The organism is Microbispora rosea (assembly GCF_044460045.1).
GTDB classification, from domain to species: domain Bacteria; phylum Actinomycetota; class Actinomycetes; order Streptosporangiales; family Streptosporangiaceae; genus Microbispora; species Microbispora rosea.
In genome coordinates this window covers 1-113,379 of sequence record NZ_JBITJO010000002.1, presented here as the reverse complement: position 1 = coordinate 113,379, position 113,379 = coordinate 1, and the positions used below count along the sequence as shown (strand labels likewise).

Sequence of the window (113,379 nt, the reverse complement as noted above, 5' to 3'; positions counted from 1 at the left end):
AGAACTCCTGTGTGACTCATTTGGTGACAAACTGGGCGGGCAACATCACCTTCCGGGCCGCGGAGGTCGAGCGGCCCTCCTCGGTGGAGGAGGTGCGCGCCCTGGTGGCGCGCAGCGAGAAGGCCCGCGTGCTGGGCAGCGGACACTCCTTCAACCACATCGCCGACTCCCCGGGCGCGCTGATCTCGCTCGACGGGCTGCCGGCGGAGATCGAGATCGACGGCGGGTCGTCCACGGTGCGGGTCGCCGCCAACGTCCGGTACGGCGAGCTCGGCCGCCGTCTGCACGACAAGGGCTACGCCCTGCCCAACCTCGCGTCGCTGCCGCACATCTCGGTCGCGGGCTCCTGCGCGACCGGCACCCACGGCTCGGGTGACGCCAACGGCGGTCTCGCCACGTCCGTGCGCGCGATCGAGATGGTGACCGCGGACGGCGACCTCGTCACGCTGAGCCGCGACGCGGACGGCGACCGGTTCGCCGGGGCCGTCGTCGCGCTGGGCGCCCTCGGCGCCGTCGTCGCCATGACGCTCGACGTCGTCCCGTCGTTCGACGTCCGCCAGCGCGTGTTCGAGGGCCTGCCGGCCGAGGTGCTGGACGACCAGTTCGACGCCGTCATGTCCGCCGCGTACAGCGTCAGCCTGTTCACCGACTGGCGGACCTCCCGGATCAACCAGGCCTGGGTGAAGGAGCGCGTCGGCGCGGCCGGCCCGGACCCCGCGGAGGCGGCGGCGGTGAGCGGGCTCGCGGGAGACGCGGCCGCGGGCGGCCTGGAGGGGGCCACGGCCGCCGGGGGGCTCTACGGCGGCGAGCCGGGCGACGGCTTCTTCGGCGCGACGCCCGCCGACGGCCCGAGGCACCCCGTGCCCGGCGTGTCGGCGGTGCACTGCACGGCCCAGATGGGCGTTTCCGGCCCCTGGTTCGAGCGCCTGCCGCACTTCCGGCCCGACTTCACCCCCAGCAGCGGTGAGGAGCTCCAGTCGGAGTACATGGTGCCCAGGCGGCACGCCGCCGCGGCGTTCCGCGCCCTCGACGCGATCCGCGACCGCATCGCCCCGGTCCTGCAGATCTCCGAGATCCGCACGATCGCGGCGGACGACCTGTGGCTGAGCCCGAGCCAGGGCCGCGACACCGTCGCCTTCCACTTCACCTGGATCAAGGACACCGCCGCCGTGACGCCCGTGCTCACCGCGATCGAGGAGTGCCTGGCGCCGTTCGGCGCGCGGCCCCACTGGGGGAAGCTCTTCACCCTTCCCGCCGACGTCCTGCGCACCCGCTACGAGCGCCTGGACGAGTTCGCGGCGCTGGCGCGGCACTACGACCCGCGCGGTGTCTTCGCCAACGAGTTCGTCGAGAGGTACGTCCTCGGCCTCGGCTGATCGCCTGGTTCGACCCCCGATGACCGGGTAAGTCCCCGGGGATCACGGGGGAAGACGATGCGCATCGAGGACTACGCGCTCATCGGTGACATGCACACGGCCGCCCTGGTCGGCCGCGACGGCTCCGTGGACTGGCTGTGCCTGCCGCGCTTCGACTCCGGAGCCTGTTTCGCGGCGCTCCTGGGCGGCCGCTCGGCGGGCCGCTGGCTGCTGGCTCCGGCGGGCGAGGGGACGTGCACCGGACGCCGCTACCGCGACGGCACGCTGGTCCTGGAGACGACCTGGGACAGGTCCGGCGGGTGTGTGCGGGTCCTCGACTTCATGCCGCCGCGCGGGGAGGCGCCCGACCTCGTGCGGATCGTGGAGGGCGTGCGGGGCCGGGTGGAGATGCGCACGGAACTGCTGCTGCGCTTCGAATACGGCGCCGTGATCCCCTGGGTGCGGCACCGCGAGGGGGAGATGGCCGTCGTCGCCGGCCCCAACGCCGCCTGGCTCCAGTCGCCCGTCGAGCTCGCCCACGACTCCCGCCTCCGCGCGACGACCGCCTCGTTCGCCGTCTCCGCGGGCGACCGGGTGCCGTTCGTGCTCACGTGGCAGCAGTCGTGGCAGGGCAGGCCGCGGCGGCTGGACGCGGGCGAGGAGCTGGCCGCCACCGACCGGCTGTGGAGGCAGTGGCTCGGCCGGTGCCGCTACCAGGGGGAGTACGGCGAGGCGGTCGGCAGCAGCCTCCTCGCGCTCAAGGCCCTCACGTACGCCCCCACGGGCGGCATCGTCGCGGCGCCCACGACCTCGCTGCCCGAGCAGGTCGGCGGCCCGCGCAACTGGGACTACCGCTACAGCTGGCTGCGGGACGCGTCGTTCACCCTCCGGGCGCTGATACGCGCGGGATACGCGGCCGAGGCGACGGCCTGGCGCGACTGGCTGCTGCGGGCGGTCGCCGGGGACCCCGCCGACCTGCAGATCATGTACACGGTCGACGGCAGCAGGCACATGCCCGAGTGGACCGTCGACTGGTTGCCGGGATACGAGGGGTCGCGGCCGGTGCGGATCGGCAACGCCGCCTCGGGGCAGTTCCAGCTCGACGTGTACGGAGAGGTGATCGACTGCCTCTACCAGGCCAGAGAGGCGGGCCTGCGGCCGGACGAGGAGGCGTGGGACCTGCAGCGCGCGCTCATGGAGTATCTGGAGGGGGCGTGGCGGGAGCCCGACAACGGGCTGTGGGAGGTGCGCGGCCCGCGCCGCGACTTCGTCCACTCCAAGGTCTTCGCCTGGGTGGCGGCGGATCGCATGGTCCGCTCGGTCGAGGACCAGGGCCTCGACGGTCCCGCCCGCCGGTGGCGCGCCCTGCGCGAGGAGATCCACCGGGACGTGTGCGCGCACGGCTACGACGCCTACCGGAACACCTTCACCCAGTTCTACGGGTCGAAGGGGCTCGACGCCGCGCTGCTGCTCATTCCCCGGCTCGGCTTCCTGCCCCTGGACGACCCTCGTGTGGCGGGCACCGTCGACGCCGTGTGCCGCGAGCTGACGGAGGACGGACTCGTCCTGCGCTACCGGCCCGAGGCCGACGACGTGGACGAACTGCCGGGCGGGGAGGGCGTCTTCATCGCCTGCTCCTTCTGGCTCGCCCACGCGCTCGCTCTGATCGGCCGCCGTGAACGGTCGCGGCGCCTGTTCGAGCGCCTGCTGTCCCTGCGCAACGACGTCGGCCTGCTGTCGGAGGAATACGACGTCCGCACGGGACGTCAGACCGGAAACTTCCCCCAGGCGTACAGCCACGTCTCCATCGTGAACGCCGCCCAGGCACTGGCCGCGCCGGGGACATCTGACTGACAGATATCGTCCATCTGTTTCCTGCGCATCTCGCGACCTCCCCTTCACCACCTGCGGCGTTACATGATGCAAGCGAGGGGTCCGGGTCCTCGGCCCGGCCCGTCTGGGAGAAGAGGTGACGCGACATGGTGCGACCAGGTCTGGCACGCCGCCCTGACGTGACGGAGCTGCGCCAGACGTACGACCGCGCGGGATCGACCGCTCCCGCGCAGGTCATGGACGGAGTGACGTTCCTCGCCGGGGTCTATCTCGCCATCTCGCCGTGGATCGTGGGCTTCAGCGGTCTCGGCGGTCTGGCGATCAACAACCTGATCGTCGGGCTGACGGTCGCCGCGCTCGCGATGAGCTGCGCGTCCGCCTTCGGCCGCACGTACGGCATGAGCTGGGTGGTGCCGGTGCTCGGCGTCTGGACGATCATCGCTCCGTGGGTGATCCGCGGCCAGCCGGCGACAACGGCGACGATCTGGGACAACGTGGTCACCGGGGCGATCATCTTCGTGTTCGGCCTCGGCGCGCTGGCGTTCGCCGCCAACTACCGGCAGCACGAGCACGGAGGCACGCGAGGGGGGGTCGGCACACCGGGCGGCGAGTGGTAGCCGCCGCGCCCTCACAGGGCGCGCGGCGGGCGGCGCAGGCGTGCGGCAGGACCCGCACTACCCCCGCCGTCATCCGGAGTGAGACAAAACGCACGCACGGCAGGCAGACCGGGTCAGGCCCGGTACGCCTGCCGTCCTGCATGTACGTGCGCGTCCTAACGCGAAGATCGCTTGGTGGCGCGGAAACCGGGACGACACAAGATCGGGCGGCGGGCTAGGGTGGCAGGCCAAGGGGCGGCTCCTGGACGTGCTTCCTTCTCGATCTGTAAATCGCTTTAGTGCGTCCGTTCTCCGCCCCTTCTCGCTTTCCCGGTGCCTGTCCGATCGCTCTTCACCCAGGGAGGATGCCCGTGGACCGGCTGGCGGAGCTGCTGCTGCGGCAGCGGCTGGTCACCCCCGACCTCCTCGTTCCCGCCGCCGAGCGGGACGCCCCCGTCCCGGGCCGTGCGGGCCGGGGCCGTTCCTCCCGCCGGAGCCGGCCTCTCGCCGCCGTGGCCGACGGGGTGGTCGCGCTGGAGGCCGACCTGCTCCAGCTGGGGCACGTGCTGAGCGCGCCGCTGCGCGCCCGGCTGGCCGAGCTGGACGCGGGGGATCTCGGGCAGGCGGGCCGCGCGCTCGTCTCCGCCCTGTCGGCCCAGCTGGGCGGGCTTGTCGTGCACACGCCGCTGTTCCGCCGCTTCCCGGAGTCGGTCCCCGCCGACACGGTGGAGGTGTACGTCCGCAGGGTGTTCTCCGTGCTGCTCCAGCGGCCGGAGCAGCCGTGCGTGCTGTGCGGGGAGGCCGCCGCCGTCCATCCGGTGTCCCCGTGCGCGCACCTCGTCTGCCGCGCGTGCTGGGACGGCGCGGACTACAGCGCCTGCCCGATCTGCCATCGCCGGATCGACCCCGGCGATCCCTTCCTGCGCCCGGCCGACGACGTCTACGCCCCGGCCGTCGGGTGGCACGGCCGGGTGCCGGAGACGCTGACCCTGCTCGGGCTGTGCGCCGACCCCGCCGCCCGGGCCCGCGACCTGCTGGGTCCGCTGCTGTCCCGGCAGGCGGCGCCGCGCGCCGAGGACAGGGAGATCGTCGCCGAGATCGTCGATCGCTTCTGGCCCGAGTCGGCCGGCTGGCTGCCCGAGCGGATCCCGGCCCGCGAGACCCGCGCCGTCGTCCTGGCCACGGCCGTACGGCACGGCGACCTGGCCCTGCTCACGCGGCACGCCGACACGGCGACCGACGTGCTGCGGCTGCTCCACGCCCTCATGGGCGGCGACCCCGGGTTGCGCGCCCGCCTCCCGCGCCGCACGAACCTGTCCCGGCCGGTGCGCCGCGCGCTCCTCGCCGCGCTGGACCGGCAGGCGCTGCCCAACCTGATCGAGGACCTGCACCGCTACGCCGCGCAGTGGCGGCACATGGCGGAGGTGCTGCATCCGCACGAGTTCCACCGGCGTCACCCGGACGCGGCCCTGGCGTTCGCCGTGCTGCGCGGCACTCCGCTGCGGACGGGCACGCCGATGGCGGACGCCCTGCTGGAGCGCGCGGCGGCCCACGGGGACCTGCTGTCGTTCGACGGCGTACGACTGCGCGCCCGCACGTTCGCGGGGCGGTTCGAGGCCGCGCTGCGGACCGATCCCCGCGAGGCCCTCGGCCTGCTGGCACGGCGGCCGGGCGAACTGCTGCGGCGCACCGCCGATCTCGCCCGCCGCCTGCCCGCGGCCGATCTCGCCGAGGCCCTGCGCGCCGCCGCGCCGCACGTCTCCCCGGCCGTGCTGATCGCCACCCTGGGCCAGTTGCGCACGCCACCGGGCGGGACCCGCATGTTCCTGCCGCGCGGGGGAGCGGCGCGGATCTGGACCGAGCCCGACGTCCGCGAGGAGCTCGCCCCTGAGACCGTGGCCGCCCTGACCGCCGTGCTGACCGGCGAGATGCTGAGCCGGGCCGCCGCGCTGCCGCCCGTCGAGACCGCGCTGCTGGACGAGGAGCTGAGTGACCTGCTCGCGCCGGAGGCCGAGCGGTCCGCCTCGGCCTCACTGATGCGGCTGCCACGGGGGAGCGTGCGGCCGCTGCCGCGCGGCGAGCGCATCCGGCTGTTCCTGCACTGGGCGGAGCCCGCGGGCCACCGGGTCGATCTGGACCTGTCGGTGGCGGTGTTCGACGCGCGGTGGGAGTTCGTCGGGCTGTGCGACTACACGAATCTGCGGCTCGGCGCGAACGCCGCCGTCCACTCCGGGGACCTGACCTCCGCGCCCGAGCCGCAGGGCGCGTCGGAGTTCGTGGACCTCGACGTGGCCGCGCTGCGCGCGACCGGCGGCCGGTACGTGGTGCCCGTCGTGTTCAGTTACAACGACGTGCCATTCGACGACCTGGTCCGCGGTTTCGCCGGGTTCATGGACGATCCGGGCGGCCTGTTCGACCCGCTGGCCGTACGGCAGCGCTTCGACCTGACCGGCCCGGCCAAGATCCTCGTCCCGTTCGTCGCCGACCTCTGGTCGCGCACCATGCGCTGGGTGGACCTCAACGTGTCCGCGTTCGGCGGGATCCACGACGTGTACGAACACGAGGGCCGGCTCGCCCGGCTGGGAGCGGCGGCCGAGGACGCCTATGGTTTCGGCGAGCGCGTCACTTTGTGGGAGGTCGCCTGCTGGCACGCCGCCGCCCGCGCCCGTGAGGTCGTCGTACGGCACCGGGACGGCGCCGTGAGCCGGCACGCGCGTCGGCCCGGCGAGGACGCCGCCGCCTTCGCGTCCCGCCTCGGGGCACGGCGGGCGGCGGCCTGCGGGCCGGAGGCCGGCGCGGCGGAGGCGGGTCTCGCCGTGGTGCTGCGGGACGACGTGCGGGTGAGCGAGGGGGCGCAGGTCTACGCCCTGCACCCTGCTCACCTCGACCCCGCCGTGATCCGCTCTCTCGACGCCGCCGACCTCGTCGGCATGCTCGCCCCGCGGCGCGGTGACCCCGCAGGTGACAAATGGTTTGTGCACCCGGGGGCGTGCGTGGGACAGTGAGCGCGCTTCAGCACACGCACACAGAAGGAACGAAGCCTATGTTCTCGGCGTCCCGCAGCGGCCGCCGCCGGCACTGACCGGAACGCTCCCGCGTCACCGGTTCACTGCCCTCGTCTCACGGCGGCCCCACGCGACGGTGCGACTCGCGCACCTTCTCCATCCCTGTCCGGGATGGTTCTCGCCTGCGCGTTCACCCTCCGCTCCGCGGCGGGCGAACCGCTCCACCTTGTCATCCGTGAGGTCGATATCACCGTGGGCATCGATGTCCAGAGTTTCGCCGTGGCCAACCTGCGCCGCCGTCCCGACGTCGTCGAGATCGGGGGCTTCGTCCTCGGCGTGGACCCCGGCACCACCAGTCCGTACGTCAATTACGCGACACCCCTGCCCGGCGCCCGGCCGGGCGCGCGGGACGTCGCGGCGCTGATCGCAGCGTTCGGCGAGCGCGGGCTCAAGCCCCGTCTCGAGTTCGCCCCGGGCGCCGCGCCCGACGTGCAGCCCGCTCTTCACGAGGCCGGGCTCACCGTCGAAGCGGTGCACGAATACCTCGTCTGCGTCCCGGCCACGCTGACGATGCCGCGGGCCGCTCTCCCGGTGGAGACGCCGTCCACGGACGAGGACTACGCGGCGATCGACGCCGCGCTGTCCAAGGCGTTCGGCGGCGAGTTCGCCTCGTCGCCGGAGGGCGCGGCCCGGCTGCGCCGTACGGAGGAGAGCGGCGGCGCGGTCCGGTTCGTCCGGGCGCCCGGCGGCGGCTGCGCCGGGGCGGCCATGTGCTCCGCTCCGGCCGTGGAGACGTCGGAGCTCGCCGGTGTCGGCACCTGTCCCGAGTTCCGCGGGCGGGGCATCGCCGGCGCGGTCACCGCCACGCTCGCCGAGACGATGCTCGCCAGGGGAGCGCGGTCGGTGTGGCTGGAGTACGGCGGTGAGGGATCGCGCCGGGTCTACGAACGCGTGGGCTTCCGGCCGGGCGGCACCCGCCTCTACATGTCGCTCGAAGCCTGACGCAGGCCGCCCGTCGGCCGTGCTTCACCCTCTCGGGGGCGTCGCGCGGCCGGCGGGCGGGCTGGGCAGGACGAGGCGGAGGCCGATCGGCGGGAGGGCGGGATCAGGCGGATCGGCTGGCGGCCGCCGCGAGCCCGGGCGGCGCCGCGGCCAGGGCCTTGTGGATGGCCTCCACGAGGGCGAGCGCCGCCTCCTCGGTGAGCTCGATCGCGACCCGGGCCGACGGGCCCTCCGCCGGGTTGGTGATGTCGATGTTCACCGTGTGCTCCTGGCACGCGTGATAGGGATGGTCGATGTAGACCATGCCGTCGGTGACCGTGAACCAGCCCGACGCCCCCTTGGCGGCGCCGTCGACGCGGATCTTCTCGGTGAGATAGGTGCACATTGCTGTTCTCCTCAGGCGGCGAGGTGGCGGCCGAAGAAATCGAAGACCTTCTTCCAGCCCTCCACCGCCGCGGCGGGCCGGTAGGCCGGCCGGTCCACGGAGAAGAACCCGTGACCGGCGTCGGGGAAGACGTGGAACTCGTGGTCCTTGCCGAGCTTGTCCAGCTCTGTGGAGAGCACCCCCACCTCCTCCGGCGAGGGGAACTGGTCGTCCGCGCCGAAGAGCCCGAGCAGCGGGCAGGACAGGTCGGCGGCGCGGGAGATCAGCGGCGTGGCCGCCAGCGGGAATTCGGCGGGCGGCGAGTTGACCACGAAGGCCCCGTAGCAGTCGACGGCCGCGTCGATCTGCAGCGAGCAGGCGGCCAGGAACGTCTGCCGCCCACCGGAGCAGTAGCCGATGACGCCGATCTTGCCGTTGGCGTGCTCCAGGCCGTTGAGGTAGGCCGCGCCGCCGGCGACGTCGCCGACGAGCTGCTCGTCCGGGACGCCGCCCTTGGCCCGGGCGGCGGCGGCCTGGTCGTCCGGGCTGACGCCCGCGCCCTCCCTGGAGTACAGGTTCGGGCAGATCGCTGCGTAGCCGTGCGCGGCGAACCTGCGGACGATCTCCTTGGTGCCCGCGTCGTAGCCGGGCATGTGGTGGATCACCACGACCCCGCCGTGGGGAGCGGAGTCGAGCGGCCGGGCCGCGTACGCCTCGAGTTCGGCGCCTTCGTGCCCGGTCACGGCGACCGTGCCGGCCCACATCGCGTCCGTCATTGAGATTCCCTTTCCTCTGACCACAGCGCTGCCCGTGAGATGGCGGTGCAGGAGCCCACCTTAGTCGTTAGCTGAGCTAACCAAGTCGCCCGTCCACCGCCGGGCCGGATGGCGGTGGGCGGGGTCGTCCCGGCCCGTCCGCCGGGCGCGTGCTCATGCCGTATGGCGGCTGTATGGCGGCTGTGTGGCGGCTGTGTGGCGCATCTCACCGCCGGCGGCCGGCGACCGCGAGGACCTGCGGAAGCAGGGAAGGGCGGCAGCCGGAATGATGCCCTTTGCCGGGTTTTTCGTCGTGTCTTACTTGTTATCTACTAAACTTCCCGTGTGTCTCGCCGGTGCGCGGTCCTCAACCCGAGGACGACCGGCGACCGCCGAATCCCGGAAGTCATCGATCCCGGGAACCGGGGACCCACGTTTCCTGGGGTGAATCCGGACCATCCGGTAGGGCTACTCCTGGCCCGAACCCGTCAGCTAACCCGGTAGGCGGCCAAGGAGAGGAGAGCGTGTGGAGTGTCGGCTCCACCTGCCCACCCGGTCCGCGCCGCGTCGCCGGACCGCATGCCCGCCCTGGAACGTCTCCAGGCTTCCGGGGTGATGGCGCGCCCGTGACGGGCTGTCGCATCTCCCGTTTCTGATTCCGCCCCGCCGTGGCGTGTCCCCGGACGGTCATGCCGTCATGCCGTCACGCCCCGCGGGCCGTTCGTCATGTCTCGAAGCGCGCCATGAGGAGCCTCCGATTTCCACCGATCCGATAGCTCGACAGCTGCTCGACGCCGTACGCCCCGAACTGGGCTACCGCGAGCGAGCCGGGAAACACACGAAGTTCGGCGAGTGGTACGCCGACAACGTCGCCAAGGACCCCGACTTCAAGGCCGCCCCCTGGTGCGACATGTTCGTCTCGTGGGCGGCCGACCGGGCCGGGGTGCAGGCCCACGTCGGGGAGTTCGCGCTGACCACGCGGCACGCCAAGTGGTTCGAGAAGCACCACGCCTGGAGCGACAGGCCCGAGCCGGGCGCGGTGGTGTTCTTCGCCTGGTCGGGGTCCAAGAAGATCCGCGACATCGACCACGTCGGCATCGTCGAGAAGGTCGTCGGTCGCAAGGTCCACACGATCGAGGGCAATGTCGACGGCGTGTGGCTGAAGCGCAAGGTGCGCGACACGAGCAAGATCGTCGGGTACGGCCTGCCGCGCAAGGTCAAGGTGGCGCAGAAGGCGCCGGTGACGATCCAGCCGGCGGCGGCAGTGAACGCGAGCGTCCAGAGCGCCGGGGCGCCCGCCACCAGGAACATGGCGGCCACGCAGGGGAAGGCCCTCGACGTCGTGTGGTCGCCGGGCGACGCCGTTCTGCCGGCGGGCCTGCTGTTCGCGGTGGTCTCCACCGCCGTGACCGGGATCCGGGTCAGGGCCGCGGCGGCGACGTCCGGCGGACGGCACCGCAAGCGCGGGTGAGGCAGATCAACCCGGCAGGCTGTCCAACATGCTCTTCATCTCCTTGATCTCGGCCGACTGGCTGGAGACGATGGACTCCGCCATCCGCCGGGCCGGCTCGTAGGTTCCGCCGCGCAGCTCGTCGCGCGCCATGGCGACCGCTCCCTCGTGGTGGCGGATCATCATCGTGAGGAAGGCCCGGTCGAAGGCCCGTCCGGACAGCCCTTCGAGACGCCGCATGTCCTCGGGAGACATCATCCCGGGCATGGCGTGGTGGGCCGGCGCCGGACTCTCACCGGGCACCCGCTCACCCCAGGCCGTGAGCCAGCCGCTCATCGTCCGGATCTCCGGAGCCTGCGCGGCCTCGATCCGCCGGGCGAGCCGCGCGACCCGGGCGTCCGCCGCGCGGTCCGCGGCCAGCCTCCCCATCTCCACCGCCTGACGATGATGCGGGATCATCATCCGGGCGAACATGACGTCCCGGTCGTTGTGGTCGGCCGTCGGCGTCGGGGCCCCGGGCGCGGTGAGCGCGGCGGGTGAGGAAGGCGTGGCGGCTGTGGCGGCCGAGCCGTACGGGCCGCCCGCGCCGACCAGCAGATCGGCCGTCAGCAGGGCCACCGGCAGAACGCGTCCCTTCATCGGCCAGCACCTCCGTACGTCCGGGCGGCGGACCAACGGCCTTCCCGCCGCCCTGCCTGCGGTGCCGACGACGGCGCCACCCCCGGTGCGCCGTCGCCGCGTGAACCGTGTGAAGGCGAACACAGTCCTCGAACAGCACCGTGTCCTCGAACAGCATTCGTGTTCTCTGGCTGTCGTACCCCGCTGCGTGGAACGTTCCCGTCAGCCGCTGAACGTGATCCGGAACCGGTAGTTGTCACCGTAGGTCGAGCCGCGGATGGTGAACGCCGCGCTGCCCGAGCTCACCCGGCCCGACACCGTCGCCCCGGCGTTGACGGCGTAGAGGAAACGAGACGTGCCGAGATCGCGGCAGGGGACGGTGGTCTTCTCTCCGTAGAAGTGGTTGAACGTGGCCCCCTCGGCGCGGTGGTTGTCGACCAGCTTCCCGGACCAGGAGGTGCCCGATCGGCTGGTGACCCAGTAGCCCAGCAGGAGTTTCGGGTCGCGTGCGTTGCCGCCGAGATCGCGGGCCGACGCGGTGACGACGTGGGCGGAGCCGAGCTGGAAGGAACCGAGGGCGCCGATGTCGCCGACGTAGAACTCCCAGTAGAAGGGGTTGCGCTCGACCCGGCCTGCGGCGGACTTGCGTGGACCGGTGACGAACCTCGCGGCCGCCTTGTATCGGCTGGTGCCGACGAACCGGTGCTCGCCCCAGAGGGGACCTCCGCAGTAGTCGTAGACATCGACCACCACCGTGGCGGTGCCGCGATAGATCCGTAGGGCGGATTGCGTGCCGGACGCCGCGCCGGACGGGGCCGCCGTGCCGAGCACCGCGGTCACGGAAACCACCGCGGCCGCTAATCCGAATTTCCGTTTTCTCATGAGAAATCCCCTCCCTGTCGTACGGTCGGTCGAAGGTCGCGTTTCGGGTCCGCTGTGCGTTTTCCCGGTGTCCGTTCGCCCGGTGTGCGGAATCAGCCGGTCGGCACGTTGCCCAGGAAACTCGCCGAATAGAGCGCCAGCGGAAGGACGGCCGCCAGCACATAGGGGATGAACTGGGCATTTCGCCGGTCGTCGTGGCGCGTCCGGACAATCCACGGCCAGACGACCAGCAGCACCGTGCTCCCGGCGAGGATGAGCCGGTCGAAGGCGAGCCCGTCGGCGATGCTCTGGAACACGTGGGCGATCGCGGTGCCGGCGTCCTCACCGATGAGCATGAACGCGGGCAGGGCGACGGCCGACATCAGCACGAGCCGGACGACGAGGGTCGCGGGCCAGGCCACGGCGAGCCCGGTGAGGCCGTGGAAGCGCCCCTCGGCGACCTTCCTGCGCAGCCCGATCGGCGGGTGGGTGAGCAGGCCGCCGGCACGCCTCAGCCGGCCGCGGGGAAGGGCCCGTTCGCGGTCGAGTGCCCGGATGAGCGCGTCGGCGCCACGTTCCCGGACCGCCAGCCGATCCGCGCTGAGCTCGGCCAGCCACAGCGCCATGACCGGCATGAGCAGCATCCTCGGGACGGCGACGGCGAGGACGAGAAGCTGCCCGATCAGCAGGCGCCCGGCCGCGCCTCCGGACGTGGCGTACAGGGTGATCGGCAGCAGCCCGGCCAGCACGAAGATCGGGCCCCAGACGCGTACCAGCCAGGTGAAAGGGCTGGCGAGACCGACGACGTGCTGGTCGCGCTGGCGGCGGTGGGCGATCTCGTGCAGCAGTACGGCCTCGGCCGCCCCGCGGTCGGCCCGCCACAGGACGGTCAGCGGGAGGAACACGGCGATCCGCGCCTTCCTCCAGCCCACGGGATAGACGCGCGCCAGCATGCGGCTGCTCTCGCTGAACCTGATCGCGATGGAAGGGTCCTGCCGCCGGACGAACGCGGCGATCTCCTCGATGACCGGGTTGTCGCTGACTCTCAGATCGTGCCGCCGCTCCACGCGTCGTCCGCGAGACGCCGGCAGCAGCAGGCTCGCCATCGCCCCGAGCAGAACCAGGACGGGAAAGAGCTGGGTGATGCTCGCGACACCGAGCACGATTCCCGCCGTGCGGGCGACCCCCACGGGGCTGTCCGTCATCAGGCCCCAGTAGTCGGTCGCCTGGCGGATCCAGTCGCCGATCAGCCCGGGCACTCCGGCCGCAAGGCAGGCGATCAGGTAGAACCAGAGCCACGGCGGCAGCATCCAGGAACGCGACCGCCCGCCGAGCCGGGGTTCCGGAAGAGGCGCCGCGGGTGGCGTGGCCAGGAGGGCGGTGAGCAGCGCCTCGATCTCCTCCAGGGTGTTGCCCGGTTCGAAGACCGTCTCCAGGAGCCGGTAGGTCTGTTGCTCGGCCCTTTCCCTGCTGATGCCGTACGCGACGAGGCGCTCTGTCAGGAGGTCGATGGCCTGATCGAGCAGGCGCCCCTGGCCGGGGGCCGTCCGGCCGGGGTCGGTCCGGCTGGGCGACGAGGGCCCGGGCGACGAGGGGCCGGGCGACGATGGGCCGCGGACGGCGGCGGCTCGCTCGGGCGAGGACGTCTCGGTGCCGCGCCGCGCCTGGATGAGGGCGTACACGGCGAGCGTGTTCCCGATCATTCCGTCCGCGAGAAACGTGTGCAGGTGACCGGCGACGGCACGCAGCGCGTCGAGAATGACCGGCAGCTCGCCGATTCCCGCGCCGGGCGCGAATCCCCCGGTTTCACCGCCGTCTCCGGGATCGAAAAGACGGCGGCGGCGTTCTCCTCCTTCGGCATACGCGGTGCCGACCTCTGCGGCGAAATCGATCTCATGAGGTGTGAGACGCTCGGCGAGGCGCCGGGACCACGCGCCGACGAGTTCCACGAAATGCCTCCACGGGACGGTGGGAGCCCCACCGTAAAAGACCTCTGCCGTCTTACCCAATGACGTGCGCATAGACGGTTGGTCACGCGGTGTGTCGAACCGGAGTGGTGGCGACAATAATGGCGGAGGAGAGTAATGACCGACTAATTCCAAAACACGGCATACACATAGAACGCCCGCTTGATGCCGTATTTCGCCCCCTTCTGGCGGTGGAGTGCGCGTTCCTGTCGCCTGGGCCTCCGGCGGGCGGCCGGTGGGACATGTTGACATGCAGCCGTGCGGTTGCCTATGGTTCATGCAGCCAAATGGCTGCATGTTCGGGATGGGGAAGATGGACGAGGTGTTCAAGGCGCTGGCCGACGCCAGCCGCCGCGGGTTGCTGGACAGCCTGAACGCCCGCAACGGCCAGACGCTGCGTGAACTCTGCGCGGAGCTGGACATGACGCGGCAGTCGGTCAGCAAGCACCTGGCGGTGCTGGAGGCGGCGAACCTCGTGGCAACGGTGTGGCGTGGCCGGGAGAAGCTGCACTACCTCAACGCCGTGCCCATCAACGCCATCGCGGACCGCTGGATGAGCAGGTTCGACCGCGAGCGGGCCCGTGCTCTCGCCGATCTCAAGAACGCATTGGAGCAGGAGCCGATGGGCAACCCCGAGTTCGTCTACACCACCTACATCAAGACCACGCCCGAGCGGTTGTGGCAGGCACTCACCGACCCCGGCTTCACCCGGCGCTACTGGGGCCTGTCCTTCGACACCGACTGGCGAGCGGGGGCGCCGATGACCTGGCACCAGGGCGCCGTGGCGATCGCCGATCCCGAGCAGGTGGTCGTCGAGTCCGACCCCGGCCGCCGTCTCTCCTACACCTGGCACTCCTTCACGCCCGAGTGGGCCGAGGCGGTCGGCCTGGGGGAGGACGTGCTCGCCAGGCTGAAGGCGGAGCGCAGGTCACGGGTGACGTTCGAGATCGAGCAGGTGGGGGAGACGGTCAAGCTGACCGTCGTCCACGACGGCTTCGATCCCGGCAGCACCGTTCGGGAGATGGTCGGCGAGGGCTGGCCCCAGGTCCTGTCCGCGCTCAAGACCCTGCTGGAGACGGGCGAGCCCCTCCCGGCCGGGAGCGTGTGACGCGTGGCCCGCGCCCCGGGGCCAGGCCGGGCCAGGCCGGACGGGGCGCGGGGCACGGCCGGAGGGGGACGCGGGGGGGCGGAGGGTCAGCACTGGCCGTCGGCGAGCACCCAGTAGTCCTGGCCGGTCTGGCGCAGCGCGTGCGTGGTGAAGGTGTTCCACAGGCCCATCGCGTCGTTCGACCCCTTGGCATAGGTGTAGCCGCCGGACTGGTACGCCCGCCCGGCGGTCGTGTGGGCGTAGTTGCTGGCCCGCACGCACGTCCCCGTCGGTGTGGCGCTCGGCGTGGCGCGGGGTGAGGGACTGGTTGAGGGACTGGGCGTGATGCTGGTCGTGGCGGTGGGTGTGGGACTGGGCTGGGCGCCGCCGTCGAGGCCGAAGAAGCGGGCGTCGTGGTAGGCCGAGCAGATCGTGTCGAGGAAGTACGCCGCGGTGGCGCCGCACTGGTCGGCGGCTCCGCCCGGATCGACCGGCAGGCCGTGGCCCATGCCGCTGATCTCGTAGAGGCGCACGTCGTCGTCGCCGTACACCTTGAGGGTCGTGCCGCCGGTGAGCGACCGGGTGGAGGAGGGAGTCTGGGAGACGCCCCGCACGTTCGTCCACTGGTCGCGCGACTGGGCGCCGTTGGCGGGGACGACCGTGTAGTCGGACTGGCCCTGCCAGACGGCCACCCGCGGGTACGGCCCGGTGTAGCCGGGGTAGGCGTTCCGCACCAGGTCACCCCACTGCTGCGGGGTCCTGCTCGTCGGGCCGTACTGGCAGCCGGACGCCTCGGTCAGGCTGCTCGCGCAGCGGTAGGCCAGGCCGGCGGCGATCGACCCGGCGGCGAACACGTCCGGGTACGTCGCCAGCATGACGGCGGACATGGCCCCGCCCGCCGACAGTCCGGACACGTAGACCCGTGAGGGGTCGGTCCCGTAGTCGGCGACCGCGTACGCCACCATGGCGCGGATGGACGCGGCCTCACCCTGCCCCCTCGTGGTGTCACCGGTCTGGAACCAGTTGAAGCAACTCGACGAGTTGTTGGCGCTGGAGGTCTGCGGCAGCACCAGGGCGAAGCCCCATTGGTCGGCGTACTTGCGCCACCCCGAATCGGCGAAGTAGCCGCTCGCGTTCTGCGTGCAGCCGTGCAGGAGCACCACGAGCGGCCGGCCGCCGGGCAGGCCGTCGGGACGGTAGGCGTACATCGCCAGGTTGCCGGGGTTGGCTCCGAAGGAGCCGACCTGCACCAGCGAGGCGGCCCGCGCGGGCGGGGTGATCAGGGCCGTGCCGAGCAGGCCGGCCAGGACGAGCAGGAGGGTCGTGAGGGCGAGGGCCGCTCGCGGCGGCCGTGCGGGCAAGGACGTGACCATGGGGGCTCCTCGGGTGACCTGGCGCACCGATCCTTTCCGCGCACGGTAGGACTCCGGCCATCCTCCCGACATGGGCGCCGGACACACTTCTCACCGTCCTGTCATGGCGTTGTCAGCACGCCGATTAGCGGACAGGGGTCCGTGTGACGGTCATACGAGAGCGTGTCACCGTCGACCGGCACGTTACGGTGATGTGACGCTGGGCATCTCGGGCCACGCAGACCGCCGTCAGGCGGACAGTCAACCGCGGGCAGGGTCTAAGGTTGACTCGGCGAGTTCGAGCGGAAGAGGCGTTCATGGCACGAGGCGACACCGGACCTGACTTCATCGAGGCGCTCGCGCGCGGCCTCGATGTCATCAGGGCCTTCCAGCCGGGGCGCCCGGTGATGTCCCTGACCGAGGTGGCGGCGGCGACCGGCCTGGCCCGGCCCACCGCCCGGCGCATCCTGCTCACGCTGCAGGAGCTGGGATACGCCCGCTCGGCGCAGGGCGGCTTCGCGCTGACCCCGCGGGTGCTCGAACTCGGCGTCTCCTACGTCCGCTCGATGGGCCTGTGGGAGGTGGCGCGGCCGCACCTGGAGCGACTGGTCGCCCAGACGCGCGAGTCGTCGTCCATCGCCCAGCTCGACGGGTCCGACATCGTGTACGTCTCCCGCGTGGCCGTGCCGAAGATCGTCGCCCTCTCGGTGCAGATCGGGACGCGGTTCCCCGCGATGCAGACCTCCCTGGGCAAGGTGCTGCTGGCCGCGCTGCCGCCGGACGAGCTGGAGCGGGTGCTGGCGGAGCCGAGCAGGTCGGGCATCGAGCCGCGCTGGCGGCCCGGTCCGCAGGAGCGCGACGCCCTGCTGCGGGAAGTGCGGGCGAAGGGCTGGGCGCTGACCGACGAGCAGCTCGCGCTCGGCATCCGGTCGGTGGCCGCGCCGCTGCGCGACGGCTCCGGCAACGTCATCGCGGCCGTGAACGTCAACAGCCACGCCGCCGAGACCTCCCTGGAGAAACTGACAGAGGAGCACCTGCCGCTGCTGCTGAAGACCGCCGGCGCGATCAGCGCCGACTGGGCGCTCTACGAGTCCGTCCCGCAGGTCACCGCCTCCTAGGAAACCGCAGTCACGGCATGGCTGCCGCTTCGCGGCGGCCCGCCCGCCCAGGCTTGCGGGCGTAGACGTACATGACCGGTAGATCGAAGGCGTCCGGCTCGTTCGACAACTCGGAGACCTGAGCGCGGTAGCGCGCCTCGAAGGCGGCCGTTTCCTCCGGGGAGAGCGACGCGACTTCGGAGTAGTTCGGGTTCACCATGTGGCCCCGCCACAGGTCCGCCGCGTTTCTGGGTGGGAGCGCGATCACATCCGGTACGGCCCGTTCGTAGACGAAGCCGGCCTTGGCCACCGCCGCGCGGCTGCTCTCCTCCGTGCCCACCTCGGCCATCGGATCGGTGAGGGCGAGGCCGAAGTCCGTGGCGCATTCACGGAACACGCGAGCCGCGCGGGGGAAGCCGGCCCGCATCGCGGAGAAGCAGACAAGCCCGCCCGGCCTCAGCACCCGATGCCAGGCGGCGAACGCCGCCGAGGCCGGCAGATAAAGCATCCCCGCACAGCACAGGACGACGTCGAACGCGTCGTCGTCGAACCCGTCGAGAGCGGTGGCGTCCGCCTTCACATAGCTCACGTTGGTCAGACCGGACGCGGTGAGCAACCGGTCGGCCTCCTGCAGCATCCGGGCCGAGATGTCCACGCCGACCACCTGACCGGAGGGACCGACCGCGCGTGCCGCGGCCAGCGCCGCCAGCCCCGTGCCGGTGGCGGCGTCCAGCACGCGCATGCCGGGCGTCAGGCCCGCGAGCTCCACCAGTCGCTCGGCGTACCCGGCGTGCCAGCTCAGCTGCCCGTAACCGGCCGCTCGCCCGTCGAAGTACGACTCCATTCGCGTGTGATCCATATGCCCATCATGTCCGGCCGGAGAAGGGCACGGCCCTTGCCGCCGCCTACGGCCGTCCCGTCGAGGCCGCAGAGGCATTTCAGAGATGAATCGCTGTGTGAAGCGACCTCCCCAATGCGCGTCACGCCAGCTCCGGGAAGGTGCCTTCGGGGCTTTCGTAGTAGCGAGCAATGGAAGCGCGGTGAGATAAGGCGCCGGGCTCGAGGTGGCGGGGTTCCAGCCGGACGCCGGTACGTCGTTCGGCGAGAGCCAGAGCGCCCTCGACATATGGCGGGAATACTTCCGAATCCGGGTCGAAGTCCCAGAGCATGCCCAGCTCTTCGAGGTCCCGCTTCAGCCGTTCGGGGTCGGTGCTGTCGCTCCAGTGGGCGAACATCGGGTCGAGCCGGTCGACGACGCGACCGTCTACGGCGTGGACGAAGTGGGAGTAATGGTTGACATTGCGCTCCACACTGGCGATCGACGTACCTTGCGACAGGGCGTGCACCACGTCACGCAAGATCCCTGCACCACCGCACTCCACCATGATCGAGCCGCCAGGCGCGCGGCCGACTTCGACCGTGGCGAAACCTTCCTGTTCGGGGTCCTCGGTCAGCCCTAGTCGGCATAGCACCTCTTCGGGCGTGAGGTCGGCGATGAACGTGAAACAGAACGCTGCCTGTGTCCACACAGAGCGGCTCCACCATGCGTAGGCGTCCGTGGCCGCGTGACGGTCTCCGGCGACGATCACCGAGCCCTCGGAATGGTGGCTGGTGGTGGCCGAAACGGCGGGAATCCGGTGGCTGCAGTCCTCTTCCGTCTCGTCGTACAAGGCCAGGTGCGTGGGGCACGGCCATATACGGCAGGTGGGACACGTTTGCACAGCATCGAATGTGCAGTCGGAGCAGCCACGGGGCATTCGCCTCTGCGTGACATGGCGAGGGCAAGGGTGCCACTGGGCGACGGTCCCCAACTGGTGAAGGGCATCGACCCGGGCGACCGCTCGCACGGCCTTCTCTCCTGACGATTCCGGCACAGGAATCTCCCGATCACTCTGGAGGGGGCGAGCTTCCTGATTATCCAGGGCGGTCAGGCTCGGCCGCGCCGGCCTTGCCTGGGAGATCGAGCCCACTCTGAACGAGCCACCACCCCATTTTCCTGATCGGCTTCGCGGGGAAGACGGAGGCGGCCTCGGCCAGCCGCGGGTGAACCTCACCTGGCTGTGCGAGGCTCTCGCATAGGAGGCCGCTCAGGGGATCAGGACGATCCTGCCGGAGGCGGCGCCGTCCGCCTGACGGAGCCAGGCGGCCCCGGCGTCCTCCAATGGGACCGTCTCGCGGGCGACTTCCAGCCGCCCCAGCGCCGCCTGCTCGGCGACGAAGACGATCGAGGCGGCTCGCTGCTCGGGGGTCAGCTCGTTGTTGGTGTATCCCAGCAGCCGCAGCGACCTGCTGCGCAGCGTGGAGGAGTCGATGGGGCAGGTCTCGTCCGCGGAGGAGCCGAGGTTGACCCACCGGCCTCCCTGACGCAGGGTACGGGCCGCGGCGGCCGCGGCCGGGCCGAAGAGCGGGTCGAGCACCAGGTCGGCGGGCCCGTCGCAGGCCTCGGCGAAGCGGGCGGCCAGCGTGGCGACGTCGCCGGTGTCGAGCGCCACCACGGCGTCCGCGCCCGCCCGCCGGGCGCGTTCGACGGCGGCGGGGGAGCGGGCCCCGGCGACCACCCTGCGGGCGCCGGCGATGCGCGCGATCCGCACGGCGGCCTGCCCGACGACGCCGCCCGCGCCGAGCACCACGACCTGCTCGCCGGCGGCGAGTTCGCCCCGCCACGTCAGCGCCATGTGCGCGGCGACGGCCGAGAGCCCGAGCGCGGCCACCGCGACCGGGTCGGCCCCGGCGGGCAGCGCGACGAGGTCGTCCGCCGGCACCGCCGCGAACTGCGCCATGCTCCCGTCGCCCGGGGCCATTCCGGCCGTGGTCGCGAACCACACCGGCCGCCCGCCGGCGACGCCCGCCCCCTGCACCCCCGGCACGTACGGCGTGCGCGGCCTGCCGAAGTAGGACGTGCCGCTCGCGCACAGCAGGTCGAGCGGCGTGACCGGCGCGGCGCCCACCTCGACCAGGGTCTCGCCGGGCCCGGCGACGGGCACGGGCAGGTCGGCCATCAGCGGCGGCCTGCCGGGTTCCACGATCTGTGCCGCCCGCATGTTCCACCTCTCCCTCGAACACAGCGCAAGGTCATCGGCGAGAGCCGCCGGGCCCGCCCCGCACGGCGTGCCCGGCGCCTCGCCGCCCGGCCCGCCTCGGCGGCGGGCAGGTCCGTCCGATCAGGTCGCGATGTCGGGGTACGGCAACGTCATGTGGGCCAGCCGCCGGGCGTACTCGGTCTGGAAGCCCAGCGGCTCGTGGTCGCGTTCGAACATCGCGATGAACAGGGTGAGCGTGAGGAACGGGTGCGCGCCCAGCTCGAACAGCCGGGGGTAGTCGTGGCCGGCCAGGGCCTCGCGCTCGGCGTCCTCGAAGCGCAGCCAGGTCGACGCCTCCCCGCCGTGACAGCTCAGCAGCCGGTTGGCCTGCTCGGCCTCCCACCACTCCACCGTGCCCCGGGGGTCCTCGCGGTAGCGCTCGACCAGTTCCGGATCGCGGTCGACGGTGAACAGGAACTTGTTCAGCAGGTACTTGCTCACGCCACGCCTCCGTTGGGGTACCAGGTGAAGTAGGCCTCCATGGTGTGGAACAGGTCGTAGGTGTCGACGTAGTCGGCCTTGGCGCCCTCGCCGGCCACGCCCATCATCAGCATGAAGTCCATGAAGCCGTGGGTGGCGTTGCCGGGCAGGTGGAGGCTGTCGAGGGTGACCTCCGACAGGCAGCCCTCGATGTCGCCGGAGGAGATCCACTCGACCGCCCTGCGGTCGAACTCGGGGTCGGGCCCGTGCGGGCCGAACTGGCGCGGCCCGCCGAGCTCCAGCGACAGGTGCCCGGTGCCGATCACCGCCACCCGCCTGTCCGCCGGCCACGACTCCACCAGCTCCCGAATCGTACGGCCGAGCTGCACGAACCGCTTCGGCCGCGGCAGCGGCGGCGCGAAGATGTTGGTGTAGATCGGCACGATCGGCAGGTCGTTCTGCGGCCGCAGCGTGATGATCGGGCACGTGATCGAGTGGTCGATCCGCAGCTCGTTGGAGAAGGCCAGGTCGAAGCCCGCGTCCAGGCCCTCCCGCAGGATGTACCCCGAAAGGTCCTCCTGGCCGGTGAAGAGCATCCGGGGCAGGCCGAACTCGCGCTCCTCGTTGTACCAGTTGGCGTCGTAGAAGGGCGCCTTGCCGACGAGGAACTGCGGCATGTTGTCGAGCCAGAGCTGGTGGAAGTGGTCGGAGCCGACCATGACCAGCACGTCGGGCCGTGCCTTCGTCAGCGTCTCCCGGAACGCCTCGACCTTGCGCACCCACTCGTCGGCGAACGGCGGGCGGTCCTCGCCGGTGGCCGTGCTGGCGCGGTAGTAGAACGGATGATGGGTGGACGCGATCACCGCGACCAGTTCAGCCATGCGGACCTCCAGTGGCGTCAGGGGCGTAGGGCTCGGGGTCGACGGACCGGTTGTTGAGGTCCACCGACAGGAAGATCTCGTTCGCCACCGGGCGGCGCAGCTCCTCGGCGAGCTGCCCGATCAGGCCCGCCGTACGGGCGAGCAGGGCGAAGCCGCGCAGCAGTTCGAGCGGCAGGCCGAGGTCGGCGAGCGCAGCGCCGCAGACGCCCGCGCCGTTGAGCGGCAGCGTCCTGCCCAGCACCTCGGGATGCACGCGGCCGATCGCGGCGAACAGCGACAGGTGCGGCCCGACCAGGTTCTCCTCGGCGGCGATCTCCAGCAGCCGGGGAGTGCGGGGGTCGCCCTCCTTGTGCACGTGGTGGCCGAGGCCGGGGATGAACCGCCGCGCCTGCCGCCGGGCCCGCACGGTCTCCAGGGCGAGGGCGTCCCAGCCGGCGTCGTCCGACGGCAGCGGCCCGTCGTGCGCCGCCAGCACGTCGTGCAGGAACCGGCCGCAGTCCTCGGTCACACCGAGGAAGCGCGAGCCGCCGCCGAGCAGTCCGGCCGCGAGCGCGCCCTGGATCGAGTCGGGCGCGGACAGGTACGTCAGCCGGGTGACGATCGCGGTCGGGGTGAACCCGTGGTCGGCCAGCGCGGCGAGCACGGCCTCGAACACCCGGGTCTCGCCCGGCGTGGGCCGGCGCTGGGCGGCGAGCCAGAACGCGAGCTCGCCGAACCCGACCTTCCCCATGACGTCCCCTGCGAGGTCGGAGCCGAGCAGGGTGATCGACTTCAGCGAGGACGCCCCCAACGCCGTGGGGTACGACGGCCGCTCGATCATCTCGGGCCGGTCAGACATCGTCGTCCTCCTCCTCGGTCAGCCACTTACGCAGCTCGTCCCCGTGCTCGTCCAGCTCCGGGGGCGGCAGCCGATAGGCGGCGGGGGTCGCGGAGAACCGGATCGGGTGGCGGGTGGTCGGCACCGCCCGGTCGCCCTCGCCGACCTCCACGACCGGGTCGAGCCCGAAGCGCTCGGCCATGGCGAACCCGCCGTCGATGGTGTTGATCGGCCCGCACGGCACCCCGGCGGCGACCAGCATTTCGAACCACTCCAGCGCTCCGCGCGTGGCGAGCCGCCCGACCAGGATGGGCCGCAGTTCCTCGCGGCGCGCGGTCCTGTCGGCGTTGCGCGCGAAGCGCGGGTCGTCGGCGATCTCCGGGATGCCGAGCACCTCGCACAGCTTGCGGAACTGGCCGTCGTTGCCGGCCGCCACGATGATGTCGTTGTCGGCGGTGGGCAGCGGCTCGTAGGGGAACACGCTCGGGTGGGCGTTGCCCATGCGGTAGGGGACGACGCCGCCCGCGACGTACGCGGAGCTGTGGTTGACCAGGCCGGTCAGCGCCGAGGACAGCAGGTTGACCTCGACGTGCTGGCCCTGCCCGGTCGCGTCGCGGTGGCGCAGGGCGGCGAGGACGCCGATGGCGGCGTGGTTGCCCGCCATGACGTCGAAGACCGAGATCCCCGCGCGGTATGGCGGCCCCTCGGGGTCGCCGGTGAGGCTCATCAGCCCCGACATGGCCTGCACCATGAGGTCGTAGCCGGGCACGTCCCGGCCCGCGCCGGAGCCGAACCCGCTGATCGAGGCGTACACCACGCCGGGGTTGGCCGCGCTGACCGAGGCGTAGTCCAGGCCGTACTTGGCGAGCCCGCCCGGCTTGAAGTTCTCCACCAGCACGTCGGCGCGGCGGGCCAGCTCCCGGGCCACCCGGGCGTCGCCGGAGTCCCGCAGGTCGAGCGCGATCGACCGCTTGCCCCGGTTGACCCCCAGGTAGTACGTCGACACGTCGCCGCGCACCGGCGGCATCCAGGTGCGGGTGTCGTCCCCCTTGGGGCCTTCGACCTTGACGACCTCGGCGCCCATGTCGGCCAGCAGCATCGTGGCGTACGGCCCGGCCAGGACCCGCGAGAAGTCGGCCACCAGCACGCCGGACAGCGGCCCGCCTCCCCGCTCGGGCGCGGTGTCGTCTGTCATCCGGCTCCCCTTCCTTGACTGTCACAGCAGTGTCCGCCCAACGGACATGAGTCCGTGCAGCCGATTCTGGCATAGGCGGTTCCTTCGTCAAATGTGTGACCGGTTCTTTGTCGCCGGACGACGCGGGAAACCGATGGTTGACAGCGGGGGCGGTGCTCGGGAAAGTAACAGCGGAAGCAGTGCTGACCGTATAGCGGACAAGTGTTCGTCATCGCTGGGCGCGCTCGGCCAGTGGAAGGTGAGGAGTTCGACGATGAACGAGCCGACCGATTTCGGGCCGGACCGGCCCGTGCTGCTGCGCGGCGGCACGGTGCTGCCGATGGACGACGCGCACAGCGTGCTGCCGGGCACCGACGTCCTCGTCGTCGGCGACCGGATCGCCGAGGTGGGTCAGGACCTGCCCGCGCCGGACGGCGCCGTGGTCGTCGACGCCACCGACGGCATCGTCATGCCCGGCATGATCGACACTCACCGGCACATGTGGCAGACGGCGATGCGCGGCTACGGCGCCGACTGGACGCTGACGCAGTATTTCGTCTGGTACTACCTGGAGTACGGCAAGCTGTGGCGGCCCGAGGACGTGCACGCCGGCAACCTGCTGGCCGCGATCGAGGCGATCGACGCCGGCGTCACCACGGTGGTGGACTGGTCGCACGGGCTGCGGACCGTGGACCACGCCGACGCGGCCGTGGACGCGCTGCAGGCGGTGCCTGGCCGGTTCGTGCTGGCCTACGGGAACATCCAGGCGCCGCCGGCCGAGTGGACCGGCGCACCGGAGTTCCGCGACTTCGTCCGGCGCCGCATCACGGGCGACGACATGCTGGGCTTCCAGATCGCCTTCGACGTCACCGGCGACCCCGCCTTCCCCGAGAAGCCGGCCTTCGAAGTGGCCCGCGACCTCGGCGTCCCGGTCACGACCCACGCGGGCGTGTGGGGCGCGACCAGCGACGACGGCATCCGCCTCATGCACGAGCACGGCTTCATGACGCCCGAGACGGTCTACGTCCACGCCGCCTCGCTGTCGGCGGACTCCTACCACCGCATCGCCGCCACCGGCGGCTCGATCTCGGTCTCCACCGAGAGCGAGCAGAGCGCGGGCCAGGGCTACCCGCCCACCTGGGCCATCCGCGCCCACGACATCCCGGTCTCGCTCTCGATGGACACCAGCGTCTGGTGGAGCGGCGACCTGTTCTCGGCGATGCGCACCACGCTCGGCGCCGACCGCTCCCGCGAGCACATGGAGGCGCACGTCAAGGGTGAGACGGTCACCCACTGCAGCCTGCGGGCCGACCAGGTGGTGGACTGGGCGACACGCGGCGGCGCCCGCGCCATCGGCCGCGGCGACGACCTCGGCAGCATCGAAGCGGGCAGGAAGGCCGACATCGTGCTCATCAAGAACGACGCGTCGCCCGTGTCGTTCCCGCTGCTGAACCCGTACGGGCACGTCGCGTTCCAGGCGCAGCGCGGCGACGTGCACACGGTCCTCGTGAACGGCCGCGTGGTGAAGCACGAGCACCGCCTGGTGGGCGTGGACCTCGCCGCGGCGCGCCGCGAGGTGGAACGGACCGTCGAGTACCTGCGCTCGACGCTGGGCGAGGAGGCATGGCAGAAGGGGATGAACCCCGACATCCCCGAGACGAAGATCCTCGACAACCCCTACACGTACACCGACTACCACAGCGCCTCGACGCACAGCCGCTGATTCTTCGTCGCTACTGAGCGGGGATCGCCGAGCACTGCCCGCACGTCCTGGCGTCGGGTGAGCAGCCACGTCCATGGGCGTGCTCGGCCGGCTCGTCGCGGCACCGCAGGTCCGGCGGCCGGGGACATTCATGATTGTTTAGTCGTCTATGTGAAATTCGGTCATTAGTGGCGTTAGGGTGGGCAGCCACCCGCGGAAGCCGTGGAGGTTTCCCCCGAAACGACCGCTGGGAGTTGTCTCGCATGCAAGGGCGCGTCCCGTCACAGACGAGCCAGGATGACCGGTTCCGGCAGGAGATCCTCTCCAGCCAGGAGGAGCCGCCCCGCACGACCAAGAACAGGAAGCCCGTCGTCATCGCCGCCGCGGCGCTGGTGGCCGTGCTGGCCGCCGGGGGAGCGGGCTTCGCGCTGCGCGGCGGCTCCGGTCCCGCGGACCCGCCCGCCGGGGCAGGCGCGGGGCAGTCGGCCCCCGCCCAGGACGCCGGTTCCGCCGCAGACAGCGGACAGGACGCGGAAGGCCCGGCGGATCAGGATTCGGCCGATCAGGGCGCGAAGGACCAGGGCCCGGGGAACCAGGGTTCGGGGGACCAGGGCGCCATCGGGTCCGGCGGGGACGGCTCCGGCGGAGCGCAGGCGCCCGGCGGAGGCGGCGCGGACACCGCCTCCGGCTCCTCGGGCGGCGGCTCCGCCTCCGGTGGGAAGAGCACGGGCCGGACCGGGACCGGCTCGTCGGGCAAGACGGGCGGCGCCTCGAAGGGCGGCGGCAGCCAGGACCAGGGTGAGGTGCCGTCGGGCGCCGACGGAGCCCCCGGGCTCATCCCCGGTGCCTGCGCCGCCTCCGGCTGCTGAGTCCCCGGCGGCTTTCGCCGCCTCCGGCCGCCGGGTCCACGCTGCGGAAGCCGCCTCCGGCCGCTGAACGCGGCGTACGGAAGCCGGATACAGCGTACGGAAGCCCGATGCAGCGTGCGGAAGCTGGAGACAGGGCGCGGCAGCCGCCTCGGGCGGTGGTCAGGCGGAGGGGCCGGGCCAGCCGAGCGGAAAGGCGATGCGGGCGGGCGGCTCGCCCGCCGCGTCGTTGAACTCCCGCATGGCGGTGATGAGGGCCTGCCGCTGGGACGCCGGCATCCGCGTGAGGATCGCGGCGATCTCCTCCTTGCGCCGGGCGGTGACCTCCTCCACGATCCGCCGCCCGTTGTCGGTCAGCCGCAGCAGCGTCTCCCGCCGGTTCTGCGGATTCACCTCACGCTTCAGCAGACCGGCGACGGCGAGGCGGCCCGCCATGCGCATGGCGGTCGACGGATTGACGCCGAGCCTGTCCGCCAGCGTCACCAGCTTGGTCTCGCCCTGTCCGACCACCAGCAGCATGCGGAACTGCGGCAGGGTGACCCTGTCCTCCGCGGCGGCCAGAGACCGCGCGGATATCGCGACGAGCACACGCGAGGCGGTGAGCACGGCGGCGGTGACGGCCTCCAGGTCGTCACCGGTCGGCTCCTCGTCCGCTTCCTTTGCCATAGGAACCGTTTTTACACGGTCCACGCCGCGGCCACGCCATCGCATGGGCGAACGCACGGCGGGCGAGGCCGCGCCGCAGGAGTCGCCGCGGGAGTCGCCGTGGGAGAAGCCGCGGGGCGGGTGTGCTCAGCCGAGCGCGGCCAGCAGCTCGTTGCAGGACTGGGCGCAGCGACGGCACGCCTCGGCGCAGACCCGGCAGTGCTCGTGCATGTGGGCGTGCATGCCGCACTCGTCGCCGCAGCTGCGGCACGCCTGCGCACACGCCTCAAGCTGGGCGCGCGTCAGGTTCGCGTCGTAGCCCGTGTGCCGCGACAGCACCCGGCCCGTCGTCGCGCAGATGTCCGCGCAGTCGAGGTTGGTGCGGATGCAGCGCACGAGTTCCGCCACCGCGTGCTCGGACAGGCAGGCGTCGGCGCAGGCCGTACAGGTCTGCGCGCAGTCGAAGCAGGCCTCGATGCAGTTGGCGAGCACCTGCCTGTCCACGCCGCCGAGGTCGGCGGGATAGGTGTTCAACATCACTCCGGCGTGTCCCATTGCCGGCTCCTTCCGCTCTCGGGTGGGCGTCCCCCGCGAGGAGGTGGAGACCCGCCGATGAGGTCGGGTCCGTGAGCCCCGGCGCCCGGCCGGCGATCCGATCGCGTTCCTGACGGCCGAGAAGCTGTCGGTGGCCATACCCGGCAGCACGGTCGTAAACGGACGGCTGGTGTGCTGATCGTCTTCCGGGGTAGTCGCGGGGGCACGGAAAAGTAAGGAGGAACCCATGGGCTGGAGCTACCGAAAATCGATCAAGATGGGACCGTTCAGGCTCAACCTCTCGCGCGGCGGCGTCGGGCACAGCTACGGCGGACGCGCCTTCCGCGTCACGAAGACGGCGGACGGGCGCCGCACCCTCACCGTGAACCTTCCCGGCGGCTTCCACTGGAAGAAGACGCTCAGCTGACGGTGGGAGACGGTGACACGGCGGGCGCGACCCCCCGGCGCGCGCCCGCGGACCCGTCCCTTCGAGCGCCCTACTTCAGCGGGTCATGGCCCCAGTTCATCAGCGAGTACCGCCAGCGGGTGTCCCGTACGTCCCCGGAGGGACGCTGGGCCAGGTGCCGGTGGACATACCCGACGACCTTGCGCATGTGGGCGTAGTCCTCGTCGTCCAGTTCGCTCTGGTGCTTGCGGAGAATGGCCACGATGTGCCGGCCGGACTCGTGACCCGTCGACTCGCCGCCGTCCGGCTTGTCGCCGACCTCCTTCGACCGCTCCTCGCGCAGCCATCGCTCCAGTTCGGCCGCGGACATGTTGACCGCCTGGCCGAACTCGGCGGCGGTCTGCCTTCTGCCGGCGGTCACGTCACTCCTTCGGATGCAGCGCCGATGGCTTGTGCACCGCCGTCCCGCCGCTCTTCTCACTGCGCACGAGGAACTGCGGGTCCTCGGGTGAGGCGGCCACCGTGCGGCCCGCCTCCTCCGTACGCTCGGTGATCTTCTTCTCGACCTTGCCGGCCGCCTCGCCGCCGTGGCTCTTCCAGGTGACCTCGTCGCCCACCGACGGCTCTTGCTTCTTGTCCTTGTCTCTCTTGCCCATGCGCGCGGCCCTACCCGAGGAAACCCGCCGTCCTCGCGGCGGGACCTCGAAATGCCTCCCTATCAGGCAAAATCCGGTGCGAAGCGGATGCGGCCCGGAGCCGGTGGACCGCGAATCTCCCAACTGTTGCCCGGACACCGGGATTACCCCGGTCCGCTGCCGCGCACGGTGGGAGCATGGGACGGACCGTACGGCTGACCGCGACCGTCACCGCCGATGACGGTGGCATGTACTGCGCGCGGTGCGTCCAGGTCGAGGTGGCCTGCGAAGGGCACACGGTCGACGAGGCGCTCGACCGGCTGCGGCAGGCACTGGAGCACTACTTCAAGCGCCGGGCGATGCCGCATCCGCACCTGCATCCGCCGATCGTGGTGCCGATCGAGGTCCGGCTGCCGGACTGAGCCCGGCGCGCCCTCCCGCCCTCGGGCTCGCCGTCCGTCCCGCTCCGTCCCGCTCCGTCCCGCTCCGTTCCGCTCCGGCCCTCTCCGCGGGCGTGCCGAGGCCGCTTGCGGGCGCGATGGGATCTTTGCGGGTGAAGTGCCCGATCGCCATGCTTGACCGGACATTGGTCGTCGGATGCGTGATCACTCCCCGGTGCGGCGCTTACCGTCGTGCTCGTACCATCCATGACCTCGGGGGAGTCTCATGCCTCTCTGCACAGCCGTGCTGGCCGCCGCCCTGTTCACCGGGCCGGCCGCCGTGCCGCCGGACCCGGCCCCGCCCGGGACGAGGGCAACCACGGACAACAACAACGCCGCGCCGCCGTCCACGGGCCGGTCGCAACTCCCGTCGCCGCCCGGCATGGCGCCGCAGGCCGGGGGATATCCGTTCACCCTCCCCCAGGCGCCGCCATGGATGGCTCCCAGCGGGATGGACGGCGGGCGCGACGACAGCGCCGCCGCTCCGCGGTCGCCGGCCGGCGCGAGCGGGCCCGAAGCCTCCGGCACGTCCACCAGGCCGGGCGCGGACGGCACACGGCCCGCCGCGACGGCGGGAGGCAGCGCGGACGACCGGGCGGTGGGGGGGAACACCGCGCCCAAGTACGTCCCGGTGATCGATCCCAAGACACGCGACGTCTTCATCCAGCCCGTCTACTCTTCCGGCTCGTCCGGACAGGCGCCGCAGCCGTTCACCTTCCGTCCGGTGCAGGGGATCCAGTCGACCAGGACCTATCCGCTGCCGCGGGGGGAGCAGAAGGCGGCGCAGCCGAAGACGGCGCGCCAGAAGACGATCACACGGCCCCACAAGCATCTGCGGTCGCACGACCAGTGAGCCCGCTCCTGACGGCCTGAAGGAAGAGGCCCGTGTGACCGGCCCGTCAGAACGGCCCGCCACACCGGCCCTGCGCCGGTGTGGCGGGCTCTTCCGGTGTCGCCGTCCACAGGGGTCGCGAAGCGCGGACGGTCGTGCGGGGTGCCACGCCGGGCACCGCGTCCGGTCCCAGGACCGATCGGTGCGCCCGTTCCGTGTCTCATCACGCACCCGACCCACCACCCGGCAACGACCTTTCCACGACCTTTCCACGACGAAGGAAACACGATCATGAATACCCGTCTGCTCGCCCTCGCCGCCCTGACCGCGGCGCTTTCGATGTCCGCGGCGTGTGGTAGCCAGGGCGGCAGCCCCGCGGCCCCGGTCGCGGCCAACGAGACCGCGACCGACATGGCCAGCGAGACTCCCAGCGAGGCAGCGAGCGAGACCCCCTCCGCGTCCGCGTCGCCGACGGCCACCGGGACGCCCGTCGGGGCGGGCTGCTCTTCGCTGCCCGCCTCGGGCAAGGGCAGCCCCGCCGAGCTGGCCAAGGTGCCGGTCGGCACCGCGCTCTCCGACATCCCGTCGCTGTCCACGCTGGCGCGCGTGGTGAAGAAGGCCGGCCTGGCCGAGACGCTCAACTCCGCCCAGGACATCACGGTGTTCGCGCCGACGAACGAGGCGTTCAACAAGATTCCGAAGAGCCAGCTCGACCAGCTGATGTCGAACCGCAAGTCGCTCAGGGGACTGCTGGCCTACCACGTGGTCAAGGGACGCAAGGCGCCGGCGGACATGCACGGCCAGCTGACCTCCCTTGAGGGGCGCAAGCTCACCGTCTCGGGGTCCGACTCCAGCCTCAAGGTCAACGACGCCACTGTGACCTGCGGGAACATCGCGACGAGCAATGCCACCGTCTACGCGGTCGACAAGGTGCTCATGCCGAGGTAACCAGCCGTCGCCCTGACACAGCCTTCACGGGGGTGAGCCGCTCACGGCTCACCCCCGTGCCGTTTCCGCCTCCTCTCCGCCTCTTCCCCGCCTCGGGCGCGTCCCGGATCGCCCGGCCGCACCGAGGCGGTCATGGCCGCGTGTCCTGGGCCACCGCCTCCCGGAGCGACCTGACGGCGGATCGGAGGCAGGACGCGAAGTCCGTCCGCCCGCTCGCGTCGGCCCACTGGTCGAAGGCGTGGCCCGTGTCGTGTGGCGCGGTCGAGCCCGTGATGGGCGAAGCGGAGGGTGACCTGGGGGTCTATGTCCTGAAGCGGCTGATCCTCTTATTTGACCGGACACTGAGCATCGGGTCCGTGATGGCCCGGCATCGTGCGCTTACCTTCGTTCTTGTACCGTCCGCAAGATTTCGGGGGAAATTCTCATGCCTCTTTGCACTGCCGTACTCGCGGCTGCTCTCCTGTCGGGTCCCGCTCCCGCGGACCCGGCTCCGATGTCCGCCAAGGAGCCGATGTCGCCCGGCAAGCAGATTGCCGCGATGGCGATGAACAACCCGGAGGAGCCCGACTTCGTCGCCTCCAAGGCCCTGGACATCCTGGACAAGGGTACGAAGGTCGGCCCGTACCTCTCGGCGGACGACGAGGCCGAGGACCGGGCGAACGGCCAGAGCCCCAAGGGCCAGATGACCGGCAGGCAGGCGCCCAGCGGTGACACGGCGGGCGGCCGGCAGGCCGGTGCGCAGCCGGCCGGAGGTCCCTCCGGAGGCAACTCGCTGGCCGGCATGCCGATGAACGGGAACCAGGCGAACGGATCGCAGCCGGGCTCCATGTTCACGATGCCCGCCACCGGCAGGAACAACAGCCAGGGCTCGCCGCAGGACGTGTTCCTTCACCCCACGTCCAACCAGCCGACGTACACCAAGATGTCCGGCAACGACTTCGCGGGTAAGCCGTCGAGCGCGAAGACCGACGACGAGGCCGCCGACGCCTGGGTGCGGGAGATCCCGGGCTGGGGGATGCCGAACGCCGGCATGGCGAAGCCCGCCAAGGCCAAGGCCAAGCCCAAGACCCAGGTCAAGGCGCAGCCCAAGGCGGCCGCCGACGACTTGTGGAACATGCCGGGCTGGGAGGACTGAGCGTCCACGCCGCGGTGAGGCGACGCGGCGGCCAGAGGGAGGGGTGAGCCGGTCCGGCTCACCCCTCATCCTTGTCTCCGGGCTCTGGACGCGTGAGGCAGGTCGACGACCTCCACCAGGTCGGCGAGATCGACGTGGGCCGCCACCTCCGCGACGGAGGCGTAGTAGCCGATGTGGTAGCCCAGGTGCCGTACGCGCAGCAGGCCGCGGCCCTCGATGACGACGGGGTCCACCTCGTGCCCCTCAGAGCTCACCCACCTGCGCATGCCGGAAGAGTAGGAAACGCCAGGTCATGGCCCAGTAAAGACCTTGAGATCGCTCATTGTGGACATAAGACTACAAATGAGGCGAAAATTCGCGTGGCCTCCGGGTATGAGGGCAACCGTCGGAACCAGGGACCGGGGCCGGGGTGATCGGCATGACGAGCGGGTGGACGTTCGAGGGACAGCCCACCGCCATCGGCGGGGGCGCCATGACACTCGTGGCCGGGGGATCGTTCTGCGTGTCGGGTCGCAACGGCGACGTCCTGCCCGGGTCGGCGCACGGGATCTACTACGCCGACACCCGGCTGCTGTCCCACTGGGAGCTGCGCATCGACGACAGCCGGATCGAGGAGCTCCAGGTCCTCGCGGGCGAGCCGTTCCACGCGACCTTCGTCGGCCGTACGGCGCCGCGGCCGGGGCAGGCGGAGAGCACGCTGCTGGTCGTGCGCGAACGCTACGTCGGCGGCGGGCTGTCGGAGGAGGTCACCATCCGCAACATGTCCCACGAGCCGGCCGGCTGCATGGTGACCCTGCACATCGGCTCCGACGTGTGCGACCTCTTCGAGGTGAAGACCCACCGGGTGCACTGGGTGGCCGACGTGACCACCGTGGCGGACGAGCGGTCGCTGCGCATGTTCTCGGTCAGCAAGGCCAGGGGGGTGCGGGTGGCCGCCAAGGCCGACGGCACCCCCGTGCTGCCGATGGTCAATCCGCGCCTGCTCGTCTTCCGCGTGGTGGTGCCGCCGCGCGGCGAGTGGAAGGGCTGCGTGCAGGCCAACCCGATCATCGACGGCATCGAGACCGAGCCGTGGTACACCGAGAGGCAGCTGTCGCCCGCGCTGGCCCGGCGGGCCGGCCAGCTGTTCGAGTGGGACAAGCGCCTGCCCAAGGTGACGACGACCAACACCGCTCTGGCGGGGATTCTGCGCCAGTCGCAGAACGATCTCGGCGCGCTGCGGCTGTTCGATCCCGAGCATCCCGAGCTGCCGCCCACCGTCGCGGCCGGGGCGCCCTGGTTCATGACGCTGTTCGGCCGCGACTCGCTGCTCACCTCCTGGATGGCCCTGCCGCTCGACCCCGAGCTGGCACACGGCACGCTGGGCCGGCTGGCCACTCTGCAGGGCGTGAAGGTCGACCCGTTGACCGAGGAGGAGCCCGGCAAGATCATGCACGAGCTGCGCTACGGCGCCCGGCAGGACGACACGTCGGGCGACGGGCACGCCTACTACGGCTCGGTCGACGCCAGCCCGCTGTTCGTCATCCTCCTCGGCGAGCTGCGCCGCTGGGGCCTGCACCGGGCGGCGGTGGAGCGGCTGCTCCCGCACGCGGACGCCGCGCTGGAGTGGATCGAGCGGTACGGCATGCGCGACGGGTTCCTGTGGTACCAGCGGAAGACCGACCAGGGCCTGCTCAACCAGGGCTGGAAGGACTCCTTCGACGGCATCAACTTCGCCGACGGCACCATCGCCCGGCCGCCCATCGCCCTGGCCGAGGTGCAGGGATATGTCTACGCGGCCTACATCGCCCGCCACTACTTCGCCAAGGAGGCGCGCGACACCGAGACCGAGCGGCGCTACCGGGAACGGGCCGCGGAGCTGCGCGCCCGGTTCAACGAACGGTTCTGGCTGCCCGACCGCGGCTACTTCGCCATCGGGCTCGACCACGAGGGCCGCCCGATCGACGCGCTCGCCTCCAACATGGGCCACTGCCTGTGGTCCGGAATCGTCAACCGCGACAAGGCCCCGGCCGTGGCCGAGCACCTGCTGTCGCCCAGGATGTTCTCCGGATTCGGCATCCGCACCCTCGCCTCCGACATGGGCGCGTACAACCCGATGAGCTATCACAACGGGTCCGTCTGGCCGCACGACAGCGCGCTCGTGGCGTCCGGGCTCATGCGGTACGGGTTCGTCGAGGAGGCCCAGCGCATCGCCACCGGCCTGCTCGACGCCGCCCGCACCTTCGGCGACCGGCTGCCCGAGCTCTTCTGCGGGTTCGACAGGGCGGAGTTCCCCGTGCCGGTGCCGTACCCGACCTCGTGCTCGCCGCAGGCCTGGGCCTCGGCCACCCCGATCCAGCTCCTGCGGCTCCTGCTCCGCGTCGACCCGTGGGTGCCGCACGGCAAGGTGTGGATCGCGCCGGTGCTGCCCAAGGGGTTCGGGGAGCTGCGCATCTCCGGCTTCCCGATCGCGGGTGCGCGGGTCGACCTGGAGGCCCGGGAGGACAGCGGCGAGGTGTACGTGAACGGCCTGCCCGATGAGGTGGGTCTCGTCCCGGAGACGCGCCCGTCCGCGGCCTTCGGCAGGCCTTCCGCTGCTGCGCCCGGAGCGACGTGAGCCGCCGATCTCCTCGGGCATAGTGGAGCCATGCCCGAGGACCTGAACTACTACTCGACGCTCATCGCGGTCGCCGACGACTGCCCGGTGACCGCCGCCGAGGTGCCCGGGGGCCGGGGCGGCAGGCCCACCGTCGCCACCCTCCAGTACGAGCTGATCTCCGGCACGCCGTACGGCCTGACGCAGGAGGACGTGCTGTTCGAGACCTGGCTGCGCCGCCAGGACCTGCCGGCGGGCCTGACCGCCGAACGGCGCGCGGAGCTCAGGAAGGAGTTCTTCTCCCGTTCCCAGGCCTGCCTGCGGGCCTCGCCCCTGCCCAAGAAGCACGGCTGGGGGCTGCTGTTCGACCAGGACGGGCGCATCGCGCTGTGCCCGATGGAGTCGGAGGAATACCGGCGCCTGGTGGACGGCGCGCAGGCCGGGCAGGACGGTGGCGTGCGGGTGCTCAAGGCGCTGCGTTCACGCCGCTCCTGACCGTCGCGGTGCCCGCGTCGCTCCCGGCGTCGCTCCCGGCGCCGCCCGGTCCGCACGCGGAGGCCGCGACGTCCCCGGTTTGCCTCGACCGGCCAGGGGTACGGCCCTCGATTGTCCAGCGCTGTCCCGGTTGTGGGGCGTCGTCCTGATCGTCCCTGTGCCGCTGGGCCGGGCGCGGCCGAGGGGGGCGGACGTCATGAGCGAGGTCGAACTCAGCGTGCGGATGCCGGTCGGCGATGTCGTGCTCGACGCCGACGTGGCGGTCCCCAGGGAGGCCCGGGGGGCCGTGCTGTTCGCCCACGGCAGCGGCAGCGGCCGGCACAGCCCGCGCAACCGGTACGTCGCGAGGGAGCTGCAGCGGGCCGGACTGGCCACCGTCCTGGCCGATCTGCTCACCGTGGAGGAGGAGCGCGTCGACGCGCTCACCGGCCACCTGCGCTTCGACATCGGCCTGCTCGCCGACCGGGTGGGGGCGCTGGCCGACCGGCTGCCCGAGGACGAGGTCGTCGGCGGGCTGCCCGTCGGCCTGTTCGGTGCGAGCACGGGCGCCGCCGCCGCGCTCGTCGCCGCGGCGACGCGGCCGGGCGGAGTCAGGGCGGTGGTGTCCAGGGGCGGCAGGCCCGACCTCGCCGCGGGCGCGCTCGGCTCCGTGCGCCAGCCGACACTGCTGGTCGTGGGGGAGCGCGACTCCGTCGTCCTCGACCTGAACAGGGAGGCGATGCGGGCGATGACCGCGCCGGTCCGGCTGGAGATCGTGCCCCGCGCCACGCACCTGTTCGAGGAGCCGGGCGCGCTGGAGACGGTCGCGCGGCTCGCCCGCGACTGGTTCCTGGACCATCTGGCGGGTGGAGCGGCCTCCGCCTGAGCCGCCCCGCTACGATCTGACCTCATGGAACAGCGCGTGTTGGGCAGGACGGGCAGGCAGGTCGGCGTCGTGGGGCTGGGAGCGTGGCAGCTCGGGGCCGACTGGGGCGAGGTGAGCGAGGCCGACGCGTTGGCCACGCTCAACGCCGCCGTCGACGCCGGGACCACCCTCATCGACACGGCGGACGTGTACGGCGACGGCCGCAGCGAGAAGATCATCGGGAAGCTGATCAAGGAGCGGCCCGGCCTGACCGTGGCCACCAAGATGGGCCGCAGGGTGCAGCAGACGCCCGACGCCTACACACTGGACAACTTCCGCGCCTGGACCGACCGCTCCCGCGCCAACCTGGGCGTCGACACGCTCGACCTGGTGCAGCTCCACTGCCCGCCGAGCGCCGTCTTCGAGACCGACGAGGTCTTCGACGCGCTCGACACGCTGGTCGCCGAGGGCCGCGTCGCCGCGTACGGCGTGAGCGTGGAGACGGTGGCCGAGGCGCTGACCGCGATCGCGCGCCCGGGCGTGGCGAGCGTGCAGATCATCCTCAACGCCTTCCGGCTGAAGCCGCTGGACGAGGTCCTGCCCGCCGCGGAGAAGGCCGGTGTCGGCATCATCGCCCGGGTCCCGCTGGCGAGCGGCCTGCTGTCGGGCAAGTACGGCCCGCAGACGGTCTTCACCGAGGACGACCACCGCAACTTCAACCGCCAGGGTGAGGCGTTCGACGTCGGCGAGACCTTCTCCGGCGTCGAGTACGGCGTGGGCCTCCAGGCGGTCGAGCGGCTGCGCGGTCTCGTGCCGGAGGGCATGACGATGGCGCAGTTCGCGCTGCGCTGGATCATCGACCAGCCCGGGGTCAGCGTCGTGATCCCCGGAGCCCGCAATGCCGGGCAGGCCGAGGCCAACGCCGCGGCGGCGCAGTTCCCGCCTCTGCCGGCCGAGACCCACGACGCGGTCCGCCAGGTCTACGACGACCTGATCCGCCCGCAGGTCCACCACCGCTGGTGACGACCCGGCCGGTGCGCCGGGGACGGTCCCGGCGGCCGGCGTAGCCGAACTCCGCCTGGCGCGCCCGCGTGGGCCGGAGCGCATCCGATCGGGGGGACGCGCTCGAATCACCGTACGTGGAGATGTGGCAGACCACGCGGAAGAGCGCGGCGCGGAGGGCGGGTGAGGCTGACGGCACGCCACCGGAGCGGCGCGGGTCGTGCCCGCCCCGGCTGCCGGCACGGGGGACGTCGGCGAGGGCGCCGCGACCGGCGGGCGCGTGGCTGAACGCGGCCGGCGTGGCCGCGCTGGCCGTGATGGTGGCCGCCCAGATCGCGACGGGGCTGCGGCCTCAGGACCTTCGCCTCACCGCCGCGGTCGTGGTCCTGCTCGCGGTGGGCGCACTCGCCTTCGCGGCGGCGGCGCACACCCCGCGCAGGGCGGCGGGCGCGTTCGCGGCGGCGGTGGCGGCCGGTTACGCCGCCGAGTGGATCGGCACCAGGACGGGCCTGCCCTTCGGCGACTACCGCTACACCGACGTCCTGTGGCCGCGGCCGGGCGGCGTCCCCCTGATCGTCGCCCTCGCGTGGGGAGGCATGGGCCTGGCCGCCCACGCCGTCGCGCGCCGCGTGGCGCCGCGCGGCCGGCTGACGCCGATCCTCATCGGGGCCCTGGCGCTCACCGCGTGGGACCTGTTCCTCGACCCGCAGATGCTCAGGCTCGGGCTATGGGTCTGGGCGGAGCCCGGACCCTACCGCGGCGTGCCGCTCACCAACTTCGCCGGCTGGCTGCTGGTCTCCTTCCTGGTCATGGCGATCATCGACCGCGTCACGGGCCGTTCCGCCGCCGACCGGCCGGTGATCGGCGTCGAGGCGGCGGGGACGACCGGGCTCGTCGCGCTCTACACGGTCATGGCGCTGATGGAGACCGTCGGGTTCGCCGCGGTCTTCCGGCCACCCGATCCGCTCGTGGCCTCCGCCGGAGGGCTCGCGATGGGCGTCTTCGCCCTGCTCGCCTGGGGGCGCGCATGGCGGAGGTGATCGTGGTCGGGGGTGGCGTCGGCGGCATGGTGACCGCCCTGCTGCTCGCGCGGGACGGGCACGACGTGCGGATCTACGAGCGGCTGCCCCGGCTCGGCGGCAAGCTGGCCGAGCACAGGCGGGACGGCTTCACGTTCTCGATCGGACCCTCGCTCCTCACGCTGCCCGGCCTCTTCCTGGACCTCGGCGTGCCGCTCGACCTGCTCGAACTCGACGAGCTGTGCCGGTATCGCTTCGCGGACGGCTCGACGCTGTCCACCTACCGCGACCCGGAGCGTACGGCGGAGGCGGTGGACCGGCTCGCGCCGGGCGAGGGACGCGGCTGGCGGGCCTTCCACCGCTGGGCCGAGCGCTGCCTGGACGCCTCCACGCGCACCTTCTTCGTGGGCCCGCCGTCCGGGCCCGTCGTCGAGCCGCCGTTCCGGCCGAGGGGGCAGCGGCCCGGCGGACCGGCGGGCGGGGAACCGGGCCGATCCGCGGACGGACCGGTGGGCGGATATGCGAGCCGACCGGCGGGCGGGGAACCGGGCGGAGATCTCCCACGCCCCCGGCCGGGCGACCTGCTCGCGGTCGCGCCGGGCCGCACCCTGCACGGTCTGGCGAGCCGCTTCTTCCGGGACGCCCGCCTGCGCCAGTACGTCGGCCGGTACGCCACCTACGCCGGGTCGAACCCTTACCGGGCGCCCGCCGCCCTGGGCTGCGTCCCCGCCATCGAGCACGGCGACGGCGGGTGGTACGTGCGGGGCGGGCTGCCCCGCCTCGCCGACGCGCTGGCCGCGTCGCTCGACAAGGCGGGCGTCGAGATCCGCCTGGAGACCGAGATCACCGAGATCCTCGCCGACGGCGAGCGGGTCCGCGGCGTCCGCACGGCCCTCGGCGAGGTGGTCGGAGCCGACATCGTGATCGTCAACGCCGACGCGGCCGCACTGTACGGACGGCTCCTGCCCGACCGTGCCCGGCTGCGGCGGATCGCCCGGCTGGGCCTGTCGTCGTCCGCCTTCCTGATGCTCGCCGCCGTGGAGGGGCGGACCGAGGGCCTGCCGCATCACTCGGTCGTGTTCTCCGGCGACTACCGGCGCGAGTTCGGCGACATCTTCGACCGGCGGCGTCCGCCGGAGGACCCCACGGTCTACATCGGCTGCCCCGCGGTGGCCGACGACACCCAGGCTCCCGCCGGCGCGGAGAGCTGGAGCATGCTGGTGAACGTCCCGGCCGGCGACCCCGCACGCTGGCCGACGCCGCCCGAGGCGTACGCGGAGCTGGTCCTCGACCGGCTGGCGAGCCGGGGGCACGACCTGTCGGGACGGCTGCGCTTCCTCGACCTGCTGACCCCGGCCGACCTGCGCGACCGGTACGGCGCGTGGGGCGGGGCGATCTACGGCGGTGCGTACGGCGGCCCGCTCGCCCCGTTCCGCCGTCCCGGCAACCGGGGGCCGCGGCGCGGGCTGTACCTCGTCGGCGGGTCGGTACATCCGGGAGGCGGGCTGCCACTGGTGGCCATGGGCGGGCGGATCGTGGCGGCGCTGGTGCGCAGGGACTTCCCCCGTTCCGCGCCGCGCCCGGGGAGGGCGAGACGGTGATGGCGACCACGCCGGCCAGGGGAACCGACCCGGCCGGGAGGACCACGACGGCCTGGGGGACCACGACGGCCTGGGGGACCACGACGGCCCGGGGGACTACGACGGCGCGGAGGACCACGACGGCGCCGGCGGTCAGGAGGGGCGGGCGGCCACGGGGCGGGGCCGCCGCCCGGATGCTCGCCGCGGCCCAGGCCGTCGCCGCCGTCGTCGTGCTGGCGCGGCTCGCCCGCGGCCGCCGGCGCCTGCCGCCGCTCACCGCGCCCGCGCCGGAAAGGCCCCCCGGCACCGGTGACGGGGCGTCGCGGGGCGGTGGTGGCGCGGCCCCGGACGGTGTCGCCGGCGCGTCCCCCGAAGGCCGCGGCCGGGCCGGAGGCGGTGAATCCCCCGGAGTCGGCGGGTCCCCCGAAAGCGGCGGCCCGGCGGCGTGGATCGGCCGGGGCGGAACACCGGGTGGGGGAAGTCCGGAAATCTCTGTGGTCATCCCGGCCAGGGACGAGGAGCGGCGCCTCGGTCCCTGCCTGCGGGCGGTGCTGGCCGATCCCGCCGTCACCGAGGTGATCGTGGTGGACGACGAGTCCTCGGACGGCACCGCGCGCCTCGCCGCCGCATGCGGGGCGACGGTGGTGCGGGGACGTCCGCTGCCGGAGGGCTGGGTGGGCAAGCAGTGGGCGCTGCACCAGGGGCTGCGGGAGGCGCGCGGCGAGATCGTGGTCACCCTGGACGCCGACACCCGGCCCCGGCCCGGCCTGTTCGGCGCGCTCGCCGCCGCACTCGGGCACCACGACCTGGTCAGCGCGGGCCCGCGGTTCGTCTGCGACGGCCTCGCCGAGCAGGCGTTGCACGCGTCGTTCCTCGCCACGCTGGTCTACCGGTTCGGCCCCATCGGGCCTCCGGCCCCGCCGCCGCCCCACCGGGTGGTGGCCAACGGCCAGTGCCTGGCCTTCCGGCGGGAGGCGATGCGGCGGGCCGACGGCTTCGCCCGCGTGCGCGGTCACATGACCGACGATGTGGCCCTCGCCAGGGCCCTGGCCGCCGACGGCTGGAGAGTCGGCTTCCTCGACGCGGGCGGCCTGCTGGAGGTCGACATGCACGAGTCGGCGGCCGAGGTGTGGCGGGAATGGGGGCGTTCGCTGCCGCTGCGCGACGTCACCCGCCCCGCCTGGCAGGCGGCCGATCTCGCCGTCGTCTGGCTCGCCGCCGCGTTGCCTGCGCTCCGCCTGGCCGCCGGGCGGCCGACCCGGCTCGACCTGGCCCTGCTCGCCGTACGGGTGCTGCTCGCCACCGCGCTGCGGCGCAGCTACACCCGGCCGGGCGCGGGCGTGATGCTGTCGCTCCTGCTCGATCCGGCCACGGCCGTACGGCTGACGCAGGCGACGCTGCGGCCCGTCAGGATCTGGCGGAGCCGCGCCTACGGCCTGGGCCGTCCGGGCTGCGCCGACGCCGTCACGTGCGGCGCGCGGCCAGGGCCGCCTGACCGAAACGCAGCCCGATGAGGCACATCAGCGCGCCGGTCGCGGCGACGTGGCCGATCGGCGCGAACGGCAGTTGCAGCAGCGGGATCGCGAAGACCCCGGCCCTGGCTCCGATCGCGAACGACCGCGTGAGCAGGAACGTCACCGCCAGGACGGCGAGCGCGAGCACGAACGCGGGCGGGCAGATCACCGCGATGCCACCGGCGAAGGTCAGCACCGACCGCCCGCCGCGGAACCCGGCGAAGACCGGCCAGGCGTGCCCGATCATCGCGGCCGCCACCGCCAGGTACGCGGCCGGCGCGCTCGGGCCGGCGACCACCCCCGGCCCGGTCGTGTGCGCGCCCCCGGCGAGCAGCCCGAGCAGCCCGGCGAGCACGCCCTTGGCCATGTCCCCGGCGAAGACCGGCACGGCCACCCGGCGGCCGAGCCGTTCGCGCACGTTCCAGAAGCCGGGGTTGCGGTCGCCCACCTCCCGGGGATCGACGCCCCGCCGCCCCGCTACCAGCACCGCCACCGGAACCGAGCCGAGAAGGTAGCCGCCGATGAGCGCCACCAGCATGGGGACGAGCGGCGGGAGCGTCGTCACGTTCCACCTCCAGAGATACGCCGGCCGGGGGGCGATGCGTCACATGGCCTTCGACCGCCCGGTGCTGCGCCGCACCGGGGGGCTGCTGTTCTGGCGGCTGCTCGGCACGGGCCGGGGGCCGTCGACGACCCTCGGCGCCGACCTGCGCCGCTGGGCGCTGCTCGCCGTCTGGCGGGACGAGCGGGCGCTCGAGGAGTTCCTGGCGCGCTCGCCGATTCCGGCACGGTGGCGGCGCGAGGCGACCGAGACCTGGCACGTACGGCTCGCGCCGACCGCCTCGCGCGGACGCTGGAACGGCGTCGAGCCGTTCGCCCCCGTGACCGCAGGCCCTGACGGCGAGCCGCACAGAGGTCCGGTGGCGGTGCTGACCCGGGCGTCGATCCGGCCGTCGCGGCTGGCGGCGTTCTACCGGTCCGCACCCGCCGTCGATCGGTCGCTGCGGGCCCAGGAGGGCTGCCTCGCCTCCGTCGGGCTGGGGGAGTGGCCGGTGGCCAGGCAGGCCACCTTCTCCCTGTGGCGCGACGCCGCCGCCGTACGCGCGTTCGCCTACGCCGGGCGGGCGCACCGCGAGGTCGTCGAACGGGTCCGCGCCCACGACTGGTACTCCGAGGAGCTGTTCGCTCGGTTCATTCCCTGGGCGAGCGCAGGCACCTGGGACGGCGCCGACCCCCTGGCCGATCTCCTGGCCCATCCCTGAGCGGCGGTCCGGCGGGGCGCCAGGACGTCCCCGCGAGACGGACCGTGAGCCGGACCGTGAGGCAGCAGGGGTGCCGGACCGTGAGCCGGAGCCGGGCTCGGCCGCGCGGGAGGTCACCGCCCGGGGCGGAGGGCGAGCCGGTCGCCGAGGCGGGCCACGACCTCGCCCTCGGCCAGGTCGCGCGCCACCACGCAGGCCCTGGCGATGGTCGCGGCCCGGGAGGAGCCGTGCGCCACGACGACGGTGCGGGTGAGCCCGAGCAGGGCCGCGCCGCCGTGCGTCTCGGGGGCGTAGCGCCGCGCCACCAGGCCGAGCTCGGCGGACCCGGCCACGCCCTGCGCCGCCGCGAGGGCGACCGTGGCGCGCACGGTCCCTTCCACGTTCTTCAGCACGATGTTGCCGGTGAAGCCGTCGGTGACGACCACGTCGACGGCCCCGGTGAGCACGTCGCCGCCCTCGACGTTGCCGTGGAAACGCAGCGGCATGCCCCGCAGCAGGGTCTCGGCCCGGCGGGTCAGCCGGTTGCCCTTGCCGGGCTCCGCGCCGATCGACAGCAGCCCGACGCGGGGGTCGGCCACGCCCAGCACGAGCTGCGCGTACGACGCCCCGAGCAGCGCGAACTGGGCGATCATCTCGGGCGTCGGGTCCACGGTCGCGCCGGCGTCGACCAGCACCGTGGCGCCGCCCGCCGTCGTCGGCAGCGCCACGGCCAGCGCGGGGCGCAGCACGGCGGGCGCGGTGCCGAGCCGGTCGACCGCACAGGCGACCACGGCTCCCGTCGACCCCGCCGACACGAAGGCCGCAGCCGCTCCGTCCCGCACGAGATCGAAGCCGACGGCCAGGCTGGAGCAGACCATGCGCACCGCGCCCGCGCCCCGCTCGGTCATCGGGACGACGTCGGCGGCGTGCGCGACGTCGATCTCACCCGCCGCCCCGCACCGGGCCAGTTCCTCCTGCACGACCCCGGTCCGACCGACGAGGACGACCGGCACGCCGTGCTCCCGCCGCGCCGCGACCGCCCCCCGCACGATCTCGGCGGGCCCGTGGTCCCCGCCCATGGCGTCCACCACGACCGGCCGCGACGTCACGTCCGGCTCGCGGGCGGGAATCCTCGGCCCCGGGACCGGAGCGGCGCCCGCCGCGGGGTGGAGATCGGCGGCGTCCTGTCCGGGATCCACGTCAGGCCACCTCCCCGCGGCGCTCGGCCTGCGCGGCGGCCCGCGCGACGAGCAGGTGCCGGGCGAAGATCGCGATCCTGCGCCGCCGGGCGACCCTGGCCCGCCTCGCCAGCACGTCGTGCCCGGCCGCATCGACCTCGTCCAGAATGCCGCCGTACAGCTCGTACGCGGCCCTGATGCACGGCCGCGACGACGGCGCGAGCAGCTCGATCCCCTCGCGGGCCCGCCGGTAGTGGTCGCGGGCGCGGTCGCACTCGTAGGCCACCAGCTCCCGCACCGCCGAAGTGGCGTACGGCGCGGCCAGGTCGGCCTCGGTCACGCCGAACTTGTCGAGGTCCGACAGCGGCAGGTAGATGCGGCCCCGCGCCAGGTCCTCGCGGACGTCGCGGATGAAGTTCGTGAGCTGGAAGGCCAGCCCGAGCTGGCGGGCGGGCTCGCGGGCCCGCGCCTCCTCGCCCGGCAGGGCCTCCAGCACCGGCAGCATCATCGTCCCGATGACCGCGGCCGACCCCTCCATGTAGCCCAGCAGGTCGTCGTAGGTCGCGTACCGGTCCACGGTGAGGTCGGCGCGCATGGACGTGAGGAACGCCCGCACGTCGGCCTGGTCGATCCCGAACGCCCGCACCGTGTGCGTGAACGCGGGGAGCACGGGATCGTGGACGCGGTCGCCGTCCAGCGCGGCGGCGACCCGGGAGGACAGGCGCTCCAGCGCCGCGGCCCGGTCGCCGGTCAGCGCGAGTGAGTCGACGATCTCGTCGGCGTAGCGGGCGAAGCCGTACAACGCGTGGACGTGCGGCCGTTTCCAGGCGGGCAGCAGGCGGGTGGCCAGGTAGTACGAGCGGCCGTAGCTCGCGTGCAGCCTGCGGCACCGCTCGTAGCCGGCCGTCAGCGTCGCGGCCGGCGCCGGGGACGGCGTGCTCAGCGTGCTCATGGGGCGCTCTCCAGGATGCGTTCGGCGGCCAGGCGGCCGGAGATCAGGACGGGCGGCACCCCGACCCCGGGAGCCGTGTACATGCCGGCGAAGTGAAGGCCGGGGACGCGCCGGGCCGCGCCGGACGGGCGGAACCACGCGGTCTGGGTGAACCGGGCGTCGAGCGCGAAGGGCGTGCCGGCGGAGTGGCCGCGCCGCCGCCAGGCCGGGGGATCGAACACCAGCCGGGGAGTGCCGGACAGATCGCCGTATCCGAGATCGGCGAGCCGGCTCAGCATGCGGTCCACGAGCCGGGGGGTGAGGGTGGTCCAGTCGGCGCCGCCCCGCGTGTTCGCGGTGGGTTCCAGCACGCTGAGCACGGCCTGCCCATGGTCGTGCGCCCCGTGGCTGTCACGCCCGTGGTTGTCAGGCCCGTGGTTGTCAGGCCCGTGGTTGTAAGGCCCGTGGTTGTAAGGCCCGTGGTTGTAAGGCCCGTGGTTGTAAGGCCCGTGGTTGTAAGGCCCGTGGTTGTCAGGACAGGTCACCAGCAGGCTCGGGTCCGGCTGCGGCCTGCCCGCCTCCAGCGCCGCGAACGTCGTCTCCCACTCCCGCCCGAAGTGCAGCGTGTGATGGGCCTGGCCGTCCGGGCGCCGGTCGAGCGCGAAGTGCGCCACCAGGCAGGAGGGGGAGAAACGGGGCCGGCGCAGCCGCCAGTCGGCCGCCTCCTCCGGGAGCAGGCCGTCGCCGCCCCGCCGGCCGTGCGCCCGGACCAGGTCGCAGGCGATCACGGCGTGCCGGGCGGCGAGCCGTTCGCCGGTGTCGAGGCGGACCGCGACGACCCCCGCGCCGTCGGTCTCGATCCGCGTGGCCCGCACGCCGTACCGGAAGACCGCCCCGGCCTTCTCCGCAGCGGCGGCCATGGCCCGGGGGACGGCGTGCATGCCGCCCTCCCGGGGGAAGTAGACCCCGCCGACCGTGTCCATGTGGGCGATCACCGCGTACACGCCGAGGGCGCGGCGCGGCGACAGGCCGACGTACAGCGCCTGGAAGGTGTGCGCCCTGATCAGCCGCTCGTCGGTGAGGTGACGCCGCACGAGCCCGTCGAGCCGGCGGAAGCCGCCGAGCGCGGCCAGTCGCGCCAGCGCGTACGGCCGGGCCAGGGTGCGCAGCCGGGTCATGTCCCGGTCGATGAACGCGCTCCACTCGGCCTCGAACATCTCTCCCAGCAGGTGCCGGAACCGCAGGTAGCGCCGGGCCTCTTCGGGCCCGCACAGTGCCCGCACCTGCTCGGCCATCGCGTCGGCCCCCGCCACCACATCGAGCCGCGATCCGTCGTGGAAGGTCAGCCGGTAGTACGGGTCGAGCCGGCGCAGCGGCAGCCAGCGCTCCATGTCCTGCCCGGCGGCGGCGAAGGTGTCGGCCAGCACCCCCGGCATGGTCAGCACCGAGGGACCGGTGTCGAAGCGGTGTGAGCCCAGGGTCGCCGTGCCGCAGCAGCCGCCCGGCACGTCGGCGGCCTCCACGACCGTCACCTCGCGGCCCGCCCCGGCCAGGCGCATCGCGGCGGACAGGCCGCCCAGCCCGGCGCCGATCACCACCACCGGCCCGCCCGCGGTCATCAGCCCGCCCTGCCGGCAGCGGGATCGGCGGAGCCCGGCGAAGCCGCCGAACTGGGCGGGGAAGCAGGGCCGGGCGAGGAAGCGGAGTGGGGCGAGGAAGCGGAGTGGGGCGAGGAAGGAGGGCCGGGCGGGGAAGTGGAGTGGGGTGCGGAAGTGGAGTGGGGCAGGGTGAGGCGGCGGGCGAGGCCGAGCAGGGCCGCCCGGGCGTCGGCGGGCATGTCCGCCCCGGACAGCGCCTCGCCCGCGCACTCGGTCAGGCCGCGGATGCGCCGCTCGACCTCCTCCAGCGCGCCGGTCGCGACGATCACGTCGCGGGCCGCGGCCAGCCGGTCCGGCCGCGCCTCGCCCGTCCCCGGCAGCGCGTCCAGCAGCGCCGCTCCCGGGCCGTCCGCCCGCTCGCGCGCCAGCGTCAGCAGGTAGGTCCGCTTGCCCTGGAGCAGGTCGGCCCCGGCGGGCTTGCCGGTCCGCGCCGGGTCGCCGAAGACGCCGAGGACGTCGTCGCGGAGCTGGAATGCCTCGCCCAGCGGGAGCGCGTACGCGCTGAGGACCCGGCGCAGCCCGGGCTCGCCTCCGGCGATGGCGTGGCCGAGATGCAGTGGCCGCTCCACCGTGTATTTGCCCGATTTGTACGTCGAGATCAGCGACGCCTCCCGGCGGTCGCCGCCGCCCCGCGCGGCGCAGGTCAGGTCGAGGTACTGCCCGGCGATCAGCTCCACGCGCAGCTGGGTGAAGACCTCCAGCGCGTCGGCCAGCCTGCGGCGGTCGGCCAGCAGCGCGGAATCGGCCCAGGTGAAGGCGAGCACGCCGAGCAGGATGGCGGCCGACTCCCCGAACCGCCGCGACGACCCGGCCCAGCCGAGCTCCCGGTGACGCTCGGCGAGCGCCAGGTGGGCGGTCGTCCGGCCGCGCCGGAGGGGCGACTCGTCCATCACGTCGTCGAGGATCAGCGCGCACGCGTGGAGGAGCTCTATCGAGCAGCCGGCCGCCAGCACGGCCCCGAGGTCGTCGGGTGAGCCGCCGGACGCCCGGTGACCCCAGTAGACGAACGCCGGCCGCAGCCGCCTGCCGCCGCGCGCGACGAAGTCGGCGAGGTGCCGCCGCAGCACCTCCCGGTCGTCGGCGCCCAGGAAGGACAACCGGCCCAGCTCGCGCCGGAGCAGCTCGTGCAGGGCGTGGTCGAACAGGCTGGAAAGGCGACGATCGAACGGCTCCCGCGTGTCGTCCCGAACGCTGCCGGTCTCGCGGGTCAACGTCAGCATGCGCACTGCTCCTTCGAACGTTACGGTGATCGGCGACGTCGTCAGTAGAGTTTTCGCGCCCGCCCGCTCCTACGGTTGCATCCGTGCCGGGCTCCGGTGCCGAAACAAGGTCAGGGGCGGCACGGGCGCCGCGGGCGGGGCGGCGGCGACGACCGGACGGACACGGGGTGAGCACGTGACGCGCGACGGCGGGCCGGGGGCCGGTGAGAACGCGGCCGCCGGGGAGGAGCCGGGCTACGGCATCGGGGCCGTCTCCCGGCGGCTCGGCGTGCCCGCCTCCACGCTGCGCACCTGGAACCTCAGGTACGGCATCGGCCCGAGCAGGCGCAGCCCCGGCGGGCACCGCCGCTACGACGACGCGGACCTGCGCCGCCTGGAGGAGATGAACCGGCTGATCCGGACCGGGATGCCGCCGGCCGACGCAGCCAGGCAGGCGCTGCGGCCGAGGCCCGCCTCCGGGGAGCGGCCGGCGCACGCGGCAGGGGAGGGGGCCGCCGCCCCGCCCGAGCCGGCCGGGCGGCCCGAGTCGTCCGGGTGGCCGCAGTCCCACGGGCCGTTCGACTCCCCGAGGCTGTTCGACTCTCCGAGGCCGTTCGATCGTCCCGGATCGCCGGAGGGCGCGGCGCCGCCTGCCCCCACCCTGCGGGCGGCCGGGGAGCCCGGACTGCCGTCGGCGGTCATGCTGGCCCGTGCGGCGTCGGCGCTGGACGTCGCGACCGTGAGCGCGGGACTGGACGCGGCGCTGGCCGGGCACGGCGTGGTGTGGACCTGGGAGCGGCTCGTGCTGCCGGTGTTCGCCGCCATCACGCGCAGGCAGCGGGACACCGGGGCCGGGATCGACGTCGAGCACCTGTTCTCCGACCGGCTCCAGGCCGCACTGGCGCGGTTCGCGGCGCGTGCGCCCTCGCCCGTGCATCCCCGTCCCGTCCTGCTGGCCGGCGCGGAGGAGGAGCAGCACACGCTGCCGATCCACGCGCTGGCCGCCGCGCTCGGCACGCTCGGGGTGGACACCTGTGTGCTCGGGGCGCGCACGCCGTACACGGCCCTGGCGGACGCGATGCGCCGCCTCGGCCCCGCGGCGGTGTTCGTGTGGTCGCAGACCCGGGAGACGGGCGATCCGGCCCCGCTGGTGGGTCTGCCGGGGCTGCGCCCCGCCTGCCGTGTCGTGGCCGGCGGTCCCGGATGGCGGGACGACCTGCCTACGCAGGTCACGCGGGTGAACACGTTTCGTGACGCCATCTCGGCGGTAATGACCACTCTGCGGTGATTCTGCCTCTTTGATGCATTTTTGAGCCACTGTTCGGCCCCCATGGTTGCCCGCTTCGAACGCGGGCAGTTATGAATAGGTTTTGAAGAAGTTTCAGCCAAGGGGGCCCGATGGAGGAGACCCTGGAGTTCCGCCTCGCGGCGGGGGACGCCGGAGCGATCGGGGAGTGCTACCGGATGCACTCGCCGGCCGTGCGGTCCTATCTGTACAAACTCGTGCCGCCCCAGGACGTGGAGGACGTCCTGCAGGTCGTCTTCACCGAGGTGTGGCGCTTCCGGCACCGCTTCGACCCGGCTCGCAGCCTGTCGGCCTGGCTGTTCGGCATCGCCCGCAATCGGGCGGTGGATCACCTGCGGGCGCGTACGCCGGCGACGGTGCCGCTGGAGGCGGTCCCCGACCCGGCGGGACACGACGGGCGGGTGGACGGTGACGAGCTCGCCGACCGCGACCGGATCCGGCGCGCGCTTAATTCGCTGCCGCAGGTGCAGCGGCAGGCGATCGAGCTGGCCTACTACGGAGACCTGACCCAGCGGGAGATCGCCGAGCACCTGCGGGTCCCGCTCGGCACGATCAAGGCCCGTACGGCGCGCGGCCTGCACCGCCTGTCCACCCTGCTGCGGCCGGCGGCCTGATCATGGAGCCTGTGGAGATCAGGCCCAGGGTCGCCGTGTCGAGCTGCCTGCTCGGCGCACCCGTGCGGTTCAACGGCGGCCACAGCCGTGACCGGTTTCTCTCCGAGGAGCTCGCGGAGCACGTGGACTGGGTCCCGGTCTGCCCGGAGATCGAGATCGGTCTCGGCGCCCCGCGCGAGACGCTCCGCCTGGAGCGCTCCCCGGACGGACCCCGGCTCGTCACCCGCCGGACGCGCGAGGACCTGACCGCGCCGATGACCGCCCTCGCCGCCGGACGCGCGGCCGGTCTGGCGGACGTGGACGGGTACGTGTTCAAGTCGAGGAGCCCGAGTTGCGGGCTGCACGGCATCCCCGTGTACGCGGAGTCCGGCGCGGCCGCCGACCGGCGGGGGAAGGGTGTCTTCGCCGCCGCGGTCACCGCCGCCCGCCCGGAGCTGGCGGTCGAGGACGAGGGCCGGCTGCACGACGCCGTGCTGCGTGAGGCGTTCGTCGAGCGGATCTTCGCTTCGGCCCGTCTGCGAGCCCTGCTGTCCGGCGACTGGCGCCCACGCGACCTGGTCGCCTTCCACGCCCGGCACAAAATGCAGCTCCTCGCTCACGCGCCCGCGGCCTACCGGGAGATCGGGCGGCTCGTGGCCGCGGCGGGCGAGCGCCCACGGGAGTCGCTGGCCTGCGAGTACGGCCTGGCCTTCCGGACGGCACTCGCCGCCAAGACCACGGTCGGGCGTCACGTCAACGTCCTGCACCACTGTCTCGGCATGATCGGCCGCGAGCTCGACCCGGTCCGCCGGGCCGACCTGGCCGAAGTGATCGCGTCATACCGGGCCCGCAGGGTCGCCCTCGCGGTGCCGCTCGCTCTGCTCAGGCACCACGCGAAGGGCGCGGAGGCGCAGTACGTCCCGGCGGGGTACGTCCGCGACCAGACCTACCTGTCCCCGTATCCCGACGTGCTGCGCCTGCGTAACCACGTTCCCGCATGAGTGCGGACGAGGGGGAAGAAAGAGGACGCATGAGACGCACATCGAAGAAGACAGTGGTGCGGACGGCCCTCGCGGTGACCGCGACCGCCGCGGTCGGCGGCCTGTCCACCGACGCCCGCTCCGGCTGGTACGCCCGCCTGCGCAAGCCGTCCTGGCAGCCGCCGCCGCAGGCGTTCGGCCTGGTCTGGACGCCGTTGTACGCGACGATCGCCTATGCCTCCGCCCGGGCGCTGTCGCACGGGGACGACGGCTCCCGGCCGGCCCTGCGGCGGGCGCTCGCCGCGAACCTGGCGCTCAACGCGGCCTGGCCGCCGCTGTTCTTCAAGGCCCGCAGCCCCCGGCTCGCGCTCGCGGAGATCCTCGCGCTCAACGTGTCGAACGCGCTGCTGACCCACCGGCTCCTGCGTGAGGACCGCACCGCCGGGCTTCTGCTGCTGCCGTACGCCGGGTGGACGGTTTTCGCCACCGCGCTCAACGCCGCCATCGCCCGGCACAACCCATAAGCGCGGCGCAACCCAGAAGCGCGGCACGACCCGAAGGTCTGAGGACCGGGAGGCGCTCATGTACGTCACCACGGTCAGACGCGGAGCAGGTCGGTCGAGACCGTCCAGAGGCGCTTGGCGGCAGTGGGGTCGAGCGCCCATTCCTTGACGCCGTGCGGGTGCTGCGCGAGGTCGGCGTCGTCCGGCACGGTGTAAGCCTCTTGTGAATCGTCGAGGTAGTGGCCTCCGGAGTGAGCGAACTCCGGCGCGACGGCCGCGACGATGCTGGTGGCGGCTCCCTGCTCGACCGTTTTGTAGGTGAAGATTCCGGCGGCCTCGGCCGCGTCGAGGGATGCCCTCTGCTGCGCTGTGAAGTTGCGCTGCAGTCCCGTCGCGACACCGCCGGGGTTCACCGCATTGGCGATGATGCCGTCGGAGGCCCAGAAGCGAGTCGCCTCGACGGCGAAGAGGGAGTTCGCCGTCTTCGACTGGGCGTAGGCGATCTGCGGGTCGTAGCTGCGACGCTCGAAGTGGAGGTCGTCGAAGTCGATGCCGGAACGCATGTGCGCGGTCGAACTGACCGAGACGATCCTTGCTCCGTCACGGTCGGCCGCTCCCAGGGCCAGTGCGTCGTGCAGGCCGGTGGCCAGGGCGAAGTGGCCGAGATGGTTCGTCGCGAACTGCAGCTCCCAGCCCTCACGCGTACGTTCGAGGCCACCGGTGACCACGCCCGCGTTGTTGATCAGCAGGTGGAGTGGACCGTTCCACGCGTCGATGAATCGCGTGACGGTGCTTCTGTCGGCGAGGTCGAGCCGGGCGACTCGGGGCCGGATCTCTCCGGTCGACTTGGCGATCGTCTCGGCGACGGCGTCACCCGCGGTCGTGTTCCGGACGGCGAGCGTTACCTCCGCTCCGGCAGAGGTCAGCGCACGAGCGGTCTCGGCGCCGATTCCGGACGAACCTCCGGTCACGATCGCGCGGACGCCGGTGAGGTCGACGCCTCGCAGCACCTCGTCCGCGGTGCTGGAGGAGGTGAAGGGCGTGGAGATGAGTTTGCGTGGGGTCATGGCGGTGACTATACACACTAGACTTATTTTGTATAGTGCGCCGCTCGCTCGTATGCTCGTTCCATGAGCAGTCCCGAGGTCGGTCACCCGCCGTCGACAGTCGCCGACACCGATCGTCGGATCACGGTTCTGGACTCCGCGATGGTCACGTTCGCGCGATTCGGTTACCGGAAGACCTCGATGGAGGAGGTCGCGCGGGCGGCGCGCATCTCGCGGCCCGGGCTCTATTTCCTCTTCTCCTCGAAGGAGACTCTGTTCCGTGCGGCGGTCGCCCAGGCCCTGAACCGCGATATCACCGCGGTCGAACACGCCCTGGCCGACACCGGCCGACCCCTTTCGGAGCGTCTCCTCGGAGCGTTCGATCAGTGGGCAGGCCGCTACATCGGCCCGCTGACGAGCGATGTCGCGATGGTCATCGAGAACAATCCCGGCCTCCTCGGAGAGATCATCGAGACTCCGCGCCGACGTTTCGAGGAACTGGTCACAGACGCGGTCGCCACCAAGTCGGGACGCGAGGCGGCCCCCCTTGTCGCGCAGACGATGATCAGCGCGTCGATCGGCCTCAAGCATCAGGTCGCATCGCGGGAGGTCTACCTCGAACGACTGGAGGTCGCCATCGATCTCCTGCTGCGCTGAACAGGCTTGACCATGTCGCGCGCGAGACCGGCCGCCTCGTACGGCTGCGGCCGGATCTACTGGGCGGCGGGGTCGAGCGCGCGGGAACGCTCGGCCTCCTCGGCCCTCTGGTACTCGAAGGCGGAGAGGATCGTGCCGAGGATCTCGCCGAACTGCCGCGCCTGACGGGGGGTGAGGGGGTCGAACAGCACCCGGCGGACCTCCTCGACGTGGCCCGGCGCCGCCTCCACGAGAGCGGCGAAGCCCTCGTCGGTGAGCTCGGCGACGGTCGTGCGCCGGTCCTCCGGTTGCTTGAGCCGCCGCACCCAGCCCTTCTCCTCCAGCCGGGAGACGGCGTGCGACAGGCGGCTGACCGAATACTGGAGGAGGGCGGACAGCTTCGTCATCGTCATGGTCCGCCCGGGCGACTCGGAGAGGACCACGAGGATCATGTAGTAGGTGTGCGGCATGCCCGAGTCGCGCTGCAACTGCCGTTCGAGGGCCTCCTGAAGGAGCAGGCTCGTCCGCAGGTAGGCGCGCCAGGTGCGCTGCTCCTCCTCGTCGAGCCATCGGGTGCCGGACATGCGGCCAAGACTACCGGTCGGTCGGCACCCTGATTTGCGGGCGAAAGACCCTGGTTCGGCCGCCACCGCTGGGAAAGTGTCAGGGGCATGGACGCATACGGGAACATCGACGCCTACTGGCGGGCCGCGAACTACCTGTCCGTCGGCCAGATCTACCTGATGGACAACCCGCTGCTGACCGAGCCGCTCAGACCCGAGCACATCAAACCGCGGCTGCTCGGCCACTGGGGCACGACGCCCGGCATCAACTTCTGCTTCGCGCACCTCAACCGGATCATCCGGGAGCGCGACCAAGACATGATCTACATCGCCGGCCCCGGTCACGGCGGCCCGGCGGCGGTCGCCCATGCGTGGCTCGAAGGCACCTACACCGAGCGCTACCCCCACGTCACCCGGGACGCCGAGGGCATGCGCAGGCTCTTCCGTCAGTTCTCCTTCCCCGGTGGCATCCCCAGCCACGTCGCCCCCGAGACTCCGGGCTCCATCCACGAGGGTGGCGAGCTCGGTTACGCCCTCTCCCACGCGTACGGCGCGGCCTTCGACAACCCCGGCCTGGCGGTGGCCTGCATCGTCGGCGACGGCGAGGCCGAGACCGGCCCGCTCGCCACCGGCTGGCATTCCAACAAGTTCCTCAACCGGGACACCGACGGGGTGGTCCTGCCGATCCTGCACCTGAACGGCTACAAGATCGCCAACCCCACCGTGCTGGCCAGGATCCCGGAGGACGAGCTGGTCAAGCTCTTCGAGGGGTACGGCTACCGCCCGCACATCGTCTCCGGCCAGGAACCGGCGGAGATGCACGAGCTCATGGCCGCGACCCTCGACACCGTCTTCGACGAGCTGGCCGACCGAGGCCCGCTGCCGATGATCATCCTGCGTACGCCGAAGGGCTGGACCGGGCCGCGCGAGGTCGACGGGCTCCCGGTCGAGGGCACCTGGCGCGCCCACCAGGTACCGCTGACCGACGTGCGGGACCGGCCCGATCGGCTGGAGTACCTGGAGGAGTGGATGCGCTCCTACCGGCCGGAGGAGCTGTTCGACGCCGACGGCCGACCGGTCGAGACGATCACGCGGACGGTCCCGGACGGGCCGCTGCGGATGAGCGCCAGCCCGCACGCCAACGGCGGGGAACTGCTGCGCCCGCTGGTGCTGCCCGACTTCCGCGACTACGCGGTCGAGGTCAAGACCCCGGCCACGGCCTCCAGCGAGCCGACCCGCGTCCTCGGGGCGTTCCTGCGCGACGTCATCGTGGCCAACCCCGAGAACTTCCGGCTGCTCGGCCCGGACGAGACCGCCTCCAACCGCCTGTCGGCCGTCTTCGAGGCGACCGGCAAGGAGTGGGAGGCCGCCCTGCTGCCGACCGACGAGAACCTCGGCCCCCGGGGCAGGGTCATGGAGGTGCTCAGCGAGCACCAGTGCCAGGGCTGGCTGGAGGGCTACCTGCTGACCGGCCGCCACGGGCTGTTCAACTGCTACGAGGCGTTCATCCACATCGTGGACGCGATGTTCAACCAGCACGCCAAATGGCTGGAGTCCTCCCGCAAGATCCCCTGGCGCCGGCCGGTCGCCTCGCTGAACTACCTGCTGTCGTCGCACGTCTGGCGCCAGGACCACAACGGCTTCAGCCACCAGGACCCCGGCTTCCTCGACGTCGTCGTCAACAAGAAGGCCGAGGTCGTCCGCGTCTACCTGCCGCCGGACGCCAACACCCTGCTGTCGGTCGCCGACCACTGCCTGCGCTCGCGCGACTATGTCAACGTCGTCGTGGCGGGCAAGCAGCCCGTGCTCGACCTGATGAGCATGGACGAGGCCGTCGTCCACTGCACCCGCGGGCTGGGCATCCTCGACTGGGCCTCCACCGATGAGGGCACCGACCCCGACGTCGTGCTCGCCTGCGCCGGCGACGTGCCCACGCTGGAGACCCTGGCCGCCGCCGCCCTGCTCCGCGAGCACCTGCCCGAGCTGCGGATCCGCGTGATCAACGTGGTCGACCTCATGCGGCTGCAGCCGGCCTCCGAGCACCCGCACGGCCTGCGCGACGCCGAGTTCGACGCCCTGTTCACCACGGACAAGCCGATCATCTTCAACTTCCACGGCTACCCGTGGCTGATCCACCGCCTGACCTACCGCCGCACCGGGCACGACAACCTGCACGTGCGCGGCTACAAGGAGGAGGGCACCACCACCACGCCGTTCGACATGGCGATGCTCAACGACATCGACCGCTTCCATCTGGTGATGGACGTGATCGACCGGGTGCCCGGCCTCGGCAGCAGGGCGGCCCACCTGCGCCAGCGCATGACCGACGCCCGGCTGCGGGCCCGCGCCCACACCCGGGAGTTCGGCGAGGACCCCGCCGAGATCCGCGACTGGACGTGGCCGTACTGAACCTCCGGCGTCACCGGCTGTGGGGGCGGATTTCGGCGGCGGGCGCGGCGCATGCCCGCCATTCGGGGGCGGCGGCACCGGTAGCATCGGATGCGACCGGAGCCGCCGCCTCGCGTGCGCGCGGCCACCGAGATCCATGCGCCGAACCTGTCCTAAGGAGCCACCGTGTCCGCCGCCTTTGAGATACGCATCACCCTCGCCGGAGCCGAGCGCGTGGTGGCGGCGGGTACGACGGCCGGGGAGGCGCTCGGCGCCGACGGCAGGTCGGTGATCGCCGCCCGGATCAACGGCGAGCTGCGCGACCTGGCGGCCGAGGTCGCCGAGGGCGACGTGGTCGAGCCGGTCGCGATCGACAGCCCCGACGGGCGGGCCATCCTGCGCCACTCCACCGCGCACGTCATGGCCCAGGCCGTCCAGGAGATCTTCCCCGAGGCGAAGCTCGGCATCGGCCCGCCGGTCGAGAACGGCTTCTACTACGACTTCGACGTCCGCGAGCCGTTCACCCCGGACGACCTCAAGCGCATCGAGAAGCGCATGCGCGAGATCGTCAAGCAGGGGCAGACCTTCCGGCGCCGCCCGGTCGGCGACGACGAGGCCGCCGAGGAGCTCGCCGCCGAGCCGTACAAGCTGGAGCTGATCGGGCTCAAGGGCGGCGCGGCCGAGGCGGCCGACGGCGCGAACGTCGAGGTCGGCGGCGGCCAGCTCACCATCTACGACAACCTCGACCCCAAGTCGGGCGAGCTGTGCTGGAAGGACCTGTGCCGGGGGCCACACCTGCCGAGCACCCGGGTCATCCCGGCCTTCAAGCTCATGCGGTCCGGCGGCGCCTACTGGCGGGGCAGCGAGAAGAACCCGCAGCTCCAGCGCATCTACGGCACGGCGTGGGAGTCCCGGGAGAAGCAGGACGAGTACCTCCACCTGCTGGAGGAGGCGGAGAAGCGCGACCACCGCAAGCTGGGCGCCGAGCTCGACCTGTTCTCGTTCCCCGACGAGCTGGGCTCCGGACTGCCGGTGTTCCACCCCAAGGGCGGCGTGATCCGCCGGGTGATGGAGGACTACTCCCGCCGCCGGCACGAGGAGGCGGGCTACTCCTTCGTCAACACCCCGCACATCACGAAGGACAACCTGTACAAGATCTCCGGCCACCTCGACTGGTATGCCGACGGCATGTTCCCTCCCATGGAGCTGGAGGGCGCGCGTTACTACCTCAAGCCGATGAACTGCCCGATGCACAACCTGATCTTCAGGGCGCGCGGGCGGTCCTACCGTGAGCTGCCGCTGCGGCTGTTCGAGTTCGGCACGGTCTACCGCTACGAGAAGTCGGGCGTCGTGCACGGCCTCACCCGCGTACGCGGCCTGACCCAGGACGACGCGCACATCTACTGCACCCGCGAGCAGATGCGCGACGAGCTCACCTCGCTGCTGCGGTTCGTGCTCGACCTGCTGCGCGACTACGGCCTGGAGGACTTCTACCTGGAGCTGTCCACCAAGGACCCGGAGAAGTTCGTCGGCTCCGACGAGACCTGGGAGGAGGCCACCCAGACGCTGCGGGAGGTGGCCGAGTCCGAGAAGCTGGAGCTGGTCCTCGACCCGGGCGGCGCGGCCTTCTACGGGCCCAAGATCTCGGTGCAGGCCCGGGACGCCATCGGCCGGTCCTGGCAGATGTCGACCATCCAGCTCGACTTCAACCTGCCCGAGCGCTTCGGCCTGGAGTACCAGGCTCCCGACGGCACCCGGCAGCGGCCCGTCATGATCCACCGCGCGCTGTTCGGCTCGATCGAGCGCTTCTTCGGCGTGCTGGTCGAGCACTACGCGGGCGCGTTCCCCGCGTGGCTCGCCCCGGTGCAGGTCGTCGGCATCCCGATCGCCGACGCCCACGCGCCCTACCTGCAGGACGTCGCCAAGCGGCTGCGTGAGCACGGCATCAGGGTCGAGGTCGACGAGAGCGACGACCGCATGCAGAAGAAGATCCGCAACGCCCAGAAGGCGAAGGTGCCGTACATGCTCCTCGCGGGCGACGACGACATCGCGGCCGGCGCGGTCTCCTTCCGCTACCGCAACGGCGAGCAGAAGAACGGCGTGCCGATCGACCAGGCGATCGACGAGATCGTCGACGCCATCCGCCGCCGCGTCCAGGTCTGACCGCTCACCACGTCGAACGCGGGTGCCCGCCACGGGCTCCCGCGTTCGCGCTTCTTCGGCGCGTGAGGAGCGGTCAGGGGTCTCCCGCGCGTAGGGGGCGGTCAAGGGCAGCCCTCCGGCGCGGGCCGCTCAGGACGTCGGGGTGGCCTCGGCGGGGGAGTCCTGACCGGGAAGGCGGACGTCGTCGACGGTCACGTTGACCTCGACCACGCGCATGCCGAGCATCCGGCTCACCGACCGGGCGACGTTGACCTTGACCTCGGTGGCGACGTCCATCACCACGTGGCCGTACACGATGACGAGGGTCACGTCGATCGAGACCTGCTGGTCCTGGATGCTGGCCTGCACACCCTGCGTCGCCCGCTTGGCGCCCACGCCGATGCGGTCGCGTACGGATTCAAAGGCGCGTTCGAGGTCGCCGCCCAGGTCGGCGACGCCGGGAATCTCCAGGGCGGCCAGCGCGGCGACCTTCTCCACGACCTCGTCGGCGACCTTGATCCGGCCCTTGAGCACGTCGACAGCCGGTGCCACGGGCCTCGGCGCCGGCGCGGGGAGCTCCGGCTCCGAACGATCGGCCGCCTCCACGTCCACCGGGTCGCCGAGGCTAACCTCGGCGTACGCGTCGGTCTGCTCTTCCACTCGCTCCTCGACGGCGGCGGCCTCGCTCATGTGACGACTCCTCGGGGGGGTGGGCGTCCGGGCAGGTGCATTCTGCCCCATGATCGAGGAGGCCGTCCGGCGTCCGCGCATATCGGCCGGTCGCCGGTCGTGGCGCCGGACGTGGCGCCGGTCGTGGCGTCGGCGCAACCCGGCCGGTGAGAGGAGATCCGCGAGGTCATATGCTGCTGCCGGTGTTGTTTTCGCGCCGGTGCGCGTGCCGCCGGGGCGGAGGCGGCAGCACCTGGGACAACGGGAGCGGAGGAGATCGCGGACGTGGACTCAGAGCCGATCGAGCAGGCGGGCGCCGGGGTTCCCGACAGCTTCCAGCGCCTGTGGACCCCGCACCGGATGGCCTACATCAAGGGCGAGAACAAGCCCAGCGGCTCCGGCGCGGATGACGGCTGCCCGTTCTGCGAGATTCCCGGGCTCTCCGACGAGGACGGGCTGATCGTGGCCCGGGGATCGGCCGTGTTCGCCGTGCTCAACCTCTATCCGTACAACTCGGGGCACCTGATGGTCTGCCCCTACCGGCACGTGTCCGACTACGCCGACCTCGACGGGCCCGAGACGGCGGAGCTGGCCGAGTTCACCAAGCGCGCGACGCAGGCGCTGCGTAAGGCGAGCGGGGCGCAGGGCTTCAACGTCGGCATGAACCTGGGCGGAGTGGCGGGCGCGGGCATCGCCGCCCACCTCCACCAGCACGTCGTGCCCCGGTGGGGCGGCGACACCAACTTCATGCCGGTGGTCGGACGCACCAAGGTGCTGCCGCAGCTGCTGCGCGACACGCGTGACCTGCTCGCCGACGCCTGGCCCGCCGCCTCCTGACCACTCCCCGGCCGAGAGCCGGACGCCCGGACGGCGTCAGGCCGCCGCGGGGCTCGGAGGCGTGCCGGGGTATCCGGCCGCCGGGATCGGCTCGCCGTGCTGCAGGGCGCGGATCCCGGCGCTGAGGACGAGCGGCACGGCCAGGGCCAGCGCCATGGACAGCACCGCGGCTCCCGAGTCGTTGACGAGCATGCCGACCAGGCCGCTCACGAGCGCGCCGAGCAGGCCCGCCCTGAGCATGGGCGCCCGTTCGAACGCGATCGGCAGGACGCCGGCGCTCGCCGCCCCCGGCCGCAGCAGCGCGAAGACGAGGAACGCGAACGCGGCGAGCACCACGGGCATCAGGTTCGGGCTGAGCAGCGTGGAGAGCATCGCGCCGAGCTTGCGGGAGATCACCGGCAGGAACGTGCCGTCGGCCACCTGCCCCACGAAGCGGCCCAGGTGCGTCTGGCTGGCCGGGGGACGCAGGTAGTCGAGGTAGGCGATCGCCATCACCAGAACGCCGCCCGCGGCGCAGAACGCGCCCAGCTTGACGATCGACACCCGCCTGCCCGCCACGATCAGCGCGGTGACCGCGATGCCCGGGACGAAGGCGATGACGCCGCCGAAGTCGCTGCCCACGCCCGGCCAGCCGTCGAGCAGCATGGCGAAGGCCCCGAGTGCGGCGACCAGGGCCACCGCGAGGGCCTTGCGGCCCGCTCTGACCAGCCGGTCGGCGGCGGCCGTGGTGACGAGCAGCACGGCCGTGGCGAGCAACGCGAAGGGGATGTTCCCCAGGCCGTAGTAGCGGGCGCCGACCACGCCCGTGTAGCCCATCAGGCTGTTGAGCTGCAGGGGCGTTCCGGTCAGCAGGTCGCCGAGCAGCACGGCCGCGGTCACCGCCGCGATCACGGTCAGCGGCCCGAGCACACCCCGCCGCCACGGCCCCGCGAGGGCCGCCACGGTCAGCGCCACGGCGATCGCCGCGATCGAGACGAAGAGCGTGACCGCGGGCTGTGCCGCACGGGCCCACGGGGTGAGGTTGACGAGGTAGGTCGAGACGGGGATCGAGGCGAGCGCCACGGCCGCTGCCCGCACGGCGGGCAGCCCGTCGCGGCGGCGCAGCAGCAGGAACGCGGTGATGTAGAAGACCACCTGGAGCACGGCGAGCGTGGTGAAGAAGACGCCGGTCGCGTCGCGGATCGTCTGCCCGGCGACGTCGGCGGTGCGCAGGGCCTCGACGCGTTCGTCCAGGTTCCCGCCCGTCGGGTGGGTGTCGACCGGCACGCCGACGACGGCCGGGGGAGCGGCCACCCCGGTCCTGGCCAGGATCGTGGCGGTGAGATCCGGAACGATGACCATGTCGTCCCGATGGGTGGACCGGGCGCCGAGCGTCCCGGCCGCACCGGTGCCAGGATCGCTGCCAGTCCCGCTGCCAGGACCGCTGCCTGGACCGCTGCCTGGACCGCGCAGCATGGCGGTCCTGAGGTGGGGGACGGAGCCGTGGTCGGACAGCCCGGCGACCAGCACCGTCGCCGATCCGAGCCGCGGCAGGAACGACCCGAGCTTCGCGTCGGCCGCCCGGGCCGCGGCCCGCCGCGCGCCCGCGGACAGGAGCTCGGGCACCTCGCTCAGCCGGTCGCCGGAGACGTAGGGCGCGACGAGGTCGGGGATCTCCACGGCGACCACGTCGCCGCGCGACCACTGCGTGACCTCGGCGGGGGAGGGGGCGTAGAGGTCGACCCGGCCCTCGCGGTCGGCCAGCGCGAGCGCCGCTCCGGGGCCGACGGCCATCGTCGTCCGCCCGGCCGCGTGCAGGGCCTGCCCCAGCGTGCCGGCGTCGTCCTGCTCCCGCACCTCCCAGAGCCAGGAGAACTCGGGGACGACCGCCCCCTCGCCGTCGGCCTCGGGGGTGGGGGCCATACCGCAGGCTCCCCCCACCGCCGACCGCACCCCGGCCGAGACCGTGAGCCAGGCGTCGTACGGGCAGGTGTCCTTGCGTACGGCCCGCACCGACAGGGAACCGAGGGCGGACTCGCCGGCGAGCCTCCAGAGGTTCGGGGTGTCGGCCGGGGTGACGTCGCTCCACATCAGGCCGGGGATCCCGATGAGCACGATCCGTTCACCGGCCGCCGTCGTCGCCCCGGTCGCGAGCCCGGCGGCCGCGGCCGCCGAGGGAGCGGAGGCCACGACCGACACGCCGAACACCACGGCGACGACCGCGCGCTTCACCCAGGTGCCTCTCACCGGCGACCCCCAGTCTCCGTATGCGCACTCTCCGTACGCGGAGTCCCCGTACGTGATCTTGTAAAAACTCGCGACCACGCTATCGGACCCGCCGACGGCCGCGCAGCAATCCGCGGCGACCTGTTTTCCCGGAGGACGGGCTTCCGGCCGGGGTCAGGCGGCCCGGGTGGCCGGGCTCTCGTTGCCGAGGCGGTCGACGGCGGTGACGTAGTAGGCGCCGGGGGCCCCGGCGGCGTACGACGGGGCCTGGGACGCCGGCACGACGGCCACCAGGTTGCGCGCGTCCGCCGTGGCGCAGGAGGCGTCCTTGCCGGTCACCCGGTAGATCCCGTAGGACTGGGCGCCCGGCTGGGCCTGCCACCTCAGCGTCCCGCCGGCCGCCTTCACCCCGCGCGGGGCCGCGGGCGCGGACCCCTGCCTGAGCACCGGCGGCAGCGCCGGGCGGGCGTAGTGGCTCTTCACGATCCGGTCGAGCACGCCCAGCGGGTTCTTCACCAGTTGCGCGGCGCTGAAGTAGACGTCGCCCGCGATCTCCGGATATTTGCGATTCAGCGTGAGGTGGGCGGGCAGCTCGCCCGCCTTGGTCCACGCCGGGGTGTCGGCGGTGCCCACCCGATAGAGCGCCTGCCCGATGTAGAGGCCGACGTCGGTGCCCTTCACCGCGTCGGCCCACCACTTGGCGAGCACGGAGTAGTCGGCCGCGGCGAACCCGCGGGGCCAGTAGAGCTGGGGCATCACGTAGTCGACCGAGCCCGCCTTGATCCACGCCTTGGCGTCCGCGTAGATCGAGTCGTAGGCCGACATGCCCTTGGTGGCCGAGCCCGCCGGGTCCTCGGCCTTGTTGCGCCAGATGCCGAACGGGCTGATCCCGAAGGCGGCGTACGGCTTGGCCGTGTGCACCGCCCGCGAGACCTGGGCGACCAGCTGGTTGACGTTGCGCCGCCGCCAGTCGGCCAGCGTCAGGCCCTTGCCGTACTTCTTGTACGCGGCCTGGTCGGCGAACCGCGTGCCCTGGCCGGGATAGGGATAGAAGTAGTCGTCGAAGTGGACGCCGTCGACGTCGTAGCGCTTGACGACGTCCGTCACGACCTTGGTCACCCAGTCGCGCACCTGCGGCAGGCCCGGGTTGTAGTAGAGCTTGCCCTCGTGCTTGACGGTCCAGTCGGGATGCAGGCGCGCCGGGTGCCCGTCGGGCAGCTTCGAGGAGGCCGAGTCGGCCGCCCGGTAGGGGTTGAACCACGCGTGGAACTGCAGGCCGCGCTTGTGGGCCTCGTCCACCAGGAACGGCAGCGGGTCCCAGCCCGGGTCCCTGCCCGCCGTACCGGTGAGCCACTGGGACCATGGCTCCAGCGGCGAGCGGTAGACCGCGTCCGAGGCGGGCCGCACCTGGAAGAACACCGCGTTCAGGCGCCGCTTGACCGCGTTGTCGAGGATTTTCAGATATTCGGCCTTCTGCCGGTCCGGTGACAGTCCCGGCTTCGACGGCCAGTCGAGATTGTGCACGGTGGCGATCCAGACGCCGCGAAGCTGGCGCTTGGGGTAATTCACGCTGGTGGCACAGGTGTCCGCCGCCGTGAGCGTCTCCGCCTCGACCTGCTGCCGCGTCGCCTTCGGCACCGCCGTACGGCCGTCCTTCCCGGCGCCGACCTTCTCGGCCTGGGCGCCGGGGCCGAACGTGTAGGCGGCTCCGACGGCGGCGGCGGCGATGACGGCGGTCGCGATCAACGGGCGGACGACCTGTCTCCGCTCGGTCACGTGGCTACCCCTCTGATTTGCCAGTAAGTCCGGCCATAAGTCTTACATCGGCAAAAGAGCGGTTTAGTCAGAAAAACGAAATGAATTTGTGATACAGACGTGACGCGGGGCACCTTCTGGGGCTCCCCTTACCCGGGAGGTGTGAAACCCGGCGTCGACGACGGCATGGGTGAGCTGCGAAAACCCCGGCGGCCGGGAGGCGGGCCGCCGGGGCTGCGAATCGCTTCGCTACTCGCCCGCCGCGGCCACCTTGTCGGCCAGGTGGGCGGGCAGCGGCTCGTACCGCAGGAAGGAGCGGCTGAACGTGCCCGCCCCGTGGGACAGCGAGCGCAGGTCGATCGCGTACCGTGTGATCTCCAGTTGCGGCACCTCGGCGCGCACCAGCGTGCGGCCCGTGCCGACCGGCTCCGTGCCGAGCACCCTGCCGCGGCGGGAGGACAGGTCGGACATCACGGCTCCGACGTAGTCGTCGGACACGAGCACCGACACCTCGTCCACCGGTTCGAGCAGGTGCGTCGCCACCTTGGACGCGGCCTCCTTGAGCGCGAGCTGCCCGGCGATCTGGAAGGCCATGTCGGAGGAGTCGACCGAGTGGGCCTTGCCGTCGTAGAGCGTGACGCGCACGTCGACCATCGGATAGCCGGCGACGACCCCGCGCTCCATCTGCGCCCGCACGCCCTTCTCCACCGACGGGATGAACTGCCGCGGCACCACGCCGCCCACGATCTTGTCGACGAACTCGAACCCGCCGCCCGACGGCAGCGGCTCGACCTCGATGTGGCAGATCGCGTACTGGCCGTGCCCGCCGGTCTGCTTGACGTTGCGCCCCAAGCCCTGCGCCTTGCCGGCGAACGTCTCCCGCAGCGGTACGCGCAGGTCGATCTTCTCGACCTCGACTCCGTGCCGCTTGGCCAGGCGGTCGAGCAGGACGTCGGAGTGCGCCTCGCCCATGCACCACAGCACGAGCTGGCGGGTCTCGGCGTTGTTCTCCAGCCGCAGGGTCGGGTCCTCCGCCACCAGGCGGCCCAGGGCCTGGCTGAGCTTGTCCTCGTCGGCCTTCGACTTGGCCCTGATGGCGACCGGCAGCAGTGGTTCCGGCATGGTCCACGCCTCGACCAGCAGCGGGTCGTCCTTGTCCGAGAGGGTGTCGCCCGTCTCGGTCCGCGACAGCTTGGCGACCGCGCAGATGTCCCCGGCGACGCACTTGCCCACGGTCCGCTGCGATTTGCCGAGCGGCGACGACAGCGCGCCCACCCGCTCGTCGACGTCGTGGTCCTCGTGCCCCCGCTCCGCCAGGCCGTGACCGGAGACGTGCACCGTCATGTCCGGCCGCAGCGTGCCCGAGAAGACCCGGACCAGGCTGATCCGTCCCACGTACGGGTCGCTCGTGGTTTTCACGACCTCGGCCACGAGCGGGCCGTCCGGGTCGGCGGTGATCTCCCTGCACGGCTTGCCGTCGATCCCGGTGATCTTCGGCAGCGGGTGCTCCAGGGGCGAGGGGAAGCCCTGCGTGACGATCTCCAGCAGCTCCAGCATGCCGACGCCGGGCGCCGTGGCGAGGACCGGGTAGAAGCCGGCCCGCGCGACCGCCTTCTCCAGGTCGTCGATGAGCACCTTGGTGTCGATCGTCTCGCCGGAGAGGTAGCGGTCCATCAGGGACTCGTCCTCGCTCTCCTGGATGATCCCCTCGATGAGGTCGCCGCGATACTGCTCGATGAGCGCGAGCTGGTCGGCGTCGGGCTCCCGCTCGGTCCTGCGCCCGCCGCCGTAGTCGAACAGCCGGTGCGACAGCAGGCCGAGCAGCCCGGTGCCGTCCACCGGCAGGTAGAGCGGCGCCACGCCGTCGCCGAACGCGTCCTGGCAGGTGGCGAGGACCTCGTCGAAGTTGGCGCGCTGATGGTCGATCTTGGTGATGACCACGGCGCGGGGCATCCCGACGAGCGCGCACTCCTCCCAGAGCATGCGGGTGAGTCCGTCCACGCCCTCCGCCGCCGAGACGACGAACAGCGCCGCGTCGGCCGCGCGCAGCCCGGCCCTCAGATCGCCGACGAAGTCGGCGTACCCCGGGGTGTCCAAGAAGTTGATTTTGATGCCGTTGTGGACCACGGGGGCGACCGACAGGTTGACGGAACGCTGCTGGCGCACCTCCACCTCGTCGAAGTCGCTGACCGTGGTGCCGTCCTCGACCCGGCCAGGACGCTGGATGGTGCCCGTCTCCGCGAGCAGCGCCTCGACCAGCGTCGTCTTCCCGGCCCCGGAATGGCCGACCAGCACGACATTGCGCACCATGTCCGGCCGATCGGCCGCGGGTGCCCTGCCCGCGGCCCCTGTTGTCGCGCCGGTTGATCTTTCGGCCACATCGCCTCCCGAATCTCTGAGCGGTCGGGATGGGCACGTGGCACGCACCCCGCGCCGGCCGCTCGTGCCGTCGCTGTCCGCGCCCGGGGGCCTCGCCCTCTCACGACCGTGCGGCGGCTGACACGGCGGTTCACCTCCGTGACATCTCCGCGCGGCCCTGCGGGCGCGTGCTCTTCACCCTTTACCCATGTGGCGCATATCACAAGACTTTTCGGCGGAATGTGCTTGCGAGGTGCGGCGGCGCTGGATGGCCTACGATCGGACGGCGATGTTGAACATCCTGCGCCCCGCCGTCACCCGAGTCATGACCCCGCTGGGGCGAGCCCTCGCCCGCTGGGGGATCTCGCCCGATGTGATCACCGCGATCGGCACGCTCGGAGTGGTGGCCTCCGCTCTCGTCTTCTACCCGCTCGGGCATCTGTTCGCGGGAACGCTCGTCATCACGTTCTTCGTGCTCGCCGACCTCCTGGACGGCGTGCTGGCCCGGATGACGGGCAAGGGGAGCACGTGGGGCGCCTTCCTGGACTCCACGCTCGACCGTCTCAGCGACGCCTCGATCTTCTCGGGGCTGATCCTCTACTTCGTCCTCAAGGACGACCCCGAGATGGTCCTCGCGATCGTCGCGCTCTTCTGCCTCGTCGCGGGAGCATTGGTCTCCTACGCCAAGGCCAGAGCCGAGGGCCTCGGCATGACCGCGAACGTCGGCATCGCCGAACGGGGGGAGCGTCTCGTGGTCGTGCTCGTGGCGGCCGGACTGTCCGGCCTCGGCGTGCCGTACGTCCTGGCGGCCGGGCTCTGGCTGCTCGCCGCCGCCAGCGCCGTCACGGTGGTGCAGCGGATGGTGCACGTCTACAGACAGGCGGTGGTCAGATGAAGGACACGGACGGCCCACCCCCGGGGCGGTCTGCGCGACCCGCGCGACCCGGCGCGGCGCCGCTCGCCGACCGGGTGGTCGCGGGGGCCTACAGCGTCGGCTGGGCCGTGGTCCGGTACGTGCCGGAACGGCTGGCCGCGGGGTTCTTCCGGGTCCTCGCCGACGGGCTGTGGCGCAGGCGGGGCAAGTCCGTGCGCCGCCTGGAGGCCAACCTGGCCCGCGTCGTCGGCGGCGACCCCGGCGACCCCGCCGTGCGCGAGCTGAGCCGGGCCGGCATGCGCTCCTACTTCCGCTACTGGATGGAGTCGTTCCGCTTCACCGCCTACACCCGCGAGCGCATCCTCGACGGCACCCGGGCCACCGGCGGCGAGCACATCTTCGACAACCTCGCCCGAGACAGGGGAGTGGTGGTCGCGCTGCCGCACATGGGCAACTACGACCTCGCCGGCGCCTGGCTGGTGCACATGGGCCACCCCTTCACCACCGTCCAGGAACGGCTGAAGCCCGAGTCGCTGTTCGAGCGCTTCGTCGCCTACCGCGCGCGGCTCGGCATGGAGGTGCTGCCGCTGACCGCCAAGGGCGGCGGCAGCGCGATGGCGTTCGGCACGCTCGCCAAGCGGCTGCGCGCGGGCAGGCCCGTCTGCCTGCCCGCCGAGCGCGACCTGACCGCCTCCGGTGTCGAGGTCGAGTTCTTCGGCGCCAGGACACGCATGGTCGCCGGGCCCGCCCTGCTGGCGATCCAGACGGGAGCCGCGCTGCTGCCCGCCGTGCTGTGGTTCGAGGGAAACGGCTGGGGCATCCGCATCCACGAGGAGATCCCCGTGCCGCCCGAGGGGACCCGGCAGGAGAAGGTCGCGGTGATGACCCAGGCCCTGGCAGCGGTGTTCGAGAAGGGCATCGCCGAGCACCCGGAGGACTGGCACATGCTCCAGCGCCTGTGGCTCGACGACCTCGAGCCCCGCCCGGGGGCCGGGTCGTGAACGTCGGCATCGTCTGCCCGTACACCTGGGAGGTCCCCGGGGGCGTGCAGGCGCACATCAGGGACCTCGCCGAGGCGCTCATCGACGACGGGCACAAGGTGTCGGTCATCGCCCCCGCGGCCGACGACTGCGAACTGCCGGCGTATGTGACACCGGCGGGGCGCGCCGTGCCCGTGCCGTACAACGGGTCGGTCGCCCGGCTGGCGTTCGGGTTCCTGTCGGCCAACCGGGTGCGCAAGTGGATCAGGGAGGGCGGGTTCGACGTCCTGCACGTGCACGAGCCCGCCGTGCCGTCCCTCGGCGTGCTCGCCTGCTGGGTCGCCCGGGGGCCCATCGTGGCGACGTTCCACGCGTCCTACGAGCGGTCGCGGGCCATGTCGGTGGCCGCGCCGATGCTGCAGAGCGCGCTGGAGAAGATCACGGGCAGGATCGCGGTCTCCGACGCCGCCCGCAAGACGCTGGTGGAGCACCTCGGCGGCGACGCGGTGCTGATCCCCAACGGCGTGACGGTGCGCAGGTACGCCGAGGGCGAGCCGCTGCCGGGCTGGGGCCCCGACGGCAACGTGATCGGCTTCCTCGGGCGGATGGACGAGCCGCGCAAGGGCCTGGCCGTGCTGCTGGAGGCCTTCGCCCTGCTGGCCCCCGAGCGGCCCGCGCTGCGTCTGCTGATCGCCGGGCCGGGCGACCCCGACGACGTGCTCGGGCGGGTGCCCAAGCAGTATCGGGACAGGGTCGGGCTGCTCGGCATGGTCAGCGAGGCCGACAAGGTGCGCGCCTACCACTCCGTGGACGTCTTCTGCGCGCCCAACCTGGGCGGAGAGAGCTTCGGCATCGTGCTCACCGAGGCCATGTCGGCCGGGGCGCCGATCCTCGCCAGCGACATCCCCGCCTTCCGGCGCGTGCTGGGCGACGGGCAGGCGGGGGCGCTGTTCGCCACCGGGGACCCCGTCGCCCTGGCCGGGGAGGCCGCCCGGCTGCTCGACGACGCCGAGCGCCGCGCCAAGCTCTCCGACGAGGCCCGCCAGGCGGTGTGGAAGTACGACTGGTCGACGGTCGCGCGGGAGGTCGTGCGCGTCTACGAGACGGTCGCCCACGCCAGCGCGGGCGTGGTTGAGGACTCGCTGCCATGACGATCCGCAGCGATCGGGTCGCGTACGAGGAGGTGCCGGCGTGACCACGACCCTGATCCTCGTGGCGGCCGTGATCGTCGTGCTGTTCGCCGTCTACGTCTCCTGGCGGGCGGGGCGGCTCGACCGTCTCCACATCCGCCTGGAGACCGCCCAGGCCGCGCTCGACGCCGCGCTGCTGCGCCGCGCCGCGGTCTGCCTGGAGCTCGCCGGCTCGCGCATCCTCGACCCCGCCACCTCGCTGGTGCTCGCCGCGGCCGCCCACGAGGCCCGTACGGCGGGGCCGGACGAGCGTGAGCACGCCGAGAGCGACCTGTCGAGGACGCTGCGGGCGGTGGTCGACCAGGAGCGGTTCCGGGAGAAGCTGGCCGAGCACCCCGCGGGGGCGGCGCTGCTGGAGGAACTGGACACGGCGGTCGCCAAGGTCGTCTACTCGCGCCGGTTCTACAACAACGCCGCCGGCGTCACCCGTACGGCGCAGCGGCGCTGGCTGGCCCGGTCGCTGCACCTGGCCGGGCACACCGATCCGCCCCGGTTCTTCGATATCGACGACGAACCGCCCGAATCCCTCGCTACTGGATAGTCACTTTTTGTCGGGCATTTCGGGTCTATCCCGGTAAGCTCATGCCGTTTCATTGCCATGCTGGTCAACGGGTCCGCGTGGGCCAGGTCCGTCGTGCCTGGTGCCGGGGGCTCTCCATCGGGAGGAGCGGATACGGTGCGGGCAGGGATCGGCTTCACGCTGGCCATGGCGGTCGTCCTGGCCGGAACCGCGTGCTCGGGCGACGACAAGCCCACCGCCCAGTCCGAGGGAGCGAGCGTCGTGGCGTCCCCGTCGCCGACACCGCCTCCCGAGCATCCGTTCACCGGCCGCCCCGTCGCCGCGCGCAAGCCGGTCCTCGCCGTGAAGATCGAGAACACCCATGCGGGCAAGCCGCAGATGGGCCTGCGCAGTGCCGACATCGTCTTCGTGGAGCAGGTCGAGGGCGGGCTCACCCGGCTCATGGCGATCTTCTCCTCGAAGCTGCCCGCCCAGGTGGGACCGGTCCGCAGCGCCCGCATCTCCGACCTGCACATCCTCCCGATGTTCGGCAAGCCCGCCCTGGCCTACTCGGGCGTGCAGACGAAGATGATCCCCTATGTCCAGAAGGCCTCGCTGTTCGACGTGTCCGACAGCCGGGTCCCCGGCGCGTACACCCGCGCGGCCGGCCGGGTCGCGCCGTACAACCTGGTCGGCGCTCCCAGGAAGCTGCTCGCCGCGGCCCCGAAGGCGAGCAGGGCGGACGACATCGGCTTCGTCTTCTCCGACGAGCCGCCGGCCGGGGGCACGCCGCAGAAGAGCGTCAGCGTCCGCTATCCCGCGGCCCGCTTCACGTTCACCTGGTCGGCGGCGCAGAAGCGCTGGCTCGTGACGCAGGACGGCGAGAAGGACATGGCGGCCGAGGGCGGCCAGCAGGGCGCGCCCACGATCGTCGTCCAGTGGGTGAAGACCGACCGCTCGGAGTTCCACGACTTCACCGGCAGTTACACCCCGCTCGTGCACACGGTGGGCAAGGGCACCGGCGTCGTGCTCAGGGACGGCCAGGCCTACCGGGTGAAGTGGTCGCGCGCCTCGGAGAAGGAGGGCACCACCTACACCATGGCCGACGGCACGCCCATGCCGTTCGCTCGCGGTCAGGTCTGGGTCGTGCTCGCCTCGCGCAAGCCCGTCGCGCCGTGATGGACAAAAAGCGTGATCGACTCTGACGAACGGGCGCGTCGGGTGCGGGATCGGCCACCGCCTACCATGGAGAGGAATCCGTAGGCCCGCCGTCGTGAGGTAGCACCGTGTCCAGCAGCGTCCCCGAAGTCAACGAGACCACCGCCGTCGGCACCGCCCGCGTGAAGCGCGGCATGGCCGAGATGCTCAAGGGCGGTGTCATCATGGACGTCGTCACCCCGGACCAGGCCAAGATCGCCGAGGATGCCGGAGCCGTCGCCGTCATGGCGCTGGAGCGCGTCCCCGCCGACATCCGCGCTCAGGGCGGCGTGTCCCGGATGAGCGACCCCGACATGATCGAGGGCATCATCGGCGCCGTCTCCATCCCGGTGATGGCCAAGGCCAGGATCGGCCACTTCGTCGAGGCCCAGGTGCTCCAGGCGCTCGGGGTCGACTACATCGACGAGTCCGAGGTCCTCACCCCGGCCGATTTCGCCAACCACATCGACAAGTGGCAGTTCACCGTCCCCTTCGTGTGCGGGGCCACCAACCTCGGCGAGGCGCTGCGCCGCATCACCGAGGGCGCCGCGATGATCCGCTCCAAGGGCGAGGCCGGGACCGGCGACGTCTCCAACGCCACCACCCACATGCGCAAGATCCGCGGCGAGATCAAGCGCCTCACCTCGCTGCCCGAGGACGAGCTGTTCGTCGCGGCCAAGGAGCTGCAGGCGCCGTACGAGCTGGTGGCCGAGATCGCCAAGACCGGCAAGCTGCCGGTGGTGCTGTTCACCGCGGGCGGCATCGCCACCCCGGCCGACGCCGCGATGATGATGCAGCTCGGCGCCGAGGGCGTGTTCGTCGGCTCGGGCATCTTCAAGTCCGGCGACCCCGCCAAGCGCGCCGCCGCCATCGTCAAGGCCACCACGTTCTACGACGACCCCGACGTGATCGCCAAGGTCTCGCGCGGCCTGGGCGAGGCGATGGTCGGGATCAACGTCGACGACATCCCCGTGCCGCACCGCCTCGCCGAGCGCGGCTGGTAGACGCCGGGAAAGCCAGGACGCGGACGCCCGGCTGGGGCCATCCCAGCCGGGCGTTCCCGCTGTTCGCGGAGCGGAACGTCCGCGTCGCCCCCCGGCGGCGACGTACGCGACCACGAGGGGCCGCGGGCGCGCCGAGGCATGATCGGCCGGCAGGCGTTCTTCGCCCAAAGGCCGAGGAGGCGCCAGAGAGGCGACGACGCGGTGCGGCGACGACGCGGTGCGGCGACGACGCGGCGCGGCGAAGATTGCCGGCCAAGGCGTGCGGGCGGCGTCCCATTTCCGGGGCGCCGCCCGCTTCGTCCGCCCCGGCCCGGCCACCGTTATCGTGGCCTGCTATGACGACCGACGACACGGCCCGGCTCGCCGAGAACCTGTCACGTGAGCTGCGCCACCTCGTGATGCTGTTGCGCCGGACGACGGCGGGGCAGCCGGTCACCGCCCAGCAATACTCCGTGCTCGGCTCCCTGGAGGACGGCGCGCGCCGGATGACCGACCTGGCCGAGGAGCACGGCGTGCAGCTTCCGACGATGAGCGTGCAGGTCAACCGCCTCGAGGAGGCCGGTCTCGTCGCGCGGGGCACCGACGCCTCCGACGCGCGGGTGCGCACCGTCGAGCTGACGGTCGAGGGCCGCGACCGCCTCCGCGCCGTACGGCGGGCCAGGATCGCCTACCTGTCCGGACGGCTGAGCGGGCTGACCGCCGAGGAGCGCGCGGCCATCGCCCGCGCCCTTCCCGCCCTCGCCAAGCTGGGTCGTGCCTGACCTGTCGTTTTGGGCCCGCAAGACCGTGGCCATACCCTGAACAGGTCACCACAGGAAGGGAAACCGTGACGTCCGCACCCAAGATCGGCGTGCTCGCCCTGCAGGGCGACGTGCGCGAGCACATCCGCGCTCTGGAGGAGTCGGGCGCGACCGCCGTGCCGGTGCGCAGGCAGGAGGAGCTCGCCGCGGTGGACGCGCTGGTCGTCCCGGGCGGGGAGTCGACCACGATGTGGAAGCTCGCCACCACCTTCGAGCTGCTCGAACCGCTGCGGATGCGCATCAAGGAGGGCATGCCCGCCTACGGCTCGTGCGCCGGAATGATCATGCTGGCCGACCGGATCGAGGGCGGCATCGAGGGCCAGGAGACACTGGGCGGCATCGACATAGTGGTCCGCCGCAACGCCTTCGGCCGCCAGGTCGACTCGTTCGAGGCCGATCTCGACTTCGCCGGGCGCGGGACGATCAGGGCCGTGTTCATTCGCGCGCCCTGGGTCGAATCCGTGGGGCCCGACGTGGAGGTGCTGGGCCGCACCGAAGCTGGGGATAGGATCGTCGCGGTCCGACAGGGACCGTTGCTCGCGACGTCCTTCCATCCGGAGCTGACCGGCGACGCGCGGGTGCACTCGTATTTTGTCGAAATGGTGAGGGAGCTCTAGGCGATGTCCGGCCACTCCAAATGGGCGACGACGAAGCACAAGAAGGCGGCGCTGGACTCCAAGCGCGGCAAGCTTTTCGCCAAGCTCATCAAGAACATCGAGGTCGCGGCCAGGACCGGCGGGCCCGACCCGGACGGCAACCCCACGCTGTTCGACGCCATCACCAAGGCCAGGAAGAACTCGGTCCCGATCGACAACATCGAGCGGGCCCGCAAGCGCGGCGGCGGCCTCGAGGCCGGCGGCGCCGACTGGCAGACGATCATGTACGAGGGCTACGCCCCCGGCGGCGTCGCGGTCCTCATCGAGTGCCTCACCGACAACCGCAACCGCGCGGCGTCCGAGGTGCGCGTGGCGCTGACGCGCAACGGTGGCTCGCTCGCCGACCCCGGCTCGGTGTCGTACATGTTCAACCGCAAGGGCGTCGTGATCGTCCCCAAGGGGTCGCTGACCGAGGACGACGTGCTCATGGCCGTCCTCGACGCGGGGGCCGAGGAGGTCAACGACCTCGGCGAGAACTTCGAGGTGGTCTGTGAGGCCTCCGACCTGATCCCCGTGCGCAAGGCGCTGCAGGACGCCGGCATCGACTACGAGTCGGCCGAGATGAGCTTCGTCCCCACGCTCAACGTCCCCCTCGAGGAGGACGGCGCCCGCAAGATCTTCAAGCTCATCGACGCGCTGGAGGACAGCGACGACGTGCAGAACGTCTGGGCGAACTTCGACGTGAGCGACGAGGTCATGGAGAAGATCGAGGCCTGACGCCGGAGCCGGGCGCGGGCCCTTGCCGCCGGATCGGCACAGGGCCCTTGCCCTCATTGACGCAGGGCCCTTGCCCTAATCGACGCAGGGCACCGGCCCCATTGACGCAGCGCCCTTGCCTTCATCGACGCAGGGCACCGGCCGCGTTGAGGCAGCGCCTTGCCCCCGTTGACGCAGGGTCTCGGCCGGAGGGCGGCGCGGGGGCGGAAAACCGGTGGCAGCGGCGACCGGAGCCCGCATAGCTTGGCCGGTTGTGGAAATTCGTCATATCACGAGCGACGACCTGGACGCCGTCCTCGACAACCGAAGGCGCGCCTTCGGCCCGCTGTCCGGCGGCGGCGCGGAGACCTGGCGCAAGCTCGTCTCCCCGATGCTGCCCGAGGGCCGTTATCTGGGCGCCTTCGACGGCCCCCGGCTCGTCGGCACGGCCAGGATCAACCCGTACGTCCAGTGGTGGCACGGCCGTCCCCTGTCCATGGGCGGTGTGGCGGGTGTGACGGTGGCGCCGGAGGACCGTGGCAGGGGCGTGGGCCGGGCGCTCACGCACGCGGCCATCGAGCGCTGCGCGGAGCTCGGTCACGCGGTCTCCGCGCTCTACCCGGCCACCACGCCGGTGTACCGGAGCGCGGGCTACGAGCACGCCGGCGTGCTCCAGCGGATCACCGTGCCCGCCGAGGCGCTGCGTACGCTGGGCGGCCCCGGCGGCGCGGCGGGCGGGGTCAAGCTCCGCCGGATGGGCCCCGCCGACGCGGCCGAGCTCGTCGCCCTGATCGGCAGGGTGCACGCCGCCGCCCGCGCGAGCGGGCCGCTGTGCTTCGACGAGCGGACCTGGCGGCTGTGGCTGGAGGACGACGACGACTTCTGCTACCTGGCCGAGGACGGGTTCGTCGTCTACCGGTGGAGCGACGGGGACATCGAGGTCGACAACCTGCTGGCGGGGTCGGAGGCGACGGCCAGGGCCCTGTGGTCGATGGTCGGCAGCGCGTCGACCGTCGCGAAGTCGGTGAAGGCCTTCGTGGACCCGGCAGACCCGATGCTCTGGATGCTGCGGGAGCGGTCGAAGGACGAGGTCAGCCAGACCCGGTGGATGTTCCGGCTGATCGATCTGCCCGCCGCGGTCGAGGGGCGCGGCTTCCCCGCCGCGGTCCGCGTCGAGACCCCCCTTGAGGTGACCGACTCCCCGCGCCCGGGCAACGCGGGCGCGTGGCTGCTGCGGGTGGACGGCGGCGCCGGCTCCGTGACGCGGCGGGAGGCGGCGCGCGGTGAGAGCGCGGACGGGGACGCGACGCGGCTCACGATCGGCGGGATGTCGGCGCTGTTCGCCGGCGTGCCCACGGCCACCCTCCGCCGCGCCGGCCTGCTGAGCGGCGGCTCTGCCGACGCCGACGACGCGCTGGACGCCGCGTTCGGCTGCGCCGCGTACATGATCGACTACTTCTGACGCGCCCGCGCGGCCGCTGATCGCGATAGAGTGACCGACCGAACAGATGTTCGGCGCAGCGGTGGCCGCGCCGCCGGGATCAGGGAGGCGTGCCGGTGCGGATGCCCCAACTGCGGGTGATGGGCGTGGACCCGGGGCTGACGCGGTGCGGTCTCGGCGCCGTGGAGGGCCGTCCGGGCGCCCCGCTGAGCCTGCTGTCGGTCGGGGTGGTCCGCACCCCGCCCGACGACGACATCGGGTCCCGGCTGGTCGTCATCGAGGCGGAGATCGAGCGCTGGCTCGACGAGATCAAGCCCGACGCGGTCGCCGTCGAGCGGGTCTTCGCCCAGCACAACGTCCGTACGGTCATGGGGACGGCCCAGGCGTCGGCCGTCGCGATCGTCTGCGCGGCGCGGCGGGGGCTGCCGGTCGCGCTGCACACGCCCAGCGAGGTCAAGGCCGCGATCACCGGCAACGGCAACGCCGACAAGAAGCAGGTCGGCACGATGGTCACCCGGCTGCTGCGGCTCGACGCCATGCCCAAGCCGGCGGACGCGGCCGACGCGCTCGCCCTGGCCATCTGCCACGTCTGGCGCGGCGGCGTGCAGCACCGGCTGGCCGACGCTCTGGCCAGGGCCCGTTCCGGGGGTGCGGGCCCCGCGGCCTCTGGTAGGACTGGGAGACCCGGCGACGTCGCGGCCGGGCGTCCGGACCGGGGAGGGAGCACGCGGTGATCGCATCCGTTGCGGGGCAGGTGGCGGCGATCGGAGCCGACAGCGCCGTGGTCGAGGTGGGCGGCGTCGGGATGCTCGTCCACTGCGCCCCGGGCACCCTGGCCGGGCTGCGCATCGGCGAACCCGCCCGGCTGTCCACCTCGCTCGTCGTCCGCGAGGACTCGCTCACGCTGTACGGCTTCGCCTCCGATGACGAGCGGACGGTCTTCGAGCTGCTCCAGACGGCCAGCGGGGTCGGGCCGCGCCTGGCCCTGGCCATGCTCGCGGTCCACGCGCCCAACGCGCTGCGGGTCGCGGTGGCGAGCGCCGACATCAAGGCCCTGACGATGGTGCCCGGCATCGGCCAGAAGGGCGCCCAGCGCATCGTGCTCGAACTCAAGGACAAGCTCGGCACCCCGGCGGCGGCCGTCGACGCCGCGATCAACGGCGCGGCGGCGGCGCCCGTCTGGCGCGACCAGGTCCACTCGGGGCTCGTCGGGCTCGGCTACTCGTCCAGGGACGCCGACGAGGCGGTCGCGACGGTCACCGCGGAGGCCGAGGCGGAGCTCGCGGCCGGCCGCACCCCGCAGGTGGCGGCGCTGCTCAAGTCCGCCCTGCGCGCGCTGAGCGTGCGGTGACCTCGTGACGGGCCGCGCCTCGCCCGCCGTGCGGGGCGCGCGGCGGGCGAGGCGTTCGTTGAAAGTTTCACCGGGAATCGGACGGGTCCCGGCAGGCCGAGCGGATGGTGTCGAGTGAGCTTCGAGCGGGATCTCGTGTCGCCGGAACCGGAGGGCGACGAGCGGGCGATCGAGGCCGCGCTGCGCCCCCGGCGCCTGGACGAGTTCATCGGGCAGGGCCGGGTGCGCGAGCAGCTGTCGCTGGTGCTGGAGAGCGCCCTGCGCCGCAACCGCCCGCCCGACCACGTCCTCATGAGCGGCGGCCCCGGGCTCGGCAAGACCACGCTCGCCATGATCATCGCCTCCGAGCTCGGCGCGCCGCTGCGGATGACCTCGGGCCCGGCGCTTGAGCGCGCGGGCGACCTGGCCGCGATCCTGTCCACGCTGACCGAGGGCGAGGTCCTGTTCATCGACGAGATCCACCGCATGGCCCGTCCCGCGGAGGAGATGCTCTACCTCGCGATGGAGGACTTCCGGGTCGACATCGTCGTCGGCAAGGGCCCGGGCGCCACCTCGATCCCTCTCGACATCGCTCCGTTCACGCTGGTCGGGGCCACGACCAGGGCGGGGCTGCTGCCGGCGCCGCTGCGCGACAGGTTCGGCTTCACCGCCCACATGGACTTCTACGAGGTGGCCGAGCTGGAGCGGGTGCTGCGGCGCTCCGCGAAGCTGCTGTCGGTCGAGCTGCCGGACGAGGGCGCCTACGAGATCGCCCGCCGTTCACGCGGCACGCCCCGCATCGCCAACCGCCTGCTGCGGCGGGTGCGCGACTTCGCCGAGGTCCGCGCGGAGGGCGTGATCACCCGGGAGGTCGCGGCGGCGGCGCTCAACCTCTACGAGGTCGACGCCGAGGGGCTGGACCGGCTCGACCGGGCCGTGCTCGACGCGCTGCTGCGCAAGTTCGGCGGCGGTCCGGTGGGCCTGTCGACGCTCGCGGTGGCGGTGGGGGAGGAGCCGGAGACCGTCGAGGTCGTGGCCGAGCCCTTCCTGGTGCGGCAGGGGCTGCTGGCCCGCACCCCGAGGGGCCGCGTCGCCACCGCCACCGCCTGGGCGCATCTCGGACTGACTCCGCCTCCCGACGCGGTCGGCTCGGCGGCGGTGCCCACGCTCTTCGACGACGCCTGAACGCCGGCGCCGGGGCCGAAGCGGAAACTGGGGCAAAGAGGTAACAGACCGATTGCGAAGCCCATGAAACGGGAACTTTCCTGCCCGCCGAGCCGTGGGTTCGTTGCCGGGCTTCTGCGGGCTCGCATACACTGCGTGGCTTGACTGGCCGCACACGATAGAAGTCGCGGTGGCCCGCGTGTGAAGCGCACAAGACCTCCGGCGTCAGGCCGGTTCATCACGTTACGAAAGGGTGGCCCCCGTGGGTAACAACCCGCTTGGGACGTTCCTGCCACTGATCTTGTTGGTAGTGGTGTTCTACTTCCTCCTGATCCGCCCGCAGCGCAAGCGGCAGCAGGAGCAGATCCAGATGCAGAACTCCCTCGCCCCAGGCGCCCGGGTCATGACCACGACAGGGCTGTTCGCGACGGTCGTCGCGCTGCAGGACGACGACGTCGTGCTGGAGGTGGCCCCCGGTGTCGAGACCCGCTGGGCCAAGGCGGCGATCGGCCGGGTGGTCACCCCTGTGGACGAGGTGACGGGCGGGGAGGCCGAGGAGACCGTGGCCGACGGTCCCGACACGGGGAACGGTGACGACACGAGCACCAAGCAGTCCTGAGTAGGCTGATCACAACTTTTCGACGAAAGAACTGACCTCCAGTGGCCCCACCGACCAGTAGCCAGAGCAAGCCTGGACGCACACTCCTGCTGCTCCTTGCGCTCATTCTCGTCATGGGCGCGACGGTCGCCCTCCAGAAGGCGTTCGTCCCCAAGTTCGGCCTCGACCTCGCGGGCGGCACGACCGTGACGCTCTCGCCGGTCTTGGCGAACGGGAAGACGCCGTCGCAGGAGAGCCTCGACCGAGCCGTGACGATCATCCGGCAGCGCGTCAACGGCACCGGCATCTCCGACGCCCAGGTCGCGAAGTCGAACGACAACATCGTGATCCAGATTCCGGGCGCGGGCCGGGACGAGGCGCTCCGGCTGGTGTCGACCACCGCCGAACTGCGCATGCGGCAGGTGCTCGCGGTGGCCGCCGCCACGAACCAGCCGGCTCAGGTGCCCACGGCGGCCCCGACGCCCAGCGGCTCGGCCGCGGCGACACCCGCCACCACTCCGGGCACGTCCGCGCCGGCCGGCGAGAGTGCGGCCCCCAACGGCAACGCGACTCCCGCGGGACGCGCCCTGTCGAAGGCGCTGACCGCGCCGTCGCCGGAGCCGAGCGCTTCGGAGCGGGCCGGGAACCACCGCAAGGCGGGGGCGGGAGCCGCCCGTGCCAACCGGGCGAAGGCGTCGCCCTCGGCGGCCGCGCCCAGTCCCACGCCGACGGCCGCTCCGCAGGACACGGGCGACCCACTGGCAGGTCAGGACACCAGCGGCATCGACCAGGCGCTGCTCACCGAGTTCCGCAAGATCGACTGCACCGCGAAGAACCGCGGCCAGGGCGCCATCGACGACCCGAACAAGCAGATCGTCGCCTGCAGCGACGACGGCTCGGCCCGCTACATCCTCGACAAGGCCGCGGTGCAGGGCACCGAGATCAGCGGGGCGCAGTCGGGCACCGACCCCACCACCGGTGAGTGGATCGTCCAGGTCGACTTCAAGTCGAAGGGCGCCACCCAGTTCGCCGACATCACCCGGCGCATCACGAGCCTGCCGGCCCCGCGCAACCAGCTCGCCAACGTGCTGGACGGCGTCGTCATCGTCGCTCCGACGATCGAGGAGGCCATCCCCGGCGGCAGCGCCCGCATCTCCGGCAGCTTCACGCAGACGACCGCCACCGAGCTGGCCGACCAGCTCAAGTACGGCGCGCTGCCCCTGAAGTTCAAGCAGAGCTCGGTCGTGTCGGTCTCCTCGACCCTCGGCCAGGACCAGCTCAAGGGCGGTCTCATCGCCGGCGCGCTCGGCCTGATCGTCGTCATGATCTACCTGCTGCTCTACTACCGCGGCCTGGGGCTCATCGGCATCGCGAGCCTGTGCGTGGCCACCGTGTTCACGTACCTGACGGTGGACGTGCTGAGCCACAACGCCGGCTTCCGGCTCTCGCTGCCGCACATCATCGGTCTGGTGGTCTCGATCGGCATCACTGCGGACTCGTTCATCGTCTACTTCGAACGGATCCGCGACGAGATCAAGGAGGGCCACCGCACGCTGCGCTCGGCGGTCGAGGTGGCATGGCGGCGCGCCCGGAGGACCATCATGGTCGCCGACGCCGTCATGTTCATCGCCGCGGTGGTGCTCTTCTTCCTCGCGGTCGGCGACGTGGCCGGCTTCGCGTTCGCGATGGGCCTGACGACGCTCATCGACATCGTGGTGGTGTTCCTGTTCACCAAGCCGCTGATGTCCCTCGTGGCGCGGTTGCGGTTCTTCTCCAAGGGCCACAAGCTGTCCGGACTCGACGCGGAGCGCATGGGTCGCACCAGCCCCGCCGATCAGACCCTGCAGGAGGCGTGATGCCGGGATTGATCAGCCGCCTCTACCGCGGCGACATCAACATCGACTTCGTCGGCAAGCGCAAGATCTGGTACGGCCTGTCGGTGTTCCTGCTGGCCGTCTCCATCCTCGGCCTGGCGCTGAACGGCCTGAACCTGGGCGTGGAGTTCCGCGGCGGCTCGGTGTTCGACTTCACGCGCACGCCCGGCTCCAGCATCGAGCAGGTCCGCGAGACGGTCGCGGACGCCGGAGTCCACCAGGTGATCGTGCAGCAGGCCGGTCCGAACTGGCGCGTCACCACCGAGAGCCTCGACGGCGGCGAGGTGACCAAGGTCCAGAGCACGATCGCCCAGAAGTACGGCATCGAGGAGGACCAGGTCAGCTCGCAGGTCATCGGTGCGACCTGGGGTGGCGAGGTCTCGCAGAAGGCCTGGATCGGCCTCGCGGTCTTCATGATCGCGATCATGCTGTACCTGTCGGTGGCCTTCGAGTGGCGGATGGCCCTCGCGGCGATCGTCGCCCTCGTCCACGACCTCGTGATCACCGCGGGCGTCTACGCCTGGTCGGGCTTCGAGGTCACCCCGGCGACCATGCTCGGCTTCCTCACGATCCTCGGTTACTCGTTGTACGACGCCGTCGTCGTCTTCGACATGATCAAGGAGGTCACGGGCAAGCTCGGCACGAGCGCGAAGATGACCTACACGCAGGCCGCCAACAACGCGCTCAGCCACACGCTGATCCGGTCGCTGAACACCTCGCTGGTGGCGATCCTGCCGGTGGCGGCGATCCTGTTCATCGGCACCACGCTGCTCGGCGCCGGCACGCTGAAGGACCTGTCGCTGGCCCTGTTCGTCGGCATGATCGTCGGCACCTACTCGTCCCTGTGCGTGGCGACGCCGATCCTGGTCACGCTGAAGGAGCGGGAGCCCAAGTGGCAGGCGCTGGCCCAGCGGGTGCACGCCAAGCAGGTCTCGGCGGCCAAGACCGCCACGAAGGAGCCGGTCCCGGCCGGCTCGCAGAAGGTCACCGCCACGGAGAAGCGCAAGAAGCGCTGATCCCGGCTCGTCGCAGGCGCCCTCGGAACCCTCCGGTTCCGGGGGCGTCTTCGCGTACCTCTGTCCCGTTAGGCTTGGGCGTCGTGACTGACTGGACGGCTCTCATCAGGGATGTCCCGGACTACCCCAAGCCCGGCATCCTCTTCAAGGACATCACGCCGCTGCTGGCGGACCACGCGGCCTTCACGCAGGTCGTGGACGAGCTCGGGGACGGCTTGGCCTTCGACAAGGTGGTGGGCATCGAGGCGCGGGGCTTCATCCTCGCCGCGCCGGTGGCCTACCGCAGCGGAGCGGGGTTCGTACCGGTGCGCAAAAAGGGCAAATTGCCCGCCGGTACGTACGAGGCGTCCTACGACCTGGAGTACGGCTCCGCGACGATCGAGGTGCACGCCGACGCCTTCGACCCCGGCGACCGGGTTCTGATCGTGGACGACGTCCTCGCCACGGGCGGCACGGCCAGGGCGGCCGTGGAGCTGGTCAGAAGGACGGGCGCGGAGGTCGTGTCCGTGTCCTTCCTGATGGAGCTGTCCTTCCTGTCCGGCCGCGAGCGGCTGCCGGGCCTGGACGTCCGCGCCCTGCTCACCGTCTGAGCCCGACGGGCCGGTCGGGGGGCACTCGGCCGAGAGTGCTGTGGCAGCACGGATACACTGTGGACTCTGGACTCGACGTGAGGAGTCTGTGTGCCCCGTGATGTGGTCGTGCCCGACAGCGCGCGGGTCGATCGCGGAGTGATCTCCCGCGACGCCCCCGAGCCCGTCGCAGACGTGCCCCCCGACGCGGCACGCGACCCCGCGGCGGTCCCGGAGGACAAGCCGGCGTCGCCGGCCACGCGACGGAGGCTCGCCCGTTTCGGGGGGCAGTGGGGTGCTATGAATCCGGTGTTGGAACCGCTCTTCAAGACGGTCCGTGCCACCCATCCCAAAGCAGACCTGCGGCTGATCGAGCGGGCGTACGACGTCGCCGCGTATCACCACCGCGATCAGAAGCGTAAGAGCGGCGACCCGTACATCACCCACCCGCTCGCGGTCGCGACGATCCTGGCGGAGCTGGGCACGGACGACGAGACGCTGTGCGCCGCCCTGCTGCACGACACGGTGGAGGACACCGCCTACAGCCTCGACGAGTTACGAGCCGACTTCGGCGACAACATCGCGTTGCTCGTCGACGGCGTGACCAAGCTCGACAAGGTGAAGTTCGGCGACGCGGCGCAGGCCGAGACCGTGCGCAAGATGGTGGTCGCGATGTCGCGCGACATCCGCGTGCTGGTCATCAAGCTGGCCGACCGGCTGCACAACATGCGGACCATGCGCTACATGCCCGAGCACAAGCGCCAGCAGAAGTCCCGCGAGACGCTGGAGATCTTCGCGCCGCTGGCCCACCGGCTCGGCATGAACACCATCAAGTGGGAGCTGGAGGACCTCGCGTTCGCCATGCTCTACCCGAAGCGGTACGACGAGATCGCCCGGATGGTGTCGGAGCGCGCGCCGCGCCGCGACCTGTTCCTGCACGAGGTCATCGAGAAGGTCTCCGCCGACCTGCGCGAGGCGAAGATCAAGGCGACCGTGCGCGGGCGGCCCAAGCACTACTACTCGATCTACCAGAAGATGATCGCCAAGGGCGTGGCCTTCGACGACATCTACGACCTGGTGGGCATCCGCGTCCTGGTCGACACGGTCCGCGACTGCTACGCCGCGCTCGGAACGATCCACGCCCAGTGGAAGCCGGTGCCGGGGCGGTTCAAGGACTACATCGCCATGCCCAAGTTCAACATGTACCAGTCGCTGCACACGACGGTCATGGGACCCGAGGGCAAGGCCATCGAGCTGCAGATCCGCACGCGGGCCATGCACAACCGCGCCGAGTACGGCGTGGCCGCGCACTGGAAGTACAAAGAGGAGATGGTCGGGGCCGGGCCCGGCAAGGTCAAGCAGGTCAACGACATGGCCTGGCTGCGCCAGCTGCTCGACTGGCAGAAGGAGACCTCCGACCCGGGGGAGTTCCTGGAGTCGCTGCGCTTCGACCTGTCGGTCTCGGAGGTGTTCGTCTTCACCCCGCGCGGCCAGGTGATCGCCCTGCCCGAGGGCGCGACCCCGGTCGACTTCGCGTACGCCGTGCACACCGAGGTCGGCCACCGATGTATCGGCGCGCGGGTCAACGGCAGGCTGGTCCCGCTGGAATCCCGCCTCGGCAACGGCGACACCGTGGAGATCTTCACGTCGAAGTCGCCGGACGCGGGACCGTCGAGGGACTGGCTGAAGTTCGTCAAGAGCGGCCGGGCCCGCAACAAGATCCGCCAGTGGTTCACCAAGGAGCGCCGCGAGACCGCCATCGAGGCGGGCAAGGAGGCGATCGGGCGGGCCATGCGCAAGCAGGGCCTGCCGCTGCAGCGGCTGATGTCCGGCGAGGCGCTGCTGGCTCTGGCCAGGGACCTGCGGTACGCCGACGTGTCCGCCCTCTACGCGGCGGTCGGCGAGGGGCACCTGACCGCACAGTCGGTCGTGGACAAGCTCGTACAGGCCCTGGGCGGCGTCGAGGGGGCCGAGGAGGACATCGCCGAGGCCCAGGTCCCCACGCGGCTCAAGGGCCGTCTCAGGGCCAACTCGAACGCCGGCGTGATGGTCGCGGGCGACCCGGACGTGTGGGTCCGCCTGTCGCGCTGCTGTACCCCGGTGCCGGGGGACGAGATCGTCGGGTTCGTCACGCGGGGGCACGGCGTCTCCGTGCACCGCACCAACTGCCCCAACGTGGAGCAGCTCAACGCCCACCCCGACCGGCTGGTGGAGGTCGCCTGGTCGCCAGGGGACGACTCGGTCTTCCTCGTCGCCATCCAGGTGGAGGCGCTCGACCGGCCCCGCCTGCTGTCGGACGTCACGCGGACCCTGTCCGACCAGCACGTGAACATCCTGTCGGCGTCGGTGACGACCAGCCGCGACCGGGTGGCGATCAGCAAGTTCACCTTCGAGATGGGCGATCCCAAGCACCTCGGCCACGTGCTCAAGGCGGTGCGCAACGTCGGGGGCGTCTACGACGTCTACCGCATCACCAGCTAACCCCTCCACGGGCGTGATCTTGTGGTTTGGCGCAGGGGTAGCGCGCGACGTGCGCGGACGGACTTCGTGATCTTGCACTGAACGTGTTCACGGCATGAAGGAGCCGGTGGACACGCTGTGCGTGATCATGCAATCGACGGGCGTGCAGCCGCGCGTCCCGACCTCGATGCATGATCACGAAGCCTGTTCGCCCAGGTCAGGGCGGAGTGAGCCGAATCCCGGCAAGACCACGGAATGCGTCCGCCCAGCTCGGCCCCCCGGCGTGCGACAAACTCCAAGATCACGCCGAGGGGGAGGGGTGGAAGAGGGGGTCAGGAGAACTCGGCGAGCGTGCGCTCCGCCTCCTGCAGCCAGGAGCGGCGGGCCGCAAGCGCCTCCTCCGCCTCCTTGACGTCCTTGTCCCGGCCGGCCGCCTGGGCCTTGCCCAGCCGCGTCTCCAGCTGGTCGATGGACCTGCGGAGCTGGTTGACCGTGTCCTGGGCGCGGGCCCTGGCCTCGGGGTTGGAGCGCTTCCACTCGTTGTCCTCGGCTCTGCGGACCGCGTCGTCGACCTTGCGCAGCCCGCCCTCCAGACGGTCACGCTGGTCGCGAGGCACCGGGCCCGCGGCCTCCCAGCGCTCCAGGATGCCCCGCAGCGCCGCACGCGCGCCACGCGCGTCGGTGACCGGCAGCAGCTTCTCGGCCTCGGCCAGCAGCGCCTCCTTCACCTCCGCGTTGGCCGCGAAGGAGGCGTCCCGCTCCGCGAACACCGCCGAGCGGGCCTGGAAGAACTGGTCCTGGGCGCCCTTGAAGCGTGCCCACAGCTCGTCCTCGACCTCGCGGGAGGCACGCCCGGCGGCCTTCCACTCGCGCATCAGCTCGCGGTAGGCCGCCGCGGTGGCGTTCCAGTCCGTCGAGTCCGCCAGCGCCTCCGCCTCGCTCACGATGCGCTCCTTGGTGCCGCGCACCGCGTCGCGCTGCTGGTCGAGCGAGGAGAAGTACGCCTTGCGCCGCTTGGCGAAGGCCGTACGCGCCGTGGACAGCCTCTTCCACAGCGTCGCCTCGGTGGCCCGGTCGACCCGCTCGGCGGCCTTCCACTCCTCGACGAGCTGCCGCAGCCGCTCGCCGCCGGACTTCCAGTGCGTCGTCTCCTCGGCGATGCGCTCGGCCTCGGCGACGATGCGCTCCTTCACCTCGCGGGCGTGCGCCCGGGCCTGGTCGCGCGCCGCCCGCAGCTCCTCGCGGCGCTTGCCGACCAGCTCGGTGAGCGCCGACAGCCGGTCCTGCAGCGAGCCGAGGTCGCCGACCGCGTGCGCCTCGGTCACCGACTCCCGCAGCTTGGCGATGCTCGCCTCGGCCTGGGCCGGAGCGAGATCGGTGCCGCGCACCCGCTGCTCCAGGAGCTGCACCTGGCCCGCCAGCTCGTCGAACTTCCGGCGGTAGTAGGCCAGCGCCTCCTCCGGCTCACCGGCCTGCCAGGACCCGACGGCCCGTTCTCCCTCAGCCGTACGCACGTAGACGGTGCCGTCCTCGTCTACCCGGCCCCACGGGTCGGTGCTCACCGTGTCCTCCCGCACTTGAATCAGCCTCCAGGGCTCGATGTGCCCTTGGTTGTATTACGTCAGCTCTTGCTGGTGATTGTCACGTCTTTGATGACCACGGGCTGCTTCGGAGCACCAGTGCCGTCCCCGCCGGCGCTGGCGATGACGCCCTTCTTGGCGACCTTGTCCACGATTTCGAGTCCTTTGGTCACCGTACCGAAAGGCGTGTAGTCGGGCGTCAGCCCGGTGTCCCCGAACACGATGAAGAACTGGCTTCCGTTGGTGTTCGGACCGCTGTTCGCCATCGCGAGCACGCCCCGCGTGTACTTCGCGCCCGCCAGGTTCTCGTTCGCGAAGCGATAGCCGGGGCCGCCCTGGCCGTCGGTCGGGTTCTTGCCGTCGGCCTTGGCCAGCGGGTCGCCGCACTGCAGGATCGGGAAGTCCGTGCCCATCCGGTGGCACTTCGTTTCGTCGAAGTAATCCTTGGACGCCAGGAACTTGAACGAGTTGACCGTGCAGGGCGCCTTCTCGCTGTCCAGCCTCGCGACGATGTCGCCGAGGTTGGTCTTGATGGTCATGGTCGCCGGGGCGGTGCTCACCTTCTCCGGCGGCATGCCGACGTTCTTGACCTGGCCGCTGCCCTCGTCGGCGACGTAGCCGCAGGTGCCCTTGGCCGGGTCGTACGGCTTGGGGTCGTTCGCGAGCGGCTGGCTGCTCGCCGACGCCGACGCCGACGCGGACGCCTTGGCGTCGCCGTCGTCGCTGCCGAGAAGGGTCGTCGCCGCGACCACTCCGCCGATCACCACCACCACGGCCGCGGTGGTGCCTATGATCGCGGTGCGCCGCGACTTCTGCTCTTGCTCCGTGCGCGCCCGCAGCTGCCGTTCGTAGTGTTCCCGGGCCAGCTGCCTCTGCCGGTCCTTGCCGGTGACCACTTCGACCTCCCGACTCGTCCTGTTTCCCATGGTCGTACGCCCGGACGCGGTCACGCCGGTGCGTACCCGCCACACCCGGGAGGTGCTCCGGGAACGGCGGCCTGTTCTATAGCATCCGGCTCGACTGCTCCAAGAATGACTATTGAGGTGGGCGAATCGTATCGGCTGACGGGTATTGGTTCGCAGCCTGCCGACCCGCACCGGTACCCTTCGGTTACATTCGCTCGCGCAATCCTTGATTGATCCGTAGAGACGCAGAGGCCGCTTCCGTGCTCGTCGCCGGGTTTCCCGCAGGGTCGTTCCAGACCAACTGTTACGTCGTCGCTCCCGCAGCAGGCGAGGAGTGCGTGGTCATCGACCCAGGTCAGGATGCCGTGGAGGATCTCGACGCGCTGTTGCGCGAGCACCGGCTGAAGCCGGTCGCGGTGCTGCTCACCCACGGTCACATCGATCACGTGTGGTCGGTGGCCCCGGTGTGCGGCGCCCGCGACGTGCCCGCGTGGATCCACCCGGAGGACCGCGATCTGCTGTCGGACCCGGCGAAGGGATTCCCGCCGCAGACGGGCCAGGCGTTCGGCGGTCTGAAACTTTCCGAGCCCGACGACGTGCGGGAGCTGGCCGACGGTGCCGTGCTGTCGCTGGCGGGGCTCGAGCTCACGGTCGAGCACAGGCCGGGCCATACCAGGGGGTCGGTGACGTTCCGGACGCCCGTCGAGGACTCCCAGGTCCTGTTCGCGGGCGACCTGCTGTTCGCCGGCTCCATCGGCCGCACCGACCTGCCCGGCGGCGACTACGCCGCCATCCTGCGCAGCCTCGCCGAGACGCTGACGCTGCCGGACGAGACCACGGTCCTGCCCGGCCACGGACCTCAGACGACCATCGGCCGCGAGCGCGCGACCAACCCCTTCCTCAGGGACGTCGCGCCGCACGCAGGCCCGACCAGGGGATTGTGATGACCTTTCAGGCGCCCAAGGGCACCTTCGACTGGATGCCGCCGCGTTCGGAGTGGGCTCTCGCCGTACGGGACGCCCTGGCCGAGCCGGCCCGCCGCGCCGGCTACGGCTACATCGAGACGCCGGCCTTCGAGGACACGGCGCTGTTCTCGCGCGGGGTCGGCGAGTCGACCGACATCGTGACCAAGGAGATGTACACGTTCACGAGCCGGGGCGGCCAGTCGCTGACGCTGCGCCCCGAGGGCACCGCTAGCGTGATGCGGGCCGTGCTCGAACACGGCCTGTACGGCGGACCGCTGCCGATCAAGCTCTGGTACTCGGGCAGCTACTTCCGCTACGAGCGGGCCCAGGCGGGGCGCTACCGCCACTTCTCGCAGGTGGGGGCCGAGGCCCTGGGGGCCGAGGACCCGGCGCTGGACGCCGAGCTGATCGTGCTGGCGATGGACGGCTACGCCTCGCTGGGCCTGCGCGGTGTGCGGCTGCTGCTGAACTCGCTCGGCTGCAAGGAGTGCCGCCCGGCCTACCGCGCCGCGCTGCAGGACTTCCTGCGCGGCCTGGACCTCGACGAGCCCACCCGCAACCGGATCGAGATCAACCCGCTGCGCGTGCTCGACGACAAGCGTCCTGAGGTGCGCGCGCAGCTGGAGAACGCGCCGCTCGTCACCGATCACCTGTGCGGGGCCTGCAAGGCCTACCACGAGGAGGTCAGGGGCCTGCTGACGGCCGCCGGCGTGGCGTACGAGGACGACCCCCGGCTCGTACGCGGCCTGGACTACTACACGCGCACGACCTTCGAGTTCCTGCACGACGGCCTGGGCGCCCAGTCGGCGGTCGGCGGGGGAGGACGTTACGACGGGCTGAGCGAGCAGATCGGCGGCCCGGCGCTGCCCAGCGTGGGCTGGGCCCTCGGGGTGGACCGCACGGTGCTTGCGATGGAGGCCGAGGGCCTGCTGGCCGAGCGGCCCCGCGGCGTCGAGGTGTTCGCGGTGCCGCTCGGCGAGGACGCCAGGCGGCGCGTGTTCCCGCTCGTGAGCGAGCTGCGCAGGGCCGGCCTCGCCGTCGACATGGCATTCGGCGGCCGTGGCGTCAAGGGCGCGATGAAGGCCGCCGACCGCAGCGGCGCGCGGTACGCGCTCATCCTCGGCGACCGAGATATCGAGGCGGGCGCCGTGCAAGTGAAGGACCTGACCACAGCCGACCAGACCGCGGTTCCGCTCGCGGAGGTCGTCCAGTTCTTGAAGGGGAAACTCTCGTGATCCGCACCCACGAGGCAGGCACGCTCCGCAAGGAGCACGCGGGCCAGAAGGTGACGCTGGCCGGATGGGTGGCGCGCCGGCGCGACCACGGCGGCGTGGTCTTCATCGACCTGCGCGACGCCTCCGGCTCGGCCCAGGTGGTCTTCCGCGAGGAGGACCACGCCCACGACCTGCGCGCGGAGTACTGCGTCAAGGTCACAGGCGAGGTACGCCAGCGTCCGGCCGGCAACGAGAACCTCGATCTGCCCACGGGTGAGATCGAGGTCGTCGCCTCCGAGGTGGAGGTGCTGAGCGAGTCGGCGCCGCTGCCGTTCCCGATCGAGGGCAGCTCGGGCGTGTCAGAGGAGGCGCGGCTGAAGTACCGCTACCTCGACATCCGCCGTCAGAAGATCGCCGACGCGCTGCGGATCCGCTCCCAGGCGACCTACCTCGCCAACGAGGTCATGCGTGAGCGCGGGTTCGTCTACGTCGAGACCCCGAGCCTGACCCGCTCGACGCCCGAGGGCGCCCGCGACTTCCTGGTGCCCGTGCGGCTCCAGCCGGGCAACTGGTACGCCCTGCCGCAGTCGCCGCAGCTGTTCAAGCAGCTCCTCATGGTCTCCGGCCTGGAGCGCTACTACCAGCTCGCCCGCTGCTTCCGCGACGAGGACCTGCGGGCCGACCGGCAGCCCGAGTTCACCCAGATCGACATCGAGATGTCGTTCGTCGACCAGGACGACGTGATCGAGCTGGGCGAGGCGCTCATCGGTCGGATCTGGAAGGAGACGATCGGCTACGAGCTGCCCACGCAGCTGCCGCGGATGACGTACGCCGAGGCGATGGCGCGGTACGGCTCGGACAAGCCCGACCTGCGCTTCGGCGTCGAGCTGACCGACCTCACGGACTACTTCTCCGGCACCTCGTTCCGCGTCTTCCAGGCGCCGTACGTGGGCGCGGTCGTGATGCCCGGCGGCGCCTCGCAGACCCGCAAGGAGCTCGACGCCTGGCAGGACTGGGCCAAGTCGCGCGGCGCGCGCGGCCTGGCGTACGTGCTGGTCCAGGAGGACGGCACGCTGGGCGGCCCGGTGGCCAAGAACCTGTCGGAGACCGAGCTCGCCGGCCTCGCCGGGAAGACCGGCGCCAAGCCCGGCGACGCGATCTTCTTCGCGGCCGGCGCGCCGGCGGCCTCCCGCGACCTGCTCGGCGCGGCCCGCCTGGAGATCGGCCGCCGCTGCGACCTGATCGACGAGTCGCAGTGGTCGTTCCTGTGGATCGTCGACGCGCCGATGTTCGAGGAGGACGGAGAGGGCGGCTGGACCCCGGTCCACCACCCGTTCACCTCCCCGAAGCCGGAGTGGGCCGACAACTTCCAGGACAACCCGGGTGAGGCCCTGGCCTACGCGTACGACATGGTCTGCAACGGCATGGAGATCGGCGGCGGCTCGATCCGTATCCACCGCGCCGAGATGCAGCAGCGCGTGTTCGACGTGCTCGGCATCTCCAAGGAGGAGGCCGAGAGCAAGTTCGGCTGGCTGCTGGAGGCGTTCAAGTACGGCCCGCCGCCGCACGGAGGCATCGCCTACGGCTGGGACCGCGTCTGCATGCTGCTGGCCGGCGGCGAGTCGATCCGGGACGTGATCGCGTTCCCGAAGACGGCGTCCGGCTACGACCCGCTGAGCGGGGCGCCCACCCCGATCAGCCCGGATCAGCGCAAGGAGGCCGGCGTGGACGCCACGCCCAAGGCCGACAAGGGCGAGTCCGCGCCCGCGCAGTAGAACGGCGGTAGAACGCGAGACGGCCCCCGCGACACCGGTCGCGGGGGCCGTCCTGTGTCCGGGACCGGTCAGACGATGGCCACGTCCTTGATGACGACCTTCTTCTTCGGCGCGTTGGAGCCCTCACCCCGCACGTCGGCGGTGGGGTCGCCGTTGAAGGGGATGATGCCGCCCCTGGCGATCTTGTCGATGACGTCCATGCCCCGGGTGACGACACCGATCATCGTGAAGGCGGCGCCCATGGCGGTCAGCTGGGTGTTCTCGTCCGTGAACGAGATGAAGAACTGGCTGCCGTTGGAGTTGGCGTCCTCCGTGGCCTGCGCCAGCCCGACCGTGCCGCGGGCGAGCGGCAGCCCGCCGAGGTTCTCGTCGTTGAACAGGTATCCCGGGCCGCCCGCGCCGTCGTTCTTGTTCTTTCCGTCGCCCTTGGCCAGCGGGTCGCCGCACTGCAGCATGCCGAGGCCGACGGTCTCCACCGTCGCGAGGCGGTGGCAGACGGTGTTGTCGAAGAAGTTCTTCTTGGCCAGGAACGCGAAGGAGTTCACCGCGCACGGCACGTCCTTCGTGGCCAGGTCGATGACGATCCGGCCCTGGTTCGTGGTGATGACCATCTTCTTGGCCGCGATGACCCCCCTGCTCAGCTTGCTGGGGGGGAAGCCCACGAACTTCGACGGGGCGCCCGTGTCGTCCTTGCGGTACTCGCAGGTGACCTGACGCAGGCTGGTGGGCGCGGCCGACGGCGTCGGCTGCGTCAGCTCGGTGTGCGTCACCTGGGGGCCCGTGGAATCGGAGGACGACGGTGAGGCCGATGGGGTGGCCTTCGCTGTGTTGTCGGCCGAGCCGTCACTGCAGGCCACCAGGCTGCCCGCCAGCGCGAGAAGCCCCAGCCCGGCGCCGAGGGTGCCACGCAGGCGGCGACGGGGGGTGGTCGCGCGCCCGGTCGTGCTCACGCGCGAAGCCGGTTGCTTCTGCCGATCAGTGTCGGTCACCGCTATGCCTTCCCTTTCCCCTTTTGTTACGACGAGCCGCCACTCTATCCGTGATCCCGTCGGCTTCGTGTAAAACGGACGTCCCAGGGGTATCACGACGGTTTGCGCTCATCTTGCTCTCAGATCTGCCTGGGAACCTCCTGCCGAGCGAATCCGTAGACCGGGGGACAACCCGCGATCCGTGCCCCCGGCCGCCGTCTCCAGGAGCGATGCACGATGTTCGACCAGGTCCTCGGGCTCCCGGCCCATGCTCTCATCGTCCACGCGGCAGTGATCTTCGTGCCGCTGCTCGCGGCGCTGTCGATCGCGTACGCCGCGCTGCCCCGCCTGCGGCACAAGCTCGACTGGGCCCTGGTGGCGACCGCCGTGGTGGCACTCGGCGCGGCGTTCGCGGCCAAGGAGAGCGGGGAGGCGCTGGAGGCCCGGATGTTCCAGGGCCGGCCCTCCCCGGCTATCGAGGTCCACAGCGGGTTCGCGGACGTTCTCGTGCCGGTGACCGCGCTGCTGACCGTCGCGTCGCTGCTGATGGTGTGGCTCACCCGGGCCCGCCGCGCCCCCGAGGGCGGCCGCTCGCGGGCCGTCGCCCTGGTCGTGTCGGCCGTCGCCGTGATCCTCGCCGTGGTCGTCGGCTACTACGTCGTGCGGACCGGGCACACGGGTGCGACGGCCGTGTGGGGCGCCTGACGGTAGTGTCGGCGATGTGGAGAGCCTGTTCGATTCGGCCGCCGAGGAGGCGCATCGGGGCCAGGAGCCGCTGGCCGTGCGGATGCGGCCGCGCTCGCTGGAGGAGGTGATCGGCCAGCGGCACCTGCTGGGGCCCGGCACGCCGCTGCGCCGGCTGGTGGAGAGCGACGCCCCGATGTCGCTGTTCCTGTGGGGACCCCCGGGCACCGGCAAGACCACGCTGGCGTACGTCGTGGCGGGCGCGACCAAGCGGAGGTTCGTGGAGATCTCGGCCGTCTCCGCCGGGGTCAAGGACGTGCGCGCCGCCATCGACCAGGCCCGCCGCGAGCTCGGCATGACCGGCAGGCAGACCGTGCTGTTCGTGGACGAGGTCCACCGGTTCAACAAGGCGCAGCAGGACGCGCTGCTGCCGGCGGTGGAGAACCGCTGGGTCACCTTCATCGGCGCGACCACCGAGAACCCGTTCTTCTCCGTCATCTCACCGCTGCTGTCCCGCTCGCTGCTGCTCACCCTCGAACCGCTGGCGGAGGACGACGTCCGCGGCGTCCTGGAGCGCGCGGTGGCCGACCCGCGCGGCCTCGGCGGGCGCGTCACGCTGCACCCCGACGCCCTCGACCAGCTCGTACGGCTGGCCGGCGGCGACGCCCGGCGCTCGCTCACCTACCTGGAAGCCGCCGCGATGCTGGCCGACGAGGTCACCGCGGAGGTGACGGTCGAGGTCGTGGAGAAGGCCGTCGACAAGGCGGCCGTGCGCTACGACCGCCAGGGCGACCAGCACTACGACGTGGTCAGCGCGTTCATCAAGAGCATGCGGGGCTCGGACGCCGACGCGGCGCTGCACTACCTCGCCCGGATGGTGGAGGCGGGGGAGGACCCGAGGTTCATCGCCCGCCGGATCGTGATCTTCGCCAGCGAGGACGTGGGCATGGCCGATCCCACGTGCCTGCAGGTCGCGGTGGCCGCCGCCCAGGCCGTGGAGTTCATCGGCCTGCCCGAGGGCAGGATCAACCTCGCCCAGGCGGTCGTCCACTGCGCGCTGGCGCCCAAGTCGAACGCGGTCGTGAAGGCGATCGGCGCGGCCTCCGACGACGTGCGGCGCGGAATGGTGGGCCGCATCCCCGACCACCTGCGCGACGCCCACTACCCGGGGGCGAAGAAGCTCGGTCACGGCAAGGGCTACCAGTACCCGCACGACTTCGAGCACGGCCTCGTCCGCCAGGACTACGCGCCGGAGGAGCTGCGGGAGCGCCGCTACTACGAGCCGACCACCCACGGCGCGGAGGCGCGGTTCGCCGAGCGCTGGGCGAAGATCCGGAGCTTCCTGCGCGGCGGCTGAGCACCGCCGCCGTGCGGTCCGCTAGGTGTGACACGGATCGGCACGGGTGTGTGATGCGGAGCGGCCTGGGTGTGTGATGCGGAGCAGCCTGGGTGTGTGGTGCGGAGCAGCCTGGGTGTGTGGTGCGGAACGGCGGGCAGGTCGTTCGCGATAAGGTCTTGCCATTCCAGCTCCGTTGATCTAGGGAGATCGGCACATGCTTACCGCGGGAGAGCTGGCGGGCCTCGTGGTCGCCATTTTCTGGGTGATCCTGGTCTGCTTCATGGTCGTCGTGCTGGTCAGGCTGGCCAGACTGCTGACCGAGACCCGCAAGTCGGTGGCCGAGCTGAGCGACCGGATCGCCCCGCTCCTCGACGACATGAGCCAGACCGTCTCCGAGGCCAACCGGCGGCTGGCGGCGGCCGAGGAGATCACGGACAACATGCGTGATGTCAGCGGCAACATGGTCAAGATCACTGGGGTGGCGTCCACGCTGTTCGCCGGTCCGGTGCTCAAGATCTCCGCCTTCAGGGACGGTGTGCGCCTGGCGCTGGCCCGGCGTGCCGCCCGCGGCGTTCCGGCTCGGCGTGCCGCCCGCGGCGGCCCCCGTACCGGCCCCCGCACCGGCCCTAGGACCGCGGACAGGATCAGCGAGCGGCACGCGGCCGAGCGCGCCGTGGAGCGCCGGGCCATCGGGAGGGGACGCGGATGATCCGGCGGCTCTTCTATATGTCCCTGGGCGCGTTCCTCACGGTCTGGACCATGCGTAAGCTTCAGTCGTTGCGGCCCGACCACGTGGCCAGGCGCACCGCCGACCGCGCGGTGAGCCTCACGGATCAGCTCAGGGACTTCGCCGGCGAGGTGCGCCGGCTGTCGGCGAGCAGGGAAACCGAGTTGCGCGCCGAGTTCGGGCTCGAGACGGTTGATGGAAGCACCACAAGCAAGAACTCAATCTACGACGTAAAGGACGGCCGCTGAAATGGAGTCGGCAGAGATCGCGCGCCGCTTCCTGCGCTTCTTCGAGGAGCGCGGGCACACAGTCGTGCCCTCGGCCAGCCTGGTCGCCGAGGACCCGACACTGCTTCTCGTGAACGCGGGGATGGTCCCGTTCAAGCCCTTCTTTCTGGCGCAGCAGACGCCGCCGTACCGGCGGGCGACCAGCGCGCAGAAGGTCATGCGCACCCTCGACATCGACGAGGTCGGCAAGACCACCCGCCACGCCAGCTTCTTCCAGATGCTCGGCAACTTCTCCTTCGGCGACTACTTCAAGGAGCAGGCGATCCCGTTCGCCTGGGAGCTGCTGACGCGGCCCGAGTCCGACGGCGGCTTCGGCTTCCCGGAGGAGCGCCTGTGGGCGACCGTCTACCTGGACGACGACGAGGCCCAGGACATCTGGCACCGCAAGGTCGGCCTGCCGCTCGACCGCATCCAGCGCCGTGACCTGGCCGACAACTACTGGCACATGGGCGTCCCCGGGCCGGGCGGCCCCTGCTCGGAGATCTACTATGACCGCGGCCCCGAGTACGGCCGCGAGGGCGGGCCGATCGCCGACGAGAACCGCTACCTCGAGGTGTGGAACCTCGTCTTCATGCAGTTCCAGCTCAGCGCGGTCCGCGCCAAGACCGACTTCGACGTGGCGGGCGAGCTGCCGGCCAAGAACATCGACACCGGCATGGGCCTGGAGCGCATGGCGGCCATCCTGCAGGGCGTCGACAACATCTACGAGATCGACACCACGTACAAGATCCTCGACACGGCGGCCGATCTGACCCGGTCGCGCTACGGGCGCGACAAGCGCGCCGACGTGTCGCTGCGGGTGATCGCCGACCACATGCGGGCGGGCGTCATGCTCGTCGGCGACGGCGTGCTGCCGTCCAACGAGGGCCGGGGCTACGTGCTGCGCCGCATGCTGCGCCGCGCGATCCGCAACCTCCGCCTGCTCGGCGCGGGCGAGGAGCGGCACATGCACCCGCTCACCGCCGTCACCATCGACGTGATGGGCGAGCAGTACCCCGAGCTCAAGGCCGACGCGGCCAACATCCACACGGTCATCGACGCCGAGGAGGCGTCGTTCCTCGGCACGCTGCGTACCGGTACGGCGATCTTCGACGTCGCGGTGGAGGAGACCAAGCGCAAGGGCGCCTCGACGCTCGGCGGCGACCAGGCGTTCCAGCTCCACGACACCTACGGCTTCCCGATCGACCTCACCCTGGAGATGGCGGCCGAGCAGGGCCTCCAGGTGGACGAGGAGGGCTTCCGCCGGCTGATGAAGGAGCAGCGGGACCGCGCCAAGGCGGACGCCGCGGCGAAGAAGACCGGCAACGCCGACATCTCGGTGTTCACCGGCATCCTGGAGAAGTCCGGGAAGGTCGACTTCCTCGGCTACGACCACACCACCGCCGAGGCCAACGTCATCGGCCTGCTCGTCGACGGCGCGTCGGTTCCGGCGGCCGGCGCGGGGACCACGCTGGAGGTCGTGCTCGACCGCACCCCGTTCTACGCGGAGGGCGGTGGTCAGCTCTCCGACCAGGGCCTGATCCGCACGGGCGGCGCGGAGATCGAGATCGTGGACGTCCAGTCCCCGGTGTCCGGCCTCGTCGTGCACCGCGGCAAGGTGCGCACCGGCGAGGTGCGGGTCGGCGACCAGGCGCAGGCCGACATCGACCTGGAGCGGCGCCGCGCGATCTCCCGCAGCCACACCGCGACCCACCTGGTCCACCGGGGGTTCCGCAACGCGCTCGGCGAGTCGGCGGCCCAGGCGGGCTCGGAGAACTCCCCGGGCCGCTTCCGCTTCGACTTCACCGCGGCCGGGGCTGTCTCCCCGTCGATGCTGCGCGACGTCGAGGACGAGGTGAACGCCGTCCTGATCAACGACCTCAAGGTCAACGCGTTCTACACCAGCCAGGCGCAGGCCCGTGCGATGGGCGCGCTCGCGCTGTTCGGCGAGAAGTACGGCGACGAGGTCCGGGTCGTCGAGGTCGGCGACTACTCCCGCGAGCTGTGCGGCGGCACGCACGTGGCCAGCTCCGGCCAGCTCGGTCTCGTGAAGGTGCTGGGCGAGTCGTCCATCGGCGCGGGAGTGCGCCGCGTGGAGGCGCTCGTCGGCATCGACGCGTTCCGGTTCCTGGCCCGCGAGAGCGTGCTGGTCGCCCAGCTCAGCGAGCAGCTCAAGACGCGCCGGGAGGAGCTGCCCGAGCGCATCGAGGGCATCGTCACCCGGCTGCGTACGGCGGAGAAGGAGCTGGACAAGCTCCGCTCGGCGCAGGTGCTCGCGGTGGCCGGCGAGCTCGCCGCGCAGGCCCGCGACATGCAGGGCGTCTCCGTGGTGACGCACCGCGCGCCTGATGGCACCACCGCCGACGACCTGCGTAAACTCGCCCTCGATGTGCGCGGCAGGTTCCCTGGCGACCGCGCCGCGGTCGTCGTCGTCTCAGGCGTCCCCTCCGACCGGCCGGTCGTCGTCGCCGCGGTCAACGAGGCGGGACGCGAGCGGGGCCTGAAGGCGGGCCGGCTTGTCGGCGTCGCCGCCAAGGCACTCGGGGGTGGCGGTGGCGGCAAGGACGACGTGGCCCAGGGCGGCGGCACGCGGCCCGAGGCGATCGGCGACGCGCTTCGCGCGGTCGAGGAGGCAATCTCCTCCGCGGTGGCGTGAGCGGCCGATGAGGCACGGCGTCAGGATCGGGGTCGACGTCGGCTCCGTCCGCATCGGCGTGGCCCGCAGCGACCCGTCGGGTCTGCTGGCCACGCCGGTGGAGACCGTACGGCGCGGCCGGGGCGACCTGGCGAGGATCGCGGAGATCACGGCCGAGCACGAGGCGATCGAGATCGTGGTCGGGCTGCCCACGTCGCTGTCGGGGAAGGAGAGCCACGCCGCCGGGGCGGCGCGCGAGTTCGCCGCGCGGCTGGCCCCGCGGGTGGCTCCGGTCCCGATCCGGCTGGTGGACGAGCGGCTCACCACGGTCAGCGCCCAGCAGGGCCTGCGTTCCAGCGGTGTGAAGGCCCGCGACCAGCGTGACGTGATCGACCAGGCGGCGGCCGTCGTGCTGCTGCAGGCCGCGCTCGACGGCGAGCGGGCCACCGGCAATCCCCCCGGCAGACCTCTCGAACCACCGCGGCCCGGCGCCGGGCCCGGTGAGGAAGCGAGCGGCGGGACCGCACGGTGAGGCGGACCGCGGCCGCCGTGGCCGGGGGTCTCGCCCTGGTCGCGGTGGCGGTGGCGTACGGCGTGCACCAGGTGGTCGGGCAGCCCGACGAGGCCCCCGACTTCTCCGGCGGCGGCTCGGGGACGGTCACGATCGAGATCACGCCGGGGGCGAGCGCCGCCGAGATCGGCAAGACGCTGGAGCAGGCCGGCGTGGTGGCCAGCGCCCAGTCGTTCGTCGAGCAGGTGATCACGCGCTCCAAGGAGAGCGGCCTGCATCCGGGCCGTTACACGCTGCGGCGGCGCATGGCCGCCGCGAGCGCCCTCGACCTGCTGCTCGCGCCCGCGAGCAGGGTCGTGCGCACGGTCACCGTGCCCGAGGGGCTGCGTACGAGCGAGGTTCTGCGCATCCTCGCGGACCGGACCGGCATTCCCGCGAAGGACTTCGCCACGGCCGTCGCCGAGCCCCGGCGCCTGCGCCTGCCCGCGTACGCCGACGGGACGGCCGAGGGGTTCCTGTTCCCCGCGACGTACGAGATCGAGCCGGGGATGACCGCCGTCGATCTGCTCAGGAAGATGACGGCCCGGTTCCGCGTCGCCGCCGCGAAGGTGAAGCTGGAGGACATGGCGCCGCGGATGCGGCTCACGCCCAGGCAGGCGGTGACGGTCGCCAGCATCGTGCAGGCCGAGGGCGGTGTCCCGGCCGACTACCCCAAGATCGCCAGAGTGGTGTACAACCGTCTCGCGCGCGGCGCGAAGCTGGAGATGGACAGCACCATCAACTACGCGCTGAACCGCCACACCCTCAAGGTCAGCAACGAGGACACGCGGGTCGACTCGCCGTACAACACCTACGCGCGCCCCGGGCTGCCGCCCGGACCCATCGGCAATCCGGGGGAGAGCGCGCTCACGGCCGCCCTCCACCCCGCCGAGGGCACGTGGTACTGGTTCGTCACCACGGATCCTCGTCGTAAAATCACCAAATTCACAGACAAAGAGGCGGAGTTCAGGAAATATCGGGAGGAGCTGAACAGGTATCTCGGGACGAACTGATCGTCTCCTGAGGCATCCGCGCGGCGCCGCCCCCGCGGATTCCGGAGCGCGCTCGGTGCGTCCGTACGGCCCCGCCGCCCCCGGGCGGGGCTCCATATATCGGGAACGCCCCCCGCGGAACCCCCTGTCCCGAACCCCCTCGGTTTGGCACACCCGCTTGACGGGAGGCCTCTCGTACCGAGAGATTGGCCAGCGCACTATGAATGATCTGGACATGGACTTCCTGCTCGGCGCCGAGGACGACGACGGTTCTCCCCGGCGCCGGTCCTCTGGCAGCCGGACCCAGCAGCGGCGCAGCCGCAGACGCCGCAAGAAGCAGCGGCGCAAGGGCAGGGTCGCCACGCTGTTCGCCGTTGTGATCATCGTCGCGGTCCTCGGAGGCCTCGGCTACTTCGGGTTCACCTGGGCGCGCAGCGTGATGATCCCCAAGGACTTCACCGGGGAGGGGCGCGGAGAGGTCGTCGTCGAGATCGAGGAGGGCGCGAGCGCCACCGACGTCGCCCAGATGTTGGAGGACGAGGGCGTCGTGGCCAGCGCGCGGGCGTTCGTCAACGCCATCGGCGCGGCCGGGAAGAGCTCCTCGCTCCAGCCGGGCCAGTACGAGATGCGCAAGGGCATGTCCGCCGCGTCGGCCCTGACCCTGCTCGACCCCGACAAGCGGATACGCAACCAGCTGGTCATCCGCGAGGGGCTGCGGCTCAGCAAGATCTACGAGGAGCTGTCCACCGCCACGGGCAAGCCGGTCGAGGACTTCAAGAAGGCCGCTCGTGCCGACATCGGGCTTCCCTCGTACGCCAAGGGCCGTCTGGAGGGCTTCGCGTTCCCGGCGACGTACGAGATCAGCAGCAAGCTCACCCCGCAGCAGATCCTCACCAAGATGGTCGACCGGTTCAACCAGACCGCGGACCGGGTCGACCTGGAGGGCCAGGCGAAGCAGCTCGGCTTCAACGCCAAGCAGATCGTCACCATCGCCAGCATCGTGCAGGCCGAGTCGGGCAGCGCCGAGGACATGCCGAAGGTCGCCCGGGTCATCTACAACCGGCTGACCTCCAACCCGCAGATGAAGCTGGGCATGGACAGCACGGTCATGTACGGCCTGAACAAGTACGGCATCGCGGCCTCGCACGCCGACCTGGAGAGCACCTCGCGCTACAACACGTACAAGTACTTCGGCCTGCCGCCCGGTCCGATCAGCAACCCCGGCGACCACGCGATCGAGGCCGCGCTGCACCCGGCGGACGGCAACTGGCTGTACTTCGTGACGGTCGACCCCAAGCGGGGCATCACCAAGTTCACCGACAAGGAGTCGGAGTTCTGGAAGCTCCGCGACGAGTTCAACAGGAACAACAAATGACCGTGACCGGCCAGGGGACCGGTCGTCGCGCCGCCGTGCTGGGCTCCCCGATCGCGCACTCGCTCTCCCCGGTCCTGCACCGGGCGGCGTACATGGCGATGGGACTGCACGACTGGCGGTACGACGCGATCGAGTGCGCCGAGGACGGGCTGGCCGATCTGATCGGCGGGCTCGGTCCGGAATGGGCGGGGCTCTCGCTCACGATGCCGCTCAAGCGCGCCGTGCTGCCGTTGCTCGACGTCGTATCCGACCTCGCGCTGGCGGTCGGCGGCGCCAACACGGTGGTGTTCCGCGACGGCGCGCGGCACGGCGAGAACACCGACGTGTACGGCATCGTCCAGGCGCTCGCGGAGGCGGGCGTGCCTGCGCCGGCCTCCGCGGTCGTCCTCGGCGGCGGCGCCACCGCCGCCTCGGCCGTCGCCGCCCTGCGAGAGATGGGCCTCGCGGAGGTCACGCTGGTCGTGCGCGATCCGGGCCGGGCGGGAGAGACCCTGAGAGTCGCCGAGCGTCTCGGCGCGACCGTGACCCTGCGCTCCTTCGGCGACTTCGATCCCGAGGCCGACCTGGTGGTCTCCACGCTGCCGTCCGGCGCGGCCGACGCGCTGGCCGAGCGGATCGCGGCCCGTCTGTCCGAGAAGGCGGCGCTGTTCGACGTCGTCTACGCGCCCTGGCCGACGCCGCTGGCGACTGCGGCGGGGAGGCGGGGGCGCACCGTGATCGGCGGCCTGCCGATGCTGTTGCACCAGGCCGTGCGGCAGGTCGAGCTGATGACCGGCCGCACGGACGTGCCGGTGGAGGCCATGCGTGCCGCCGGCGAGGCCGAGATCGCCCGGCGCGCCGCCTCCTGAGCGGCCCCCTGGGCGCTCCCGTGGCACCCCCATGGGAGCCCCAGGAATACGTCGGGGGGCCTTCCGGTTTGTGGTAGCGTAGGAACTCGATCGGTCCGGCATGAGCTGGACGCGCAAGCGGAGGTCCTCCTCCCACCTGCTCCGCCGAAAGGCGGACGGGTTAAGGATCACACCGGAGTTTTCGGCAGGAGAGCTCAGTGACCCCGCATGCGTGACGTGCGGGGTTTTGTTTTTTCCCCGCACGGTCGAGACAAGCGGAAGTCTTTTGGAGGTCCCATCAGCACCGAGCCCCGCATCAACGACCGTATTCGCGTGCCCGAGGTGCGCCTCGTCGGCCCGAATGGCGAACAGGTCGGCATCGTCTCCATTGGCGATGCACTGAAGCTGGCGCAGGAGAGCGATCTCGACCTGGTGGAGGTCGCGGCGACGGCCCGCCCGCCCGTCTGCAAGCTCATGGACTACGGCAAGTTCAAGTACGAGTCGGCCATGAAGGCGCGCGAGGCCCGCCGCAACCAGGCGCACACGATCATCAAGGAGATCAAGCTCCGGCCGAAGATCGACCCGCACGACTACGAGACCAAGAAGGGTCACGTCGTGCGCTTCCTGAAGGCCGGAGACAAGGTCAAGGTCACGATCATGTTCCGGGGCCGCGAGCAGTCTCGGCCCGAGCTGGGCTTCCGGCTCCTGCAGCGCCTCGCCGAGGACGTCACCGACCTGGGGTTCGTCGAGTCGCAGCCGAAGCAGGACGGTCGCAACATGATCATGGTGATCGGGCCGCACAAGAAGAAGGCCGAGGCGAAGGCCGAGAAGGCCGCCGCCAAGGCCCGCGGCACCGGCGAGCAAGAGGCGGAGCCCCTCGAGGAGCAGGCCGCACAGCCGCAGTGACGCCCGCCTGCACCACCCGGCGGGACACCGCAGACGTACACGGAAACCGAGACCGGGGCGGTCTCGCGGAGTAAGGCAGGCCGCCGGCCCGGGCTACGAGCCTGGGCCGTCGGCACGGACGAAAGAGGAGAGACGGCTGAGATGCCGAAGATGAAGACGCACAGCGGTGCGAAGAAGCGGTTCCGGCTCACCGGATCCGGCAAGGTTGTCCGCCGCCGCGCCAACCGGCAGCACCTGTTCGAGCACAAGCCGTCCACTCGCACGCGCCGTCTCGAGGGTGTCGTCGTCATGTCCGACGCCGACACCAAGAAGATCAAGAAGCTGCTCGCGAAGTAACGACCCGGGGAGATAGAACAACATGGCACGCGTGAAGCGGGCGCTCAACGCCAAGAAGAAGCGCCGGGTCGTCCTCGAGCGGGCAAGTGGTTACCGCGGGCAGCGGTCGCGGCTCTACCGCAAGGCCAAGGAGCAGATGCTCCACTCGATGACCTATGCGTACCGGGACCGCAAGGACAAGAAGGGCACGTTCCGCCGGCTGTGGATCCAGCGGATCAACGCCGCCGCCCGCGCGAACGGCATCACCTACAACCGGTTCATTCAGGGCCTGCGCCTGGCCGGCATCGAGGTGGACCGCAAGATCCTCGCGGACCTCGCGGTGAACGACGCGCAGACCTTCGCCACGCTGGTCGAGTCCGCCAGGAAGGCGCTCCCGTCCGACGTGAACGCGCCGGTCGCCTGACACCTGCGCACTAACGAGGGCCCGCCGCCTGCGGCGGGCCCTCATTCACGTCGAGGGGGGACAAGCGGGCATGGCGGAGCTCACCAACATCAAGTCGCCGCGCGTCAAGGCGGCCCGCAGGCTGACCAAGCGGGCTTTCCGGGACCGCGACCGGGCGTTCCTGGCGGAAGGGCCGCAGGCGGTCCGCGAGGCCCTCGCACTCAAGGACGTCACGGTCGAACTGTTCACGACGGTCGAGGCGGAGACGCGGCACGCCGACATCGTGGCCGCCGCCCTCGCGGCGGGCGTCCCGGTCCACCGCGCGAGCGGCGAGGTCATGTCGGAGCTGACCCAGACGGTCACCCCGCAGGGCCTGCTCGCCGTGTGCCGGTTCGTGCACGTACCGCTGGCCGAGGCGGTGCCGCGGGGGGCCCGCCTGGTGGCGATCCTCGCCCACGTGCGCGATCCCGGCAACGCCGGGACAGTCCTGCGCACCGCCGACGCCGCGGGCGCCGACTCGGTGGTGTTCACCGACGCGTCGGTGGACCCGTACAACGGCAAGTGCGTGCGGGCCAGCGCGGGCAGCCTGTTCCACCTGCCTGTCGCGACCGGCACTTCCGTGGCGGACGCCGTACGGCACGCGCGGGAAGCGGGGCTGCGCGTGTTCGCGGCCGACGGCGCGGGCACCCGGACGCTCGACGAGGTCGCCCTGGACGCGCCCGCCGCCTGGCTGTTCGGCAACGAGGCGTGGGGACTGCCGCCCGAGCTCCTCGCGCTGGCCGACGAGGTGGTGCGCGTCCCGATCTACGGCCGGGCGGAAAGCCTGAATCTCGCCACCGCCGCCGCGGTCTGCCTGTACGCCTCCGCGCGCGCTCAGCGGCAGACCTTACATTCCGTGGAAGATCCCACTACCCCGGCGCTCTGAGGCTGCTGCCGAGCCCGGGAAACCCGCTATTGTCGGCGAAGGAGTCGCGCAGGACGTCGGCGGCGCGCGCAGTTCCGGAGCTCGAGGAGGCGGTCTCGTGCGAGGTGACGACACCCCCGGCGGCGCCCTTGAGGGGGACGCCGGAGGGCGGGCGCACATCGACGTCGACGACCTTCCCGACGGCCTCGTCGCCACCGACGCCGAGGGCCTGATCCTGATGGTCAACCGGGCCGCCGAGCGGCTGACCGGGGTGGCCCGCGAGGCGGCGGTGGGCAGGCCTATCGGCGACGTGCTGCCGATGCGCGACCAGGACGGCCGCGACTGGTGGAAGTGGCTCGACCCGCAGGGCGGGCTGTCCACCCGCAGCCGCCAGCCGGAACGGCCGCTGCACCTGCCCGGCCGCCAGGAGATGCTGGTCGCCGCGCGTTTCGTCCGCACGCCGCCGCGCGGCGGCCGCGTTCAGCGCGTCGTGATCACGCTGCGCGACGCATCGGCGCGCGCCCGGATCGAGCGCAGCCGCGCCGACCTGGTCTCGACCGTGGCCCACGAGCTGCGCTCGCCGCTGACCAGCGTCAAGGGGTTCACCGCGACGCTGCTGGCCAAGTGGGACCGCTTCACCGACGCCCAGAAGCGCGTCATGCTGGAGACGGTCAACGCGGACGCCGACCGGGTGACGCGGCTGATCACCGAGCTGCTCGACGTCTCGCGCATCGAGTCCGGCAGGCTGGAGATCCACCGCCAGATCGTGGACGTGCCGGCCCGGGCCCGCAGGATCATCGCCGGCAGGGTGGCGGCGGGGGAGCCGGAGGACCGTTTCCGGCTGGAGGTCCTCGGCGAACTGCCGGAGATGTGGCTCGATCAGGACAAGATTGACCAGGTTCTCGCGAACCTGGTGGAAAACGCGGTGCGCCACGGACGCGGTACGGTGACCATAGTGGTGGAGCCGGTCGAATGGGGAGTGGCGGTGTCGGTGCGGGACCAGGGTGAGGGCGTGGCCCCCGAGCTGGTCGGCCGCGTCTTCCGCCAGTTCTGGCGGGGCAACGGCCGCCGCCGAGGAGGGACCGGCCTCGGTCTGTTCATCGTCAAGGGCCTCGTCGAGGCCCACGGCGGCACCATCAGCGTGCAGCGCGCGCCCGGCGGCGGCGCGGAGTTCCGATTTACCTTGCCCACCGGCACCCCTGATTTCGCCTGAGCCTTTTCCACAGGCCGATCGCGCGGAGGACGGCCCGGTGGGCTGATCGGACTAAACTGACCACGCTGAGCGCAGGGCGCTCGCAGCCCCTGGATACGGAGCTCTCTCTTGTCGAACACCTATGACCCGGTCGAGGTGACGCCGCTGCACGCCGACGAGGTCGTGCAGGCGCAGGCCGACGCCCTCGCCGCCATCGCCGCGGCGCGCGACCTCGACGATCTGAAGCAGGCCAGGCTCGCCCACGCGGGCGACCGCTCGCCGATCGCACTGGCTAACCGTGAGATCGGCGCACTGCCGCCGGCGGCCCGCGCCGAGGCGGGCAAGCGGATCGGCGCCGCGCGCAAGGCCATCGGTGAGGCGCTCGCCGCCCGCCAGGCCGAGCTGGAGGCCGAGCGGGACGCGCGGGTCCTCATCGAGGAGACCGTCGACGTCACGCTGCCCTGGGACCGCGCGCCGCGAGGCGCCCGGCACCCGCTGACCACCTTGCAGGAGCGCATCGCCGACGCGTTCGTGGCGATGGGTTACGAGATGGCGGAGGGCCCCGAGCTCGAAGGCGAGTGGTTCAACTTCGACGCGCTGAACATCGCCCCCGATCATCCGGCCCGGTCCGACCACGACACGTTCTTCGTGGAGAGCGTCGATTCGGGGAAGGTGCTGCGCACCCAGACCTCGCCGGTGCAGATCAGGGCCCTGCTGTCGCGCCCGCTGCCCGTCTACGTGGTGTCGCCGGGCAAGACCTTCCGCACCGACGAGCTGGACGCCACGCACACGCCGGTCTTCCACCAGGTCGAGGGCCTGGCGATCGACAAGGGGCTGACGATGGCCCACCTCAAGGGCACGCTCGACCGGTTTGCGGAGGTGATGTTCGGCGCCGGGATCACCACCCGCTTCCGGCCGCACTACTTCCCGTTCACCGAGCCGTCGGCCGAGCTCGACCTGCGCTGCTTCGTCTGCCGCGGCTCCTCGGCGGTGCCGGGCAACCCGCCCTGCCGCACCTGCAAGTCGGAGGGCTGGATCGAGTGGGGCGGCTGCGGCATGGTCAACCCGCGCGTGCTGCTGGCCTGCGGCGTCGACCCCGCCGTCTACTCGGGATTCGCCTTCGGCATGGGCGTGGAGCGGACGCTGATGTTCCGCCACAACGCCGAGGACATGCGTGACATGGTCGAGGGCGACATCCGGTTCACCCTGCCGTTCGGAATGGAGGTCTGATGAAGGTCCCGCTTTCATGGCTGCGGGAGTACGTCGATCTCCCCGCGGTCACCGCCCAGGAGGTGGCCGACCGGCTCACCGCCGCCGGCCTCAAGCTGGAGGCCATCCACTCGCACGGCCACGAGATCAAGAACGTCGTGGTCGGCCGGGTCCTCGAGATCGAGGAGCTGACCGGGTTCAAGAAGCCCATCCGGCACTGCAAGGTCGAGGTGGGGGAGGCGACGCCGCGTGAGATCGTCTGCGGCGCGACGAACTTCTCCGTGGGCGCCGTGGTCCCGGTCGCGCTGCCTGGCGCGGTGCTTCCCGGCGGTTTCGAGATCGGCTCCCGCAAGACCTACGGGCGCCTGTCCGACGGCATGATCTGCTCGGAGGCCGAGCTCGGCATCGCCGAGTCGTCTCCGGGCATCCTGCTGCTGCCGCAGGGCACCCCGATCGGCGCCGACGTGGTCGAGCTGCTCGGCCTGCGTGACGACGTGCTCGAACTGGAGGTCGCCACCGACCGCGGATACGCCCTGTCGATCCGCGGCGTCGCCCGCGAGGCGGCCATCGCGTTCGGCGTGCCGTTCCGCGACCCGGCCGCGACCGAGGCGGAGTCCGGCGGCGGCGAGTCGTGGCCCGCGTCGATCGCCGACCCCTCCGCCTGCGACCGCTTCGTGCTGCGCTCGGTCACCGGGTTCGACCCGGCCGCGGAGTCCCCGCTGTGGATGCGGGTGCGGCTGGACCGCGCCGGCATGCGTTCGGTCTCGCTGGCCGTCGACATCACCAACTACGTGATGCTGGAGCTCGGCCAGCCCCTGCACGCCTTCGACCGGTCGCGCCTGTCCGGCCCGATCGTCGTACGGCGGGCCAGGCCGGGGGAGACCCTGGAGACGCTCGACCACGTGGTGCGGACGCTCCACGACGAGGACATCCTCATCACCGACGACTCGGGCCCGATCTCGATGGCCGGCACGATGGGCGGCCTGCACACGGAGATTTCCGAGGTCTCGACCGACATCGTCATCGAGGCGGCGCACTTCTCCGCCACCGGCATCGCCCGCGAGTCGCGGCGGCACAACCTCGTGAGCGAGGCGTCCAAGCGCTTCGAGCGCGGCGTCGACCGCGAGCTGCCCCTGGCCGCGTCGTGGCGTGCCGTCCAGCTCCTCGTCGAGCTGGGCGGGGCCGTCGCCGGCCCCGGAGTGACCCACACCCAGGTGGAGGTCTCGCCGGTGCGGATCACCATCCCGGCCGACCACCCCAGCCGTGTGGCGGGCGTGACGTACGAGCGGGAGACCGTGATCCGCAGGCTGGAGCAGATCGGCTGCACGGTGACGGAGGGCGCCGCCCCCGCAGCCTCGGCCGGGCACGGCGTCGCGGCCACCGGGGTGGTCGCCTCCGGCGACCTCGCCGACCGGCTGACCGCCCACGGCGACGACCTGATCACGGTCACGCCGCCGACGTGGCGCCCCGACCTGACCGACCCGAACGACCTCGCGGAGGAGGTCATCCGGCTGGAGGGGTACGACCGCATCCCGTCGGTCCTGCCGCCGGCCCCGGCCGGGGGCGGGCTGACCGAGGCGCAGCGGATGCGCCGCCGGGTGGGCCAGGCCCTGGCCCACGCGGGATACGTGGAGGTGCTCGCCTACCCGTTCATGGGGCCGCGCGACCTCGACAACCTGCTGCTGCCCGAGCAGGACCCCCGCAGGCGGGCGACCCGGCTGGTCAACCCGCTCAGCGAGGACGAGCCGTACATGCGGACCACGCTGCTGCCGGGCCTGCTGAAGACCCTGGTGCGCAACGTGGGCCGCGGCCACGCCGACGTGGCGCTGTTTGAGTCCGGGCTGGTCTACCGGCCCGAGCCGCAGGCCCCCGCGACGGCTCCGGTCCTCCCGGTCGACCGCAGGCCCACGGAGGAGGAGCTGGCGGCGATCGAGGCGGCGCTGCCGAGGCAGCCGCTCCGGGTGGCCGTGGTGCTGGCGGGAGAGTTCGAGCGCTCCGGCTGGTGGGGCGAGGGCCGGCAGGCGTCCTGGGCCGACGCGGTCGAGGCGGCTCGCACGGTCGCGCGCGCGGCGGGCGTGGAGCTCGGCGTCCGGGCCGATCAGCACGAGCCGTGGCATCCCGGGCGATGCGCCGCGCTGACCGTCACCGACGCCGAGACCGGTGAGACGGTGCTTGCCGGTCACGCCGGCGAGCTGCACCCCCGGGTCGTCGAGGCCTACGGGCTGCCGCCGCGCACCTGCGCGATGGAGCTGGAGCTGTCGCTGCTCAGCCCCGACGGGCCGGTGCAGACGCCCGCCGTGTCCGCCTACCCGGTGGCCACGCAGGACGTCGCGCTGACCGTCGCCGTCTCCACCCCGGTCGCCGAGGTCGAGGCCGCCCTCCGGGCGGGGGCGGGCGAGCTGCTGGAGTCGATCAGGCTGTTCGACGTCTACACGGGCCCGCAGGTGGGCGAGGGCAACAAGTCCCTGGCCTACACGCTGCGGTTCCGGGCGCCCGACCGCACGCTCACGGCCGAGGAGACCACGGCGGCGCGCGACGCCGCCGTCGCCCTCGCCGCCGAGCGCACCGGAGCCCAGCTCCGCGGCGCCTGAGCAATGATCACCTGGGCATGATCGCCTGAGCGGGTGCCGGCACGGTGTGAAACGACGCCGTGCGGATACACCGGGCCGGCACCCGCCGTCGTCTCTCCCGGAGGAGCGTTGCGTCACCTTCTGGTGTTCCCCGAGCGGGACAGCGCGGAGGAGTCCGCCGAGACCGTCGCCGAGCTGTTCCCGGCACTCGGCGTTCCCGGCGTCCTCCGTGAGTTGCTCGCGGGCGAGGACGACGCCGAGGACGCCCAGTGGGTGGTCGTCGTGGACGACCCGCACGGCGCCCTCGGCCCGGACGACCTCGCCCGGCTCGACGCCCTCGCCGAGGAGGGCGAGGGCTGGCGCGAGCCGGGCTGACCGCCGTCCTACCTGCCGTACACCTCGAAGGAGTACAGCGAGTAGCCGTAGCCGGTGCCGCGTTTCACGCCCTGCATCCGCACGTGCCGCGCGCCGGTCGGCGCGAACGTGACGTTGTCCACGCCGCCGTCGCCTGTGGTCGTCTGCGCGACGGTGGTCCACGTGGCGCCGTCCGGCGAGGTCTGGATCCGGTACGACGAGCCGTAGGCCGTCTCCCAGCGCAGGATCACCCGTCCCACGGTCTTCGCGGAGCCGAGATCGACCTGGACGTACTGGTTGTCGCTCCACCCGCTCGCCCACCGGCTGGCCGGGTCCCCGTCGACGGCCTTCGCGGGGCTGTAGGAGCCCTGCGTGCTCGACGCGCTCGCCGTACGGCCAAGGGCGAGGTCGGTCACGTCGTCTCCTCGGTGGGCCGGGAACGAGACCACCTGCTGGTAGGTCGGCCGGTTCTGCCAGGAGATCAGCGAGTGCTTGACGCCGCCGAGCGGCGACTGCCGGACGGCGTCGGCGCACCACTGCTCGCCCGCCGAGCAGGAGTCGTCACCCGGGTAGGTCGTCGCCGCCGGTTCGGCCAGCGCAGCCGACAGGCTGTCCAGCAGGACCGTACGGCAGGCCGCCACGGTCGCCCCGCAGTACTTCGCCGGCAGGGGAGCGGCCACCGGGTCGCCCAGCACGGCCCGGATGTCCTTGTCCACGTAGCCCCACCAGCCGTACTGGAACGACGACCCCTTGTGGGCCTGCGCCTCGTTTGCCGAGCCGGGCAGCGAGGAGACGTCGCCCTGCTGGTGCCCGGACGGCGACTCGTTGATCTGCAGCGCGTTGACCAGCGACTGGTAGAGCCCGTCGCCCAGCCCGGGCCGGAACTGCGCCCGCACCAGCTTCGGCCACCAGGCGTCGAAGATCCGGATGGCGTCGGCGTGCGCGTAGGTCTTGCTGCCCTTGGCGGTCTCCTCCCGCCTGGCGCCCGCGGCGGCCCAGGCCGACAGCTTGGAGACGGCCGAGGCCAGGGCGGGGTCGGACACGGACGCGCTGTCGATCACGCGCAGCAGCTTGGGGAGCACCTTCCACCCGCGCAGATCGGTCGTCGCCGCCGCTGCCATGATCTTCACGACCCCGGCGCGGTCGAGGGTGCCCGAGGACAGGGCCGCCTTGACCGGCGCGTCGAGCAGGTCGGCCCGGTGGACCGCCCCGAAGCTGAAGTTGCCGTCGGACGCGCCGAAGTCCTTGGCCTGCTTGTTGTTCCAGCTCACGAAGTAGTCCTGGTTGACCGCCTGCGGGTGCGCCGAGGGCGGAACGTAGGACGCCGTGTTGGTCGCGGGGTCGAAGCCGCTCCACTCGTGCGCGGCGTCGCCCGTCATGGGCAGGTTCGGGTCGGACACCGCCGACCGCACGGGGACGTTGCCGGACATGAAGTACGCCGCGTCGGTGGAGTTCACGTAGAACCAGTTGAACGCGAAGCCGATGGTGGAGGCCGAGTCACGGAAGGCCGCCGCCGAGCCCATCTCCGCCGGGTCGTTGAACATCTGGAAGCCGATCGCGGAGTCCGCTTCGTGCTGGTAGGTCGAGCGCAGCGTGGTGAAGGCCGTCGGCACGCCGCCGACCGTGCCCCGCCAGGTGACCAGGCCATACTTGGTGCGCTCGACGACCAGGTCGTACGACCCGGCCGCGGTGGAGTCGGCCGTGCTGGGCTTCCAGGAGTTGGTCTTCTTCAGCGTCTCCATCGGCGTGCAGACGCCGTGGTAGAGGTAGTGGTCGCCGGCGACCGTGGGCGTGCCGCCGTTCGGGTCGCACAGCGTCACGGCGTAGGTGTCGGTGATGTCCTCGGCCGCGGAGGTGGCGCTCCAGGCGTAGTCGGTGCCGCGTCCGAGCAGCACGTAGAGGTTGAGCCCGGCGAAGGCCGCGCCGCGTGCCCGGACGCCGGGCCCGGACAGCTCTTCCAGCATGAGCAGTTGCGGCGCGAAGTAGCCGGTCTGCGGGCCGAACACGGCGATCGGGTGGCCGCCGGTCGCCTTAGCGGCCGAGACCACGATGGCGTTGGACATGTCCGGCTTGGAGCTGTCCACGGTGAGCCCGGTCAGCGCGCTCCTGACCTGCGTGGTGGCGGACCTCGCGGTGCCGGTCTCGTTGGCCGTGATGTCGACCGGCGCGGTCGTGCCCGCGTCGGGCAGCACCACTCCGGTCGCGCCGGCCGGGGCCGTCCCGAAGGGGAAGCTCTGGTCGCTGTGCAGGGTCAGCACAGTCTCCGGGTCGTTCTGCGAGCGGAACGACGCCCACGCCTGGTCGCCCGCGGCTGTGCCGTACTTCGCCCGCGCGGCCACGCGTACGAGGGCGGACTGCATCTCGGCGCCGCCCCCACCGCCGAAAAGGCCGCCGATCACGCCGGAGATCGCGATCAGGTCGGTCATCCGGAAGTCCTCAGGGCCGCCCTTGTTCGTGATCGCGTCGAGATGGCCGGTGAGCACGTACTCACCCGGGCAGTTGCGGCCGGCCATGCAGTGGTCGATGTACGCGTTGATGCCGGCGACGTAGTTCTGCACGTCCGCATAGAGCTGGGCGCCCCGGGTCCCGGCCGTCTTCAACCGGTCGATCTGGGCCTGGAGGTCGGCCTCGGTGTAGGGGGAGTTGCGCCAGACGCTCTGCTCCAGCTCCCTGTTGCCCGCGGCGCCGCCGGCGAACGGCGTCAGCTCGCCGCGGCCGACGTGGCGCATGAGGTCCATCAGCCACAGCCGGTCCTGCGCGCCGGCATAACCCGCGCCGAACATGGTGCCCTCGCGGGTGGTGCCGGTGACGTGCGGGACGCCGGTCGCCTTGTCGCGGACGATGGTGACGTCCGAGCGCGGGCTCACCGTGCTCTCGACCTGGTTCGCCGGCACGCCGAACGCGCTGTCGTTGAAGAACGCGGAGATCTGCTCGTCGGTCAGGCCGGTGTAGCCCGAGAGCAGGTCGGCGTACTTGCCGAGCTGGTCCTTGCTGTGGGCCGGATACGTGCCGAGGGCCTGGTTGCCCAGGATGTCGACGAGTGTGGCGTTGCCGTTCTGGCCGGGCGGCAGGATGTCCGCGCACTGGCCGAGGCAGTAGTCGTCGGACGGGTAGTAGGGGGCTGCGGCGGCCGGCGCCGCCGGCAGGCCGACGGCGACGAGGGCCAGCGCGGCGGCAGCAGTGATCGCCCGTCGAAGGCGCGCGTGCATGGGGGAACTTCCCTTCGCGATGTCGGGGGGTGAAGGGACCGAGGACGGTGCTGTTCACGCGCGCGAACGTGAGCGAGGCTCGACTCTGGACGATACGCGCGGGTAACCAGAGGATCAATGCCCATTTCACCGTGATCACGTCCGCGCGCCTGACCGCCACCGGTGTGCCGGGTGCCGGGAGAGCGGGGAGGGCGGCTGCTTCCCGAGTTCAGCGCGCGCCATTCCGGCTGTGTCTTCTCGATGAGATCCAGAGAAAAGATGGATTTCCTCAATGGTGCAGATCACATTGGTTGCGATGGACGTCGATGATCTCGTGCCGGTAAATTCCGATCGGTTGCATGAACACCGTTCCCGCACCCCGAGAATGGCGACGACCGCGACGACACCATGGTCTCCGAGGCCACCCAGCGGCGCGGCCGGCGCGGATACCGACGCCGGGATGTGCCGGCGGTACGGCGGGACGCCTGCATGACGGCGTACGGCCCGAGGCTCGACGACAGCCGGCTCGACCTGATGGGGAAGATGCACGCGATGTCGATGGGCCGCCTTCTTCGCGTCGTCGCGGCCGCCTTCACGCTTGTGGCCGTACTCGCGGCCTGCACGCAACGAGAGGGGGGCGCGGTCAGCATCATGCGGTCCAACGACGGCGCCCCCTCCGTCGCCGTCACCTGGTGCGACGACTCCCCGCCCCGCCAGGTCACGGTTTTCATCGAGGAGAGAGAGTCGGAGAAGCCGGTGGCGAAGTTCACCACCGCGAAAGGCCGTGACCACTTCACGTGGCTGGATCCGAAGTCGCCGGGATCGGACTGGATCCTGCTTTCCGGTCACGCCCTGCTGGTGCCCGGCGTCACCTATCGCCTCATGGCGTGGCCCGATGCGGGCAAGGACATGTCCTACGGTCAGGTGTCTTTCACGCTGGCGGATTTCGACGACCTGAAGCCGGGCCAGATCGCCGGCGGGTATCCGGGTGAGACTTTCACGAAGAGCGAATTCATGAAGTATGCGCGGGATATCTGCGGCTGAGTCGTCGTCTTTGCCTTGAAGCCCTCCCGGCGGGGCCATGGAGGAGACGTGGACAGCGGGAAAGGTGCGGCGCTCCGGGAGAGCGCCGCACCGTTCCTGGCGGTCGGCTCACGCGGCGGGAGACCGACAGCCAGGTTCATACGATCAAGGGGCGGCCGGGTCGTGGCCCGCGGTGCGCCGGGGGTGTTCCGCACTACGGGCCACAGGTCGGGCTATCTGTTCCAGGTCCACTTTTGGTTGTTGCCGCCGTGGCAGGCGTACAGCTGGATCTGGGTGCCGTTGCCGGTGCCCTGCCCGACGGCGTCCAGGCACAGCCCGGACTGAACGCCCTGGATGCTGCCGTCGGAGTTGACGCGCCACTTCTGGTTGTCGCCGCCCCAGCAGCTGTAGATCTGCACCTTGGCGCCGTTGCCGGTGCCGGCCGCGTCCAGGCACTTGTTGCCGTACACGCGGATCTCACCGGCAGAGGTGGAGCTCCAGGTCTGGTTGGTCTGGCCGTTGCAGTCGTACAGCTGCACCTGCGTGCCGTCGGAGGTGCTCGCGTTCGGCACGTCCACGCAGCGGCCTGAGGCGACACCCCTGATCGACCCGGTGCCACCACCGGAGGTGGGGGTCGCGCTGGGCGACTGGGGGTTTGTGGGGGATGGGGAGGTGGGTCCGCTGCCGTCGGGGGCGACGGCGCGTCCGGTGGTGGGGGAGATCATGCCGGCGCAGAGGTTGCGGCTGCGGAGGTTGGCGGCGATTTGGGAGATGGCTTGGACGGTGGTGGCGTATTGGTCGTGCATGAGGATGATCTGGCCGTTTTGGAGGCGGCCGGCGGCTTGGACGATTTGGGAGGTGCTGGCGCCGTTCCAGTCTTGGGAGTCGACGTCCCAGATGATTTCTCTGAGGCCGAGTTGTTGTTCGACGGTCTTGAGGGTGGAGTTGGTTTCGCCGTATGGGGGGCGGAACAGTTTGGGTGCGGTGCCGGTGGCCTGCTGGATGGCTTGTTGGGTGCGCTGGAGTTCGGACTGGATTTGTGAGCTGCTCATCTGGGTGAGGTGGGGGTGGGTCCAGCTGTGGTTGCCGAC

General features: G+C 71.8%; 104 protein-coding genes and 1 riboswitch. Of the genes, 70 read left to right on the top strand and 34 right to left on the bottom strand.

Going from position 1 to position 113,379, the window contains the following annotated elements; all coding sequences use genetic code 11:
• The first annotated feature begins 11 nt into the window (after positions 1–11).
• From ACIBK1_RS08005 to ACIBK1_RS07985, 5 genes are all read left to right on the top strand, one after another.
• Positions 12–1,376 carry a D-arabinono-1,4-lactone oxidase gene (locus tag ACIBK1_RS08005; RefSeq protein ID WP_396733330.1) on the top strand — a complete coding sequence of 455 codons (1,365 nt, stop codon included), beginning with the start codon at positions 12–14 and terminating at the stop codon, positions 1,374–1,376.
• 57 nt (positions 1,377–1,433) lie between these two features.
• Positions 1,434–3,209, top strand: a complete 1,776-nt coding sequence (locus ACIBK1_RS08000; protein WP_396733327.1) for a glycoside hydrolase family 15 protein — start codon at positions 1,434–1,436, stop codon at positions 3,207–3,209.
• A gap of 125 nt (positions 3,210–3,334) precedes the next feature.
• Positions 3,335–3,805, top strand: a complete 471-nt coding sequence (locus ACIBK1_RS07995) for an SPW repeat protein (protein ID WP_396733324.1) — start codon at positions 3,335–3,337, stop codon at positions 3,803–3,805.
• Positions 3,806–4,155: 350 nt separating this feature from the next.
• Positions 4,156–6,789 carry an MXAN_6230/SCO0854 family RING domain-containing protein gene (locus ACIBK1_RS07990; RefSeq protein WP_396733321.1) on the top strand — a complete coding sequence of 878 codons (2,634 nt, stop codon included), beginning with the start codon at positions 4,156–4,158 and terminating at the stop codon, positions 6,787–6,789.
• 252 nt (positions 6,790–7,041) lie between these two features.
• Entirely contained in the window at positions 7,042–7,791 is a 750-nt protein-coding gene (locus ACIBK1_RS07985) for a GNAT family N-acetyltransferase (protein ID WP_396733318.1), read from the top strand.
• A 103-nt stretch (positions 7,792–7,894) separates the two neighbouring features.
• Here the strand turns inward: ACIBK1_RS07985 and ACIBK1_RS07980 are convergent, their stop codons facing one another.
• Together ACIBK1_RS07980 and ACIBK1_RS07975 are read right to left on the bottom strand one after the other, a co-directional pair.
• Positions 7,895–8,176: a DUF6295 family protein gene (locus tag ACIBK1_RS07980; RefSeq protein WP_030505025.1), complete on the bottom strand. Its 282-nt coding sequence runs from the start codon at positions 8,174–8,176 to the stop codon at positions 7,895–7,897.
• Positions 8,177–8,187: 11 nt separating this feature from the next.
• Positions 8,188–8,931 (bottom strand): dienelactone hydrolase family protein, encoded by a 744-nt coding sequence (locus tag ACIBK1_RS07975; protein WP_030505024.1) that lies wholly within the window; start codon positions 8,929–8,931, stop codon positions 8,188–8,190.
• A gap of 359 nt (positions 8,932–9,290) precedes the next feature.
• Positions 9,291–9,433: riboswitch (cyclic di-AMP (ydaO/yuaA leader) on the top strand.
• 174 nt (positions 9,434–9,607) lie between these two features.
• Here ACIBK1_RS07975 and ACIBK1_RS07970 point away from each other — a divergent pair.
• The gene (locus ACIBK1_RS07970) at positions 9,608–10,381 is read left to right on the top strand and encodes a CHAP domain-containing protein (RefSeq protein WP_051761075.1); all 774 of its coding nucleotides are present in this window, start codon (positions 9,608–9,610) and stop codon (positions 10,379–10,381) included.
• A 6-nt stretch (positions 10,382–10,387) separates the two neighbouring features.
• Here ACIBK1_RS07970 and ACIBK1_RS07965 read toward each other — a convergent pair whose 3' ends face one another.
• From ACIBK1_RS07965 to ACIBK1_RS07955, 3 genes are all read right to left on the bottom strand, one after another.
• Entirely contained in the window at positions 10,388–10,999 is a 612-nt protein-coding gene (locus tag ACIBK1_RS07965) for a DUF305 domain-containing protein (RefSeq protein ID WP_396733314.1), read from the bottom strand.
• Between the two features lie 201 nt (positions 11,000–11,200).
• Positions 11,201–11,818 (bottom strand): hypothetical protein, encoded by a 618-nt coding sequence (locus ACIBK1_RS07960; RefSeq protein ID WP_396733311.1) that lies wholly within the window; start codon positions 11,816–11,818, stop codon positions 11,201–11,203.
• 134 nt (positions 11,819–11,952) lie between these two features.
• A complete protein-coding gene (locus ACIBK1_RS07955; protein WP_396733308.1) occupies positions 11,953–13,788 on the bottom strand; it encodes a M48 family metalloprotease in 1,836 nt (611 codons plus the stop codon).
• Positions 13,789–14,101: 313 nt separating this feature from the next.
• Here ACIBK1_RS07955 and ACIBK1_RS07950 point away from each other — a divergent pair, with 313 nt between their 5' ends.
• Entirely contained in the window at positions 14,102–14,914 is an 813-nt protein-coding gene (locus ACIBK1_RS07950; protein ID WP_231513665.1) for an ArsR/SmtB family transcription factor, read from the top strand.
• Positions 14,915–15,000: 86 nt separating this feature from the next.
• Here the strand turns inward: ACIBK1_RS07950 and ACIBK1_RS07945 are convergent, their stop codons facing one another.
• On the bottom strand, positions 15,001–16,266 hold the full coding sequence (locus ACIBK1_RS07945; RefSeq protein ID WP_396733305.1) for an extracellular catalytic domain type 1 short-chain-length polyhydroxyalkanoate depolymerase: 1,266 nt from the start codon (positions 16,264–16,266) through the stop codon (positions 15,001–15,003).
• Positions 16,267–16,562: 296 nt separating this feature from the next.
• On the opposite strand from ACIBK1_RS07945, the gene ACIBK1_RS07940 reads away from it, so the two are divergent.
• Complete coding sequence (locus ACIBK1_RS07940) at positions 16,563–17,363, top strand: IclR family transcriptional regulator domain-containing protein (RefSeq protein WP_030505017.1); 801 nt, start codon at positions 16,563–16,565, stop codon at positions 17,361–17,363.
• A gap of 10 nt (positions 17,364–17,373) precedes the next feature.
• Here ACIBK1_RS07940 and ACIBK1_RS07935 read toward each other — a convergent pair whose 3' ends face one another.
• From ACIBK1_RS07935 to ACIBK1_RS07905, 7 genes are all read right to left on the bottom strand, one after another.
• On the bottom strand, positions 17,374–18,201 hold the full coding sequence (locus ACIBK1_RS07935; protein ID WP_197042355.1) for a class I SAM-dependent methyltransferase: 828 nt from the start codon (positions 18,199–18,201) through the stop codon (positions 17,374–17,376).
• Between the two features lie 121 nt (positions 18,202–18,322).
• Positions 18,323–19,012: a DUF6461 domain-containing protein gene (locus tag ACIBK1_RS07930; RefSeq protein WP_197042354.1), complete on the bottom strand. Its 690-nt coding sequence runs from the start codon at positions 19,010–19,012 to the stop codon at positions 18,323–18,325.
• Positions 19,013–19,429: 417 nt separating this feature from the next.
• A complete protein-coding gene (locus tag ACIBK1_RS07925; protein ID WP_396733301.1) occupies positions 19,430–20,383 on the bottom strand; it encodes a zinc-binding alcohol dehydrogenase family protein in 954 nt (317 codons plus the stop codon).
• Between the two features lie 120 nt (positions 20,384–20,503).
• On the bottom strand, positions 20,504–20,863 hold the full coding sequence (locus ACIBK1_RS07920; RefSeq protein WP_030505013.1) for a hypothetical protein: 360 nt from the start codon (positions 20,861–20,863) through the stop codon (positions 20,504–20,506).
• Positions 20,860–21,723 (bottom strand): DODA-type extradiol aromatic ring-opening family dioxygenase, encoded by an 864-nt coding sequence (locus tag ACIBK1_RS07915; RefSeq protein WP_396733298.1) that lies wholly within the window; start codon positions 21,721–21,723, stop codon positions 20,860–20,862. Before ACIBK1_RS07915 ends, ACIBK1_RS07920 begins: the two co-directional genes overlap by 4 nt.
• Positions 21,716–22,561 carry a citryl-CoA lyase gene (locus tag ACIBK1_RS07910; protein ID WP_396733296.1) on the bottom strand — a complete coding sequence of 282 codons (846 nt, stop codon included), beginning with the start codon at positions 22,559–22,561 and terminating at the stop codon, positions 21,716–21,718. Before ACIBK1_RS07910 ends, ACIBK1_RS07915 begins: the two co-directional genes overlap by 8 nt.
• A complete protein-coding gene (locus tag ACIBK1_RS07905) occupies positions 22,554–23,735 on the bottom strand; it encodes a CaiB/BaiF CoA transferase family protein (protein ID WP_396733293.1) in 1,182 nt (393 codons plus the stop codon). The genes ACIBK1_RS07910 and ACIBK1_RS07905 overlap by 8 nt, the downstream gene beginning before the upstream one ends.
• Before the next feature lie 253 nt (positions 23,736–23,988).
• Here ACIBK1_RS07905 and ACIBK1_RS07900 point away from each other — a divergent pair, with 253 nt between their 5' ends.
• Complete coding sequence (locus ACIBK1_RS07900; RefSeq protein ID WP_363413343.1) at positions 23,989–25,437, top strand: amidohydrolase family protein; 1,449 nt, start codon at positions 23,989–23,991, stop codon at positions 25,435–25,437.
• A 242-nt stretch (positions 25,438–25,679) separates the two neighbouring features.
• Positions 25,680–26,285, top strand: a complete 606-nt coding sequence (locus tag ACIBK1_RS07895; protein ID WP_396733289.1) for a hypothetical protein — start codon at positions 25,680–25,682, stop codon at positions 26,283–26,285.
• A gap of 159 nt (positions 26,286–26,444) precedes the next feature.
• Here the strand turns inward: ACIBK1_RS07895 and ACIBK1_RS07890 are convergent, their stop codons facing one another.
• Positions 26,445–26,948, bottom strand: a complete 504-nt coding sequence (locus ACIBK1_RS07890) for a MarR family winged helix-turn-helix transcriptional regulator (protein WP_363413339.1) — start codon at positions 26,946–26,948, stop codon at positions 26,445–26,447.
• A gap of 126 nt (positions 26,949–27,074) precedes the next feature.
• A complete protein-coding gene (locus ACIBK1_RS07885) occupies positions 27,075–27,482 on the bottom strand; it encodes a four-helix bundle copper-binding protein (protein WP_030505006.1) in 408 nt (135 codons plus the stop codon).
• Positions 27,483–27,708: 226 nt separating this feature from the next.
• Between ACIBK1_RS07885 and ACIBK1_RS07880 the strand changes: the two genes are divergently transcribed.
• Positions 27,709–27,888 (top strand): DUF4236 domain-containing protein, encoded by a 180-nt coding sequence (locus ACIBK1_RS07880; protein ID WP_030505005.1) that lies wholly within the window; start codon positions 27,709–27,711, stop codon positions 27,886–27,888.
• Between the two features lie 70 nt (positions 27,889–27,958).
• Here the strand turns inward: ACIBK1_RS07880 and ACIBK1_RS07875 are convergent, their stop codons facing one another.
• Positions 27,959–28,288 (bottom strand): DUF3140 domain-containing protein, encoded by a 330-nt coding sequence (locus ACIBK1_RS07875; protein ID WP_030505004.1) that lies wholly within the window; start codon positions 28,286–28,288, stop codon positions 27,959–27,961.
• Between the two features lies 1 nt (position 28,289).
• A complete protein-coding gene (locus ACIBK1_RS07870) occupies positions 28,290–28,523 on the bottom strand; it encodes a hypervirulence associated TUDOR domain-containing protein (RefSeq protein WP_030505003.1) in 234 nt (77 codons plus the stop codon).
• Between the two features lie 176 nt (positions 28,524–28,699).
• Here ACIBK1_RS07870 and ACIBK1_RS07865 point away from each other — a divergent pair, with 176 nt between their 5' ends.
• The 4 genes from ACIBK1_RS07865 to ACIBK1_RS07850 all read left to right on the top strand — a co-directional run bounded on the left by ACIBK1_RS07865 (position 28,700) and on the right by ACIBK1_RS07850 (position 31,857).
• Positions 28,700–28,924: a type II toxin-antitoxin system HicB family antitoxin gene (locus tag ACIBK1_RS07865; RefSeq protein ID WP_030505002.1), complete on the top strand. Its 225-nt coding sequence runs from the start codon at positions 28,700–28,702 to the stop codon at positions 28,922–28,924.
• A gap of 244 nt (positions 28,925–29,168) precedes the next feature.
• On the top strand, positions 29,169–29,795 hold the full coding sequence (locus ACIBK1_RS07860; RefSeq protein ID WP_156080673.1) for a hypothetical protein: 627 nt from the start codon (positions 29,169–29,171) through the stop codon (positions 29,793–29,795).
• 270 nt (positions 29,796–30,065) lie between these two features.
• On the top strand, positions 30,066–30,722 hold the full coding sequence (locus ACIBK1_RS07855) for a fasciclin domain-containing protein (RefSeq protein WP_030505000.1): 657 nt from the start codon (positions 30,066–30,068) through the stop codon (positions 30,720–30,722).
• 424 nt (positions 30,723–31,146) lie between these two features.
• Positions 31,147–31,857, top strand: coding sequence for a hypothetical protein (locus tag ACIBK1_RS07850; protein WP_156080672.1), 711 nt, complete (start codon positions 31,147–31,149; stop codon positions 31,855–31,857).
• Between the two features lie 65 nt (positions 31,858–31,922).
• Here the strand turns inward: ACIBK1_RS07850 and ACIBK1_RS07845 are convergent, their stop codons facing one another.
• Positions 31,923–32,123 carry a hypothetical protein gene (locus tag ACIBK1_RS07845; protein WP_030504998.1) on the bottom strand — a complete coding sequence of 67 codons (201 nt, stop codon included), beginning with the start codon at positions 32,121–32,123 and terminating at the stop codon, positions 31,923–31,925.
• 152 nt (positions 32,124–32,275) lie between these two features.
• On the opposite strand from ACIBK1_RS07845, the gene ACIBK1_RS07840 reads away from it, so the two are divergent.
• From ACIBK1_RS07840 to ACIBK1_RS07810, 7 genes are all read left to right on the top strand, one after another.
• A complete protein-coding gene (locus tag ACIBK1_RS07840) occupies positions 32,276–34,453 on the top strand; it encodes an amylo-alpha-1,6-glucosidase (RefSeq protein WP_396733282.1) in 2,178 nt (725 codons plus the stop codon).
• A gap of 30 nt (positions 34,454–34,483) precedes the next feature.
• On the top strand, positions 34,484–34,927 hold the full coding sequence (locus ACIBK1_RS07835; protein ID WP_030504996.1) for a DUF6157 family protein: 444 nt from the start codon (positions 34,484–34,486) through the stop codon (positions 34,925–34,927).
• A 196-nt stretch (positions 34,928–35,123) separates the two neighbouring features.
• On the top strand, positions 35,124–35,792 hold the full coding sequence (locus ACIBK1_RS07830) for a dienelactone hydrolase family protein (protein WP_030504995.1): 669 nt from the start codon (positions 35,124–35,126) through the stop codon (positions 35,790–35,792).
• Between the two features lie 24 nt (positions 35,793–35,816).
• Complete coding sequence (locus ACIBK1_RS07825) at positions 35,817–36,794, top strand: aldo/keto reductase (protein WP_030504994.1); 978 nt, start codon at positions 35,817–35,819, stop codon at positions 36,792–36,794.
• A 122-nt stretch (positions 36,795–36,916) separates the two neighbouring features.
• The gene (locus ACIBK1_RS07820) at positions 36,917–37,813 is read left to right on the top strand and encodes a carotenoid biosynthesis protein (RefSeq protein ID WP_396733277.1); all 897 of its coding nucleotides are present in this window, start codon (positions 36,917–36,919) and stop codon (positions 37,811–37,813) included.
• On the top strand, positions 37,801–39,393 hold the full coding sequence (locus ACIBK1_RS07815; protein WP_396733274.1) for a phytoene desaturase family protein: 1,593 nt from the start codon (positions 37,801–37,803) through the stop codon (positions 39,391–39,393). Before ACIBK1_RS07820 ends, ACIBK1_RS07815 begins: the two co-directional genes overlap by 13 nt.
• Complete coding sequence (locus tag ACIBK1_RS07810; RefSeq protein WP_396733271.1) at positions 39,393–40,886, top strand: glycosyltransferase; 1,494 nt, start codon at positions 39,393–39,395, stop codon at positions 40,884–40,886. The genes ACIBK1_RS07815 and ACIBK1_RS07810 overlap by 1 nt, the downstream gene beginning before the upstream one ends.
• On the opposite strand, the gene ACIBK1_RS07805 is transcribed toward ACIBK1_RS07810, so the two are convergent.
• Positions 40,837–41,451, bottom strand: coding sequence for a glycerol-3-phosphate acyltransferase (locus ACIBK1_RS07805; protein ID WP_231513663.1), 615 nt, complete (start codon positions 41,449–41,451; stop codon positions 40,837–40,839). The two genes, ACIBK1_RS07810 and ACIBK1_RS07805, sit on opposite strands and share 50 nt — an antisense overlap.
• Between ACIBK1_RS07805 and ACIBK1_RS07800 the strand changes: the two genes are divergently transcribed.
• On the top strand, positions 41,408–42,148 hold the full coding sequence (locus ACIBK1_RS07800; protein ID WP_396733268.1) for a spheroidene monooxygenase: 741 nt from the start codon (positions 41,408–41,410) through the stop codon (positions 42,146–42,148). The two genes, ACIBK1_RS07805 and ACIBK1_RS07800, sit on opposite strands and share 44 nt — an antisense overlap.
• Before the next feature lie 113 nt (positions 42,149–42,261).
• Here the strand turns inward: ACIBK1_RS07800 and plsX are convergent, their stop codons facing one another.
• The 4 genes from plsX to ACIBK1_RS07780 are packed head-to-tail and all read right to left on the bottom strand — an operon-like array spanning position 42,262 to position 47,114.
• Positions 42,262–43,326, bottom strand: a complete 1,065-nt coding sequence (gene plsX / locus ACIBK1_RS07795) for a phosphate acyltransferase PlsX (RefSeq protein WP_396733265.1) — start codon at positions 43,324–43,326, stop codon at positions 42,262–42,264.
• Between the two features lies 1 nt (position 43,327).
• On the bottom strand, positions 43,328–44,257 hold the full coding sequence (locus tag ACIBK1_RS07790; protein ID WP_396733263.1) for a phytoene/squalene synthase family protein: 930 nt from the start codon (positions 44,255–44,257) through the stop codon (positions 43,328–43,330).
• Positions 44,254–45,855 carry a phytoene desaturase family protein gene (locus ACIBK1_RS07785; protein WP_396733260.1) on the bottom strand — a complete coding sequence of 534 codons (1,602 nt, stop codon included), beginning with the start codon at positions 45,853–45,855 and terminating at the stop codon, positions 44,254–44,256. The genes ACIBK1_RS07790 and ACIBK1_RS07785 overlap by 4 nt, the downstream gene beginning before the upstream one ends.
• Complete coding sequence (locus ACIBK1_RS07780; RefSeq protein WP_396733257.1) at positions 45,855–47,114, bottom strand: polyprenyl synthetase family protein; 1,260 nt, start codon at positions 47,112–47,114, stop codon at positions 45,855–45,857. Before ACIBK1_RS07780 ends, ACIBK1_RS07785 begins: the two co-directional genes overlap by 1 nt.
• Before the next feature lie 175 nt (positions 47,115–47,289).
• On the opposite strand from ACIBK1_RS07780, the gene ACIBK1_RS07775 reads away from it, so the two are divergent.
• The 4 genes from ACIBK1_RS07775 to ACIBK1_RS07760 all read left to right on the top strand — a co-directional run bounded on the left by ACIBK1_RS07775 (position 47,290) and on the right by ACIBK1_RS07760 (position 50,496).
• Entirely contained in the window at positions 47,290–48,381 is a 1,092-nt protein-coding gene (locus ACIBK1_RS07775) for a MerR family transcriptional regulator (protein ID WP_396733254.1), read from the top strand.
• A gap of 110 nt (positions 48,382–48,491) precedes the next feature.
• Entirely contained in the window at positions 48,492–49,013 is a 522-nt protein-coding gene (locus ACIBK1_RS07770; RefSeq protein WP_396733251.1) for an RNA polymerase sigma factor, read from the top strand.
• Between the two features lie 2 nt (positions 49,014–49,015).
• Positions 49,016–49,993: a YbgA family protein gene (locus ACIBK1_RS07765; RefSeq protein WP_396733248.1), complete on the top strand. Its 978-nt coding sequence runs from the start codon at positions 49,016–49,018 to the stop codon at positions 49,991–49,993.
• Positions 49,994–50,022: 29 nt separating this feature from the next.
• On the top strand, positions 50,023–50,496 hold the full coding sequence (locus ACIBK1_RS07760; RefSeq protein WP_396733245.1) for a TspO/MBR family protein: 474 nt from the start codon (positions 50,023–50,025) through the stop codon (positions 50,494–50,496).
• A gap of 74 nt (positions 50,497–50,570) precedes the next feature.
• Here the strand turns inward: ACIBK1_RS07760 and ACIBK1_RS07755 are convergent, their stop codons facing one another.
• Complete coding sequence (locus ACIBK1_RS07755; protein ID WP_396733242.1) at positions 50,571–51,542, bottom strand: SDR family NAD(P)-dependent oxidoreductase; 972 nt, start codon at positions 51,540–51,542, stop codon at positions 50,571–50,573.
• A 141-nt stretch (positions 51,543–51,683) separates the two neighbouring features.
• Between ACIBK1_RS07755 and ACIBK1_RS07750 the strand changes: the two genes are divergently transcribed.
• Positions 51,684–52,178, top strand: coding sequence for a TetR/AcrR family transcriptional regulator (locus tag ACIBK1_RS07750; protein WP_396733239.1), 495 nt, complete (start codon positions 51,684–51,686; stop codon positions 52,176–52,178).
• Positions 52,179–52,234: 56 nt separating this feature from the next.
• Here ACIBK1_RS07750 and ACIBK1_RS07745 read toward each other — a convergent pair whose 3' ends face one another.
• A complete protein-coding gene (locus tag ACIBK1_RS07745) occupies positions 52,235–52,741 on the bottom strand; it encodes a MarR family winged helix-turn-helix transcriptional regulator (RefSeq protein ID WP_357317439.1) in 507 nt (168 codons plus the stop codon).
• A gap of 87 nt (positions 52,742–52,828) precedes the next feature.
• Here ACIBK1_RS07745 and ACIBK1_RS07740 point away from each other — a divergent pair, with 87 nt between their 5' ends.
• Together ACIBK1_RS07740 and thrS are read left to right on the top strand one after the other, a co-directional pair.
• Positions 52,829–55,129 carry a phosphoketolase family protein gene (locus ACIBK1_RS07740; protein ID WP_030504977.1) on the top strand — a complete coding sequence of 767 codons (2,301 nt, stop codon included), beginning with the start codon at positions 52,829–52,831 and terminating at the stop codon, positions 55,127–55,129.
• 165 nt (positions 55,130–55,294) lie between these two features.
• On the top strand, positions 55,295–57,271 hold the full coding sequence (thrS, locus tag ACIBK1_RS07735; protein ID WP_030504976.1) for a threonine--tRNA ligase: 1,977 nt from the start codon (positions 55,295–55,297) through the stop codon (positions 57,269–57,271).
• 129 nt (positions 57,272–57,400) lie between these two features.
• Here thrS and ACIBK1_RS07730 read toward each other — a convergent pair whose 3' ends face one another.
• On the bottom strand, positions 57,401–57,940 hold the full coding sequence (locus tag ACIBK1_RS07730; protein WP_083743979.1) for an Asp23/Gls24 family envelope stress response protein: 540 nt from the start codon (positions 57,938–57,940) through the stop codon (positions 57,401–57,403).
• Between the two features lie 264 nt (positions 57,941–58,204).
• Between ACIBK1_RS07730 and ACIBK1_RS07725 the strand changes: the two genes are divergently transcribed.
• Positions 58,205–58,756 carry an HIT family protein gene (locus ACIBK1_RS07725; protein ID WP_030504974.1) on the top strand — a complete coding sequence of 184 codons (552 nt, stop codon included), beginning with the start codon at positions 58,205–58,207 and terminating at the stop codon, positions 58,754–58,756.
• A gap of 36 nt (positions 58,757–58,792) precedes the next feature.
• Here the strand turns inward: ACIBK1_RS07725 and ACIBK1_RS07720 are convergent, their stop codons facing one another.
• The 3 genes from ACIBK1_RS07720 to ACIBK1_RS07710 all read right to left on the bottom strand — a co-directional run bounded on the left by ACIBK1_RS07720 (position 58,793) and on the right by ACIBK1_RS07710 (position 65,095).
• Positions 58,793–60,982, bottom strand: a complete 2,190-nt coding sequence (locus ACIBK1_RS07720) for a hypothetical protein (RefSeq protein WP_396733234.1) — start codon at positions 60,980–60,982, stop codon at positions 58,793–58,795.
• Between the two features lie 153 nt (positions 60,983–61,135).
• Positions 61,136–62,737, bottom strand: a complete 1,602-nt coding sequence (locus ACIBK1_RS07715) for a glycoside hydrolase family 10 protein (RefSeq protein WP_030504972.1) — start codon at positions 62,735–62,737, stop codon at positions 61,136–61,138.
• 228 nt (positions 62,738–62,965) lie between these two features.
• Positions 62,966–65,095: an elongation factor G-like protein EF-G2 gene (locus tag ACIBK1_RS07710; protein WP_030504971.1), complete on the bottom strand. Its 2,130-nt coding sequence runs from the start codon at positions 65,093–65,095 to the stop codon at positions 62,966–62,968.
• 268 nt (positions 65,096–65,363) lie between these two features.
• Between ACIBK1_RS07710 and pgsA the strand changes: the two genes are divergently transcribed.
• The 18 genes from pgsA (at position 65,364) to ACIBK1_RS07620 (ending at position 83,443) form a co-directional block, all read left to right on the top strand.
• On the top strand, positions 65,364–65,969 hold the full coding sequence (gene pgsA, locus ACIBK1_RS07705; protein ID WP_030504970.1) for a phosphatidylinositol phosphate synthase: 606 nt from the start codon (positions 65,364–65,366) through the stop codon (positions 65,967–65,969).
• Positions 65,966–66,949: a phosphatidylinositol mannoside acyltransferase gene (locus ACIBK1_RS07700; protein ID WP_081903139.1), complete on the top strand. Its 984-nt coding sequence runs from the start codon at positions 65,966–65,968 to the stop codon at positions 66,947–66,949. Before pgsA ends, ACIBK1_RS07700 begins: the two co-directional genes overlap by 4 nt.
• A complete protein-coding gene (locus ACIBK1_RS07695; RefSeq protein WP_396733230.1) occupies positions 66,946–68,079 on the top strand; it encodes a glycosyltransferase family 4 protein in 1,134 nt (377 codons plus the stop codon). Before ACIBK1_RS07700 ends, ACIBK1_RS07695 begins: the two co-directional genes overlap by 4 nt.
• Before the next feature lie 40 nt (positions 68,080–68,119).
• On the top strand, positions 68,120–68,659 hold the full coding sequence (locus ACIBK1_RS07690; RefSeq protein WP_076433256.1) for a hypothetical protein: 540 nt from the start codon (positions 68,120–68,122) through the stop codon (positions 68,657–68,659).
• A 135-nt stretch (positions 68,660–68,794) separates the two neighbouring features.
• The gene (locus tag ACIBK1_RS07685; protein WP_030504966.1) at positions 68,795–69,796 is read left to right on the top strand and encodes a DUF3048 domain-containing protein; all 1,002 of its coding nucleotides are present in this window, start codon (positions 68,795–68,797) and stop codon (positions 69,794–69,796) included.
• A 107-nt stretch (positions 69,797–69,903) separates the two neighbouring features.
• Positions 69,904–70,818, top strand: coding sequence for a pyridoxal 5'-phosphate synthase lyase subunit PdxS (gene pdxS, locus ACIBK1_RS07680; protein ID WP_030504965.1), 915 nt, complete (start codon positions 69,904–69,906; stop codon positions 70,816–70,818).
• Between the two features lie 335 nt (positions 70,819–71,153).
• Positions 71,154–71,579: a MarR family winged helix-turn-helix transcriptional regulator gene (locus tag ACIBK1_RS07675; protein ID WP_030504964.1), complete on the top strand. Its 426-nt coding sequence runs from the start codon at positions 71,154–71,156 to the stop codon at positions 71,577–71,579.
• Between the two features lie 65 nt (positions 71,580–71,644).
• Positions 71,645–72,235, top strand: coding sequence for a pyridoxal 5'-phosphate synthase glutaminase subunit PdxT (gene pdxT, locus ACIBK1_RS07670; protein ID WP_030504963.1), 591 nt, complete (start codon positions 71,645–71,647; stop codon positions 72,233–72,235).
• Positions 72,236–72,238: 3 nt separating this feature from the next.
• Positions 72,239–72,991 (top strand): YebC/PmpR family DNA-binding transcriptional regulator, encoded by a 753-nt coding sequence (locus tag ACIBK1_RS07665; RefSeq protein WP_030504962.1) that lies wholly within the window; start codon positions 72,239–72,241, stop codon positions 72,989–72,991.
• A 253-nt stretch (positions 72,992–73,244) separates the two neighbouring features.
• Entirely contained in the window at positions 73,245–74,432 is a 1,188-nt protein-coding gene (locus ACIBK1_RS07660) for a GNAT family N-acetyltransferase (protein WP_030504961.1), read from the top strand.
• 110 nt (positions 74,433–74,542) lie between these two features.
• Positions 74,543–75,145: a crossover junction endodeoxyribonuclease RuvC gene (gene ruvC, locus ACIBK1_RS07655; RefSeq protein ID WP_030504960.1), complete on the top strand. Its 603-nt coding sequence runs from the start codon at positions 74,543–74,545 to the stop codon at positions 75,143–75,145.
• Positions 75,142–75,762 carry a Holliday junction branch migration protein RuvA gene (ruvA, locus tag ACIBK1_RS07650; RefSeq protein WP_030504959.1) on the top strand — a complete coding sequence of 207 codons (621 nt, stop codon included), beginning with the start codon at positions 75,142–75,144 and terminating at the stop codon, positions 75,760–75,762. The genes ruvC and ruvA overlap by 4 nt, the downstream gene beginning before the upstream one ends.
• Before the next feature lie 114 nt (positions 75,763–75,876).
• Complete coding sequence (gene ruvB / locus ACIBK1_RS07645) at positions 75,877–76,926, top strand: Holliday junction branch migration DNA helicase RuvB (RefSeq protein WP_030504958.1); 1,050 nt, start codon at positions 75,877–75,879, stop codon at positions 76,924–76,926.
• Positions 76,927–77,167: 241 nt separating this feature from the next.
• A complete protein-coding gene (gene yajC, locus ACIBK1_RS07640; RefSeq protein ID WP_036404336.1) occupies positions 77,168–77,524 on the top strand; it encodes a preprotein translocase subunit YajC in 357 nt (118 codons plus the stop codon).
• Positions 77,525–77,637: 113 nt separating this feature from the next.
• Positions 77,638–79,359, top strand: coding sequence for a protein translocase subunit SecD (secD, locus tag ACIBK1_RS07635; RefSeq protein ID WP_051761065.1), 1,722 nt, complete (start codon positions 77,638–77,640; stop codon positions 79,357–79,359).
• Positions 79,359–80,393, top strand: a complete 1,035-nt coding sequence (gene secF / locus ACIBK1_RS07630; RefSeq protein ID WP_030504955.1) for a protein translocase subunit SecF — start codon at positions 79,359–79,361, stop codon at positions 80,391–80,393. Before secD ends, secF begins: the two co-directional genes overlap by 1 nt.
• An 83-nt stretch (positions 80,394–80,476) precedes the next feature.
• On the top strand, positions 80,477–80,983 hold the full coding sequence (locus ACIBK1_RS07625; protein ID WP_030504954.1) for an adenine phosphoribosyltransferase: 507 nt from the start codon (positions 80,477–80,479) through the stop codon (positions 80,981–80,983).
• 279 nt (positions 80,984–81,262) lie between these two features.
• The gene (locus ACIBK1_RS07620; RefSeq protein WP_143734128.1) at positions 81,263–83,443 is read left to right on the top strand and encodes a RelA/SpoT family protein; all 2,181 of its coding nucleotides are present in this window, start codon (positions 81,263–81,265) and stop codon (positions 83,441–83,443) included.
• Between the two features lie 311 nt (positions 83,444–83,754).
• On the opposite strand, the gene ACIBK1_RS07615 is transcribed toward ACIBK1_RS07620, so the two are convergent.
• Both ACIBK1_RS07615 and ACIBK1_RS07610 read right to left on the bottom strand, forming a co-directional pair.
• Positions 83,755–84,984, bottom strand: coding sequence for a DUF349 domain-containing protein (locus ACIBK1_RS07615; RefSeq protein WP_030504952.1), 1,230 nt, complete (start codon positions 84,982–84,984; stop codon positions 83,755–83,757).
• A gap of 59 nt (positions 84,985–85,043) precedes the next feature.
• Positions 85,044–85,898 (bottom strand): peptidylprolyl isomerase, encoded by an 855-nt coding sequence (locus tag ACIBK1_RS07610; protein ID WP_156080671.1) that lies wholly within the window; start codon positions 85,896–85,898, stop codon positions 85,044–85,046.
• A gap of 269 nt (positions 85,899–86,167) precedes the next feature.
• On the opposite strand from ACIBK1_RS07610, the gene ACIBK1_RS07605 reads away from it, so the two are divergent.
• Genes ACIBK1_RS07605 through aspS form a run of 3 tightly spaced genes read left to right on the top strand, consistent with a single transcriptional unit; the run spans position 86,168 to position 89,861 of the window.
• Positions 86,168–86,851, top strand: a complete 684-nt coding sequence (locus tag ACIBK1_RS07605; RefSeq protein ID WP_363531667.1) for an MBL fold metallo-hydrolase — start codon at positions 86,168–86,170, stop codon at positions 86,849–86,851.
• Positions 86,851–88,107: a histidine--tRNA ligase gene (gene hisS, locus ACIBK1_RS07600; protein WP_030504949.1), complete on the top strand. Its 1,257-nt coding sequence runs from the start codon at positions 86,851–86,853 to the stop codon at positions 88,105–88,107. Before ACIBK1_RS07605 ends, hisS begins: the two co-directional genes overlap by 1 nt.
• Positions 88,104–89,861 carry an aspartate--tRNA ligase gene (gene aspS, locus ACIBK1_RS07595; protein WP_030504948.1) on the top strand — a complete coding sequence of 586 codons (1,758 nt, stop codon included), beginning with the start codon at positions 88,104–88,106 and terminating at the stop codon, positions 89,859–89,861. The genes hisS and aspS overlap by 4 nt, the downstream gene beginning before the upstream one ends.
• A 68-nt stretch (positions 89,862–89,929) precedes the next feature.
• Here aspS and ACIBK1_RS07590 read toward each other — a convergent pair whose 3' ends face one another.
• Positions 89,930–90,811 (bottom strand): peptidylprolyl isomerase, encoded by an 882-nt coding sequence (locus ACIBK1_RS07590; RefSeq protein WP_231513661.1) that lies wholly within the window; start codon positions 90,809–90,811, stop codon positions 89,930–89,932.
• 255 nt (positions 90,812–91,066) lie between these two features.
• Between ACIBK1_RS07590 and ACIBK1_RS07585 the strand changes: the two genes are divergently transcribed.
• From ACIBK1_RS07585 to ACIBK1_RS07505, 17 genes are all read left to right on the top strand, one after another.
• The gene (locus ACIBK1_RS07585; RefSeq protein WP_030504946.1) at positions 91,067–91,534 is read left to right on the top strand and encodes a DUF2231 domain-containing protein; all 468 of its coding nucleotides are present in this window, start codon (positions 91,067–91,069) and stop codon (positions 91,532–91,534) included.
• 16 nt (positions 91,535–91,550) lie between these two features.
• A complete protein-coding gene (locus tag ACIBK1_RS07580) occupies positions 91,551–92,870 on the top strand; it encodes a replication-associated recombination protein A (RefSeq protein WP_030504945.1) in 1,320 nt (439 codons plus the stop codon).
• A 196-nt stretch (positions 92,871–93,066) separates the two neighbouring features.
• Positions 93,067–93,561: a DUF948 domain-containing protein gene (locus tag ACIBK1_RS07575; RefSeq protein WP_030504944.1), complete on the top strand. Its 495-nt coding sequence runs from the start codon at positions 93,067–93,069 to the stop codon at positions 93,559–93,561.
• Positions 93,558–93,827, top strand: a complete 270-nt coding sequence (locus ACIBK1_RS07570; protein WP_030504943.1) for a hypothetical protein — start codon at positions 93,558–93,560, stop codon at positions 93,825–93,827. Before ACIBK1_RS07575 ends, ACIBK1_RS07570 begins: the two co-directional genes overlap by 4 nt.
• 1 nt (position 93,828) lies before the next feature.
• The gene (gene alaS / locus ACIBK1_RS07565) at positions 93,829–96,501 is read left to right on the top strand and encodes an alanine--tRNA ligase (protein WP_030504942.1); all 2,673 of its coding nucleotides are present in this window, start codon (positions 93,829–93,831) and stop codon (positions 96,499–96,501) included.
• Between the two features lie 7 nt (positions 96,502–96,508).
• Positions 96,509–97,012 (top strand): Holliday junction resolvase RuvX, encoded by a 504-nt coding sequence (ruvX, locus tag ACIBK1_RS07560; RefSeq protein WP_396733220.1) that lies wholly within the window; start codon positions 96,509–96,511, stop codon positions 97,010–97,012.
• Complete coding sequence (gene mltG / locus ACIBK1_RS07555; protein WP_396733216.1) at positions 97,009–98,043, top strand: endolytic transglycosylase MltG; 1,035 nt, start codon at positions 97,009–97,011, stop codon at positions 98,041–98,043. The genes ruvX and mltG (ACIBK1_RS07555) overlap by 4 nt, the downstream gene beginning before the upstream one ends.
• A 199-nt stretch (positions 98,044–98,242) precedes the next feature.
• Positions 98,243–99,397: an endolytic transglycosylase MltG gene (gene mltG / locus ACIBK1_RS07550; protein WP_030504939.1), complete on the top strand. Its 1,155-nt coding sequence runs from the start codon at positions 98,243–98,245 to the stop codon at positions 99,395–99,397.
• Entirely contained in the window at positions 99,394–100,245 is an 852-nt protein-coding gene (locus ACIBK1_RS07545) for a shikimate dehydrogenase (RefSeq protein WP_396733213.1), read from the top strand. Before mltG (ACIBK1_RS07550) ends, ACIBK1_RS07545 begins: the two co-directional genes overlap by 4 nt.
• A 207-nt stretch (positions 100,246–100,452) precedes the next feature.
• The gene (infC, locus tag ACIBK1_RS07540) at positions 100,453–101,130 is read left to right on the top strand and encodes a translation initiation factor IF-3 (RefSeq protein ID WP_051761064.1); all 678 of its coding nucleotides are present in this window, start codon (positions 100,453–100,455) and stop codon (positions 101,128–101,130) included.
• A gap of 141 nt (positions 101,131–101,271) precedes the next feature.
• Positions 101,272–101,466 carry a 50S ribosomal protein L35 gene (gene rpmI / locus ACIBK1_RS07535; protein ID WP_030504936.1) on the top strand — a complete coding sequence of 65 codons (195 nt, stop codon included), beginning with the start codon at positions 101,272–101,274 and terminating at the stop codon, positions 101,464–101,466.
• Between the two features lie 22 nt (positions 101,467–101,488).
• A complete protein-coding gene (gene rplT / locus ACIBK1_RS07530) occupies positions 101,489–101,869 on the top strand; it encodes a 50S ribosomal protein L20 (RefSeq protein ID WP_030504935.1) in 381 nt (126 codons plus the stop codon).
• A 70-nt stretch (positions 101,870–101,939) separates the two neighbouring features.
• Positions 101,940–102,773, top strand: a complete 834-nt coding sequence (locus ACIBK1_RS07525) for a TrmH family RNA methyltransferase (RefSeq protein WP_030504934.1) — start codon at positions 101,940–101,942, stop codon at positions 102,771–102,773.
• A 97-nt stretch (positions 102,774–102,870) separates the two neighbouring features.
• A complete protein-coding gene (locus tag ACIBK1_RS07520; RefSeq protein ID WP_030504933.1) occupies positions 102,871–103,965 on the top strand; it encodes a sensor histidine kinase in 1,095 nt (364 codons plus the stop codon).
• Between the two features lie 108 nt (positions 103,966–104,073).
• Complete coding sequence (gene pheS / locus ACIBK1_RS07515) at positions 104,074–105,174, top strand: phenylalanine--tRNA ligase subunit alpha (protein ID WP_030504932.1); 1,101 nt, start codon at positions 104,074–104,076, stop codon at positions 105,172–105,174.
• Positions 105,174–107,744 (top strand): phenylalanine--tRNA ligase subunit beta, encoded by a 2,571-nt coding sequence (locus ACIBK1_RS07510; RefSeq protein ID WP_396733209.1) that lies wholly within the window; start codon positions 105,174–105,176, stop codon positions 107,742–107,744. The genes pheS and ACIBK1_RS07510 overlap by 1 nt, the downstream gene beginning before the upstream one ends.
• 108 nt (positions 107,745–107,852) lie before the next feature.
• Complete coding sequence (locus ACIBK1_RS07505) at positions 107,853–108,098, top strand: hypothetical protein (RefSeq protein ID WP_030504930.1); 246 nt, start codon at positions 107,853–107,855, stop codon at positions 108,096–108,098.
• Between the two features lie 8 nt (positions 108,099–108,106).
• Here ACIBK1_RS07505 and ACIBK1_RS07500 read toward each other — a convergent pair whose 3' ends face one another.
• Positions 108,107–111,286, bottom strand: coding sequence for a penicillin acylase family protein (locus ACIBK1_RS07500; protein WP_030504929.1), 3,180 nt, complete (start codon positions 111,284–111,286; stop codon positions 108,107–108,109).
• Positions 111,287–111,754: 468 nt separating this feature from the next.
• Here ACIBK1_RS07500 and ACIBK1_RS07495 point away from each other — a divergent pair, with 468 nt between their 5' ends.
• Positions 111,755–112,309 (top strand): hypothetical protein, encoded by a 555-nt coding sequence (locus ACIBK1_RS07495; RefSeq protein ID WP_396733205.1) that lies wholly within the window; start codon positions 111,755–111,757, stop codon positions 112,307–112,309.
• A 212-nt stretch (positions 112,310–112,521) separates the two neighbouring features.
• Here the strand turns inward: ACIBK1_RS07495 and ACIBK1_RS07490 are convergent.
• The coding region (locus tag ACIBK1_RS07490) for a ricin-type beta-trefoil lectin domain protein (protein WP_396733202.1) at positions 112,522–113,379 on the bottom strand (858 nt) is incomplete at its 5' end.

What these genes read in the sequence shown, in the direction of transcription:
- ACIBK1_RS07495 (WP_396733205.1), top strand. Translation starts at nt 111,755, where the DNA reads ATGACGGCGTACGGCCCGAGGCTCGACGACAGCCGGCTCGACCTGATG.
- ACIBK1_RS07900 (WP_363413343.1), top strand. Translation starts at nt 23,989, where the DNA reads ATGAACGAGCCGACCGATTTCGGGCCGGACCGGCCCGTGCTGCTGCGC.
- ACIBK1_RS07500 (WP_030504929.1), bottom strand. Translation starts at nt 111,286, where the DNA reads ATGCACGCGCGCCTTCGACGGGCGATCACTGCTGCCGCCGCGCTGGCC.
- ACIBK1_RS08000 (WP_396733327.1), top strand. Translation starts at nt 1,434, where the DNA reads ATGCGCATCGAGGACTACGCGCTCATCGGTGACATGCACACGGCCGCC.
- ACIBK1_RS07850 (WP_156080672.1), top strand. Translation starts at nt 31,147, where the DNA reads ATGCCTCTTTGCACTGCCGTACTCGCGGCTGCTCTCCTGTCGGGTCCC.
- ACIBK1_RS07840 (WP_396733282.1), top strand. Translation starts at nt 32,276, where the DNA reads ATGACGAGCGGGTGGACGTTCGAGGGACAGCCCACCGCCATCGGCGGG.
- ACIBK1_RS07845 (WP_030504998.1), bottom strand. Translation starts at nt 32,123, where the DNA reads ATGCGCAGGTGGGTGAGCTCTGAGGGGCACGAGGTGGACCCCGTCGTC.
- mltG (WP_030504939.1), top strand. Translation starts at nt 98,243, where the DNA reads ATGAATGATCTGGACATGGACTTCCTGCTCGGCGCCGAGGACGACGAC.
- ACIBK1_RS07870 (WP_030505003.1), bottom strand. Translation starts at nt 28,523, where the DNA reads ATGGGCAAGAGAGACAAGGACAAGAAGCAAGAGCCGTCGGTGGGCGAC.
- ACIBK1_RS07855 (WP_030505000.1), top strand. Translation starts at nt 30,066, where the DNA reads ATGAATACCCGTCTGCTCGCCCTCGCCGCCCTGACCGCGGCGCTTTCG.
- ACIBK1_RS07935 (WP_197042355.1), bottom strand. Translation starts at nt 18,201, where the DNA reads ATGGATCACACGCGAATGGAGTCGTACTTCGACGGGCGAGCGGCCGGT.
- ACIBK1_RS07880 (WP_030505005.1), top strand. Translation starts at nt 27,709, where the DNA reads ATGGGCTGGAGCTACCGAAAATCGATCAAGATGGGACCGTTCAGGCTC.
- ACIBK1_RS07585 (WP_030504946.1), top strand. Translation starts at nt 91,067, where the DNA reads ATGTTCGACCAGGTCCTCGGGCTCCCGGCCCATGCTCTCATCGTCCAC.
- ruvX (WP_396733220.1), top strand. Translation starts at nt 96,509, where the DNA reads ATGAGGCACGGCGTCAGGATCGGGGTCGACGTCGGCTCCGTCCGCATC.
- infC (WP_051761064.1), top strand. Translation starts at nt 100,453, where the DNA reads ATGCGTGACGTGCGGGGTTTTGTTTTTTCCCCGCACGGTCGAGACAAG.
- ACIBK1_RS07750 (WP_396733239.1), top strand. Translation starts at nt 51,684, where the DNA reads ATGGTCACGTTCGCGCGATTCGGTTACCGGAAGACCTCGATGGAGGAG.
- ACIBK1_RS07790 (WP_396733263.1), bottom strand. Translation starts at nt 44,257, where the DNA reads ATGAGCACGCTGAGCACGCCGTCCCCGGCGCCGGCCGCGACGCTGACG.
- ACIBK1_RS07800 (WP_396733268.1), top strand. Translation starts at nt 41,408, where the DNA reads ATGAGCGCCACCAGCATGGGGACGAGCGGCGGGAGCGTCGTCACGTTC.
- ACIBK1_RS07745 (WP_357317439.1), bottom strand. Translation starts at nt 52,741, where the DNA reads ATGTCCGGCACCCGATGGCTCGACGAGGAGGAGCAGCGCACCTGGCGC.
- ACIBK1_RS07950 (WP_231513665.1), top strand. Translation starts at nt 14,102, where the DNA reads ATGTTCGGGATGGGGAAGATGGACGAGGTGTTCAAGGCGCTGGCCGAC.
- ACIBK1_RS07965 (WP_396733314.1), bottom strand. Translation starts at nt 10,999, where the DNA reads ATGAAGGGACGCGTTCTGCCGGTGGCCCTGCTGACGGCCGATCTGCTG.
- ACIBK1_RS07865 (WP_030505002.1), top strand. Translation starts at nt 28,700, where the DNA reads ATGGGACGGACCGTACGGCTGACCGCGACCGTCACCGCCGATGACGGT.
- rplT (WP_030504935.1), top strand. Translation starts at nt 101,489, where the DNA reads ATGGCACGCGTGAAGCGGGCGCTCAACGCCAAGAAGAAGCGCCGGGTC.
- ACIBK1_RS07820 (WP_396733277.1), top strand. Translation starts at nt 36,917, where the DNA reads ATGTGGCAGACCACGCGGAAGAGCGCGGCGCGGAGGGCGGGTGAGGCT.
- ACIBK1_RS07830 (WP_030504995.1), top strand. Translation starts at nt 35,124, where the DNA reads ATGAGCGAGGTCGAACTCAGCGTGCGGATGCCGGTCGGCGATGTCGTG.
- ACIBK1_RS07755 (WP_396733242.1), bottom strand. Translation starts at nt 51,542, where the DNA reads ATGACCCCACGCAAACTCATCTCCACGCCCTTCACCTCCTCCAGCACC.
- ACIBK1_RS07980 (WP_030505025.1), bottom strand. Translation starts at nt 8,176, where the DNA reads ATGTGCACCTATCTCACCGAGAAGATCCGCGTCGACGGCGCCGCCAAG.
- ACIBK1_RS07545 (WP_396733213.1), top strand. Translation starts at nt 99,394, where the DNA reads ATGACCGTGACCGGCCAGGGGACCGGTCGTCGCGCCGCCGTGCTGGGC.
- ACIBK1_RS07895 (WP_396733289.1), top strand. Translation starts at nt 25,680, where the DNA reads ATGCAAGGGCGCGTCCCGTCACAGACGAGCCAGGATGACCGGTTCCGG.
- ACIBK1_RS07510 (WP_396733209.1), top strand. Translation starts at nt 105,174, where the DNA reads ATGAAGGTCCCGCTTTCATGGCTGCGGGAGTACGTCGATCTCCCCGCG.
- ACIBK1_RS07915 (WP_396733298.1), bottom strand. Translation starts at nt 21,723, where the DNA reads ATGGCTGAACTGGTCGCGGTGATCGCGTCCACCCATCATCCGTTCTAC.
- ACIBK1_RS07765 (WP_396733248.1), top strand. Translation starts at nt 49,016, where the DNA reads ATGGAGCCTGTGGAGATCAGGCCCAGGGTCGCCGTGTCGAGCTGCCTG.
- ACIBK1_RS07860 (WP_156080673.1), top strand. Translation starts at nt 29,169, where the DNA reads ATGCCTCTCTGCACAGCCGTGCTGGCCGCCGCCCTGTTCACCGGGCCG.
- ACIBK1_RS07890 (WP_363413339.1), bottom strand. Translation starts at nt 26,948, where the DNA reads ATGGCAAAGGAAGCGGACGAGGAGCCGACCGGTGACGACCTGGAGGCC.
- ACIBK1_RS07995 (WP_396733324.1), top strand. Translation starts at nt 3,335, where the DNA reads ATGGTGCGACCAGGTCTGGCACGCCGCCCTGACGTGACGGAGCTGCGC.
- ACIBK1_RS07970 (WP_051761075.1), top strand. Translation starts at nt 9,608, where the DNA reads ATGCCGTCACGCCCCGCGGGCCGTTCGTCATGTCTCGAAGCGCGCCAT.
- ACIBK1_RS07910 (WP_396733296.1), bottom strand. Translation starts at nt 22,561, where the DNA reads ATGTCTGACCGGCCCGAGATGATCGAGCGGCCGTCGTACCCCACGGCG.
- ACIBK1_RS07700 (WP_081903139.1), top strand. Translation starts at nt 65,966, where the DNA reads ATGAAGGACACGGACGGCCCACCCCCGGGGCGGTCTGCGCGACCCGCG.
- ACIBK1_RS07810 (WP_396733271.1), top strand. Translation starts at nt 39,393, where the DNA reads ATGGCGACCACGCCGGCCAGGGGAACCGACCCGGCCGGGAGGACCACG.
- ACIBK1_RS07665 (WP_030504962.1), top strand. Translation starts at nt 72,239, where the DNA reads ATGTCCGGCCACTCCAAATGGGCGACGACGAAGCACAAGAAGGCGGCG.
- ACIBK1_RS07770 (WP_396733251.1), top strand. Translation starts at nt 48,492, where the DNA reads ATGGAGGAGACCCTGGAGTTCCGCCTCGCGGCGGGGGACGCCGGAGCG.
- rpmI (WP_030504936.1), top strand. Translation starts at nt 101,272, where the DNA reads ATGCCGAAGATGAAGACGCACAGCGGTGCGAAGAAGCGGTTCCGGCTC.
- ACIBK1_RS07620 (WP_143734128.1), top strand. Translation starts at nt 81,263, where the DNA reads ATGAATCCGGTGTTGGAACCGCTCTTCAAGACGGTCCGTGCCACCCAT.
- ACIBK1_RS07925 (WP_396733301.1), bottom strand. Translation starts at nt 20,383, where the DNA reads ATGCGGGCGGCACAGATCGTGGAACCCGGCAGGCCGCCGCTGATGGCC.
- ACIBK1_RS07675 (WP_030504964.1), top strand. Translation starts at nt 71,154, where the DNA reads ATGACGACCGACGACACGGCCCGGCTCGCCGAGAACCTGTCACGTGAG.
- hisS (WP_030504949.1), top strand. Translation starts at nt 86,851, where the DNA reads ATGACCTTTCAGGCGCCCAAGGGCACCTTCGACTGGATGCCGCCGCGT.
- ACIBK1_RS07945 (WP_396733305.1), bottom strand. Translation starts at nt 16,266, where the DNA reads ATGGTCACGTCCTTGCCCGCACGGCCGCCGCGAGCGGCCCTCGCCCTC.
- ACIBK1_RS07785 (WP_396733260.1), bottom strand. Translation starts at nt 45,855, where the DNA reads ATGACCGCGGGCGGGCCGGTGGTGGTGATCGGCGCCGGGCTGGGCGGC.
- ACIBK1_RS07525 (WP_030504934.1), top strand. Translation starts at nt 101,940, where the DNA reads ATGGCGGAGCTCACCAACATCAAGTCGCCGCGCGTCAAGGCGGCCCGC.
- ACIBK1_RS07780 (WP_396733257.1), bottom strand. Translation starts at nt 47,114, where the DNA reads ATGCTGACGTTGACCCGCGAGACCGGCAGCGTTCGGGACGACACGCGG.
- ACIBK1_RS07815 (WP_396733274.1), top strand. Translation starts at nt 37,801, where the DNA reads ATGGCGGAGGTGATCGTGGTCGGGGGTGGCGTCGGCGGCATGGTGACC.
- ACIBK1_RS07825 (WP_030504994.1), top strand. Translation starts at nt 35,817, where the DNA reads ATGGAACAGCGCGTGTTGGGCAGGACGGGCAGGCAGGTCGGCGTCGTG.
- secF (WP_030504955.1), top strand. Translation starts at nt 79,359, where the DNA reads ATGCCGGGATTGATCAGCCGCCTCTACCGCGGCGACATCAACATCGAC.
- ACIBK1_RS07905 (WP_396733293.1), bottom strand. Translation starts at nt 23,735, where the DNA reads ATGACAGACGACACCGCGCCCGAGCGGGGAGGCGGGCCGCTGTCCGGC.
- ACIBK1_RS07940 (WP_030505017.1), top strand. Translation starts at nt 16,563, where the DNA reads ATGGCACGAGGCGACACCGGACCTGACTTCATCGAGGCGCTCGCGCGC.
- ACIBK1_RS07575 (WP_030504944.1), top strand. Translation starts at nt 93,067, where the DNA reads ATGCTTACCGCGGGAGAGCTGGCGGGCCTCGTGGTCGCCATTTTCTGG.
- pgsA (WP_030504970.1), top strand. Translation starts at nt 65,364, where the DNA reads ATGTTGAACATCCTGCGCCCCGCCGTCACCCGAGTCATGACCCCGCTG.
- ACIBK1_RS07740 (WP_030504977.1), top strand. Translation starts at nt 52,829, where the DNA reads ATGGACGCATACGGGAACATCGACGCCTACTGGCGGGCCGCGAACTAC.
- secD (WP_051761065.1), top strand. Translation starts at nt 77,638, where the DNA reads ATGGGCGCGACGGTCGCCCTCCAGAAGGCGTTCGTCCCCAAGTTCGGC.
- ACIBK1_RS07730 (WP_083743979.1), bottom strand. Translation starts at nt 57,940, where the DNA reads ATGAGCGAGGCCGCCGCCGTCGAGGAGCGAGTGGAAGAGCAGACCGAC.
- ACIBK1_RS07975 (WP_030505024.1), bottom strand. Translation starts at nt 8,931, where the DNA reads ATGACGGACGCGATGTGGGCCGGCACGGTCGCCGTGACCGGGCACGAA.
- alaS (WP_030504942.1), top strand. Translation starts at nt 93,829, where the DNA reads ATGGAGTCGGCAGAGATCGCGCGCCGCTTCCTGCGCTTCTTCGAGGAG.
- ACIBK1_RS07835 (WP_030504996.1), top strand. Translation starts at nt 34,484, where the DNA reads ATGCCCGAGGACCTGAACTACTACTCGACGCTCATCGCGGTCGCCGAC.
- ACIBK1_RS07885 (WP_030505006.1), bottom strand. Translation starts at nt 27,482, where the DNA reads ATGGGACACGCCGGAGTGATGTTGAACACCTATCCCGCCGACCTCGGC.
- ACIBK1_RS07760 (WP_396733245.1), top strand. Translation starts at nt 50,023, where the DNA reads ATGAGACGCACATCGAAGAAGACAGTGGTGCGGACGGCCCTCGCGGTG.
- ACIBK1_RS07570 (WP_030504943.1), top strand. Translation starts at nt 93,558, where the DNA reads ATGATCCGGCGGCTCTTCTATATGTCCCTGGGCGCGTTCCTCACGGTC.